At 60.1% G+C, this 113,420-nt stretch carries 110 protein-coding genes (2 of these 110 running past the window's edge); 49 read left to right on the plus strand and 61 right to left on the minus strand.

The annotated features are described in order from the left end of the window. The 5 genes in view from mdcE to mdcA are tightly spaced (each overlapping or abutting the next) and all read right to left on the minus strand, a layout consistent with a single transcriptional unit that may run on beyond the window. On the minus strand, positions 1-100 hold the start of the coding sequence (gene mdcE / locus EAH74_RS01050) for a biotin-independent malonate decarboxylase subunit gamma (protein WP_140675002.1). It extends 704 nt beyond the left edge of the window; 100 of the gene's 804 nt are visible here — the first part of the coding sequence; it begins with the start codon at positions 98-100; the stop codon falls past the left edge of the window. Next, positions 97-948, minus strand: a complete 852-nt coding sequence (locus EAH74_RS01055; RefSeq protein WP_140675005.1) for a biotin-independent malonate decarboxylase subunit beta — start codon at positions 946-948, stop codon at positions 97-99. The genes mdcE and EAH74_RS01055 overlap by 4 nt, the downstream gene beginning before the upstream one ends. Next, positions 941-1,240, minus strand: a complete 300-nt coding sequence (locus EAH74_RS01060) for a malonate decarboxylase subunit delta (RefSeq protein ID WP_008026217.1) — start codon at positions 1,238-1,240, stop codon at positions 941-943. The genes EAH74_RS01055 and EAH74_RS01060 overlap by 8 nt, the downstream gene beginning before the upstream one ends. Beyond that, complete coding sequence (locus EAH74_RS01065; RefSeq protein ID WP_140675008.1) at positions 1,240-2,115, minus strand: triphosphoribosyl-dephospho-CoA synthase; 876 nt, start codon at positions 2,113-2,115, stop codon at positions 1,240-1,242. Before EAH74_RS01065 ends, EAH74_RS01060 begins: the two co-directional genes overlap by 1 nt. After that, on the minus strand, positions 2,115-3,785 hold the full coding sequence (gene mdcA, locus EAH74_RS01070) for a malonate decarboxylase subunit alpha (protein WP_134420658.1): 1,671 nt from the start codon (positions 3,783-3,785) through the stop codon (positions 2,115-2,117). Before mdcA ends, EAH74_RS01065 begins: the two co-directional genes overlap by 1 nt. 821 nt (positions 3,786-4,606) lie before the next feature. Between mdcA and EAH74_RS01075 the strand changes: the two genes are divergently transcribed. After that, positions 4,607-4,987: a DUF6124 family protein gene (locus EAH74_RS01075; RefSeq protein WP_140675011.1), complete on the plus strand. Its 381-nt coding sequence runs from the start codon at positions 4,607-4,609 to the stop codon at positions 4,985-4,987. A gap of 128 nt (positions 4,988-5,115) precedes the next feature. On the opposite strand, the gene EAH74_RS01080 is transcribed toward EAH74_RS01075, so the two are convergent. From EAH74_RS01080 to pilG, 6 genes are all read right to left on the minus strand, one after another. Then, the gene (locus tag EAH74_RS01080) at positions 5,116-5,571 is read right to left on the minus strand and encodes a chemotaxis protein CheW (RefSeq protein WP_140675014.1); all 456 of its coding nucleotides are present in this window, start codon (positions 5,569-5,571) and stop codon (positions 5,116-5,118) included. Beyond that, positions 5,564-11,470 carry an Hpt domain-containing protein gene (locus EAH74_RS01085; RefSeq protein WP_140675017.1) on the minus strand — a complete coding sequence of 1,969 codons (5,907 nt, stop codon included), beginning with the start codon at positions 11,468-11,470 and terminating at the stop codon, positions 5,564-5,566. Before EAH74_RS01085 ends, EAH74_RS01080 begins: the two co-directional genes overlap by 8 nt. A gap of 52 nt (positions 11,471-11,522) precedes the next feature. After that, the gene (locus EAH74_RS01090; RefSeq protein ID WP_140675020.1) at positions 11,523-13,586 is read right to left on the minus strand and encodes a methyl-accepting chemotaxis protein; all 2,064 of its coding nucleotides are present in this window, start codon (positions 13,584-13,586) and stop codon (positions 11,523-11,525) included. Between the two features lie 151 nt (positions 13,587-13,737). Then, entirely contained in the window at positions 13,738-14,286 is a 549-nt protein-coding gene (locus EAH74_RS01095) for a chemotaxis protein CheW (protein WP_140675023.1), read from the minus strand. Positions 14,287-14,296: 10 nt separating this feature from the next. Then, entirely contained in the window at positions 14,297-14,662 is a 366-nt protein-coding gene (gene pilH / locus EAH74_RS01100) for a twitching motility response regulator PilH (RefSeq protein ID WP_008068134.1), read from the minus strand. 57 nt (positions 14,663-14,719) lie between these two features. Beyond that, positions 14,720-15,124, minus strand: coding sequence for a twitching motility response regulator PilG (pilG, locus tag EAH74_RS01105; protein ID WP_008152601.1), 405 nt, complete (start codon positions 15,122-15,124; stop codon positions 14,720-14,722). A 234-nt stretch (positions 15,125-15,358) separates the two neighbouring features. Here pilG and gshB point away from each other — a divergent pair, with 234 nt between their 5' ends. The 7 genes from gshB (at position 15,359) to EAH74_RS01140 (ending at position 21,379) form a co-directional block, all read left to right on the plus strand. Beyond that, positions 15,359-16,312, plus strand: coding sequence for a glutathione synthase (gene gshB / locus EAH74_RS01110; RefSeq protein WP_140675026.1), 954 nt, complete (start codon positions 15,359-15,361; stop codon positions 16,310-16,312). A gap of 77 nt (positions 16,313-16,389) precedes the next feature. Continuing rightward, complete coding sequence (locus EAH74_RS01115; protein WP_140675029.1) at positions 16,390-17,289, plus strand: energy transducer TonB; 900 nt, start codon at positions 16,390-16,392, stop codon at positions 17,287-17,289. A gap of 192 nt (positions 17,290-17,481) precedes the next feature. After that, positions 17,482-18,054, plus strand: coding sequence for a YqgE/AlgH family protein (locus EAH74_RS01120; RefSeq protein ID WP_140675032.1), 573 nt, complete (start codon positions 17,482-17,484; stop codon positions 18,052-18,054). After that, on the plus strand, positions 18,054-18,491 hold the full coding sequence (gene ruvX / locus EAH74_RS01125) for a Holliday junction resolvase RuvX (RefSeq protein ID WP_005792259.1): 438 nt from the start codon (positions 18,054-18,056) through the stop codon (positions 18,489-18,491). The genes EAH74_RS01120 and ruvX overlap by 1 nt, the downstream gene beginning before the upstream one ends. An 84-nt stretch (positions 18,492-18,575) precedes the next feature. Beyond that, positions 18,576-19,079 (plus strand): bifunctional pyr operon transcriptional regulator/uracil phosphoribosyltransferase PyrR, encoded by a 504-nt coding sequence (gene pyrR / locus EAH74_RS01130; protein ID WP_008152613.1) that lies wholly within the window; start codon positions 18,576-18,578, stop codon positions 19,077-19,079. A 27-nt stretch (positions 19,080-19,106) separates the two neighbouring features. Continuing rightward, on the plus strand, positions 19,107-20,111 hold the full coding sequence (locus EAH74_RS01135) for an aspartate carbamoyltransferase catalytic subunit (RefSeq protein WP_074871640.1): 1,005 nt from the start codon (positions 19,107-19,109) through the stop codon (positions 20,109-20,111). Beyond that, positions 20,108-21,379, plus strand: a complete 1,272-nt coding sequence (locus EAH74_RS01140; RefSeq protein ID WP_140675035.1) for a dihydroorotase — start codon at positions 20,108-20,110, stop codon at positions 21,377-21,379. The genes EAH74_RS01135 and EAH74_RS01140 overlap by 4 nt, the downstream gene beginning before the upstream one ends. 94 nt (positions 21,380-21,473) lie before the next feature. Here EAH74_RS01140 and EAH74_RS01145 read toward each other — a convergent pair whose 3' ends face one another. Beyond that, positions 21,474-21,893: an NINE protein gene (locus EAH74_RS01145; RefSeq protein ID WP_140675038.1), complete on the minus strand. Its 420-nt coding sequence runs from the start codon at positions 21,891-21,893 to the stop codon at positions 21,474-21,476. Between the two features lie 250 nt (positions 21,894-22,143). On the opposite strand from EAH74_RS01145, the gene EAH74_RS01150 reads away from it, so the two are divergent. After that, complete coding sequence (locus EAH74_RS01150; RefSeq protein WP_140675041.1) at positions 22,144-22,761, plus strand: C40 family peptidase; 618 nt, start codon at positions 22,144-22,146, stop codon at positions 22,759-22,761. 117 nt (positions 22,762-22,878) lie between these two features. On the opposite strand, the gene EAH74_RS01155 is transcribed toward EAH74_RS01150, so the two are convergent. Next, entirely contained in the window at positions 22,879-23,913 is a 1,035-nt protein-coding gene (locus EAH74_RS01155; protein WP_140675044.1) for a type IV pilus twitching motility protein PilT, read from the minus strand. 55 nt (positions 23,914-23,968) lie between these two features. On the opposite strand from EAH74_RS01155, the gene EAH74_RS01160 reads away from it, so the two are divergent. The 10 genes from EAH74_RS01160 to EAH74_RS01205 all read left to right on the plus strand — a co-directional run bounded on the left by EAH74_RS01160 (position 23,969) and on the right by EAH74_RS01205 (position 31,095). Then, on the plus strand, positions 23,969-24,667 hold the full coding sequence (locus EAH74_RS01160; protein WP_140675048.1) for a YggS family pyridoxal phosphate-dependent enzyme: 699 nt from the start codon (positions 23,969-23,971) through the stop codon (positions 24,665-24,667). Between the two features lie 35 nt (positions 24,668-24,702). Continuing rightward, entirely contained in the window at positions 24,703-25,521 is an 819-nt protein-coding gene (gene proC / locus EAH74_RS01165; protein ID WP_140675051.1) for a pyrroline-5-carboxylate reductase, read from the plus strand. 10 nt (positions 25,522-25,531) lie between these two features. Continuing rightward, a complete protein-coding gene (locus tag EAH74_RS01170; RefSeq protein WP_017341276.1) occupies positions 25,532-26,122 on the plus strand; it encodes a YggT family protein in 591 nt (196 codons plus the stop codon). Positions 26,123-26,126: 4 nt separating this feature from the next. Further along, entirely contained in the window at positions 26,127-26,423 is a 297-nt protein-coding gene (locus EAH74_RS01175; RefSeq protein WP_109635596.1) for a DUF167 domain-containing protein, read from the plus strand. Positions 26,424-26,725: 302 nt separating this feature from the next. After that, positions 26,726-27,865, plus strand: a complete 1,140-nt coding sequence (gene metX, locus EAH74_RS01180) for a homoserine O-succinyltransferase MetX (RefSeq protein ID WP_140675054.1) — start codon at positions 26,726-26,728, stop codon at positions 27,863-27,865. Positions 27,866-27,872: 7 nt separating this feature from the next. Beyond that, entirely contained in the window at positions 27,873-28,493 is a 621-nt protein-coding gene (metW, locus tag EAH74_RS01185; protein ID WP_123368496.1) for a methionine biosynthesis protein MetW, read from the plus strand. Positions 28,494-28,519: 26 nt separating this feature from the next. Further along, positions 28,520-28,954: a DUF4426 domain-containing protein gene (locus tag EAH74_RS01190; protein ID WP_140675059.1), complete on the plus strand. Its 435-nt coding sequence runs from the start codon at positions 28,520-28,522 to the stop codon at positions 28,952-28,954. Beyond that, a complete protein-coding gene (gene rdgB, locus EAH74_RS01195; RefSeq protein WP_140675062.1) occupies positions 28,951-29,547 on the plus strand; it encodes an RdgB/HAM1 family non-canonical purine NTP pyrophosphatase in 597 nt (198 codons plus the stop codon). The genes EAH74_RS01190 and rdgB overlap by 4 nt, the downstream gene beginning before the upstream one ends. Next, positions 29,544-30,749 (plus strand): radical SAM family heme chaperone HemW, encoded by a 1,206-nt coding sequence (hemW, locus tag EAH74_RS01200; protein WP_140675065.1) that lies wholly within the window; start codon positions 29,544-29,546, stop codon positions 30,747-30,749. The genes rdgB and hemW overlap by 4 nt, the downstream gene beginning before the upstream one ends. A gap of 22 nt (positions 30,750-30,771) precedes the next feature. Then, a complete protein-coding gene (locus EAH74_RS01205) occupies positions 30,772-31,095 on the plus strand; it encodes a DUF3392 domain-containing protein (RefSeq protein ID WP_033060485.1) in 324 nt (107 codons plus the stop codon). Between the two features lie 131 nt (positions 31,096-31,226). Here EAH74_RS01205 and trmB read toward each other — a convergent pair whose 3' ends face one another. The 4 genes from trmB to EAH74_RS01225 form a co-directional block, all read right to left on the minus strand. Then, positions 31,227-31,952, minus strand: coding sequence for a tRNA (guanosine(46)-N7)-methyltransferase TrmB (gene trmB / locus EAH74_RS01210; RefSeq protein ID WP_140675068.1), 726 nt, complete (start codon positions 31,950-31,952; stop codon positions 31,227-31,229). 9 nt (positions 31,953-31,961) lie between these two features. Then, positions 31,962-32,756, minus strand: coding sequence for a thiazole synthase (locus tag EAH74_RS01215; RefSeq protein WP_008068101.1), 795 nt, complete (start codon positions 32,754-32,756; stop codon positions 31,962-31,964). A 60-nt stretch (positions 32,757-32,816) separates the two neighbouring features. Continuing rightward, entirely contained in the window at positions 32,817-33,017 is a 201-nt protein-coding gene (gene thiS, locus EAH74_RS01220) for a sulfur carrier protein ThiS (RefSeq protein WP_007897898.1), read from the minus strand. Between the two features lie 168 nt (positions 33,018-33,185). Next, the gene (locus tag EAH74_RS01225; protein ID WP_140675071.1) at positions 33,186-33,557 is read right to left on the minus strand and encodes a DUF423 domain-containing protein; all 372 of its coding nucleotides are present in this window, start codon (positions 33,555-33,557) and stop codon (positions 33,186-33,188) included. 74 nt (positions 33,558-33,631) lie between these two features. On the opposite strand from EAH74_RS01225, the gene mtgA reads away from it, so the two are divergent. Further along, the gene (mtgA, locus tag EAH74_RS01230) at positions 33,632-34,354 is read left to right on the plus strand and encodes a monofunctional biosynthetic peptidoglycan transglycosylase (RefSeq protein WP_140675074.1); all 723 of its coding nucleotides are present in this window, start codon (positions 33,632-33,634) and stop codon (positions 34,352-34,354) included. A 190-nt stretch (positions 34,355-34,544) separates the two neighbouring features. On the opposite strand, the gene rpoH is transcribed toward mtgA, so the two are convergent. The 4 genes from rpoH to ftsY all read right to left on the minus strand — a co-directional run bounded on the left by rpoH (position 34,545) and on the right by ftsY (position 38,714). Beyond that, on the minus strand, positions 34,545-35,399 hold the full coding sequence (gene rpoH / locus EAH74_RS01235; RefSeq protein WP_140675077.1) for an RNA polymerase sigma factor RpoH: 855 nt from the start codon (positions 35,397-35,399) through the stop codon (positions 34,545-34,547). 113 nt (positions 35,400-35,512) lie between these two features. Further along, on the minus strand, positions 35,513-36,535 hold the full coding sequence (ftsX, locus tag EAH74_RS01240; RefSeq protein ID WP_008152652.1) for a permease-like cell division protein FtsX: 1,023 nt from the start codon (positions 36,533-36,535) through the stop codon (positions 35,513-35,515). Next, a complete protein-coding gene (gene ftsE, locus EAH74_RS01245) occupies positions 36,532-37,203 on the minus strand; it encodes a cell division ATP-binding protein FtsE (protein ID WP_008152655.1) in 672 nt (223 codons plus the stop codon). Before ftsE ends, ftsX begins: the two co-directional genes overlap by 4 nt. Next, positions 37,200-38,714 (minus strand): signal recognition particle-docking protein FtsY, encoded by a 1,515-nt coding sequence (gene ftsY, locus EAH74_RS01250; protein ID WP_140675080.1) that lies wholly within the window; start codon positions 38,712-38,714, stop codon positions 37,200-37,202. The genes ftsE and ftsY overlap by 4 nt, the downstream gene beginning before the upstream one ends. Positions 38,715-39,058: 344 nt before the next feature. On the opposite strand from ftsY, the gene EAH74_RS01260 reads away from it, so the two are divergent. From EAH74_RS01260 to EAH74_RS01280, 5 genes are all read left to right on the plus strand, one after another. After that, complete coding sequence (locus EAH74_RS01260) at positions 39,059-40,414, plus strand: M16 family metallopeptidase (protein WP_140675083.1); 1,356 nt, start codon at positions 39,059-39,061, stop codon at positions 40,412-40,414. After that, the gene (locus EAH74_RS01265) at positions 40,407-41,897 is read left to right on the plus strand and encodes a M16 family metallopeptidase (RefSeq protein WP_140675086.1); all 1,491 of its coding nucleotides are present in this window, start codon (positions 40,407-40,409) and stop codon (positions 41,895-41,897) included. Before EAH74_RS01260 ends, EAH74_RS01265 begins: the two co-directional genes overlap by 8 nt. Continuing rightward, complete coding sequence (rsmD, locus tag EAH74_RS01270) at positions 41,897-42,508, plus strand: 16S rRNA (guanine(966)-N(2))-methyltransferase RsmD (RefSeq protein ID WP_033060498.1); 612 nt, start codon at positions 41,897-41,899, stop codon at positions 42,506-42,508. The genes EAH74_RS01265 and rsmD overlap by 1 nt, the downstream gene beginning before the upstream one ends. 63 nt (positions 42,509-42,571) lie before the next feature. Continuing rightward, positions 42,572-43,570, plus strand: a complete 999-nt coding sequence (locus EAH74_RS01275; RefSeq protein WP_140675089.1) for a hydrolase — start codon at positions 42,572-42,574, stop codon at positions 43,568-43,570. A gap of 4 nt (positions 43,571-43,574) precedes the next feature. After that, positions 43,575-44,402, plus strand: a complete 828-nt coding sequence (locus EAH74_RS01280; RefSeq protein ID WP_140675092.1) for an AraC family transcriptional regulator — start codon at positions 43,575-43,577, stop codon at positions 44,400-44,402. A gap of 85 nt (positions 44,403-44,487) precedes the next feature. Here the strand turns inward: EAH74_RS01280 and EAH74_RS01285 are convergent, their stop codons facing one another. Both EAH74_RS01285 and EAH74_RS01290 read right to left on the minus strand, forming a co-directional pair. Then, complete coding sequence (locus EAH74_RS01285; protein ID WP_140675095.1) at positions 44,488-45,342, minus strand: sulfurtransferase; 855 nt, start codon at positions 45,340-45,342, stop codon at positions 44,488-44,490. Between the two features lie 44 nt (positions 45,343-45,386). Next, on the minus strand, positions 45,387-46,058 hold the full coding sequence (locus EAH74_RS01290) for a TetR/AcrR family transcriptional regulator (RefSeq protein WP_123368510.1): 672 nt from the start codon (positions 46,056-46,058) through the stop codon (positions 45,387-45,389). Between the two features lie 146 nt (positions 46,059-46,204). On the opposite strand from EAH74_RS01290, the gene EAH74_RS01295 reads away from it, so the two are divergent. The 5 genes from EAH74_RS01295 (at position 46,205) to EAH74_RS01315 (ending at position 50,919) form a co-directional block, all read left to right on the plus strand. Then, the gene (locus EAH74_RS01295) at positions 46,205-47,635 is read left to right on the plus strand and encodes a coniferyl aldehyde dehydrogenase (RefSeq protein ID WP_140675098.1); all 1,431 of its coding nucleotides are present in this window, start codon (positions 46,205-46,207) and stop codon (positions 47,633-47,635) included. A 28-nt stretch (positions 47,636-47,663) separates the two neighbouring features. Then, complete coding sequence (locus tag EAH74_RS01300; RefSeq protein ID WP_140675101.1) at positions 47,664-48,209, plus strand: twin-arginine translocation pathway signal protein; 546 nt, start codon at positions 47,664-47,666, stop codon at positions 48,207-48,209. A gap of 130 nt (positions 48,210-48,339) precedes the next feature. Further along, a complete protein-coding gene (locus EAH74_RS01305; RefSeq protein ID WP_140675104.1) occupies positions 48,340-49,935 on the plus strand; it encodes a GMC family oxidoreductase in 1,596 nt (531 codons plus the stop codon). 115 nt (positions 49,936-50,050) lie between these two features. Next, entirely contained in the window at positions 50,051-50,530 is a 480-nt protein-coding gene (coaD, locus tag EAH74_RS01310) for a pantetheine-phosphate adenylyltransferase (RefSeq protein WP_008150570.1), read from the plus strand. Positions 50,531-50,667: 137 nt separating this feature from the next. After that, positions 50,668-50,919: a YfhL family 4Fe-4S dicluster ferredoxin gene (locus EAH74_RS01315; protein WP_008150569.1), complete on the plus strand. Its 252-nt coding sequence runs from the start codon at positions 50,668-50,670 to the stop codon at positions 50,917-50,919. 131 nt (positions 50,920-51,050) lie between these two features. On the opposite strand, the gene EAH74_RS01320 is transcribed toward EAH74_RS01315, so the two are convergent. Genes EAH74_RS01320 through EAH74_RS01330 form a run of 3 tightly spaced genes read right to left on the minus strand, consistent with a single transcriptional unit; the run spans position 51,051 to position 53,084 of the window. Continuing rightward, positions 51,051-51,374: a multidrug transporter gene (locus EAH74_RS01320; RefSeq protein WP_140675107.1), complete on the minus strand. Its 324-nt coding sequence runs from the start codon at positions 51,372-51,374 to the stop codon at positions 51,051-51,053. A gap of 53 nt (positions 51,375-51,427) precedes the next feature. Then, the gene (gene mutM / locus EAH74_RS01325) at positions 51,428-52,240 is read right to left on the minus strand and encodes a bifunctional DNA-formamidopyrimidine glycosylase/DNA-(apurinic or apyrimidinic site) lyase (RefSeq protein WP_033060513.1); all 813 of its coding nucleotides are present in this window, start codon (positions 52,238-52,240) and stop codon (positions 51,428-51,430) included. Between the two features lie 28 nt (positions 52,241-52,268). Continuing rightward, entirely contained in the window at positions 52,269-53,084 is an 816-nt protein-coding gene (locus EAH74_RS01330) for an HDOD domain-containing protein (protein WP_161990868.1), read from the minus strand. Positions 53,085-53,317: 233 nt separating this feature from the next. Between EAH74_RS01330 and EAH74_RS01335 the strand changes: the two genes are divergently transcribed. The 5 genes from EAH74_RS01335 to ilvD all read left to right on the plus strand — a co-directional run bounded on the left by EAH74_RS01335 (position 53,318) and on the right by ilvD (position 60,290). Continuing rightward, positions 53,318-54,514: a class I SAM-dependent rRNA methyltransferase gene (locus EAH74_RS01335; RefSeq protein ID WP_033060516.1), complete on the plus strand. Its 1,197-nt coding sequence runs from the start codon at positions 53,318-53,320 to the stop codon at positions 54,512-54,514. Between the two features lie 424 nt (positions 54,515-54,938). After that, positions 54,939-56,018: a SagB family peptide dehydrogenase gene (locus tag EAH74_RS01340; RefSeq protein WP_140675113.1), complete on the plus strand. Its 1,080-nt coding sequence runs from the start codon at positions 54,939-54,941 to the stop codon at positions 56,016-56,018. Beyond that, positions 56,015-56,992 carry a diiron oxygenase gene (locus tag EAH74_RS01345; protein ID WP_140675117.1) on the plus strand — a complete coding sequence of 326 codons (978 nt, stop codon included), beginning with the start codon at positions 56,015-56,017 and terminating at the stop codon, positions 56,990-56,992. The genes EAH74_RS01340 and EAH74_RS01345 overlap by 4 nt, the downstream gene beginning before the upstream one ends. Next, entirely contained in the window at positions 56,985-58,190 is a 1,206-nt protein-coding gene (locus EAH74_RS01350; protein WP_140675121.1) for a multidrug effflux MFS transporter, read from the plus strand. Before EAH74_RS01345 ends, EAH74_RS01350 begins: the two co-directional genes overlap by 8 nt. 258 nt (positions 58,191-58,448) lie before the next feature. Further along, a complete protein-coding gene (gene ilvD / locus EAH74_RS01355; RefSeq protein ID WP_123368522.1) occupies positions 58,449-60,290 on the plus strand; it encodes a dihydroxy-acid dehydratase in 1,842 nt (613 codons plus the stop codon). A gap of 173 nt (positions 60,291-60,463) precedes the next feature. Here the strand turns inward: ilvD and EAH74_RS01360 are convergent, their stop codons facing one another. After that, positions 60,464-61,519, minus strand: coding sequence for a haloacid dehalogenase-like hydrolase (locus EAH74_RS01360; protein ID WP_140675125.1), 1,056 nt, complete (start codon positions 61,517-61,519; stop codon positions 60,464-60,466). A 255-nt stretch (positions 61,520-61,774) separates the two neighbouring features. Here EAH74_RS01360 and EAH74_RS01365 point away from each other — a divergent pair, with 255 nt between their 5' ends. Beyond that, positions 61,775-63,166, plus strand: coding sequence for an L-cystine transporter (locus tag EAH74_RS01365; protein ID WP_140675128.1), 1,392 nt, complete (start codon positions 61,775-61,777; stop codon positions 63,164-63,166). A gap of 100 nt (positions 63,167-63,266) precedes the next feature. On the opposite strand, the gene EAH74_RS01370 is transcribed toward EAH74_RS01365, so the two are convergent. Then, a complete protein-coding gene (locus EAH74_RS01370) occupies positions 63,267-63,779 on the minus strand; it encodes a dihydrofolate reductase (RefSeq protein WP_140675130.1) in 513 nt (170 codons plus the stop codon). A gap of 85 nt (positions 63,780-63,864) precedes the next feature. Here EAH74_RS01370 and EAH74_RS01375 point away from each other — a divergent pair, with 85 nt between their 5' ends. Next, positions 63,865-65,244, plus strand: a complete 1,380-nt coding sequence (locus EAH74_RS01375; protein WP_140675134.1) for a DUF2868 domain-containing protein — start codon at positions 63,865-63,867, stop codon at positions 65,242-65,244. Then, positions 65,237-66,613 carry a GTPase/DUF3482 domain-containing protein gene (locus EAH74_RS01380; RefSeq protein ID WP_140675137.1) on the plus strand — a complete coding sequence of 459 codons (1,377 nt, stop codon included), beginning with the start codon at positions 65,237-65,239 and terminating at the stop codon, positions 66,611-66,613. Before EAH74_RS01375 ends, EAH74_RS01380 begins: the two co-directional genes overlap by 8 nt. A gap of 144 nt (positions 66,614-66,757) precedes the next feature. Here the strand turns inward: EAH74_RS01380 and EAH74_RS01385 are convergent, their stop codons facing one another. The 9 genes from EAH74_RS01385 to EAH74_RS01425 all read right to left on the minus strand — a co-directional run bounded on the left by EAH74_RS01385 (position 66,758) and on the right by EAH74_RS01425 (position 77,004). After that, positions 66,758-67,201 carry a hypothetical protein gene (locus tag EAH74_RS01385; RefSeq protein ID WP_140675140.1) on the minus strand — a complete coding sequence of 148 codons (444 nt, stop codon included), beginning with the start codon at positions 67,199-67,201 and terminating at the stop codon, positions 66,758-66,760. After that, a complete protein-coding gene (locus EAH74_RS01390) occupies positions 67,195-67,719 on the minus strand; it encodes a hypothetical protein (RefSeq protein ID WP_140675143.1) in 525 nt (174 codons plus the stop codon). Before EAH74_RS01390 ends, EAH74_RS01385 begins: the two co-directional genes overlap by 7 nt. A 214-nt stretch (positions 67,720-67,933) precedes the next feature. Beyond that, the gene (locus EAH74_RS01395; RefSeq protein WP_140675146.1) at positions 67,934-68,491 is read right to left on the minus strand and encodes a phosphonate degradation HD-domain oxygenase; all 558 of its coding nucleotides are present in this window, start codon (positions 68,489-68,491) and stop codon (positions 67,934-67,936) included. Next, positions 68,491-69,624 (minus strand): TIGR03364 family FAD-dependent oxidoreductase, encoded by a 1,134-nt coding sequence (locus EAH74_RS01400; protein WP_140675149.1) that lies wholly within the window; start codon positions 69,622-69,624, stop codon positions 68,491-68,493. Before EAH74_RS01400 ends, EAH74_RS01395 begins: the two co-directional genes overlap by 1 nt. Before the next feature lie 146 nt (positions 69,625-69,770). Beyond that, positions 69,771-70,796 carry a putative 2-aminoethylphosphonate ABC transporter substrate-binding protein gene (locus tag EAH74_RS01405; RefSeq protein WP_140675153.1) on the minus strand — a complete coding sequence of 342 codons (1,026 nt, stop codon included), beginning with the start codon at positions 70,794-70,796 and terminating at the stop codon, positions 69,771-69,773. Between the two features lie 38 nt (positions 70,797-70,834). Beyond that, positions 70,835-72,559: a putative 2-aminoethylphosphonate ABC transporter permease subunit gene (locus EAH74_RS01410; RefSeq protein WP_140675156.1), complete on the minus strand. Its 1,725-nt coding sequence runs from the start codon at positions 72,557-72,559 to the stop codon at positions 70,835-70,837. Then, complete coding sequence (locus tag EAH74_RS01415; protein ID WP_140675159.1) at positions 72,559-73,635, minus strand: putative 2-aminoethylphosphonate ABC transporter ATP-binding protein; 1,077 nt, start codon at positions 73,633-73,635, stop codon at positions 72,559-72,561. Before EAH74_RS01415 ends, EAH74_RS01410 begins: the two co-directional genes overlap by 1 nt. A 190-nt stretch (positions 73,636-73,825) precedes the next feature. Then, complete coding sequence (locus tag EAH74_RS01420) at positions 73,826-74,689, minus strand: LysR family transcriptional regulator (RefSeq protein WP_140675162.1); 864 nt, start codon at positions 74,687-74,689, stop codon at positions 73,826-73,828. A gap of 17 nt (positions 74,690-74,706) precedes the next feature. After that, positions 74,707-77,004 (minus strand): heavy metal translocating P-type ATPase, encoded by a 2,298-nt coding sequence (locus EAH74_RS01425; RefSeq protein ID WP_140675165.1) that lies wholly within the window; start codon positions 77,002-77,004, stop codon positions 74,707-74,709. Between the two features lie 85 nt (positions 77,005-77,089). On the opposite strand from EAH74_RS01425, the gene cadR reads away from it, so the two are divergent. Further along, positions 77,090-77,539 (plus strand): Cd(II)/Pb(II)-responsive transcriptional regulator, encoded by a 450-nt coding sequence (gene cadR, locus EAH74_RS01430; RefSeq protein WP_140675167.1) that lies wholly within the window; start codon positions 77,090-77,092, stop codon positions 77,537-77,539. Between the two features lie 78 nt (positions 77,540-77,617). On the opposite strand, the gene EAH74_RS01435 is transcribed toward cadR, so the two are convergent. From EAH74_RS01435 to EAH74_RS01445, 3 genes are all read right to left on the minus strand, one after another. Then, the gene (locus EAH74_RS01435) at positions 77,618-78,589 is read right to left on the minus strand and encodes a thymidylate synthase (RefSeq protein ID WP_140675170.1); all 972 of its coding nucleotides are present in this window, start codon (positions 78,587-78,589) and stop codon (positions 77,618-77,620) included. 48 nt (positions 78,590-78,637) lie between these two features. After that, positions 78,638-79,444, minus strand: a complete 807-nt coding sequence (lgt, locus tag EAH74_RS01440) for a prolipoprotein diacylglyceryl transferase (RefSeq protein ID WP_123368536.1) — start codon at positions 79,442-79,444, stop codon at positions 78,638-78,640. An 81-nt stretch (positions 79,445-79,525) separates the two neighbouring features. Further along, positions 79,526-80,308 (minus strand): sulfite exporter TauE/SafE family protein, encoded by a 783-nt coding sequence (locus EAH74_RS01445; protein ID WP_140676133.1) that lies wholly within the window; start codon positions 80,306-80,308, stop codon positions 79,526-79,528. A gap of 120 nt (positions 80,309-80,428) precedes the next feature. Here EAH74_RS01445 and EAH74_RS01450 point away from each other — a divergent pair, with 120 nt between their 5' ends. Continuing rightward, positions 80,429-81,175 (plus strand): NRDE family protein, encoded by a 747-nt coding sequence (locus EAH74_RS01450; RefSeq protein ID WP_140675173.1) that lies wholly within the window; start codon positions 80,429-80,431, stop codon positions 81,173-81,175. Positions 81,176-81,289: 114 nt separating this feature from the next. Here the strand turns inward: EAH74_RS01450 and ptsP are convergent, their stop codons facing one another. Together ptsP and EAH74_RS01460 are read right to left on the minus strand one after the other, a co-directional pair. Then, positions 81,290-83,569, minus strand: a complete 2,280-nt coding sequence (gene ptsP, locus EAH74_RS01455; protein WP_123368538.1) for a phosphoenolpyruvate--protein phosphotransferase — start codon at positions 83,567-83,569, stop codon at positions 81,290-81,292. 22 nt (positions 83,570-83,591) lie between these two features. Further along, entirely contained in the window at positions 83,592-84,071 is a 480-nt protein-coding gene (locus EAH74_RS01460; protein WP_008150514.1) for an RNA pyrophosphohydrolase, read from the minus strand. Between the two features lie 143 nt (positions 84,072-84,214). Here EAH74_RS01460 and EAH74_RS01465 point away from each other — a divergent pair, with 143 nt between their 5' ends. Continuing rightward, complete coding sequence (locus EAH74_RS01465; RefSeq protein ID WP_140675176.1) at positions 84,215-84,871, plus strand: HAD family hydrolase; 657 nt, start codon at positions 84,215-84,217, stop codon at positions 84,869-84,871. Between the two features lie 119 nt (positions 84,872-84,990). Here EAH74_RS01465 and EAH74_RS01470 read toward each other — a convergent pair whose 3' ends face one another. Together EAH74_RS01470 and ilvA are read right to left on the minus strand one after the other, a co-directional pair. Continuing rightward, complete coding sequence (locus EAH74_RS01470; RefSeq protein ID WP_140675179.1) at positions 84,991-85,419, minus strand: DUF2269 domain-containing protein; 429 nt, start codon at positions 85,417-85,419, stop codon at positions 84,991-84,993. Positions 85,420-85,458: 39 nt separating this feature from the next. Then, the gene (ilvA, locus tag EAH74_RS01475; RefSeq protein WP_140675182.1) at positions 85,459-86,973 is read right to left on the minus strand and encodes a threonine ammonia-lyase, biosynthetic; all 1,515 of its coding nucleotides are present in this window, start codon (positions 86,971-86,973) and stop codon (positions 85,459-85,461) included. A gap of 260 nt (positions 86,974-87,233) precedes the next feature. Between ilvA and rpiA the strand changes: the two genes are divergently transcribed. Then, on the plus strand, positions 87,234-87,908 hold the full coding sequence (gene rpiA, locus EAH74_RS01480; protein WP_134420752.1) for a ribose-5-phosphate isomerase RpiA: 675 nt from the start codon (positions 87,234-87,236) through the stop codon (positions 87,906-87,908). Between the two features lie 123 nt (positions 87,909-88,031). Here rpiA and EAH74_RS01490 read toward each other — a convergent pair whose 3' ends face one another. The 4 genes from EAH74_RS01490 to EAH74_RS01505 all read right to left on the minus strand — a co-directional run bounded on the left by EAH74_RS01490 (position 88,032) and on the right by EAH74_RS01505 (position 92,302). Next, complete coding sequence (locus tag EAH74_RS01490; RefSeq protein ID WP_140675186.1) at positions 88,032-88,949, minus strand: SdiA-regulated domain-containing protein; 918 nt, start codon at positions 88,947-88,949, stop codon at positions 88,032-88,034. A gap of 110 nt (positions 88,950-89,059) precedes the next feature. After that, positions 89,060-89,989, minus strand: coding sequence for an SdiA-regulated domain-containing protein (locus EAH74_RS01495; RefSeq protein ID WP_140675189.1), 930 nt, complete (start codon positions 89,987-89,989; stop codon positions 89,060-89,062). 216 nt (positions 89,990-90,205) lie between these two features. Continuing rightward, a complete protein-coding gene (locus EAH74_RS01500) occupies positions 90,206-90,871 on the minus strand; it encodes a fumarylacetoacetate hydrolase family protein (RefSeq protein WP_140675192.1) in 666 nt (221 codons plus the stop codon). A 36-nt stretch (positions 90,872-90,907) separates the two neighbouring features. Further along, positions 90,908-92,302: an FAD-binding oxidoreductase gene (locus EAH74_RS01505; protein ID WP_140675195.1), complete on the minus strand. Its 1,395-nt coding sequence runs from the start codon at positions 92,300-92,302 to the stop codon at positions 90,908-90,910. Between the two features lie 204 nt (positions 92,303-92,506). On the opposite strand from EAH74_RS01505, the gene serA reads away from it, so the two are divergent. After that, positions 92,507-93,736, plus strand: a complete 1,230-nt coding sequence (gene serA / locus EAH74_RS01510; protein ID WP_140675198.1) for a phosphoglycerate dehydrogenase — start codon at positions 92,507-92,509, stop codon at positions 93,734-93,736. A gap of 62 nt (positions 93,737-93,798) precedes the next feature. Here the strand turns inward: serA and EAH74_RS01515 are convergent, their stop codons facing one another. Next, a complete protein-coding gene (locus tag EAH74_RS01515; RefSeq protein ID WP_140675201.1) occupies positions 93,799-94,224 on the minus strand; it encodes a DUF4399 domain-containing protein in 426 nt (141 codons plus the stop codon). Between the two features lie 134 nt (positions 94,225-94,358). On the opposite strand from EAH74_RS01515, the gene EAH74_RS01520 reads away from it, so the two are divergent. Then, positions 94,359-94,946 (plus strand): transporter substrate-binding domain-containing protein, encoded by a 588-nt coding sequence (locus tag EAH74_RS01520; protein ID WP_140675204.1) that lies wholly within the window; start codon positions 94,359-94,361, stop codon positions 94,944-94,946. Between the two features lie 215 nt (positions 94,947-95,161). Here the strand turns inward: EAH74_RS01520 and EAH74_RS01525 are convergent, their stop codons facing one another. Both EAH74_RS01525 and EAH74_RS01530 read right to left on the minus strand, forming a co-directional pair. Further along, complete coding sequence (locus EAH74_RS01525) at positions 95,162-95,647, minus strand: DUF523 domain-containing protein (protein ID WP_140675207.1); 486 nt, start codon at positions 95,645-95,647, stop codon at positions 95,162-95,164. A gap of 2 nt (positions 95,648-95,649) precedes the next feature. Next, positions 95,650-96,282, minus strand: a complete 633-nt coding sequence (locus tag EAH74_RS01530; protein WP_140675210.1) for a 2OG-Fe(II) oxygenase — start codon at positions 96,280-96,282, stop codon at positions 95,650-95,652. Positions 96,283-96,390: 108 nt separating this feature from the next. On the opposite strand from EAH74_RS01530, the gene EAH74_RS01535 reads away from it, so the two are divergent. Then, complete coding sequence (locus EAH74_RS01535; protein WP_095127028.1) at positions 96,391-97,143, plus strand: DUF2059 domain-containing protein; 753 nt, start codon at positions 96,391-96,393, stop codon at positions 97,141-97,143. 114 nt (positions 97,144-97,257) lie between these two features. On the opposite strand, the gene EAH74_RS01540 is transcribed toward EAH74_RS01535, so the two are convergent. Then, the gene (locus EAH74_RS01540; protein ID WP_140675213.1) at positions 97,258-98,205 is read right to left on the minus strand and encodes an alpha/beta hydrolase; all 948 of its coding nucleotides are present in this window, start codon (positions 98,203-98,205) and stop codon (positions 97,258-97,260) included. Positions 98,206-98,302: 97 nt separating this feature from the next. Between EAH74_RS01540 and EAH74_RS01545 the strand changes: the two genes are divergently transcribed. Continuing rightward, the gene (locus EAH74_RS01545) at positions 98,303-98,884 is read left to right on the plus strand and encodes a DUF6436 domain-containing protein (protein ID WP_140675216.1); all 582 of its coding nucleotides are present in this window, start codon (positions 98,303-98,305) and stop codon (positions 98,882-98,884) included. A 108-nt stretch (positions 98,885-98,992) separates the two neighbouring features. Further along, a complete protein-coding gene (locus tag EAH74_RS01550) occupies positions 98,993-101,404 on the plus strand; it encodes a penicillin acylase family protein (protein ID WP_140675218.1) in 2,412 nt (803 codons plus the stop codon). A 135-nt stretch (positions 101,405-101,539) separates the two neighbouring features. Here EAH74_RS01550 and EAH74_RS01555 read toward each other — a convergent pair whose 3' ends face one another. Continuing rightward, entirely contained in the window at positions 101,540-102,505 is a 966-nt protein-coding gene (locus EAH74_RS01555; RefSeq protein WP_140675221.1) for a GlxA family transcriptional regulator, read from the minus strand. A 378-nt stretch (positions 102,506-102,883) separates the two neighbouring features. Here EAH74_RS01555 and EAH74_RS01560 point away from each other — a divergent pair, with 378 nt between their 5' ends. Further along, the gene (locus tag EAH74_RS01560; protein ID WP_140675225.1) at positions 102,884-103,525 is read left to right on the plus strand and encodes an HD domain-containing protein; all 642 of its coding nucleotides are present in this window, start codon (positions 102,884-102,886) and stop codon (positions 103,523-103,525) included. A gap of 91 nt (positions 103,526-103,616) precedes the next feature. Here EAH74_RS01560 and EAH74_RS01565 read toward each other — a convergent pair whose 3' ends face one another. From EAH74_RS01565 to EAH74_RS01600, 8 genes are all read right to left on the minus strand, one after another. Further along, entirely contained in the window at positions 103,617-104,507 is an 891-nt protein-coding gene (locus tag EAH74_RS01565) for an ABC transporter permease subunit (protein WP_140675229.1), read from the minus strand. Further along, complete coding sequence (locus tag EAH74_RS01570; RefSeq protein ID WP_193560115.1) at positions 104,504-105,385, minus strand: ABC transporter permease subunit; 882 nt, start codon at positions 105,383-105,385, stop codon at positions 104,504-104,506. Before EAH74_RS01570 ends, EAH74_RS01565 begins: the two co-directional genes overlap by 4 nt. Before the next feature lie 35 nt (positions 105,386-105,420). Further along, positions 105,421-106,563, minus strand: coding sequence for an ABC transporter ATP-binding protein (locus EAH74_RS01575; protein ID WP_008150457.1), 1,143 nt, complete (start codon positions 106,561-106,563; stop codon positions 105,421-105,423). Between the two features lie 70 nt (positions 106,564-106,633). Continuing rightward, positions 106,634-107,731, minus strand: coding sequence for a polyamine ABC transporter substrate-binding protein (locus EAH74_RS01580; protein ID WP_140675237.1), 1,098 nt, complete (start codon positions 107,729-107,731; stop codon positions 106,634-106,636). Between the two features lie 242 nt (positions 107,732-107,973). Further along, positions 107,974-109,071: a polyamine ABC transporter substrate-binding protein gene (locus EAH74_RS01585; protein ID WP_123368559.1), complete on the minus strand. Its 1,098-nt coding sequence runs from the start codon at positions 109,069-109,071 to the stop codon at positions 107,974-107,976. A 182-nt stretch (positions 109,072-109,253) separates the two neighbouring features. Further along, a complete protein-coding gene (locus EAH74_RS01590; RefSeq protein WP_123368560.1) occupies positions 109,254-110,618 on the minus strand; it encodes an aspartate aminotransferase family protein in 1,365 nt (454 codons plus the stop codon). A gap of 58 nt (positions 110,619-110,676) precedes the next feature. Next, positions 110,677-112,035: a glutamine synthetase family protein gene (locus EAH74_RS01595; RefSeq protein ID WP_008150453.1), complete on the minus strand. Its 1,359-nt coding sequence runs from the start codon at positions 112,033-112,035 to the stop codon at positions 110,677-110,679. A 37-nt stretch (positions 112,036-112,072) separates the two neighbouring features. Then, positions 112,073-112,849: a gamma-glutamyl-gamma-aminobutyrate hydrolase family protein gene (locus tag EAH74_RS01600; protein WP_140675240.1), complete on the minus strand. Its 777-nt coding sequence runs from the start codon at positions 112,847-112,849 to the stop codon at positions 112,073-112,075. Between the two features lie 278 nt (positions 112,850-113,127). Between EAH74_RS01600 and EAH74_RS01605 the strand changes: the two genes are divergently transcribed. Beyond that, positions 113,128-113,420, plus strand: partial view of a glutamine synthetase family protein gene (locus EAH74_RS01605; protein WP_008150449.1) — the 5' portion only. The gene runs 1,084 nt beyond the window's last position; only the first 293 of its 1,377 coding nucleotides appear in the window; its start codon is at positions 113,128-113,130; its stop codon lies beyond the right edge, outside the window.

The raw sequence follows: 113,420 nt of genomic DNA on the forward strand, positions 1-113,420 counted from the left end.
CGTCGGCAACCTTCAACGAAGCGGGCAAACCATCAACCGGTTTGGCGCCCGCACTCAAGGCGTTGAACCAGTTCAAGCCTCTCAGGGAATACGAACTCATGAGCGCTCTCCTTGATACAGATCGCGAACCGTCGACGGCTCGATTTGCGGCTCGGCGTCCAGACGGGCCAATCGTTGCAGGAACAATTCGGCCTGACGGCTGCGTTGCTGTTCCGGCAAACCTTGCTTGAGCAATTCACCGACCTGCTGCTGAACCTGCGCCACGTCGTCAGCGACAAAACGATCCACCAGACCACTGGCAAAACGTTGCTCGCCACCGGTCAGGCTCCAGATGAAAGGACGATCACGGGAGTCGTATTCCTCAAGCCCGGCTTCCTGTTCGATCACTTGCGGACCGTTGAGGCCAAGCCGCGCTTCCTGAGTCACCAGCAAATAACTGCACAACCCGGCGGCAATCGACATCCCGCCAAAGCAGCCGACGCTGCCCGCCACCACACCCACCACTGGCTGGTATTGGCGCAGATCGACAATCGCCGCATGAATATCGGCAATCGCCGCCAGCCCGAGGTTGGCTTCCTGCAAACGCACGCCACCGGTTTCCAGCAGCAATACGGCGCGAGTGGGAATGCCATTGCGGTTGTCTTCGGCCGCCAGCTCCAGCGCACCGGCAATCTTCGCCCCGCCGACTTCACCGAGGCTGCCGCCCTGAAACGCGCCTTCGATCGCGGCGATCACCACCGGCAAACCGCCGATGCTGCCCTTGGCGATCACCACGCCGTCATCGGCTTGCGGCACTACGCCCTGACGCGACAGCCACGGCGATATGACGCGCTGAAACGGGTCGAGTAATTCGCGGAAGGTGCCCGCGTCGAGCAAGGCTTTCGCCCGTTGCCGGGCGCCGAGTTCGACGAAGCTGTGTTTGTCGAGGAGCGTTGCATTGTCAGTCATGGCCGATCTCCTCAAAGCCTTGTTCCAGACGCAAGCGCACCACGCCAGGCGTCGCGCCGAAGTCGTGGATATCGATGGCCATCGCGGGTGGAGTCTGACCGTCGAACATCCGCGCAAACAGATGCTGCCAACGTTGTTCAGCGCCATTGACCGAGGTCTGCACCTTGATCGTCAGCTTGCCGGCCTGGCCTGGTTCGATCAGCACTTCCAGATCGCCCGAGCCGACACAGCCCACTAGCGTCCGGCCGCGCGGCGGCTGCCCGGCGGGGAATTCAAAAGATAAGGTTTCCATCAGAAAGCTCCCTGGATGATGCCGTCGGCCGACTCGATGCGGTCGATGAACAGGCAGGCTGCGAGCAAGTCGGCAGCACCGCCTGGCGAGGCATTCAACGCGATTAATTGTTGGTCCAGCGCATGCAAACGGCGGCGGCCGGCGAGGCTGGCACTGCCGCCGGCGTCGAGCACGGCTTGGGCGCCGAGTTGCATGGTCTGCAGGCCTTGTTCGCCTGCGCGGTAGAGCACACAGGTGTCGGCAAGCGCCGTCATGATCGCCAGCAAGGCATCGAGCCGGGCGTTCTGCTCGCCATGACCGGCGGCGCGGCTGCGTTTGAGTTGCGGCAGCGCCCGTTGAATCACTGCCGGGAAACCGAGCTGCGCTTCTTCACGGGCACCGCGAGCGCCATAACGCTGCGCGACTTGCGCGCCGTGGCTCAGAGGACGCGGCGCGTAACGGTCGTCGAGCAAGGCCAGGCGTGCGGCGCGCAAGGTAATGGCGCCTGCGCCAGTGGATTCAGGTTCCAGCGCAGTCGCCGCGACCAACAGACCCAAGGCCCAGATGGCGCCGCGATGGGTATTCACGCCGCCCGTGGTGGCGAGCATCACTTCCTCGCCTTCACGACCGATCAGGCCAATGGCTTCGCGCAGCGGTAAACCGACTTCGCCGAACTCGATGGCGGCCTCCGCCATTTCCTTGAACGCCGGCCACAGGGACAGCGCCGAAGCGTGCATCAGCCCGAGGTGCAAATCGGTGTGCGCGCCATTGCCGCGACGGTCGACCAGCGCCGGTTTCGGCGACAGGTCCGCTTCGTCGATCAGCGCGTCCACGGCCAGATCCGCCAGCCGCTCAGCCAGGGACAGGGTTTTCGGTTGCAGGTTAAAGGCGTGCATTACCAGCTCCTGAACTTGGCGGGCGGGTTGTAGAGGCCACCGGACCACTCCACCAGATCGGCCACGCTTTTAGCCGCCAACAGTTCGCGGGTGGCGTCGGTGCGGCGGATGCCGAGGTCTTCGGGCAAGGCGATCAGGCCTTCGCGGCGCATGCGCGCGGTGTCTTTCGGGTTGTGGCGCAGACCGATGACGGTGACTCCGGCCACGGCCGCGATCATCGCCTGACGTTCTTCAAGCGAACGCGCCTTGTACAAATAGGCGATGCCTTCTTCGGTCAGCAGGTGAGTGACGTCGTCGCCGTAGATCATGATCGGCGCCAGCGGCATGCCGCTTTTTCTCGCCACTTCCACCGCGTCGAGGGTTTCGACGAAGGTCGGTTTGCCACCCTCCTGGAAGGTCTCGACCATTTGCACCACGAGTTTTTTGCCCCGCTCCAGCAGCGCTTCGGGCGCATCGTCGTGGCGCATGTCGAGCCAGGCCGGCGTGCCATGACGGCGACCACGCGGATCATGGCCCATGTTCGGCGCACCGCCGAAACCAGCCAGCCGTCCGCGTGTCACGGTCGAGGAATGGCCGTCGCCATCGACTTGCAGCGTGGCGCCGATGAACAGGTCTACTGCGTATTGCCCGGCCAGTTGGCAGAACATCCGGTTGGAGCGCAGGGAGCCATCGCGCCCGGTAAAGAACACGTCGGGCCGGGCGGCGATGTAGTTTTCCATGCCCAATTCGGTGCCGAAGCAATGCACGCTTTCGACCCAACCGCTTTCGATGGCCGGGATCAAGGTTGGGTGCGGATTGAGGGTCCAGTTGCGGCAGATCTTGCCCTTCAGGCCGAGGGATTCGCCGTAGGTCGGCAGGATCAATTCGATAGCAGCGGTGTTGAAACCGATGCCGTGGTTCAGGGACTGGACGTTGTGTTTTTCGTAGATCCCGCGGATCGCCATCATCGCCATCAGCACATGCACAGGCTTGATGTGGCGCGGGTCGCGGGTGAACAGCGGTTCGATGTAGAACGGCTTGTCGGCCACCACCACGAAATCTACCCAGGACGCGGGGATGTCGACGCGGGGCAACTCGCTGACATCGTCCACCAACTGATTGACCTGAACGATGACGATGCCGTCGCTGAAGGCGGCCGGTTCGATCAAGGCGGGCGTGTCTTCGGTGCTCGGGCCGGTGTAGATGTTGCCAGCACGGTCGGCCATGAAACCGGCCGAGAGCACGACGTTGGGGATCAGGTCGACCACCAGTCGCGCATAGAGCTCGATGTAAGTGTGGATCGCACCGATTTCCAGCAGGCCGTCTTCCAGCAACTGGCTGATACGCAGGCTCTGGGTGCCGGCGAAAGAGAAGTCGAGTTTGCGGGCGATGCCGCGTTCAAACAGGTCCAGATGCTCGGAACGTCCGACGCTGGGCATGATCATGTGCAGATCATGCAGCTTCGCGGGATCGGCCTTGGCCAGGGAGCGGGAGAGGAAATCCGCCTGCTTCTGGTTATTGCCCTCCAGCACCACACGGTCGCCGGGCAGGATCAAGGCCTCCAGCGCCGCAACGATTTTGTCGGTGGGCAAGACCACACCGTCGGCGAGACCCCGTACCAGCTCGAGACGCCGCTGCTTTTCGCTGCGCCGCCGCGTCCATCGCGAGTCGGGGGATATTGTTGTTGTCATGACCACTCCACGGGTTCGCTGTCGTGGAGTCACCTTAGGAGCGTTTGGTGGGGGGCATCAATCAAGCAGAGTGTTGGATTGTTACGGTCAGGGTAATGGTTGGTCTGGTTTTCTTTTGTGTGAGTTAAATCCACCCCTCACCCTAACCCTCCCGAAACGTCGGACCGCCCCAGAGGGTAGAGGGGACTGACCGAGGTGTTCTTGGAGCTACATTGACCTGAGATATCGAGTTGAACTCAGGTTTTGAAAAGCTTGAAGATCGGCTCCCTTTCCCCCTCTCCCCTCTGGGGCGGTCCGACGTTTCGGGAGGGCTGGGGTGAGGGGTAGATTTCGAACACACCTAGTTTTTGTGTTGAAACACCTGTCCTGAGAAAGCTCCACAGCAATCATCGACAAGTCCCAAAAAAGGACCGATCAGTCCCTTTTTTGGACTCTTCAACCTTCGCCAGCCAAATGGGGTTTTGTGTTTAAAAGTTTGTCCGCAGGAGCGGTGTGAGGCTACGCCGTCTGGCGTCGCTGCCTACAGCAAAGCCGGAACCCGCTGACTGGTGCGGTTTTGCGTTGATCTTTATCGTTTGTGTGTCGCTGCCAACCTCAGCGACCGGGCCTGGAATCCCGAGGTGTTAACGAGGCAAAAGCGCCTTTCATAACGTATGCTTGCGCACCTTTAATGTGTGCACTCCGTTATGGCGGCTGTGCGCGGGAGACCTTAGTGTCTGTCGGGTTTTGTCCGTTTGCCCGGGTTCCAGCCCGCGTACAGCTGCCACCCCTTCGGCTGGAACCGAATGGAGCAGCTGAAACTCATTAAATGGAGCTTCACTATGTTCAAACCAACTCCCAATCCCCCGGAAACCGACACCGGTTCCGAAGCATCCCTCGAAGCCGAAAAACTCAAGGAAGCCGCCGACCGCGTCTTTTCCTACTACTTCCCGCCCCCTGAAAAACCGGGCAAGCGCCGCAAACATCACCTCTTCAGCGTCTCCCCCGATATCGACACCGAAGCCCTTCTGGCCAATGCATCCGAAGACCTGCTGTCCATCAGCGCCATTGCTGCAGATCTGGCGGACGATGTGGAAGGCTCACGCCGCTCTGTAGCCTTGGCGCTCAGCCGCATGGCGGATGGGGTGCAGTTGTTGGTGGAGCGGGCGCTGGATCACTATGAGGCGTTGCAGATGCAGTTGCGGGATCAAGCAAAGGTTTAGCCTTCAGGTTTGAGGTGAATTGACGGCCGCCATCGCGAGCAGGCTCACTCCCACAGGAGGTTTGTGTACGACACAGATCAAATGTGGGAGCGAGCTTGCTCCGGGCGGCGTTCCGACGATGGGGCCAGTCAGATCAACCCAGCGATTACGAGCAACTCCTCCAGAGCCAACAAATTCGGCACCTTGGCCACTTGCTCCCCCACCTGCACCGCCGCCTGTTCCAGCGAACACAACGGCACATCCACATAGCTCAACTGGCTATCAAGCTTGTAAGACCGCGGAATCCCCTGCACCAGCAAGGCGATGAATTTCAAATCGGGCCGCCCGCCGAGCGCATTGAGAATCACAATCCGCGCCCGCTCACCGATCACGATTTTCTGCCCACATGCCGACTCGAAACTCAGCAACGGAATCTGCCGGTTCCGCCACATGACCCGCCCGAGGTACCACGGTGGAGTGTCGAGGTCGAAGGCGCTGGGTTGGTAATCGATAAGCTCCGCAACAGCGACGTTGGGCAGGATCAGGTTGCGGTCAGCCAAGGGCAGCAGCAGGCCGGTGAGGTTGCTGGTGCGGTGTTCAAGCATGGGTTTTGCTCCACAGGGTGATGCTTTCGAGTAGCACCGATTCCTGGTACGGCTTGCCAAGGTAGTCGTTGACGCCGATGGCCATGGCGCGGTCGCGGTGTTTCTGCCCGGTGCGGGAGGTGATCATGATGATCGGCAGGTGCTGCAGACGTTCATCAGCGCGTACCTGGGTCGCGACTTCAAAACCGTCCATGCGCGGCATTTCGATGTCCAGCAGCATCAGGTCAGGCATGTGGTCTGCAAGCAGCAGCATGGCGTCGACACCGTCCTTGGCGGTCAGCACGTTCATGCCGTGGCGTTCCAGCAGACGGCTGGTGACCTTGCGCACGGTCACCGAGTCATCGACCACCAGCACCAGCAGCGGTTTATGCGGCTCGACCTCCGCGTCCTGAGTCGCTGACTGTTGCGGCACGCGGGCCTGCATCGCGCGGATCGGCGCCAGCAAGTCGAGAATCAGCACCACCCGCCCATCGCCGAGAATCGTGGCCCCGGACAAACCCTGCACCGCTGCAAACTGCGGGCCGAGGCTTTTGACCACGATCTCGCGAGTGCCAGCCATGGAGTCGACTTGCACCGCAATGTGCCGCTCGTTGCACTGCACCAGCAACACCGGCAGCGGCAGGCTCTGCCCCAGCAGTTTCGGGCGGTGGCTGGTTTTCAGCAGTTCGCCGAGGTAACACAGTTCATAGTGTTGCCCGGCGTATTTGTAGGTCGGCGGATCGAGCCGGTAATGCCCTTCAAGTTCGTTGGGCAACACGCGAACGATGCCGTCGATGGTGTTCAGCGGGATCGCGTACTGATCATCAAAGCACTGCACCATCAGCGCCCGGTTGACCGACACGGTAAACGGCAGGCGAATCCGGAAGTGCACGCCCTGCCCCGGCACAGAGTCGATGCTCATGCTGCCGCCGAGCTGCCGGACTTCTTCATGCACCACGTCCATGCCGACGCCGCGTCCGGAAATCTGGGTGATTTTCTCGGCGGTGGAGAACCCCGGTTGCAGGATGAATTGCAGTACATCGCGGTCGCTGATGTCGTTGTCCGGGGCCAGCAACCCGCGCTTGATCGCCTTGCGCCGCACCGCGTCCAGCGGCACGCCGGCCCCGTCGTCGCGGATGTCGAAAATGATGTCGCCGCCCTCTCGCGACAGGTCCAGGGTGATACGACCCTGAGCCGGTTTACCCGCCGCGATGCGCACCTCGGCGGATTCCAGGCCATGATCCACGGCGTTGCGCAGCATGTGTTCCAACGGCGCGGCCATGCGTTCGAGGACGTTGCGGTCCATCTCGCCTTCGGCATTGCCGACGATAAATTCCACGTCCTTGCCCAGTTCGCTGGAGACCTGCCGGACGATCCGCTTCAAGCGCGGCAGCATCCGTTCGAACGGCACCATGCGCGTGCGCATCAGGCCTTCCTGCAATTCGGTGTTGATGCGGCCCTGCTGTTGCAGCAGGTTCTCCGCGTCCTGATTGCGTCGGTCGAGGGTTTCCTTGAGGTCGAGCAAGTCGGAGGCGGATTCGAACAGCGCGCGCGACAGTTGCTGCAACTGTGAGTGGCGATCCATTTCCAGCGGATCGAATTCTTCGTAGCCCAAGCGTTCGGCTTCGACTTGCTGGCGGCTGAGAATCCGCCCTTGGGTTTCAGTATCGAGACGACGCAACTGGTCGCGCATGCGCTCGATGGTGGTTTCCATTTCGCTCAGAGTCACACGTGCATCGTTGACCTGTTGTTCGATCCGGCCACGGAAGATCGACGTTTCGCCGGCCAGGTTGACCAGATCGTCGAGCAGCTCCGCCGAGACCTTGACCATGTCCGCGCCGGCATCGGGTTGTGGTGCCGGCGTCTCGACTTTCGGCGTTGCGCTCGCCGCGACCGGTGCCAGTGCTTCGGGCACGGCCGGATGACTGAAATTCTTGATCGCGTCGATCAGTTGATCGGCGAGCGGCAATGGCTGACCGGCACGGGTCGCGTCGAGCATCTGCGCCAGTCGGTCGTGGCTGCTTTGCAACAAGCCGAACAACGCGGCGGTGGGTTGCAGCACGCCAGCGGACAGGCCTTCGTAGAGGAATTCCAGCTCATGGGCGAGGTCGCCAATCGGCGCGATTTCCACCATCCGCGCGCCACCCTTGAGGGTGTGTAAATCACGCAGCAGGGTTTCCACTTCCTGACGATTCGAAGGCTCGGCCTGCCAGCGCACCAGCGCTGCGCCGGAGTTTTCGATGATGTCGAAACCTTCTTCGAGGAAGATCTCCAGAAGCTCCGGATCATGCCCTGGTGAATCCTCGGCCCGTGCCGGTTCGACCGTTTCAACAGTGCTGGCGTTGCCCTGGCGAAACTCGCGAATGGCCTCGATCACCTCACCCGGATCGCCCAATGGCCGCTGGTTCTGCAACTGATCAAGCAGCTGCTCGAGCCGGTCATGACTGTGTTGCAGCAGGTGCGCCAAGGCTTCGCTGTAGGCGTAACGGCGGTCCACCAGCCCTTCATAAAGGCTTTCCAGTTCATGGGCCAGCTCACCGACCGGCTCGACCTCGGCCATCCGCGCACCACCCTTGAGGGTGTGCAAATCTCGCTGCAACGACAACAACGGCGCGGCGTTGTCCGGGTCGCTCAGCCAGCGCTGCAAAGCCTGACCGGCGCTTTCGAGGATATCCACCGCCTCTTCGAGGAAGATCGAAACGATCTCATCGTCCAGCTCAACCTGGGTCGCGGTCTGTTCCAGTTCGGCCGTGGCACTGCCCAGTTCCCGGATGCTCAACGTGCGGCTGCCATCGCTGCGAATCAGCCCCATCGCCGACGGATCCAGGCTCTCATCGAGCAACCCGCGCAAGGCCCGAATGCGTTCCGGTTGGGGGCTGACTTCCTGGCCGGCGGCCAGTTCGTCGAGCATGTTGATCAGCGCTTCATGGGCACTTTGCGCCTCATGGAAAAACGCCTCGCTGACCGCCAGGCTGCTTTCTTCCACCGCACCATAGAGGTCGAGCAAGGCTTCGCAGAGTTCATCCACCGGATGCAGATCAGCCAGGTGCGCGCCTTCGCCGAGGGTGGTCAATTCGTCCAGCAATGCGCTGAGTTCCTGACGCTCGCCGGGATGTTGCTGCCAGCGCTGCAACAGGCTTTCGGCGTCCAGCAGGATGTCCATGCCTTGGGCGAGGAAGTTGTTGATCAGTTGCGGATCACGCTTGATGCGCAACCCGGTATTCGGTGCACTCAGGAGCGTTTCCAGCCGCTCGGCCAGCAACGCCTGGGTTCGCTCGATCAATGAGCGGGCGCCGGGAATCTGCGCCAGTGGATCACGCTTGAGCTGTCGCAAACCGAGACGGAACAAGCCTTCGGCTTCGAGCAGCAGTTCGACTTCGTCCAGGTCGAGGGCGATCAGGTGCGCCTTGTACTCCCGGGTCAAATGATCCAGCGGCCTTGCCAGCTCGGCGATCGGCAATACGCCAGCCATGGAGGCGCTGCCCTTGAGGGTGTGCAGCGCCCGCTGCAACTCGTCGCTGGCCTGCAATGGCACGTGCTCGGCGGCTTTATCGAGGAAACGGTTGAGGCTGCCCAAATGGGTTTCGGCTTCGTTGCGAAAAATCTCAAGCAGCAGCGGATCGAGGGCGGCGACGTCCTGTGCGTCCTCGTCGGGTATCGGCTCATTGCCCTTGGCCAAGGCGTGGGCGCGTGCGGCCAATTGGTCAACGTCGTTGCGCTGGCGCTGGGCATGGTGGGCAAACTCGGCCACCAGTTCCGGCAGCAGATTCAGCGCATCGCTCAGCAGTAGTTGCACCGCCGGCCCTGGCGGAACGCTGCGTTCCAGTACGCGGTTGAGCAGGTTTTCCACGGCCCAGGCCAATTCGCCCAGCACCAACGCGCGGACCATCCGGCCACTGCCCTTGAGCGTATGGAAGGCCCGGCGCAGTTCGCTCAGGGCCGATTTGCTCTCGGGATCGGCCGACCAGCGCGGCAGGTACTCCCGGAGGATTTCCAGGACTTCATCGGTTTCTTCGAGGAACACTTCCCGCAGCTCATCGTCCACCGGTTCTTCACCGGTGGGTGGCGGTAACAGGCTTCCCGGGGTGGTCAGGGAGGGCGGGTTGACGGAGGACACAGGGCTGGCCAATACATCGGCCAGCGACTTGACGGTCTCTGGGTCGTCCAGTTCCTGCAGATCCTGCATGACCTGCGCTTCACTCGGGCTGAGCACATCTTCAAGCACCGGCACCTGCTGCTCGCTGGGGAAAAACCCGAGCGCGGCCAGGCTTTTTTCCGCGACGTCGAGCAACTTTTCGCCCGGCGCTTCGGGGTCGTCGCTGAGGCGCTCCAGGTAATACTCGATGCTGGTGATGACGTCGGCCAGGCTGTCCAGCTCCTGCCAGCCGGGGTGATCCGGATCCAGCAGCAGGTGCTCGCGGATGAAGTGGTTGCACGTTTCGATCAGGCTCGCCGCACGGCTCAACGGAATCATCGCCAGCGCACCGCGCACTTGGGTCAGCAAGGCCGGCAATGGCTGCAAGTGCTGGCGATCCCAGTCGGCGTCGATGTAGTCGACGATCATGTCCTTGGCCTGTTGCAGGCAGATGCGCGCTTCCTTGATCACGATTTGATGGATCTGTGTCAGGTCGGTGGTCGGCAGGCGGCTTTCTTCCTGGCTTTCCGGCTCGACGGTGCCGACCATGCCGGCCAGCGTCGCTTCGACGTAGAGCAAGGCCCCGGCAACGTCCATCAGGATCGCGTCGTTGGGCTCACGCTGGCCCTGGGCGAGGCTCAGCACCACCGCCAGTTGATCGATGATGACCTTGCGTGGCTGGCCGAAACCGAGCACCGCCAGGGTGTCGGCGATTTGCCGCAGGGGCGCCAGCAGGCTTTCGAGGTCCGAGGTGTGTTGGCGGTCGCTGCGCACGAACAGGTCGAGGCGCTCCTTGACCCGCACCAGCTCTTCACACAAAGCGGCCAGCACCGAACGCATGGCATCGCGGTCGGGACCGGCCAGCCGTGCTCGTTCTTCGTCGACCATCGCGCTGTCAGGCAGCGCGTCGTCCAGTCCGTAGCGATCTTTCATGGTCAGCATCTGCCCGGTGGGATGTTCGGCCTTGGCAATGTAGAACAGCAAACTCTTGAGTAACTCTAGCGGCGCCGGCTGATTGATGCCCGGCATGCCCTGTTCGAGCAGGCGCTTCAGTTCTTTGTCGGCCTCCTTGAACAGACTGCGCAACGCCGGACTGTTAGCAATCGAGCCACCGCGCATGCCTTCGACCAGCGCCGAGGCAACTTGCCACAACGGGCTCAGGGGCGCGTTGCCGCACAGCCCTTCGAGGCGCGCAAAAACCTTGGTCAAGTAACCGAGATTGGTTTCGCCGTCCTGCTCACGCAGCAGTCCGACCAGGGCCATCTGCAACATTTGCCGCCACTTGCGCAGCATGTTCGGTAAATCCGCCGGCTCCAGCAGCGCCAGCGACTCTTCGTCCAGGGGTGGCAGGTCCGGCAATTGCGGGCTGAACAGGCTGGTTTCCGACAACAGGCTTTCGCCACGGGCGCTGCGCAGATCGTTGATCAGTGGCAACACAACCAGCGGCAGGTCGCGGCGCGCACCTTGTACCCGATCAAGGTAAATCGGCAGCTGCCCAAGGGCTTGCAGCAACAGGTGGAGCGTCTCATCGCGATGACTGACGCGGTTCTGTTGCAAGGCGGTGGTCAGATGTTCCATCTCTTCGGCGAGCAGCGCCGCGCCGTAGAACTCGACCATCTGCAAACTGCCGTGAACCTGATGGACGCATGCCAGGCATTCACTGAGGGCGTGCGTCGCCTGCGGGTCATCAAGCAACGTTTCAATCGCCTGGTGAGCCACTTTCAGCGTTTCGGCAATCTCGCCTTTGACCCACTCGAGGGCCACATAGTCGTGCCGATCACCCATAACCACTCCAAATCACTGCTCTACTCAAAAAACGCATTCGCTCGCAGGCGTTTCACACTTTATCCGCAGCCGCAGCCGCAGCCTGGGCGGCCGGCAAGGTGAAACCGGACACCGAACGCCGCAGCTGGCTGGCCATTTTCGCCAGGTTGCCAATGCTCTCGGCGGTGGCCGTGGAGCCGGACGAGGTCTGCGTGGTGATCTGCTGGATCACGTTCATCGTCAGGGAAATCTGACCGGCCGAGGACGTCTGTTGCTGCGCGGCGTTGGAAATACTCTGGATCAACGCGGCGAGGGTCTTCGACACGCCTTCGATTTCTTCCAGGGCCACTCCGGCATCCTGCGCCAGACGAGCGCCACGCACCACTTCGGTGGTGGTCTGCTCCATGGAAATCACCGCTTCGTTGGTGTCGGTCTGAATCGCCCGCACCAGGGTTTCGATCTGCCGGGTGGCGGCAGACGAGCGCTCGGCCAGCCGCTGGACCTCATCGGCGACCACCGCAAAACCACGCCCGGCATCACCGGCCATGGAGGCCTGGATCGCCGCGTTGAGCGCAAGTATGTTGGTCTGGTCGGCAATGTCATCGATCAGGCTGACAATGTCGCCGATTTCCTGAGAAGACTCGCCAAGGCGTTTGATGCGCTTGGCGGTGTCTTGAATCTGCTCGCGAATATTGTCCATGCCGTGGATGGTGTTGTGCACCACCTCATTGCCCTTGTTGGCGATTTCCACCGAGCGCTCGGCCACCGCTGAGGATTCGGCGGCGTTGGCCGAGACCTGATCGATAGACTGGGCCATGTCGTTGATCGCGGTGGACGCTTCGGCAATCTGCTGCGCCTGATGCTCCGAAGCCTGGGCCAGGTGCATGGCGGTGGCCTGGGTCTCCTGCACGGCAGCAGCGACCTGGCCAGCGGTGAGGTTGATGGTCGCCACCAGATCGCGCAATTGGTCCACGGAATAGTTGATCGAGTCGGCGATGGTCCCGGTGAAGTCTTCGGTCACCGAGGCGGTCACGGTCAGGTCGCCGTCCGCCAGGTCTTCGATCTCGTCGAGCAGGCGCATGATCGCGTTCTGGTTACGCTCGTTCTTCTCGGCCGTTTCGCGCAGCTGACGATTGGTTTCCCGGACCATCACCAGGCCAATGAGGATGATCGACATCAGCGCCAACAGGCCCAGCACGTAGCCGCCAATGGTGTCAGTGCTGCGCCCGCCGGCCAGGTTTTCGAAACCGCCGGCCAGGTGCGAGGCTTCCTCGAGCAGGGTCTGCGACAGGGTGAAGATATTGGTGGCCGATTCACGGACCTTGAACAGCTCCGGCGAGGTTTCGAGGATTTCATCCACCGAACCCGAGACGAATTCGAACAACTCGGAAATCTCGATCAACCGCGCGCGAGCATCGCGGTCTTCAACCTGGCTGACTTTCAGTGACGGATTGCCCTGGAGCATGCCGTTGAGCACCTGGCCGAATCGCGCAGCATCGCGACCGAAAGCGTCGGCGGCCTGCTGCGAGTTTTCATCACCGGACAGCACGGTGTTCACCGCACCGAGAATCCGCTCAGCCAATAGCGACTGACGCTGCGCCATGGCCACCTGCGCGGCCGGGGCCCCGCGCTGGAGGAGCGTTTCGACGACTTTTTCGTACTCGACCTGCAACTGCGGCACGGTTTCGGCCAGGGTCGCGGCGACTTGATGCAGCGACAGCACGGTCTGTTCGCTGGAGAGGATCGCGTCGGTGTTTTTCAGCAAGCGTTCCCAGTCCAGTTGCACGGCGCGCATTTCCGGGCGCACGGTGGATGGCGCTGGCGGCAGGCCGGTGGCTGAGTCGCCTTTCTTCAGATAGCCCCAGCGTTGGGCAAAGTCATTGCGCGCATCGCTCAGCAGCTTGAACGCCGCCGCCTTGCCGGCAGCGGCTTCGGTGGCGTTCTTGGCAATGCGCTGGGACAACACGCGCAGCTCACCGGCGTGGCCGATGTACTGTTTGTCGTACGTGGCCTGGGTGTTGAGGTACGCGAAGTTGGCGAACAGCAGCATGATGAAGACGATCAGCGCGATGAACAGCGCGATGATCTGTGACCGGCTGCGCGACCCTTCTGGCTTGCCTGTTTTTGCTTTTATCATCGGTCCTCGCCTGTTAACCAACACCTGTGAACCTTGCCGAGAACCCTGTGGGAGCGAGCCTGCTCGCGATTCAGGCGCCGCGGTGCATCAGAAAAACCGCGTTATCGTTCAATCGCGAGCAGGCTCGCTCCCACAGGGGATGGTTCGGCGGTCAAATGGCCACGTTCATGAATCCTTGTGACTGCACCAATGCAAACGGGCTGAACACCTGCCAGGTCTGCTCACGCTGAAACCGGCCTTTGATGAATGGTGCAATCGGGCCGCTCAAGGTATCTACCGGCTCAAGGCTGTCCTGGGCAAAGTGCTGCAAGCCGAAAACTTCATCGACCATCAACCCGGTAAACACCTCGTTATGCTCCACCACCAAGACCCGGCGCTGCTTGCGCACAGCTGACAGCTCATGCCCAGGCTCGTTACCAGAAAAGAAGCCACACAAATCGATGATCGGTAACAGACGCCCGCGCAGGTTGGCCACGCCCTTGACCCAGGGTCTGACCCCCGGCAGCTGGGTACACCTCGGCTCGTGCAACACTTCGCTGACCTCGCCCATCGGCGCGACGTACCAGTGTTCGCCCAGACGGAAGCCGATGCCGCTCCAACTGTCTTGTCGGGTCGGCTGGGACGGCAAGTCCGCCGCCAGCAGACGACAACGCTGGTCGATCTGCAGCAGCAGTTCGAAAGCCGTCAGCGACTCGGTCATGGCCGGACGATCAACCGGCCAGCACGTTGTTCAGGGTTTTGATCAGGGTTTCTTCGTCGACCGGTTTGGTCAGGTAGTCCTTGGCGCCCTGGCGCGTGCCCCAGACCTTGTCGGTTTCCTGATCCTTGGTGGTGATGATGATCACCGGGATGTGCCCGGTTTCCGGGTCTTTGGTCAGCTGACGGGTCGCCTGGAAACCGTTGAGGCCAGGCATGACGATGTCCATCAGCACCGCGTCGGGTTTTTCCTGACGGGCCAGCGCCACGCCGTCGGCGCCGTTTTCGGCTTTCAACACTTCATGACCGTGCTTTTCCAGCATGCCGGTCAGTTTGTACATTTCGGTCGGCGAATCATCGACGATCAGAATACGTGCCATGGTCTTCCCCATTTTTGTCGACGCCGGGCCCACTGGCCGAGCGTCACTGTGCGTGTCCTACTGCGGCAAAACGGCGGCGAAGCCCGGAACATGGGCCTGGATCGCGTTCAGCAGTTCTTCCTTGCTGAAAGGCTTGGTCAAAAACTGGTCGGAGCCGACGATGCGCCCCTTGGCCTTGTCGAACAGCCCGTCCTTGGACGACAGCATAATCACTGGCGTGGACTTGAACGCACTGTTGTTCTTGATTAAAGCGCAGGTCTGATAACCATCCAGACGCGGCATCATGATGTCGACAAAGATGATGCCAGGGTGATTGTCGGCAATCTTGGCCAGGGCATCGAAACCATCGATGGCGGTGATCACTTCACAACCCACGTTCTTCAACAACGTTTCGGCGGTGCGGCGAATCGTTTTCGAATCGTCGATCACCATGACCTTCAAGGCGCTGGAATGCTGTTCCATATTTGCTCTACCGTCGCCTTTGCGAATCAAATTGTCCATTTCCGATAACCGGAGGCTCGAAACCCTTGATGTTTAAGGGCCGGAACGATATGGCAGCCTTTTTAGCACAGTCTCCAAATGCAATCTATCGGGGGACCGGCGCGGTGGTTTTTCCTTGACCGGGAACACACTCAGCGCCACTCTGACGCCACTTTTGCAGGTCACTGCGACCCACCCAATTTCGAGGAAAAACCCATGAGCGTTCGCGTCGGGATTGTCATGGACCCTATCGCCAGCATCTCCTATAAAAAGGATAGCTCGCTGGCCATGCTGCTGGCCGCACAGAAGCGCGGCTGGGAACTGTTCTATATGGAACAGGGCGACTTGTACCAGGCAGAAGGCGAAGCGCGGGCGCGGATGCGTCCGTTGAAAGTCTTCGCCAACCCGGAAAAATGGTTCGAGCTCGACGCCGAGACCGACGCGCTGCTGAGCGATCTGGACGTGATCCTGATGCGCAAGGATCCGCCGTTCGACATGGAGTTCGTCTACTCCACTTACCTGCTGGAGCAAGCCGAACGCGCTGGCGTGCTGGTGGTCAACAAGCCGCAAAGCCTGCGCGACTGCAACGAAAAGCTGTTCGCCACGTTGTTCCCGCAGTGCACGCCGCCGACCATCGTCAGCCGTCGCCCGGACGTACTGCGTGAATTCGCCGACCATCACGGCGACGTGATCCTCAAGCCGCTGGATGGCATGGGCGGTTCTTCGATCTTCCGTCACACCGCTGGTCACCCGAACCTGTCGGTGATCCTCGAAACCCTGACCCTGCATGGCAAACAGCAGATCATGATTCAGGGTTACCTGCCGGCGATCGTCGATGGCGACAAGCGCATCCTGATGATTGACGGCGAGCCGGTGGATTACTGCCTGGCGCGAATTCCTGCTGCCGGTGAAACCCGTGGCAACCTCGCCGCCGGTGGCCGTGGCGAAGCCCGACCGTTGACCGAAAAAGATCGCTGGATCGCCGCACAAGTCGGCCCGACCCTGCGTGAAAAAGGCCTGCTGTTCGTCGGCCTCGACGTGATCGGCGAGCACCTGACGGAAATCAACGTCACCAGCCCGACCTGCATTCGCGAGATTGATAATGCGTTTGGCACCGACATCGGTGGCCTGCTGATGGATGCCATCGATCAGAAGCTCAAGGCCCGTTGATATAGAACAGCCAAGAAACGACCAACATTGCGTTATCATCCGCGGCCTGTGAAAAACGCGATGTTGGTTTTTTTGTCATGACGCTCCCGTCCGATCTGCCCGCTGAACTCGCCCATCGTGGCGTGCGCCCGGCTGATCGCCTCGGTTTTACCCTGTTTCTCGCGGCGCTGATTCACCTGGCCTTGCTGTTGGGCGTCGGCTTTACGATGGTCGAACCCAAGCAAATCAGCAAAACCCTGGAAATCACCCTCGCCACCTTCAAAAGCGAAAAGAAGCCTGAGAAAGCCGATTTCCTCGCTCAAGAGAATCAGGAAGGCAGCGGCACCCTGGATAAAAAGGCAATTCCCAAGACCACCGAGGTCGCGCCTTTCCAGGACAACAAGGTGCAGAAAGTCACGCCACCGCCGGCGGCCAAGCCTGAAGTGCAGGAAGCCGCACCCAAGGCAGCCGTGACGACCGTCGCGCCCAAGCCGAAAAAAGCCGCGGCCAAAACTGAAGAACCCAAGCCCGTTACCAAACCCGCAGTCGCCGCGCCGACGTTCGACAGTGAACAGCTGTCCAACAGCATCGCCAGCCTGGAAGCGGAACTGGCCAACGAACAACAGTTGTATGCCAAGCGCCCGCGTATCCACCGTCTGAGCGCCGCGTCGACCATGCGCGATAAAGGCGCCTGGTATAAGGACGAGTGGCGCAAGAAAGTCGAGCGCATCGGTAATCTGAATTACCCCGACGAAGCGCGACGCAAGCAGATCTACGGCAACTTGCGCCTGATGGTTTCGATCAACCGCGATGGCTCTCTCTATGAAGTGCTGGTACTGGAGTCGTCCGGGCAACCGCTGCTGGATCAGGCGGCGCAGCGCATCGTGCGGCTGGCGGCGCCATTTTCACCGTTTACCGGGGATTTGTCGGATATCGACCGTCTGGAAATCATCCGGACCTGGAAGTTTGCCCGCGGGGACAAGCTCTCCAGCAACTGACACCTCACAAATCCCCTTGTGGGAGCGAGCCTGCTCGCGAATGCGATGTGTCAGCCAACATTAATGTCACTGGTACGCCCTCTTCGCGAGCAGGCTCGCTCCCACATTTGATCTCGGTTGTTTGCAGGATTGGGACAATTCCAACGCATCCTCAGCTTGTCAGTTCGCCCCTCCAACGCCACACTAGCGCTCATGAAGAACGTCAGCCCCAGCTACCTCAAGCATCACTTCCTGATCGCCATGCCTCACATGGTCGACCCGAACTTTGCGCACACCTTGACCTACATCGTCGAGCACACGGCCAATGGTGCCATGGGGCTGGTGGTCAATCGTCCGCAAGACCTCAACCTGGCCGATATCCTCGAGCAACTGCGCCCCGACATCGAACCGCCGATGCTCTGCCAGCATGTGCCGATCTTCATCGGCGGCCCGGTGCAGACCGACCGCGGTTTTGTTCTGCACCCCTCGGGGCAGAGTTATCAGGCCACCGTTGAGCTTGATGAGAAACTGGCCCTGTCGACCTCCCAGGACGTACTGTTCGCCATCGCCGACGGCGTCGGTCCGGCGAAAAGCCTGATCGCCCTCGGTTACGCTGGCTGGGAAGCCGGGCAGCTGGAAGCCGAACTGGCCCAGAACGCCTGGCTGACCTGCCCGTTCGATGCCGATATTTTGTTCAACACCAGCAGCGAACTGCGCCTGGAAGCAGCGGCCAAGCACCTGGGCGTCAATCTCAGCCTGCTGACCAGCCAGGCGGGACACGCCTGATGGCCCTGCGCCTGATTTTGGGTTTCGATTACGGCACCAAACAGATCGGCGTTGCGGTCGGCCAGGTGATTACCGGTCAGGCCCGCGAGCTGTGTACCTTGAAGGCACAAAACGGTATTCCCGACTGGAATCAGGTCGAAGCCCTGATTAAAGAGTGGAAACCCGATGCCGTGGTGGTGGGCCTGCCCTTGAACATGGACGGCACGCCGAGCGACATGTGCCTGCGCGCCGAGAAATTCGCCCGCCGTCTCAACGGCCGCTACAACCTGCCCTTCTATACCCACGATGAACGCCTGACCACCTTCGAAGCCAAGGGTGAACGGCGTGATCGTGGCGGGCAAAAGGGCAGCTATCGCGACAACCCGGTCGACGCCATCGCCGCCGCCCTGCTGCTGCAAGGCTGGCTCGACGAAAACACTGCACTGTTCGAATCCTGAAGAGCCGCAACAAGCGTCTCTACTTAGCGACAACCCGAGCCACCTCTCCAGCAGAACCCGGCTCGGGCCCAAGAAGGAGCAACCATGAGCCTGCCCAATCCCGCCGAACTGATCAGCCAGATGGCGACCCGTCTCAAGGCGCACCTGGAACACCGTGGCATCAGCGAACCGCGCTACATCGGTATTCGTACCGGCGGCGTCTGGGTCGCCCAGGCGTTGCTCGATGAACTGGGCAGCGACTCGCCCCTGGGCACCCTGGACGTCTCCTTCTACCGCGACGACTTCAGCCAGAACGGCCTGCACCCACAAGTGCGCCCTTCGGCTCTGCCGTTCGAGATCGAAGGCCAGCACCTGGTGCTGATCGACGACGTACTGATGAGCGGCCGGACCATCCGCGCCGCCCTCAATGAGCTGTTCGACTACGGCCGCCCGGCCAGCGTGACATTGGTGTGCCTGCTGGACCTGGACGCCGGCGAGCTGCCGATCCGCCCGAACGTGGTCGGCGCGACCCTGTCGCTGGCCGCCCACGAACGGGTGAAACTGTCCGGCCCGGAACTCAAGCTCGAACTGCAAGACCTCGCCCTTTAATTCGCCCTATTGAGAGTCCCCCTCGCGATGACGCCTCTAGAAACCAAGCGCCCGCTGCAGCTCAATGATCAGGGCCAGCTGCGCCACTTCCTCTCACTCGACGGTTTACGCCGCGAGCTGCTGACGGAAATCCTCGACACCGCCGACTCGTTCCTCGAAGTCGGTGCCCGGGCGGTGAAGAAAGTCCCGTTGTTGCGCGGCAAGACCGTGTGCAACGTGTTCTTCGAGAACTCCACCCGCACCCGCACCACCTTCGAACTGGCGGCCCAGCGGCTGTCGGCGGACGTGATCACACTGAACGTGTCCACGTCGTCGGCAAGCAAGGGCGAAACCCTGCTCGACACCCTGCGCAACCTGGAAGCCATGGCCGCCGACATGTTCGTCGTGCGTCACGGTGATTCCGGCGCGGCGCACTTCATCGCCGAACATGTCTGCCCGCAAGTGGCGATCATCAACGGCGGCGATGGCCGTCACGCGCACCCGACCCAGGGCATGCTCGACATGCTGACGATTCGTCGGCACAAGGGCGGTTTCGAAAATCTCTCGGTGGCTATCGTCGGCGACATCCTGCACTCGCGGGTCGCGCGCTCGAACATGCTCGCGCTGAAAACCCTCGGTTGCCCGGACATCCGCGTGATCGCGCCGAAAACCCTGCTGCCGATCGGCGTCGAGCAGTACGGTGTGAAGGTATACACCGACATGACCGAAGGCCTGAAAGACGTCGACGTGGTGATCATGCTGCGCCTGCAGCGTGAACGCATGACCGGCGGCCTGTTGCCGAGCGAAGGTGAGTTCTACCGCCTGTTCGGCCTGACCACCGCGCGCCTGGCCGGAGCCAAACCGGATTGCATCGTCATGCACCCGGGGCCGATCAACCGTGGTGTGGAGATTGAGTCGGCGGTGGCCGATGGCCCGCACTCGGTCATCCTCAATCAAGTCACCTACGGTATTGCGATTCGTATGGCTGTGCTGTCCATGGCCATGAGCGGGCAGACTGCCCAGCGCCAATTCGAGCAGGAGAACGCCCAGTGAAGCTCAGCATTCTCGGCGCCCGCGTCATCGATCCAGCCAGCGGCCTGGATCAAGTTACCGATATCCATATTGAAGCCTGCAAGATCATTGCCCTTGGCGCCGCGCCAGCCGGTTTTGTCGCCGTCGATACCCTCGACGCCAAAGGCCTGGTCGCCGCCCCTGGGCTGGTTGACCTGAACGTCGCCCTGCGCGAGCCGGGCTACAGCCGTAAAGGTTCAATCGTCAGTGAAACCCGCGCCGCCGCGGCCGGTGGCGTCACCAGCCTGTGCTGCCCGCCGAAAACCAAACCGGTGCTGGACACCTCGGCCGTGGCCGAACTGATCCTCGACCGCGCCCGCGAAGCCGGCAACACCAAAGTGTTCCCGATCGGCGCCCTGAGCAAAGGCCTGGACGGCGAACAGCTGGCCGAACTGGTCGCCTTGCGCGATGCCGGTTGCGTGGCCTTCGGCAACGGCCTGGACAGCTTCCGCAACACCCGTACGCTGTGTCGGGCGCTGGAATACGCCGCAACATTCGACCTGACGGTGATTTTCAACTCTCAGGACCATGACCTGGCCGAAGGTGGCCTGGCTCACGAAGGCCCGACCGCCAGTTTCCTCGGTTTGCCGGGCATTCCCGAAACCGCCGAAACCGTGGCTCTCGCGCGGGATCTGCTGCTGGTCGAGCAAAGTGGCGTGCGTGCGCATTTCAGTCAGCTCACTAGCGCCCGTGGCGTGGCCCTGATCGCTCAGGCCCAGGCTCGCGGCCTGCCGGTGACGGCCGATGTCGCCCTGTATCAGCTGATACTGACCGACGAAGCGCTGATCGACTTCAGCAGCCTCTATCACGTCCAGCCGCCGCTGCGCACCCGCGCCGACCGCGATGGCCTGCGTGAAGCGGTGAAATCGGGTGTGATCTCGGCAATCTCCAGTCATCACCAACCCCACGAGCGGGATGCCAAACTGGCGCCGTTCGGGGCCACCGAGCCGGGCATCAGTAGCGTTGAACTGCTGCTGCCGTTGGCGATGACACTGGTGGAGGATGGTTTGCTGGATCTGCCGACGCTATTGGCGCGCTTGAGCACCGGACCTGCCGAGGCATTGCGCCTGCCGGCGGGCAAACTGGCGGTAGGTGGACCGGCGGACATCGTGCTGTTCGATCCGGCGGCTTCGACCGTGGCCGGCGAAACCTGGCTGTCCAAAGGTGAAAACTGCCCGTTCATTGGCCACAGCCTGCCGGGCGTGGTGCGTTACACCCTGGTGGATGGACGTATTAGCCACCAGGCGTAAGACCGAAAAGATCGCAGCCTGCGGCAGCTCCTACACGGGAATATGCATTTCCTTGTAGGAGCTGGCGAAGCCTGCGATCTTTTGATCTTTGCTGTTATCGACTCTGCGCATTGCGAATCGACACCTGGTCATTCAGCGTCCAGAAGTCATACAGCACCCCCAAAAAGAACAACCCACCCGTCACCAGGTACAGCAATCCGCTGATCCACTTCCCCTGATACATGCGGTGTACGCCGAATACCCCAAGAAACGTCAGCAGAATCCACGCTACGTTGTACTCAATGGGCCCGGCGGTAAAACGCAGGTCCGCTTCACGATCCATGGCCGGGATCAGAAACACGTCGATCAGCCAACCGATACCCAACAAACCGAAGGTGAAGAACCAGATCGTCCCCGTCACCGGCTTGCCGTAATAGAAGCGGTGAGCGCCGGTAAAACCGAAAATCCACAGCAGGTAACCGATGACTTTGCTGTGCGTGTCTTGATGCGGAACGGGCGGTTGATAGGTGTTCATGAAGGACCTCGATTCACACGATAGATAAATATTCTTTAAATCTTTGTGACTTTTTTACAGGTGGCCGACGTATGGCAAATGCTACCTTGTGTCCCGTCAAAGCCTTGTACCACAAGCGTTGTGTCCGACAATCGCGTCTATTTTCCGCTTATTTGGTTCCGTTGACCCCAAGGTTGAATCGACCAACGGCCGCGGAAGGGTCAAAAAAGCTGTTATAAAGTTGCGCGCTAACTTATATGAGCCTTGCCTAATGCGTCCATTTTTCAAGACATGGCTAACCATTTGCCTTTTGATGCCACTGGCCGCCCACGCCACCAATCGTGAGCAACGTCTTCCTAACGTTAATGGTTACACCCAAAAATCCCATGTTTCTGCTCCTTCGAGCAAAAACAAACAGACCGTAAAACGCGCTCCCCAACTGAGCAGCAAAAGCAGCCTGGTTCCGCCAATGGCGACCAAGGAAAGCAGCAACGTGCTGAGCCGCGCAGTCAACGTCCTCGGTACACCCTACCGTTGGGGCGGCAGCAGCCCAAGCAAAGGGTTCGACTGCAGTGGCTTGGTGAAATACGCGTTCAACGACGCCACGTTTGACCTGCCGCGCACTTCCAACGCCATGGCCAGCGGTCATGGGGAGAAAGTCGATCGCAAGGATCTGAAGCCTGGCGACCTGATTTTCTTCAACATCAAGAGCCGCCGGGTCAATCACGTTGCCATCTACCTGGGCAACGACCGCTTCATCCACGCACCACGTCGTGGCAAGTCGGTGAGCATCGACACACTGAAGAAACCCTACTGGGAAAGCCACTACGTGGTTGCCAAGCGGGTTATGCCGAAAGAGAAGAACACCCTACAGGTTGTTCAGCGCTGATTTGAAGCAAGATCAAAAGATCGCAGCCTTTGGCAGCTCCTACACGGGACTATGCATTTCCCTGTAGGAGCTGCCGAAGGTTCGGGCCGCGTTCGGACGATCTTTTGCTTTTAAGCCTCAAAAACCATCCGGCGTGCGCGCCTTCTCCCGCGCATGCTCGCGGCTGATCAAGCCCTTGGACACCAGCTCCTTCAGGCACATATCCAGCGTCTGCATCCCCAGGTTTCCCCCGGTCTGAATCGACGAATACATCTGCGCCACCTTGTCTTCGCGAATCAGGTTACGGATCGCTGACGTGCCGAGCATGATTTCGTGGGCCGCGATCCGCCCGCCGCCAATCTTCTTGACCAACGCCTGCGATACCACCGCCAGTAACGACTCGGACAGCATCGAACGAACCATCGACTTCTCGTCCCCCGGAAACACGTCCACCACCCGATCGATGGTTTTCGCCGCCGATGTCGTGTGCAGCGTGCCAAACACCAGGTGACCGGTTTCGGCGGCGGTCAACGCCAGGCGAATGGTCTCGAGATCGCGCATCTCCCCCACCAGAATCACGTCCGGGTCCTCCCGCAGGGCCGAGCGTAGAGCCGTGGCGAAGCTGCGTGTATCACGATGGACCTCACGCTGGTTGATCAAGCATTTGCGCGATTCGTGGACGAACTCGATCGGGTCTTCAATGGTGAGAATGTGGTGATGGCGATGGCTGTTCAGGTGATCGATCATCGCCGCCAGGGTGGTGGATTTGCCGGAACCGGTCGGACCGGTCACCAGCACCAGCCCCCGCGGCGCTTCGGTAATCTTGCGAAATACTTCCCCCATACCGAGGTCGTCCATGCTCAGGACCTTGGACGGAATGGTCCGGAACACCGCGCCAGCACCGCGATTGTGGTTGAACGCGTTAACCCGAAAACGCGCTACGCCGGGCACGTCAAAGGAGAAGTCGGTCTCCAGGTGCTTCTCGAAGTCCACCCGCTGCGTGTCGTTCATGATGTCGTAGATCAGCGCCTGCACCTGTTTGTGGTCCAGGGCCGGCAGGTTGATACGCCGCACATCGCCGTCGACCCGAATCATCGGGGGCAGGCCGGCAGACAGATGCAAGTCGGACGCGCCCTGTTTCGCGCTGAAAGCCAGCAGCTCAGTGATATCCATAGCGTTCCTCAATTCCAGTAGAATGCCGCGAACCTTCAGCCGCCGGCGCCTCTTGATGTCCACGATAGCAGACAACATTGCTCAGGTTAGTTCACGCATCCACGCCGCTGCCGTCGCTGCAAAACGCGACGAAGACAGCGTCCAGCTGCTGGCCGTGAGCAAGACCAAGCCCGCCGAAGCCCTGCGCGAAGCGTATGCCGCGGGGCTGCGCGACTTTGGCGAGAACTACCTGCAGGAAGCCCTGAGCAAACAGCTCGAATTGGCCGACCTGCCCTTGATCTGGCACTTCATCGGCCCCATTCAATCGAACAAGACTCGCGCTATCGCCGAGCACTTCGCCTGGGTGCATTCCGTGGATCGTTTGAAAATCGCACAACGCCTGTCCGAACAACGCCCTGCCGAGTTGCCCCCACTGAACATCTGTATCCAGGTCAACGTCAGCGGTGAAGCCAGCAAGTCCGGCTGCACCCCGGCCGACCTGCCGGCCCTGGCCAATGCCATCAGTGAACTGCCGCGCATCAAGCTGCGCGGGTTGATGGCAATCCCCGAGCCGACCGAAGATCGCGCCGCCCAGGATGCCGCTTTTGCTGCCGTGCAGCGCCTGCAAGCCAGCCTGAACCTGCCGCTCGACACACTTTCCATGGGCATGAGCCACGACCTTGAGTCGGCCATCGCCATGGGCGCCACCTGGGTCCGTATCGGTACAGCCCTGTTTGGCGCTCGCGGCTCTCAACAAATGCATGGCCAGCCTTGAAATATGGCTGACTCCTCTCTTTATAAGGACCTGACATGAGCAAGACTCGTATTGCCTTTATCGGTGCCGGCAACATGGCGGCCAGCCTGATCGGCGGCCTGCGCGCCAAAGGTCTGGACGCCGCGCAGATCCGCGCCAGTGATCCGGGCGCTGAAACCCGCGCCAAAGTGAACGCTGAACACGGTATCGAGGTGTTCGCCGACAACGCCGACGCCATCCAGGGCGCCGACGTCGTGGTACTGGCGGTCAAACCTCAAGCGATGAAAGCCGTCTGCGAAGCGCTTCGCCCAAGCCTCAAGCCGAATCAACTGGTGGTCTCGATTGCGGCCGGCATCACCTGCGCCAGCATGAACAACTGGCTCGGCGCCCAACCGATCGTGCGCTGCATGCCCAACACCCCGGCGCTGCTGCGTCAGGGCGTGAGTGGTTTGTTCGCCACGGCTGAAGTGAACACCGAGCAACGCAAACAGGCGCAAGAACTGCTGTCCGCCGTCGGCATCGCACTGTGGCTGGATGAAGAACAACAACTGGACGCGGTCACCGCCGTTTCCGGTTCGGGCCCTGCGTACTTCTTCCTGCTGATCGAAGCCATGACCGCCGCCGGCGTGAAGCTCGGCCTGCCAGCAGACATCGCTGCACAACTGACCCTGCAAACCGCCTTGGGCGCTGCTCACATGGCCGTGGCCAGTGACGTCGACGCTGCGGAACTGCGTCGCCGCGTGACGTCGCCTGCGGGCACGACGGAAGCGGCGATCAAGTCGTTCCAGGCCGGCGGCTTCGAAGCCCTGGTAGAAAAAGCACTCGGCGCCGCTGCGCACCGCTCGGCCGAGATGGCCGAACAATTGGGTCAATAAGGAGCCTTACATGATTGGATTGAACACTGCAGCGGTCTATGTGCTGCAAACCCTCGGCAGCCTGTACCTGCTGATCGTGCTGCTGCGCTTCGTGCTGCAACTGGTACGCGCAAACTTCTACAACCCGCTCTGCCAGTTCGCCGTGAAGGCCACTCAGCCGCTGCTCAAGCCATTGCGCCGGATCATCCCGAGCATGTTCGGCCTGGACATGTCCTCGCTGGTGCTGGCGATCCTCGTGCAGCTCGCACTGATGGCCCTGACCCTGCTGCTGACTTACGGCACCACCGGTAACCCGCTGCAATTGCTGATCTGGTCGCTGATTGGCGTGACCGCGCTGTTCCTGAAGATTTTCTTCTTTGCCCTGATCATCAGCGTGATCCTGTCGTGGGTCGCACCGGGCAGCCATAACCCTGGCGCCGAGCTGGTAAACCAGATCTGCGAACCAGCCCTGGCGCCGTTCCGCAAGATTCTGCCCAACCTTGGCGGCCTGGATATCTCGCCGATCCTGGCGTTCATGGTGCTCAAGCTGATCGACATGCTGGTGATCAACAACCTCGCCGCCATGACGATGATGCCGGAAATCCTGCGCCTGCTGATCTGACCCGGTGAGCTACTTTCGCTGGGACGGTGACGACCTGATTCTGGAATGTCACCTGCAACCGGCGGCCCGCAGCGATGATTTCTGCGGGCTGCATGGGGATCGATTGAAGATTCGCCTGACGGCGCCGCCGGTTGAAGGCAAGGCCAACGCGTATTTAATGGCGTTTCTGGCCAAGGCGTTCGGGGTTTCCAAGAGCCAGGTGAGTTTGATCAGCGGCGAGTTGAACCGGCAGAAACGGGTGCGGATCTGTTCGCCGAAGAAGCTGCCGGATTTGCCTGGCTTGGTGATGCGTTCGCGTTGATTGTGGGTTGCGGCATAGAGCCACCCCTCACCCCAGCCCTCCCGAAACGTCGACCGCCCCAGAGGGGCGAGGGGGAAAGGGAGCCGATCTCGGTTGATTTCAATCCTGAGTTCGACTCGATATTTCAGGTCGATGTAACTCGAATGAGCACCTCGGTCAGTCCCCTCTACCCTCTGGGGAGAGGGTTAGGGTGAGGGGTCGATCCAACGCCGAGCACCCATTTCCCAAACACCTCGGCCTTAGCTTGCTGCTAAAGGCAGCGGTCTTTAGACTTACGCCTCATTTCAACGAGAGCAGAGTCGATGCCAGCTGCCTTCCCCCCCGATTCTGTTGGTCTGGTGACGCCGCAAGTGGCGCACTTCAGCGAACCCCTGGCCTTGGCCTGCGGCCGTTCGCTCCCAGCTTATGACCTGATCTACGAAACCTACGGCACGCTGAATGCCGCGGCGAGCAACGCCGTGCTGATCTGCCACGCCTTGTCCGGTCATCATCACGCTGCCGGCTTCCACAGCCCCGACGACCGCAAACCCGGTTGGTGGGATAGCTGCATCGGCCCCGGCAAGCCAATCGACACCAACAAATTCTTCGTGGTCAGCCTGAACAACCTCGGCGGCTGCAACGGCTCTACCGGCCCGAGCAGCGTCAATCCGGAAACCGGCAAGCCGTTTGGCGCCGACTTCCCGGTGTTGACCGTGGAAGACTGGGTGCACAGCCAGGCACGCCTGGCAGACCTGCTCGGCATCAGCCAATGGGCCGCCGTGATTGGCGGCAGTCTCGGTGGCATGCAGGCGATGCAGTGGAGCATCACCTACCCCGATCGCATTCGCCACTGCCTGGCCATCGCCTCGGCCCCCAAGTTGTCGGCGCAGAACATCGCGTTCAACGAAGTGGCGCGCCAGGCGATCCTCACTGACCCCGAGTTCCACGGCGGTTCGTTCCAGGAAGCGGGCGTGATCCCCAAGCGTGGCTTGATGCTGGCGCGGATGGTCGGGCACATCACCTACCTGTCCGACGACTCTATGGGCGAGAAATTCGGTCGTGGCCTCAAGAGCGAAAAGCTCAACTACGACTTCCACAGCGTCGAATTCCAGGTCGAAAGCTACCTGCGTTATCAGGGCGAAGAGTTCTCCGGACGTTTCGATGCCAACACGTACCTGCTGATGACCAAGGCGCTGGATTACTTCGATCCTGCGGCGAACTTCGACGATGACCTGGCGAAAACCTTCGCCAATGCCCAGGCCAAGTTCTGCGTGATGTCTTTCACCACCGACTGGCGCTTCTCCCCTGCCCGCTCGCGGGAACTGGTGGACGCGCTGATGGCGGCCAAGAAAGACGTCTGCTACCTCGAGATTGACGCTCCGCAAGGCCACGACGCCTTCCTGATTCCGATCCCGCGCTACCTGCAGGCGTTCAGCAACTACATGAACCGAATTACGTTGTGAGAAAGCCATGAGAGCTGATCTGGAAATCATCCAGGAATGGATTCCCGCCGGTAGCCGCGTACTCGACCTCGGCTGCGGCGATGGCGAATTGCTGACCTGGCTGCGCGATAACAAGCAAGTGACCGGCTATGGCCTGGAAAACGACCCGGACAACATCGCCGAGTGCGTGGCCAAAGGCATCAACGTCATCGAACAGGACCTGGACAAGGGCCTGGGCAACTTTGCCAGCAACAGTTTCGACGTCGTGGTCATGACCCAGGCGCTGCAAGCCGTGCACTACCCGGACAGAATCCTCGACGAAATGCTGCGCGTCGGTCGCCAGTGCATCATCACCTTCCCCAACTTCGGTCACTGGCGCTGCCGCTGGTACCTGGCGAGCAAGGGCCGGATGCCGGTGTCCGATTTTCTGCCGTACACCTGGTACAACACGCCGAACATCCACTTTTGCACCTTCGAAGACTTTGAAGCGTTGTGTCGCGAACGTGAAGCCAAGGTCATTGATCGGCTTGCCGTGGATCAACAGCACCGTCACGGGTGGGCCAGTAAGCTATGGCCTAATCTATTAGGTGAAATCGGTATTTACCGCGTCAGCAGCCCCGGGCTGCAAGACCACAAGGTCGCGGTCTGAGTCACGACACTTCGAGGAGAACGAACATGGGTCGTCTAGCGCTGTTTGTACTTACTGCCTGCCTGAGCGTCACCGCCATGGCCGCCGACGTCATCAAAGGCGAGCGTCAGGAAACTTTTGGCGACGTGACGGTGCACTACAACACCTTCAACTCCACTTTCCTGACACCCGACATCGCCAAAGCGGCCGGGCTGACGCGAAGCAAGAACCAGGGTGTGATCAACGTCTCCGTGCTCAAGGATGGCAAGCCTCTGACCGCTGAAGTCAACGGTACGGTCAAAGACCTCACCAGCCAAAGCGTCTCGTTGAATTTCAAACAGATCACCGAACAGGGCGCTATCTACTACATCGCGCAATATCCGGTCGACCAGCAGGAAACCCGTACCTTCCAGATCAACGTGAAGAACGGCGATAAAATCAACACCATCAATTTCAACCAAGAGCTCTTCCCCGGCGAATGATCAACTTCACGCAACTCGTACTGGCCAGCCACAACGCCGGCAAACTCAAGGAACTTCAGGCCATGCTCGGCGAATCGGTGCAACTGCGCTCGATCGGCGAGTTCAGCAGCGTCGAACCTGAAGAAACCGGCCTCTCGTTCGTCGAAAACGCCATCCTCAAGGCCCGCAATGCCGCGCGCATCTCCGGTCTGCCTGCACTGGCAGACGATTCGGGGTTGGCAGTGGATTTCCTCGGCGGTGCGCCGGGGATCTACTCGGCTCGCTATGCCGACGGTCAAGGCGATGCGGCGAACAACGCCAAACTGCTCGACGTGTTGAAAGACGTGCCGCAAGCCGAGCGCGGTGCACAGTTCGTCTGTGTGCTGGCGCTGGTGCGTCACGCCGATGATCCGTTGCCGATTATCTGTGAAGGCCTGTGGCACGGACGAATCCTGCCAGCGGCGAGCGGCGAACACGGTTTTGGTTACGATCCGCTGTTCTGGGTGCCGGAACGCGATTGCTCCAGCGCCGAGTTGAGCTCGAGCGACAAGAACCTCATCAGCCACCGCGCCCGTGCAATGGATCTGCTGCGCCAGCGTCTGGGCCTGAAATGATCCACGACTCATCCGCGTCGCCGCTGATCTTCGGCGGTGCCGCCCAATCGCCTCGGGCCGCGCTACCCGTGCTGCCGCCCCTGGCGTTGTACATCCACATCCCGTGGTGTGTGCGCAAATGCCCTTATTGCGACTTCAACTCCCACACCGCCAGCCCGGTGCTGCCGGAAGAAGAATATGTGGACGCCTTGCTGGCCGACCTCGATCAGGACCTGCATGCAGTCTATGGTCGTGAGCTGAGTTCGATCTTCTTTGGCGGCGGCACGCCGAGCCTGTTCAGCGCCGAAGCGTTGGGCCGCTTGCTCAAGGGCGTCGAGCAGCGTATTCCGTTTGCCAGCGACATCGAAATCACGCTGGAAGCTAATCCCGGGACGTTCGAGCAAGAGAAGTTCGTCGCCTACCGGGCGCTGGGCATCAATCGCCTGTCGATCGGCATCCAGAGCTTTCAGGAAGAGAAACTCAAGGCGTTGGGGCGGATTCACAACGGTGACGAAGCGGTACGTGCCGCCGGCATGGCCCGTCAGGCCGGGTTCGACAACTTCAATCTGGACCTGATGCACGGTTTGCCCGATCAGTCCCTGGACGACGCCCTGAGCGACTTACGCCAGGCCATTGCCCTGAAGCCGACCCACTTGTCCTGGTATCAACTGACCCTGGAACCCAACACGGTGTTCTGGAACCAGCCGCCGACGCTGCCGGAAGACGACACGCTGTGGGACATTCAGGAGGCCGGTCAGGCGCTGTTGGCCGAGCACGGTTACGCGCAATACGAAGTCTCGGCTTATGCCCAACCCGGCCGTCCGGCGCGGCATAACCTCAATTACTGGAGTTTCGGCGACTTCATCGGCATCGGCGCCGGGGCTCACGGCAAGCTCAGCCACCCGGACGGGCGCATCGTTCGTACCTGGAAGACCCGCTTGCCGAAGGACTACCTCAACCCGGCCAAAAGCTTCAAGGCCGGGGAAAAAGCCCTGACCAATGAAGAACTGCCGTTCGAGTTTCTGATGAACGCCTTGCGCCTGACCGAGGGCGTGGAATCGCGACTGTATCCGGAGCGCACCGGGCTGAGCCTGGAAAGCCTCGCCGAAGTCCGCCACGAAGCCGAACAAAGTGGCTTGTTGCAGGTCGAACCGTCACGTCTGGCGGCCACCGAGCGCGGACAACTCTTCCTCAATGACTTGCTGCAGACATTTTTGAGCTGATTTCAGCCTTAAGGGAAAACGAATGGATTTGATACTCGACCTGCTCGCCACCGCGTCCCGCTGGAGCCGTAGCAACCTGTCTGAAATCGCTCTGGCACTGGTGGGCTGTCTGCTGGTGTTGTTTGGCGCGGATATCAAAGGCTGGGTCGACGCACGTCTGGGCAGCATCGCCGGCGCCTTGCGCGTCCCGCTGATGGCCCTGTTGTGCATGGTCGGCAGCGGCGTCGCACTGATCTACGCCACGCCGTGGATCATCAAAGGCCTGAGCCAGTTCAACAACTACAGCCTGGCGCCGGTGTTGTTGGTGGTGCTGGTGTTGATCGGCGTCGTCGCAGACCGCCGCTGACTTCAGCTACAACCGAAAACAACTGTGGGAGCGAGCCTGCTCGCGAAGGCGTCATAACATTCAACATCATCGTTGAATGTCAGACCGCTTTCGCGAGCAGGCTCGCTCCCACAGTTGGTAGTGCGTAGGGTTTAGGACTGTTTTTCGAACTTCAAATCCCACACGCCATGCCCAAGACGTTCGCCGCGGCGTTCGAACTTGGTGATCGGGCGCTCGGCCGGGCGCGGGACGCATTTGCCGTCTTCGGCCAGGTTGCGATAACCCGGCGCAACGTTCATCACTTCCAGCATGTACTCGGCGTACGGTTCCCAGTCGGTAGCCATGTGTAGCACACCGCCGACCTTCAACTTGCTGCGCACCAGTTCAGCGAACGACGCCTGAACGATACGACGCTTGTGGTGGCGACTCTTGTGCCACGGGTCCGGGAAAAACAGCATCAGGCGATCGAGGCTGTTGTCGGCCACACAGCGGTTGAGCACTTCGATCGCGTCGCAATCGTAGACCCGCAGGTTGGTCAGGCCCTGAGTGAGCACGCCATTGAGCAGCGCGCCAACACCCGGCCGGTGCACTTCCACGCCGATGAAATCCTGCTCTGGCGAGGCCGCGGCCATTTCCAGCAGCGAATGGCCCATGCCGAAACCGATTTCCAGCGAGCGCGGCGCCGAGCGACCAAACACCTGGTCGAAGTCCACCGGCGTGTCGGCCAGCGGCAGCACGAACAGCGGCGTGCCCTGTTCCAGACCGCGTTGCTGGCCTTCGGTCATGCGCCCGGCGCGCATCACGAAACTCTTGATGCGGCGGTGTTGGCGCTCGTCGCCTTCTTCCGGCTGGATAGGCGTGTCGTTTGATTCAGTCATCAATGGCTCTTACTTGATCAGACCATCCAGCGGCGAGGAGGCGCTGGCATAGAGTTTTTTCGGCATGCGGCCGGCGAGGTAGGCCAAGCGACCTGCAACGATGGCGTGTTTCATGGCTTCAGCCATCATGATCGGCTGCTGGGCATGGGCGATGGCCGAGTTCATCAGCACCGCTTCGCAACCCAGTTCCATGGCGATGGTAGCGTCGGAAGCGGTACCGACACCGGCATCCACCAGCACAGGAATCTTGGCTTCTTCGAGGATGATCTGCAGGTTGTACGGGTTGCAGATCCCCAGGCCCGTGCCGATCAGACCAGCCAGCGGCATCACCGCGATAACGCCGATTTCCGCCAATTGACGGGCGATGATCGGGTCATCGCTGGTGTAAACCATCACGTCGAAGCCTTCCTTGACCAGCACTTCGGCGGCCTTGAGGGTTTCGATCACGTTAGGGAACAGGGTTTTCTGGTCCGCCAGCACTTCCAGCTTCACCAGGTTGTGACCACCGAGTAGCTCACGGGCCAGGCGGCAGGTGCGCACAGCCTCGGTAGCGTCGAAGCAACCGGCGGTGTTAGGCAGGAAGGTGTAGCGATCCGGCGACAGGACTTCGAGCAGGTTCGGTTCGCCCGGGTTCTGGCCGAGGTTGGTGCGGCGCACGGCGAAGGTGACGATCTCGGCACCCGAGGCTTCGATGGCCAGGCGGGTTTCTTCCATGTCGCGGTACTTGCCGGTGCCTACCAGCAAACGTGACTGGTAAGTACGACCGGCCAGGACGAAGGGCTTGTCGCTACGAACGATGCTCATGGGAAATCCTCTGTTGGGGTGAGGTTCTTGCAGAATTCTGTGCCCTTAAGGGCCGGGCGACTAGCCGCCGCCGATGGCATGCACCACTTCGACCGAATCGCCGTCGTTTAGCGTGGTTTCTGCGTGCTGGCTGCGCGGGACGATATCCAGATTGAGTTCGACCGCCACCCGGCGTCCGGTCAGTTCCAGACGGGTCAGCAGGGCCGCAACGGTTTCACCGTCGGGCAGTTCAAGGGATTCGCCGTTCAACTGAATGCGCATACCGAATGCCGCCATCATTTTTAGGGGCTGGCATTCTAGCCCGATCGGTCAGGCTGACCCAAGCCATTCGTCTTGAAACACAATCCCGTAGGAGCTGCCGCGGCTGCGATCTTTTGATCTTGTGTTTTGAAGATCAAAAGATCGCAGCCTGCGGCAGCTCCTACAAGGTCAAGTCAACCGCCAGGCGGCAAGCCCCAGGCACAACCAGCCGACCAGAAATGCCAGCCCGCCGAAGGGGGTGATGATCCCTAGCTTGCTGACGCCGGTCACGGTCAACAGGTACAGACTGCCGGAAAACAACAATATGCCAATGACAAACGATGCACCCGCCCAGGTGATCAGGCGACCGGGAATTTGCGTGGCCAGCAGTGCAACGCCCAGCAAGGCCAAGGTGTGTACCAATTGGTAGGTCACGCCGGTGTGGAAAATCGCCAGGTACTCGGGCGTCAGACGGTTTTTCAAGCCATGGGCGGCAAACGCGCCAAGGGCAACGCCGGTGAAGCCGAAAAAAGCGGCCAGCATCAGAAAGCCACGCAGCATGAAGAACTCCAGTCAGACTCGATCCACAGGGTCTGTATAATGGCCCGCTCAACGGGTTCGGCCAAGCCATCTCTATGCTGCGTTTATTTTTGCGACGATTCACGAAGGCCCTGCTCTGGTTCGCGGGTGGCAGCGTATTGCTGGTGCTGATCTTTCGCGTGGTACCGCCACCGGGAACCGCGTTGATGGTCGAGCGCAAGGTCGAATCCTGGTTCGACGGCGAGCCCATCGACCTGCAACGCACCTGGAAACCCTGGGATGAAATGTCCGACGACCTGAAAGTCGCAGTGATTGCCGGCGAAGATCAGAAATTCCCGGAGCATTGGGGTTTTGACTTTGGCGCGATCCAGGCCGCACTGGCCCACAACGAGCTCGGCGGATCGATTCGCGGTGCCAGCACCCTGAGTCAGCAGGTCTCGAAGAACCTGTTTCTGTGGTCCGGCCGCAGCTGGTTGCGCAAAGGCCTGGAAGCCTGGTTTACCGGACTGATCGAAGTGTTCTGGCCCAAGCAGCGAATTCTTGAGGTGTACCTCAACAGTGTCGAGTGGGATGACGGTGTATTTGGCGCTGAAGCAGCAGCCAGGCATCACTTTGGCGTCGGCGCTCGTTCGCTGTCTCGCCAGCAGGCCAGTTTGCTAGCTGCGGTGCTGCCTAACCCGCGGGTGTGGAGTGCCGGCCATCCAACTAACTACGTCGCACGGCGAGCGGGATGGATTCGACAGCAGATGAGTCAGCTGGGAGGCGATAGCTATCTGGTTGGCATCAACGATTCGCGCCGGGCGCCTTGGTCCCAGTAACACTGAAGATCCCCCTGTGGGAGTGAGCCTGCTCGCGATAGCGTCAGGTCAGTCGCTATAAATGTCGACTGATCAATAGCTATCGCGAGCAGGCTCACTCCTACAGGGGGCGGTGTCAGACTGGATGAGCAGGCACAAACAAAAACGCCCCGATCAATGATCGGGGCGTTTTTTTATGCCTGAGCTGCGGTTAGGCGGCGATCGACAACTTGAGCTTGTTCATCGCGCTCTTCTCGAGCTGACGAATACGCTCGGCCGACACGTTGTACTTCTGCGCCAAGTCATGCAGCGTGGCTTTTTCTTCTGCCAGCCAGCGCTGGTAGAGGATGTCACGGCTGCGGTCGTCCAGCACTTCAAGTGCTTCGTGCAGGTTTTGGTTGGAGTTGTCGCTCCAGTCGGCATCTTCCAGCTGACGGGCCGGGTCGTACCGGTGGTCTTCCAGATAGTTGGCCGGCGATTGGAAAGCACTGTCGTCGTCCGCTTCCGCGGCCGGGTCGAAGGCCATGTCATGGCCGGTCAGGCGACTTTCCATCTCACGCACTTCCCGAGGCTCTACACCGAGGCTTTCCGCCACACGGTGAACTTCCTCGTTGTTCAGCCACGCCAGACGTTTTTTCTGGCTGCGCAGGTTGAAGAACAGCTTGCGCTGGGCCTTGGTGGTCGCGACTTTCACGATTCGCCAGTTGCGCAGGATGAACTCGTGGATTTCCGCCTTGATCCAGTGCACAGCGAACGAAACCAGACGCACACCCATTTCCGGGTTGAAGCGTTTCACCGCCTTCATCAGGCCGACGTTGCCTTCCTGGATCAGGTCAGCCTGAGCCAGACCGTAGCCGGAATAGCTACGGGCGATATGTACAACAAAACGCAGGTGGGCGAGCACCATCTGCCGAGCCGCCCCCAAATCCTGCTCATAATAGAGACTCTCGGCCAGTTCGCGCTCCTGCTCCGGTGTCAGCAATGGAATGCTGTTCACCGTGTGCACATAGGCCTCCAGGTTTGCACCCGGGACCAGAGCATATGCAGGTTGCAAAGAATTGGTCATACGAAAAAACCTCCGACTTACATAACTCGTGCAGTTCAGCACTGCGAAAATTGACCGGAAACCAAAAGACAAGTTCCCATAAACGCTGAAAGGTCAATACGAGCAAAATGATACTACTTAGGCGCAAGCTCCCTCAGGTGGCGTGCGACTGCAATCCATGCACCGATATACCCCAACAGCACCGCGCCAAGCAAGAGAGACAGACCGTCGGCAACTGGCACTCCGGCCAGCGCGAAATCACTGCCGTACAAACCGGCCAGCCCAACCACTGCGTCATTCAGCCAATCAAGGCCGAACGCCAATACGCCCCAGGAAAGAATCCCCGCACCGAAGCCATAAAGCGCACCCATGTACAGAAAGGGCCTGCGCACATAGCTGTCAGTGCCGCCGACGAGTTTAATCACTTCTATCTCTGTGCGGCGGTTTTCAATATGAAGACGAATGGTATTGCCTATCACCAAAAGTAATGCAGAAACCAGAAGCACGGTCAGACCGAAGACAAAACGGTCACCCAGCTTGAGGATGGCTGCCAGACGCTCGACCCAGACTAGATCAAGTTGCGCCTGTTGTACCTTGGGCAACTCGGAAAGTTTTTGTCGTAATGCTTCAAGGGCTGGCTTATCGACCTCGTTCGGCGTCACCAAAACCACGCCCGGCAGCGGGTTTTCCGGCAGTTCCTTGAGCGCCTCACCCAGACCTGATTGCTGCTGGAACTCTTCCAGCGCCTGATCGCGGCCGACATATTCGGCATCAGCTACGCCAGGCATGCCTTTGATCTGCTCGCGCAACGACTCGCCTTCAGCAGGGCTGGCCTCGATTTGCAGGTACAGGGAAATCTGCGCCGCACGCTGCCAGGAACCGCCGAGACGCTCGACGTTACTTAGCAAAAGTGACAGGCCCATCGGCAAACTCAGGGCAACCGCCATCACCATACAGGTGAAGAAGCTACCGATGGGCTGCTTGCCCAAACGACGCAAGCTATCGAGCAAACTGGCGCGATGACTCTCGACCCAGGCACGAAACAGTGTGGCGAAATCCGGGCCGTCATCATCGTCGCGTTTTTTCTTCTGCGGCTGCTGATCGGCGGCCTTCGGGGCCACGCGCTCGGAAACCTTGGGGCTGCGTGTCGCACTCATACGCCGGCCTCCCCGTCACCGATCAATCGGCCGCGCTGCAGGGTCAGCATGCGGTGGCGCATGCGGGCGATCAGTGCCAGGTCGTGACTGGCAATCAGCACGCTGGTGCCCAAACGGTTGATGTCTTCGAACACGCCCATGATTTCTGCCGCCAGACGTGGATCGAGGTTACCGGTCGGTTCGTCCGCCAGCAGCAAGGCCGGGCGATGAACGATGGCGCGGGCGATACCTACGCGCTGTTGCTGACCGGTGGACAGGTCGCCAGGGTACAAGTCGGTCTTGTCCGACAGCGCCACGCGCTCCAGCGCCGAATCCACGCGCTTGGCGATCTCGGCCTTGGACAACCCAAGGATCTGCAAGGGCAGCGCGATGTTGTTGAACACCGTGCGATCGAACAGCAGCTGGTGATTCTGGAACACCACGCCGATCTGGCGTCGCAGGTAAGGAATCTGTGCGTTGCTGATGGTGCTCAGGTCTTGCCCGGCCAGCAGCAATTTGCCGGTGGTCGGACGCTCCATCGCCAGCAGCAGGCGCAACAAGGTGCTTTTACCGGCACCAGAGTGGCCGGTCACAAACAAAAACTCGCCCCGACGGACTCGAAAGCTCAGCTCATGCAAGCCGACGTGACCGTTCGGGTAGCGCTTACCGACCTGTTCGAAACGAATCATGAACGCTCCCGCTCGGCAAACAATGCCTGGACAAAGGGTTCTGCTTCAAAAGTACGCAAATCATCGATGCCTTCACCGACGCCGATGTAGCGAATCGGCAAGCCAAACTGCTTGGCGAGGGCGAAAATCACCCCGCCTTTGGCGGTGCCATCGAGCTTGGTCAGCGCCAGGCCGGTCAGTTCGACGGTCTGGTTGAATTGTTTGGCCTGGCTGATCGCGTTCTGCCCCGTACCGGCATCGAGCACCAACAGCACCTCGTGAGGCGCGTCGGCGTCGAGTTTGCTGATAACCCGGCGAACCTTCTTCAGCTCTTCCATCAAATTGTCTTTGGTGTGCAGGCGACCGGCGGTGTCGGCGATCAATACGTCGATGCCACGGGCCTTGGCCGCTTGCACGGCATCGAAGATAACCGAAGCCGAGTCAGCGCCGGTGTGCTGGGCGATGACCGGGATCTTGTTGCGCTCGCCCCAGACCTGCAATTGTTCGACGGCGGCGGCGCGGAAAGTATCGCCGGCCGCGAGCATGACTTTCTTGCCTTCGAGCTGCAGCTTCTTCGCCAGCTTACCGATGGTGGTGGTCTTGCCGGCACCATTGACGCCGACGACCAGGATGACGAACGGCTTGGTCTGCGAGGTGATTTTCAGCGGTTGCTCGACGGGCTTGAGCATGGCCGCCAGTTCCGCTTGCAGGGATTTGTACAGCGCATCGGCATCGGCCAATTCTTTACGGGCGACCTTCTGGGTCAGATGCTTAATGATCACCGACGTCGCCTCGACGCCAACGTCGGCGGTCAGCAGGCGGGTTTCGATGTCTTCGAGCAGCTCGTCATCGATGATCTTCTTGCCCAGGAACAGGCTGGCCATGCCTTCGCCGATGCTGGCGCTGGTCTTGGACAAGCCCTGTTTCAGGCGGGCGAAGAAACCGGCTTTGGTTTCTTCGGTACGCGCGGGCTCGGCAGGCGCTTCGACGGGAACGACAGGTGCGGCGGCAACGGGAGCGACGACCGGTGCCGGCGCTTGAACAACCGGGGCAACCGGGGCAACGAATGCGGGCACCACAGGTTCTGGAACAACCGGTTCAGGCTCGGCCACCACAACTGGCGCGACGACCGGCTCAACCACTGGTGGCTGAACGGGCTCGGGAGCAAACGCAGTCGGTGCCGGAATCGGCGGCGTTACGTGGGGCACCAGCTCATCTTCGACCAATGCCACCGGCTCTTCTGCCACGGGCAACGTCAGCCATGGCTCGGCAGCGGGCGTGAGCGGCACCGGGGCCACGACTTCGGCGACAACATCAGGCTCAGGCTCGGTGACCGGTTGCAGCACCGGCTCGGCGATCGGCAAGACAATCGGCGCAAGCTCTTCTTCTATTACCGGCGCAGGCGTGGGCTCAGAAAGTGGCTGTGGCTGTTCGACGACGGGTTCCTGCGGCTTTTTGCGCAGCCATCCGAACAGGCTTTTCTTCTCACCAGCCGCAGCTGGGGCTTTCTTGTCGTCGTTGGAACCAAACATGGAGGACGGCTATCTCACGGTAGCGACGCGCCAAAGGGCGCCTCGGCAAATAAATATTCGATGCAGAACAGACTGCGATTGACCCAGCTTGTTCACGCGCAACATTTTGTCGAGGTGCAAACAGCACCTCAAAGGTCGACTAATACGAAGGACTGGAACGGCATCGTCGGCGAAAACGCAGAGTTTAGCTGACAAACTCAAAGCTTTAGCCGTAAACCCAAACAACCTGCTGACCGATCAAAGGCCTGATAGGCGTGGCCGCCAGTAAAACGGATCAGTATCCTAGCACCCTCTCGCCCGCCGACGCTAAGACCAAGCGGGCAGCCCCAAAGGTTTAAAAACGAATGAATGCTCTAGCCCGCCGCGCTGCAGGCCTGCTGCTCAGCACAGTTTGTCTGCCCCTCTCGGCCCTGGCTGCCGATCCACAACCCACTCACGAATTCACCCTCGATAACGGCCTGAAGGTCGTCGTGCGCGAAGACCATCGTGCGCCAGTGGTGGTTTCCCAAGTCTGGTACAAGGTCGGCTCCAGCTACGAGACTCCGGGTCAGACCGGTTTGTCCCACGCCCTGGAACACATGATGTTCAAGGGCAGCGAGAAAGTCGGCCCCGGCGAAGCGTCGCTGATCCTGCGCGACCTCGGCGCCGAAGAGAACGCGTTCACCAGCGATGATTTCACGGCGTATTACCAGGTGCTGGCCCGCGACCGTCTGGGCGTGGCCTTCGAGCTGGAAGCCGACCGCATGGCCAGCCTGCGCCTGCCGGCCGACGAGTTCGCCCGCGAGATCGAAGTCATTAAAGAAGAACGTCGCCTGCGCACCGACGACAAGCCGATGTCCAAGGCCTACGAACGCTTCAAGGCCATGGCCTACCCGGCCAGCGGTTACCACACGCCAACCATCGGCTGGATGGCTGACCTGGACCGCATGAAAGTCGAAGAGCTGCGCCACTGGTACCAATCCTGGTACGTGCCGAACAACGCCACGTTGGTGGTGGTGGGCGACGTGACCCCGGACGAGGTCAAAACCCTGGCCCAGCGCTATTTCGGCCCGATCGCCAAACGTGATGTACCACCGGCGAAAATCCCGCTGGAACTGGCCGAACCCGGCGAACGGCAGATCACCCTGCATGTGCAGACCCAACTGCCAAGCCTGATGCTGGGTTTCAACGTGCCAAGCATCGCCACCGCTGAAGACAAACGCTCGGTCAACGCCTTGCGCCTGATTTCCGCCCTGCTCGACGGCGGCTACAGCGGGCGTATCCCGACACAACTGGAGCGCGGCGAAGAGCTGGTCTCCGGTGGTTCGTCGAGTTACGACGCCTATACCCGTGGCGACAGCCTGTTCACCTTGTCGGCAACGCCCAATACCCAGAAAAAGAAAACCATGGCTCAGGCTGAAGCCGGCCTGTGGAAGCTGCTCGAACAGCTGAAAACCACCGCGCCGTCCGCTGAAGAACTGGAACGCGTCCGCGCGCAGGTCATCGCCGGCCTGGTTTACGAGCGTGACTCGATCACCAGCCAGGCCACCGCTATTGGCCAACTGGAAACCGTCGGCCTGTCGTGGAAGCTGATGGACACCGAACTCGCCGAGCTGGAAAGCGTGACCCCGCAAGACATCCAGAAAGCCGCCAAGCTGTATTTCACCCGCGAACGTCTCAGCGTCGCCCATGTATTGCCAGAGGAGACGACTCATGAGTGAGCGTAAAAAACCGCGCCTGGCGCTGATTGGCCTGATCGCTGTCGCCTTGATCGGGTCTGCCGCGTTCTACTTCTCAAAGACTGACGAGTCCAAGGCCAGCGAAGCCCTCGACAAGGCCAAGACCAGCCAGAAACTGCAATCACTGGCCGAACTCGACGGCAAAGCGCCCAGCCACCGCACCCTGGACGTGCAGACCTGGAAAACCGCCGAGGGCGCCAAGGTGCTGTTCGTTGAAGCCCGGGAGCTGCCGATGTTCGACATGCGCCTGATCTTCGCCGCCGGCAGCAGTCAGGACGGCGACGCACCTGGCCTCGCCGTGCTGACCAACGCCATGCTCAACGAAGGTGTGGCCGGCAAAGATGTCGGCGCCATCGCTCAGGGCTTCGAAGGCCTGGGCGCAGACTTTGGCAACGGCGCATTTAAAGACATGGCACTGGCTTCCCTGCGCAGCCTCAGTGCCGCGGACAAACGCGAACCGGCCCTGAAGTTGTTCTCTGAAGTCATCGGCAAACCGACCTTCCCGGCCGATTCCTTTGCGCGCATCAAGAACCAGATGCTCGCCGGTTTCGAGTACCAGAAGCAGAACCCGGGCAAACTGGCGAGCCTGGAGCTGATGAACCGCCTGTACGGCGATCACCCGTACGCGCATTCCAGCGACGGCACGGCGAAAACCGTTCCGGCGATTACCGTGGCGCAGATGCGGGCGTTCCATGAGAAAGCCTATGCGGCTGGCAACGTGGTGATTGCGCTGGTGGGCGACCTGTCTCGCGCCGAGGCCGAAGCGATTGCCGCACAAGTCTCCAGCGCGTTGCCAAAAGGCCCGGAGCTGGCGAAAATCCCGCAACCGGAGGAACCGAAAGCCAGCATCGGCCACATTGAGTTTCCGTCCAAGCAGACCAACCTGATGCTCGCGCAATTGGGCATCGACCGTGACGACCCGGACTACGCGGCACTGTCCATGGGCAACCAGATCCTCGGTGGCGGTGGTTTCGGTACACGACTGATGAGCGAAGTGCGCGAGAAGCGCGGCCTGACATACGGTGTCTATTCGGGCTTCACCCCGATGCAGGCGCGCGGCCCGTTCATGATCAACCTGCAAACCCGCGCCGAGATGAGCGAAGGCACGCTGAAACTGGTGCAGGACGTGCTCGCCGACTACCTTAAAACCGGCCCGACCCAGAAAGAACTCGACGACGCCAAGCGTGAACTGGCCGGCAGCTTCCCGCTGTCCACCGCCAGCAACGCCGATATCGTCGGCCAACTCGGCGCCATGGGTTTCTACAACCTGCCGCTGAGTTATCTGGATGACTTTATGCGCGAGTCCCAGAGCCTGACGGTCGAGCAAGTCAAAACCGCACTGAACAAACACTTGAGCACGGACAAAATGGTCATCGTCAGCGCTGGCCCGACCGTGCCGCAAAAGCCGTTACCGGCCCCAACTGATAAACCTGCCGAGCAACCGCTCGGGGTTCCGGAGCATTAATGGCCACTCGTCCTAAAAAACCCGTACACAACGTGCATAACGGCGTGAACCAACTGCGCATCATCGGCGGCGAATGGGGCAGCCGAAAGCTGAGCTTTCCGGATGCCCCGGGCCTGCGTCCGACGCCGGACCGGGTGCGTGAAACCCTGTTCAACTGGCTCGCGCCTTATGTCGCTGGCGCCAAGGTTCTGGACCCGTTCGCCGGCAGCGGCGCGTTGTTCCTCGAAGCCTTGTCCCGTGGCGCGGCCATGGGTCAGGCGCTGGACGCCAGTAACATCGCGGTCGCCAGCATCAAAGAACATCTAGGCACGTTGCGCTGCACCACCGGACAAATTCAGACCGCCGATGCCCTGCGCTACCTGGAAACCCAGACAGCGACGGCTTACGACCTGGTGTTCCTCGATCCGCCGTTCAACCAGAACCTGTTGCCAGGCGTTTGCGCATTGCTTGAAGAGCGTCAGTGGCTGGCCGATGAAGCCTGGATCTACACTGAAAGCGAGAATGCGCCATCGAGCCTTGGCTTACCAGGCAACTGGCGCCTGCACCGGGAGCAGAAATCCGGGCGGGTGTATTACGCGTTGTGGCAACGTATGGCAGAGATTGCCGGTTAATCAACCGGCCTGAAAAAGGTGCGCGCCTTAAACGAGGCTCGCACCGCTGCATCGAGAACCATCGTGCCCCATCTGTCAGAACGCTTCACCCCCGCCTTCGGCCTCGGCAACCCGCACTTGCAAACCTTGTGGGGACCGCTGTGGCGCAAAACCACGCACATCGAGCGCCAACGCGAACGCCTGTGGCTTGAGGATGGTGACTTTCTCGATCTCGACTGGCACGGCCCGCACAGCGCCAATGCACCACTGGTACTGGTGTTGCACGGCCTGACCGGTTCTTCAAATTCGCCTTACGTGGCCGGGATGCAGAAAGCACTGGGCGCCCAAGGCTGGGCCAGCGTCGCGCTGAACTGGCGCGGCTGTTCGGGCGAGCCAAATCTGTTGCCGCGCAGCTACCACTCCGGCATCAGTGAAGACCTGGCCGAAACCATCAAACACCTGAAAGCCCAACGACCGCTCGCGCCGTTGTATGCGGTTGGCTATTCCCTGGGCGGCAATGTGTTGCTCAAGCACTTGGGCGAATCCGGCAGCAATAGTGGCGTGGTCGGTGCGGTGGCGGTGTCGGTGCCGTTTCGGCTCGATCAATGCGCCGACCGTATCGGCCAGGGCTTCTCGAAGGTCTATCAGGCGCATTTCATGCGCGAGATGGTGGCCTACATCAAGAACAAACAACGACAGTTCCAGCATGACGGACGCGAGGAAGGACTGGCGGCATTGGCCGCGCTGGGCTCGCTGGAGAACATGCGCACGTTCTGGGATTTCGATGGCCGGGTCACCGCGCCGCTGAACGGGTTCGTCGATGCCAAGGATTACTATCAACGCGCCTCAAGTCGCTATTTCCTTGGCGAAATTCGTACGCCAACCCTGATCATTCAAGCGGCCGATGACCCGTTTGTCTTTCCTCATAGCCTGCCGCACGCCGACGAATTGTCTGCCTGCACTCAATTCGAGTTACAGAGCAAGGGTGGGCATGTCGGCTTCGTCGATGGTTCGTTCAGGCAACCGGGTTACTACCTGGAACGCCGCATCCCGCAGTGGCTGACCGCCGTGGGTCGCCAGTAAGGCCATGGACGTCGATCAGGGTGAGTCGATCCGATTCTGGCAAACAGCGCCGTTGGCCGGCGTCGAGTTATTGTCCGCGCGCTACATCGAACACCGTTTCGCGCCCCATGTGCATGACGGTTACGTGATCGGCATGATCATGGCGGGCGCCCAGCGTTATCGCTATCGCGGCGCCGAACACCTGGCGGGCAGCGGCACGCTGGTGCTGATCAATCCGGACGAACTGCACACTGGCCATAAAGGCACGGAGGATGGTTGGTTGTATCGGGCGTTCTATCCGGACAGCGGTCAGATTCTGTCGCTGTTGGCGGAGCTGGAACTGCCGACCAACAACTTGCCGGCGTTCGGCGCGACGCTGTATCGCGATCCGGATCTGGTAAAGGGTTTCTGCCAACTGCATCGTTTACTGGAAAGTCCGTCCACTGCCTTGCAACAACAAACGGTCTGGCGGGAAATGATGCTGTCGCTGCTGCAACGGCACGCGGCCGTGCCGATTGCTGGCAAGCCGGGCAAGGAACATCGAGCGGTGACGCTGGCCAAGGATCTGCTGCAAGCACAATTGGCGACGCCACCTTCGCTGGAAGAACTGGCAGCGGCGGTCAACCTTTCGCCCTTCCACTTCGCCCGGGTGTTCCGCCGCGCCACGGGCATGCCGCCGCATACCTGGCTGATGCAGCAGCGCATCGCTCGGGCGCGGGCGTTGTTACAGAACGGTTGTTTGCCGCTGGAAGTGGCGACGCAGTTGGGGTTTGCTGATCAGAGTCATCTGAGTCGGCAGTTCAAGCAGGTTTACGGTGTTGGGCCGGGCGCGTATCGCAGCGCCCGGCTTTAGAATCAAAAGATCGCAGCCTGCGGCAGCTCCTACAGGTGTACACATTCCACTGTAGGAGCTGCCGCAGGCTGCGATCTTTTGATCTTCATTCGCCGATGGCGATGCCGTGCGCAGGATCGTTGATCCACTCGCTCCATGAACCGGCATACAACGAACCCAACGGATAACCGGCCAGGCACAGCGCGAACAGGTTGTGACAGGCCGTCACGCCAGAACCGCAGTACGCCACCAGATCGGTCGGCGAACGATCACCGAGCTTCTCGGCAAAACGCTGTTTGAGCTGATCGGCCGGCAGAAAACGCCCGTCGCTGCCCAGGTTGTCGGTGAACGCTGCACATTGCGCGCCGGGGATGTGCCCGGCAATCGGGTCGATCGGCTCTACTTCGCCCTTGAAACGCGGTAATCCGCGGGCATCGAGCAAGGTCAGCGCGGGCTGGCCGAGACGTCGCTGGAGCTGTTCGGCGCTCAAGATCAGCGCGTTGTCAGGCGTCCCCGTGAAGGTGCCACGTTCAATCTGCGGCGCATCAAGACTCAGGGGCAAACCGGCCGCGTGCCAGGCCTTGAGCCCGCCATCCAGAATGAACACGCCGTCACGTTTGCCCAGCCAGGTCAGCAACCACCAGGCCCGCGCCGCGTAGGCACCCGGACCGTCGTCGTACAAAATCACGTCGCTGTCGGCGTTGACGCCCCAGGCTTGCAGACGTTCGATCAAGTCTTCAGGTTCAGGCAACGGATGGCGCCCGGTCACACCCTTGACCACTGTCCCGCTCAAATCACGCTCAAGATCGGCAAAGCTCGACCCGGCGATATGCCCTTCGGCATAGCTGCGCTGACCGTAGTCCGGGTCTTCGAGGGCAAAACGACAATCCAGAATCACCAGCCCCGGCTGCTCCTTTTTCAGGTCCAACGCTTGCGGGCTGATCAGTTGCGCAATGGGCATAACGGGCTCCTGTGATTGGGCAATGTTTGATCCTACTGCACTTTCTATCCCACTTCTTCAAGCGCTTGGGCCAGCGGCACGTAAAACTCCTCGAACAGCGCATTCACCGCATCGCGGGACTGATCCGTGACAAAACCGGCCTCCAGCACCAGCACCTGATACACCCCACGTTTGATGGCCTGTTCGCTCAGGTGATTGGAATTTTCACGGGTGGTGCAGAGAAAACGCACCCAGGACGTCAGGATGATCCAGGCGTTGAGCGTCAGGGATTCGATCTGAACCTTGTCCATCTGCAGGATGCCGGCCTCGACGAAGCCCGCGTAGATGTGCGTGCCATAGATCAGACAGCGCTGGGAAAAGCGCCGATAACGAGCGGCCAGCTCCGGATCACTGTCGAGCAGGTGCTCCAGATCGCGGTGCAAAAACCGGTAGCGCCACATGGCGGCCAGCAGTTCCTGAAGGTAGAAGCGCTTGTCTTCGACCGTGGCGGCCCGCCCCTGGGGCGGGCGCAGGAAGCTGTCCACCAGGCTTTCGTACTCACTGAACAGCACGGCGATGATCGCCTGCTTGTTAGGGAAGTGGTAGTAGAGGTTGCCCGGGGAAATTTCCATGTGGGCAGCAATGTGGTTGGTGCTGATGCTGCGCTCACCCTGCTGATTGAACAGCTCCAGGCTGTTCTGCACGATGCGCTCGCTGGTTTTGATCCGAGGGGCCATGGCTTGGGCTTTAATTCAAAGTGCGTTGACGGGCATCTTACGACCTATCCACGAGTGGATAAAACAAAGCTGCGCCAGGATGTCATTTGACTTTATAGAGCATAGACTCTAAAAAGTCCCTCATTACAATAAATCCGGAGCCGACCATGACTGCTGACATCGCCTACCTGCAGAACCTGCAGCAGCCCCTGGAAGAGCTCCAGACCCTGTTCGACGCTCAACGCGCGGCGTATGCCGCCAATCCGATGCCGCCCGCCGCCCAGCGCCAGCAATGGCTAAAAGCCCTGCGCGATCTGTTGAGCAATGAGCGTCAGGCACTGATCGATGCCATCAGCCAGGATTTCAGTCACCGCAGCGCCGATGAAACCCTGCTCGCCGAACTGATGCCCAGCCTGCACGGCATTCACTACGCCAGTCAGCACCTCAAAGGCTGGATGAAGGCGTCGAAGCGCAAGGTCGGGATTGCCTTTCAACCTGCGGCGGCCAAAGTCGTTTATCAACCTTTGGGTGTGGTCGGGGTGATCGTGCCGTGGAACTACCCGCTGTATCTGGCCATCGGGCCATTGGTAGGCGCGTTGTCGGCAGGCAATCGGGTGATGCTCAAGCTCAGCGAATCGACCCCCGCCACCGGTGTGTTGCTCAAGGAACTGCTGGGCCGAATCTTCCCGCAAGACCTGGTCTGCGTGGTACTGGGCGAAGCCGATATCGGTGTAGCGTTCTCCAGATTGCGTTTCGATCACCTGCTGTTCACCGGCGCCACCAGCATCGGCAAACACGTGATGCGTGCGGCGGCCGAGAACCTGACCCCGGTGACCCTCGAACTCGGCGGCAAATCCCCGGCCATCGTGTCTCGCGACGTGCCGCTCAAGGATGCTGCCGAACGCATCGCCTTCGGCAAGACGCTCAACGCCGGGCAGACTTGCGTGGCCCCGGACTATGTCCTGGTGCCGGAAGATCGCGTCGGAGCTTTCGTCGAAGCCTATCGTCAGGCGGTTCGCGGGTTTTATCCGACCTTGACCGACAACCCGGACTACACCGCGATCATCAATGACCGGCAATTGGCGCGCCTCAACGGCTACATCAGCGACGCCACCAGCAAGGGTGCGCTGCTGATTCCGCTGTTCGACAAAGGCCAGGGGCGCCGCATGAGCCACAGCCTGCTGCTCAACGTCAGCAACGACATGATGGTGATGCAGGACGAAATCTTCGGCCCGCTGTTGCCGATCGTTCCGTACAAGGATCTGGATCAGGCCTTTGCCTATATCAATGAACGACCCCGTCCGCTGGCCCTGTATTACTTTGGCTACGACAAGCGTGAGCAACACCGCGTACTTCACGAAACCCATTCCGGCGGTGTGTGCCTGAACGACACCCTGCTGCACGTCGCTCAGGACGACATGCCATTCGGCGGGATCGGCGCCTCGGGCATGGGCCATTACCACGGCCACGAAGGTTTCCTGACCTTCAGCAAAGCCAAAGGTGTGCTGATCAAACAGCGGTTCAATGCGGCGAAATTGATCTACCCGCCGTACGGAAAATCCATTCAGAAGCTGATTCAGAAGCTGTTTATCCGCTAACGATCATCCCCTTCGGGTAATAACCATAATGAGCCCAGGTCTGTCCGATACACCCGCGCTGTCACGGCGCGGCTTGCTCAAATTCAGCCTGGGTGCCAGCGCTTTTCTCGCCACCGCCGGTTTGGGCGCGAGCCTCAGTGGCTGCTCATCGAGCGTACCGGCGAGCGGTTTCGCGATTCTGCGCAGCGGTGACTTGCTGTTTCTGCGGGCTCTGATTCCGGTAATGCTCGACGGCGCTGTGGCCGCCGAAAAAATGCCGGCGGCCGTCGGTGAAACCCTGCACTGCCTGGATAACGGTCTGAATCATCTGTCGCCGGAAATGCTCAAGCTGACTCGGCAGTTATTCGACGTGCTGGGAATGAGCATCACCCGCGGACCACTGACCGGGATCTGGGGCAGCTGGGAAAACGCCAGCAGCGAGGAGATCCGGCACTTTCTGGATCGCTGGGAAAACAGCTCGTTAAGTCTTCTGCGCATGGGCCACAGCTCATTGCTGCAACTGGTGATGATGGCTTGGTACAGCCGGTCGGAATCATGGGTGCATTGCGGGTATCCCGGACCGCCTACGGTTTAAGACCGAGTCGACCCTTTCGCGAGCAGGCTCGCTCCCACAGGGGGTACACGATCCAATGTGGGAGCGAGCCTGCTCGCGAAGGCGCCAGCCGCCTCACAACAGCTTCCAAAAATAAAAAGTGAGACCAACGATGCCCGTACCCGATCCGTTCCGCGAAGGCCTGGCCCGTGGCTGGAAAACCTACAACGGCTCACAACTGACCCAAGACCTGACCCTCGAAGCGGACGTGGCGATTATCGGCAGCGGCGCGGGCGGTGGCACCACCGCCGAAATCCTTAGCGCCGCGGGCTACAAGGTATTGCTGATCGAAGAAGGCCCGCTCAAGACCAGCAGCGACTTCAAGATGCTCGAAGACCAGGCCTACACCAGCCTCTACCAGGAAGGTATTGGCCGCATGAGCAAGGACGGCGCGATCACCATCCTTCAGGGCCGGGCGGTGGGCGGTACCACGCTGATCAACTGGACCTCAAGTTTTCGCACGCCGGACCCGACCCTCGACCACTGGGCCAAGGAACACGGAGTCAAAGGCCACACGCCGACCGAGATGGCGCCATGGTTCGAGACAATGGAGCAACGCCTGGGCGTCGCCCCCTGGATGATCCCGCCCAACGCCAACAACGACGTGATCCGCAAAGGCTGCGAAAAACTCGGTTACGCCTGGCATGTGATCCCGCGCAACGTGCGTGGCTGCTGGAACCTTGGCTACTGCGGCATGGGTTGCCCGACCAACGCCAAGCAATCGATGCTGGTCACGACCATCCCGGCGACCCTGGAAAAAGGTGGGGAGTTGCTCTATCTGGCTCGCGCCGAAAAGCTCTTGATCAGCGGCGACAAGGTCACCGGCATACACTGCGTAGGGATGGACGACCGCTGCGTCGCACCTACCGGACACACGATCACGGTCAAGGCGCGGCATTACGTGCTGGCCGGTGGCGGGATCAACAGCCCGGCGTTGCTTCTGCGCTCCGAGGCGCCCGATCCGCATAAACGGGTGGGCAAACGGACTTTTCTACACCTGGTGAACATGTCGGCCGGGCTGTTCGACGAGGTGATCAACCCGTTTTATGGCGCGCCACAGTCGATCTATTCCGACCATTTTCAATGGCAGGACGGCACCACCGGAAAAATGTCTTACAAACTCGAAGTGCCGCCGCTGCACCCGGCACTGGCCACGACCCTGCTCGGCGGTTTCGGCAAGGAAAACGCCCAACACATGGAAAACCTGCCCCACACCCACGCCATGCTGGCGTTGCTGCGGGATGGTTTTCACCCGGACAGCCCCGGCGGCAGCGTCGAGTTGCGCGGTGACGGCACGCCGGTGCTCGACTATCAGGTTTCACCCTATGCCTGGGACGGATTGCGTCGGGCGTTCCACAGCATGGCCGAGATCCAGTTCGCGGGCGGTGCCCATGCGGTGATGCCGATGCACGCTGACGCTCGCTACGTGAAAACCCTCGCCGAAGCGCGCACGCTGATCGACGGACTGAACCTTGAGCTGTATCGGACACGCCTGGGCAGTGCCCATGTGATGGGCGGTTGTGCCATGGGTGAAGACCCGAAAAACGCCGTGACCGACAGCCTCGGCCGGCATCATCAGTTAGGCAATCTGTCGATTCATGACGGCTCGCTGTTCCCCACCAGCATTGGCGCAAACCCGCAATTGTCGGTCTACGGACTGACGGCGCAGTTGGCAACTTCTTTGGCCGAACGTTTGAAAAACCCATGAAAAGGGAGAATATTCCAATCGTCTATAGCGCTTTCTTACCCAAAAGGCGACTTGGCCGACCGGGAAGGCTGCGATACCATCCGACTCCCCAACGGACTCCCGCCAGGACGACGCGATGAACCGAGTGTTGTACCCAGGTACCTTCGACCCTATTACCAAGGGCCATGGCGATCTGGTCGAACGCGCCGCGCGCCTGTTCGATCATGTGATCATCGCCGTCGCCGCCAGCCCGAAGAAAAACCCGTTGTTTCCCCTGGAACAGCGTGTGGCGCTGGCCCGCGAGGTCACTAAACATCTGCCCAACGTTGAAGTCGTCGGCTTCTCGACGTTGCTGGCGCATTTCGCCAAAGAGAAGAACGCCAACGTGTTCCTGCGTGGTTTGCGTGCGGTATCGGACTTCGAATACGAATTCCAGCTGGCCAACATGAACCGTCAGCTGGCGCCGGATGTGGAAAGTCTGTTTCTTACCCCGTCCGAACGTTATTCGTACATTTCCTCGACGCTGGTGCGTGAAATTGCAGCCCTGGGCGGCGATATCACCAAGTTCGTCCACCCTGCGGTGGCGGACGCCCTGAACGAACGCTTTAAAAAGTAGGAGCTGCCGTAGGTTCGGGCCGCGTTCGGACGATCTTTTCCCCTTGATCGCGCCCGCGTGCACTGCGGGCGCCAATGCGGCACAATTGTGCGCATTGGTTTATTGCGCCCGGGCCTTCCGCCCTGGCTGGAGTTAGCATGTCCCTGATTATCACCGACGATTGCATCAACTGCGACGTCTGCGAACCCGAGTGTCCGAACGCCGCCATCTCCCAGGGCGAAGAGATTTACGTGATCGACCCGAACCTGTGCACCCAGTGCGTCGGCCACTACGACGAACCTCAGTGCCAACAGGTGTGCCCGGTGGATTGCATTCCGCTGGACGAGGCGCATCCGGAGACTGAAGAGCAGTTGATGGAGAAGTACCGGAAGCTTACCGGCAAGGCTTGATTCAGATAGTTTTGTAGCGGCTGTGCCGGCCCTATCGCGAGCAGGCTCGCTCCCACAGTTAATCGCGGTCTACTGTGGGAGCGAGCCTGCTCGCGAAAGGGCCATCAGCCACACCGAAGATATAACTGAATTCACTCCCGCTGTTCAAACCCCTCTCCGACACACCCCAGACACCGCACGAGCGCCGCTTTCGCCGGGTCGACCACCAACGCCTGTCCTGCATCGCCGACGCCGCCGCCCAGCACGGTAAACGGCAACGACACCACAAACGCTCCGGCACCAATCACCGTCGCCACGACCAGCAAGGGTCGGGCAATCAGCAAATCGCCGAGCATGGCGTACGCCGGGGGGTTCTGGATGGTGTAGCGCGGGTCGCCGCTACCCGTGTTCGCTGCCAGCGCTGGCACACCGACGCTCAGCAGCAAAACGACGACAACGGTTCGAAACAGGTTCATGGCACGGTCCTTGGGCTAGGCAGTCAGAACACTGACTATAGACCCTGGGCGTATCAGCTCTGACAGCGCGGGCAAAAGACGCTGGCGCGCTGCCCGAGCTTCACTTCCCGCAGCTCCGTGCCACAAACCTTGCAGGGAGCACCGCCACGGCCGTACACGAACAGTTCCTGCTGGAAATAACCCGGCTGACCGTCACCGCCGATAAAGTCGCGCAGTGTTGTGCCGCCGCGCTCGATAGCGGCCGCCAGGATGCGCTTGATCTCGATCGCCAGTTTCAGATAACGCGCCCGAGAGATGCTTTTGGCCTCGCGACGCGGGTCGATACCGGCGGCGAACAACGCTTCGGTTGCGTAGATATTGCCCACGCCGACCACCACCGCGTTGTCCATGATGAACGGTTTGACCGCCATGGATCGCCCGCGGGACTGCTGGAACAAGCGCTCACCGTCGAACAGGTCGGTCAACGGCTCCGGCCCCAGGCGAATCAACAACTCATGGTTGAGTGGATCGAGACTCCAGAGCATCGCGCCAAACCGGCGCGGGTCGGTGTAACGCAAGGCCAGGCCGGATTCCAGTTCGATGTCCACATGCTCATGCTTGGCCACCGGCGTGCCGATTTCCACCAGACGCAGATTTCCCGACATCCCCAAATGGCTGATCAGCGTGCCGACTTCGGCATTAATCAGCAGGTACTTCGCGCGTCGCTCCACCAACACGATGCGCTGGCCAGACAGCCGCACATCCAGGTCTTCGGGAATGGGCCAGCGCAAGCGCCGCTCACGCACGATCACCCGGCTGACGCGCTGGCCTTCCAGGTGTGGCGCAATTCCGCGGCGGGTGGTTTCGACTTCAGGCAGTTCCGGCATGGTGCTCTCGAATCAGGCTGTGCAACGCTCAGCGGTGAGCGCCAAGGTCGCGAATCGTTTGTTTAAGTGTCTCAAAGTCGTAGTCCGAGAGGCCGACATAATCGAGAACCAGCGGTGCGATGCTGTTCCACTCGTGGTCATCACGCTGGTTGCCCAGCACCCGGAAGGACGCACAAATGTGCTCGGCCATTTTCAGGATCGCCAGCAGGTTTTTCAGCTGACTGTTGCGCGACGACTCATCGCTGAAGATCGCCAACGCATTGTGGTGATTGGCGATGGCGGCGGTCACATGCTCCGGCAGGCGCCAGGATTTGGCGGTGTAATAACCCACCACCGCATGATTGGTATTGAACACCCGATTCTCAGTGTCCACCACCCGACATTCGGCGCTGGCACTGGCGTAGGCCTCTTCCAGAACGGTCATGTAGTTGGGGAAGCGCTGGAGCATCAGCGGCACGCCGCAGTCATGGAACAGACCTAGGGCGTAGGCTTCATCGCCGGCCTGGGCGCCGATGCGCTTGGCCAGGGTCAGGCAGGTCATCGCCACGTCCTGAGCGGTATCCCAGAAACGATTCAAGGTAACGATGGTGTCGTCGTTCATCTCGCCCTTGATCGACTGCGCGTTGATCAGGTTGATGATCGAGCGGCTGCCCAGCAGATTCACCGCACGCTGAATCGAGGCGATCTTGTTGCTCAAACCGTAATACGGCGAGTTGACGATTTTCAACAAGGCGCCAGAGAGGCCCGGGTCCTGGGAAATCAGCTTCGCGATCACCTCCAGATCCGGATCGGGCATGTACTGTTCCATCTGCAAATCCACCATGATTTGCGGCTGGGCCGGCACGCTGATGCCTTGCAGGGACTGTTGAATCTGTTCGGAAGTCAGCTCTGGGGACATAAGTACGCACTCTGGGACAGGCGGCGATTCTAACCCTTATAAAGTTGGATCCGACACCTTGGCCAGTCCATCGCCTGAAGTTTCATCAAATGACGGCCCTTCCTCACCGCATGTCCATCCGCCAAACCGTGGCCGTGCGCAACACGCTATACTCCCGCTCTTTTTTCCGGAGCGACGTCATGTCCCTGCCTAGCCTGCGCCTCAAAGCCAACGCCGACCGTCGCCTGCGGAACGGCCATTTGTGGGTCTATAGCAACGAAATCGATGTAGCCGCTACTCCTTTGCACGGTTTCAAGGCCGGTGACCAGGCGATCCTCGAAGCAGCCAGCGGCAAGCCGCTGGGCATCGTTGCCATGAGCCCGAACAACCTGATCTGCGCCCGCCTCTTGTCGCGCGACATCAAGTTGCCGCTGGACAAGTCGCTGCTGGTGCATCGCCTGAACGTCGCGCTGTCCCTGCGTGATCGCCTGTTCGACAAGCCGTTCTATCGCCTGGTCTACGGCGATTCCGACCTGCTGCCAGGTCTGGTAGTCGACCGTTTTGGCGACATCCTGGTGGTACAGATCGCTTCGGCAACCATGGAAGCCCATAAAGAAGACGTGATCGCAGCGCTGACCCAAGTGATCAAGCCTAGCGGCATTCTGTTCAAGAACGACTCCGCTGCCCGTGATGCCGAAGGCCTCAACCGCTACGTCGAAACCGTGTTCGGCCTGGTGCCGGAGTGGGTTGCCCTGGAAGAAAACGGCGTGAAATTCGAAGCGCCCGTCATCCAGGGACAAAAAACCGGCTGGTTCTACGACCACCGCATGAACCGCGCGCGTCTGGCACCTTACGCCAAAGGCAAACGCGTGCTGGACCTGTATAGCTACATCGGTGGCTGGGGCGTGCAAGCGGCTGCGTTCGGCGCCAGTGAAGTGTTCTGCGTCGACGCATCGGCCTTCGCCCTCGACGGCGTCGAGCGCAACGCTGCGCTGAACGGTTTCGCCGACAAGATGACCTGCATTGAAGGTGACGTGTTCGAAGCCCTGAAAGAGCTGAAAGCCAGCGAAGAGCGTTTCGACGTGATCGTTGCCGACCCTCCGGCGTTCATCAAACGCAAAAAAGACATGAAGAACGGTGAAGGTGCCTACCGTCGCCTGAACGAGCAAGCCATGCGCCTGCTCAGCAAGGACGGCATCCTGGTCAGCGCTTCGTGCTCGATGCACCTGCCCGAGGACGATCTGCAGAACATCCTGCTGACCAGCGCCCGTCACCTGGACCGCAACATCCAGATGCTGGAGCGTGGCGGTCAGGGCCCGGATCACCCGGTTCACCCGGCCATCGCCGAAACCCGCTACATCAAGAGCATCACCTGCCGCCTGCTGCCAAACAGCTGATTTCGCCGGTTTGACGGGGAGCCAGCCGGCTCCCCGTTCTGTTATCTGTTATTGAATCCTCCAACTTCCTACTCCAGCGGTCTTAATGACTTGCAGGACGTTTCGCATTGTCTTTTATTTTAGCGGACATAACTTACAAGATTCGTCCAACCCGCAGATCAATCCGACAAAATTACTGGAACATTCCTACCCAATCTCCCCTTGATAAGAACTCATTACAAACTATGATTAAGTCGTCACAAAGGAGTGACACTCACTATCAATTACAAGGAGTTCAAAACATGAAAGCAATTACTCTGGAAACCAACAAAATCGCCAACCTGGCTTTTCTGGTTGCGCCAAAAGTCCGCTAAGTAAATGAAACGCTGGGGAGTGCCGGCTACCCAGCGTTTTCTATGGCAAAGACCAGAGTGAGTCGCCAATCATGCAGATTAACCCTTATATATTCATACTGCCTCGCACGCCCGACCAAATAGTCTGGGATTACAAGAACCACAAACAGTTCGAATTGAATCTTGAATATTCAATCCGTCTCGCACACCTTATCGACAACCCTGAAACGTTTGATGACAACAACATAATAGACACGCAACTCCTGAACGCGGGAATACTCACACCTTCAATACAAGACCCCCTTGAATGGGGCTGGGATGAACTGTCGAAGATATTTCATATCGGCACCAAGAACATTCCTTGTGAATATGTCCCCCTGGATATTAATGAATGGTCGAGACACTATCTGGACCATTGCGCCGAAGTACTGGCCACTCCTGCTCCGGAGGTCAGACTCACAGAACGCCCGACAAGCGAGCGGATTGCCCTGCCCCAACCTTCCTGTCTGCCGCAGAGCGCACTTGCAAAGACCTTGATCGACCGAAAGACCTGTCGCTCCTTCACGGGTGAAAGGGTTTCTCTCGCCGATGTGGGCACACTTTTGTATTTGTCCCTTGGCTATCTACGTGAGCGCGATAACGACATCGACGAAACCATCGCTGAAGGTCTCGGTGCCCGGCGTAGCAGTCCATCCGGTGGAGGGCTGAATGCCTGCGAAGGTTTTCTTCATGTTCAAAACGTCAGCGGCCTGAATCCCGGGCTCTACGCCTACCACCCCGACGAACATGCGTTGAGCTTCGTCAATCCGGTGCCTGAGTCGCCCTTGGGCCAGTTGTTGTGTGGGCAGCATTTCATCAACAACCTGCCAGTCGGCCTGTTCATCACCGCTCGCTTCGACAAACTGTGGTGGAAATATGAACACTCGCGGGCCTACCGAATGGCTTACGTCGAGGCAGGTCATATCTCCCAGACCTTTCAACTGGTGGCCACCGCACTTGGGTTAAGCACCTGGCTGACCGGTGCGTTGGCGGACGATCAGGTCGAAACGTTGCTGGGGATCGAGGACAGCGCCGAACAAGCGTTGTTTTTTGTGGGCTGTGGCCAGAGTGACGGACAAGCAATGTGCAAAGAAATGAAAGCGCTGCTGAGCAGCCGAGGCTCACACCCATGACCGAGCCCCGCACAGACGACCTGTCCCTGCCCGACGCCTGGGCCCAGCGCTTCACTCTCGGTGACTGGAACACCCGAGCCTCGGTACGCACCAGCGAGCACACCTATCAATTGCCATCTGATCTGGAACGGCAACTGGAAACACGACACTGGTTTCCACCGGCCTTCCTGCCGTACCTGAATCACCCGGCAATCGAAGCAGCCGGCAGCGCGATCACCCATCGATTATCGGCCAACCATCTGGTGTATTTCCTCGACTACACCACCCGGCTCGAACATCGAATCGTCAACCGCTCCGTGGAAACCATCGTCCACGATGAGCTCGGCGTGTCCATCCCCCGACGGATGAAAACGGCCGCCCTCCAGCTGTACACCGATGAGGGTTATCACGCCCTGTTCTCCAACAGTCTCGCTGAGCAGATAGCCGACCTCTACGGCATGACCCAACGCCCGGTGATGCCGCACCGCATTACCCGACTGAACGCCCTGCTTGATCACAGCCCAGAGAGGCATAAGGCGCTGGCCTGGTTTCTCGTCGGCTTCGTTTCCGAGACCATCATCGCCAGGGAACTGCTCGAGGTTTGTCGCAACGAGCTGGTGTCCAGTGTCCAGGAAATGCTCAGGGACCACCTCACCGATGAGGCCCGACACAGTCGTTATTTTTGCGAAGTGTTCCATTATCTGTGGCTGACCCTGAACAGCAGCCAACGCACGTTCGCCGCGAAGCTGCTGGTGGACATCATCCTGATGTTCTTTGAGGCCGATGAGCGATGGCTGAAGGAAAGCCTGAACAGCGTGGGCCTCAGGGAGAATTGCGTCGCAGAAATCCTCAGTGCCCTGACCGGCCCGCAAGCCTGCCTTCAGCGCGCCCGATCAGGTGCAGGCGCGACGCTACAGGCAATGGAAAAGGCAGGTTTTTTCGACCTGCCTTTTAACCAGCAGCTCTTCGCACAGGCAGGACTTGTCGATGGATGAAGGAAAATCTGCGGTCAGCGTCAAACACCGCCGCTCTGCGATCACCCTGTTAATGACCATGGTGATGCTCGGAGTCTTTCCTCTGGATGTCCTGCTGCCATCGTTCCCGGCGCTGGCCGAACACTTCCGGACCACGCCAGGTGACATCGCATTTTCCATCAGCCTGTTTGCCATCGGGATCGCACTTTCCCAACTACTGGTCGGGCCGCTCTCGGATGTCATCGGGCGCAAAAGTCTGCTGCTGGCGGGAATGGCGGTCTCGATTGTCGGTGCGACTGGATGCGTACTGTCCACCGACTACGCCTGGTTCCTGATGTTCCGGGTGGTGCAGGCCATCGGCTGCGGTTGCTTCGTGCTCTCGCAGGCGCTGGTCCAGGACCTGTTCGACGGCAAGGAGCGGGATCAACTGCGGATTCTGATGGTCACCGCCAGCGGGATCTTCATTTCCGTCTCGCCACTGGCTGGCACCCTGTTGCAACAGGCACTGGACTGGCCCGCAAGCTTCATTGTCTTTATTGCCCTCGCCGCCGCCGTGTTCCTTAAGGCCTGCTTCTTTCTTGAAAACCGGCACACCGCCACAACCCCGCGCCGAAGCATTCTTCAGTCCTACCGGCGCGTCTGTCGCGATGCGGGTTTCCTCGGCTATTGGCTGATCGCCGCAATCGCCTTCACCTGCCACTTTTCCTTCATCGTCATCTCGCCCCTGATCTTCATGGAGCAGTTGCAGCTTTCGGCCTACGAGTTTTCCCTGACATTGCTGCTGTATGGCGTGGCCTACATCATCGGCGGCATTGTCGCTCGAGTCCTCGCTGGGCGGGTCGCGGCCAATACACAGATCGTCGTCGGCCTGGGCCTGATCTTTATTTCGGGGCTGGTGATGCTCTTACTCTCAAACCTGCTGGGGCTTTCAGCCCTGACCGTGCTGATCCCGATGATCATCTGCACCGCTGGCACGACCATCACCCGCCCTGTCGCCACCTCCAAAGCCATGGAAGTGTTCCCGGACAATGCCGGTACATCGGCGTCGGCCGGGAACACGCTGGTCTTCATCTCTGGCGGGCTGATCAGCGCCCTGATCAATCTGAGTGGAGCCCATCTGCAAACGACTCTCGCACTGAGTTTCCTCGCCTTGAGCACCGTCGGCGTTTCCTTCAATGCACTGATCGCACGTCGGCAGCTCTCGTTGAATAGCGGGTGATTCCTGCCGATCGTCATCCCACACGCTCCGTCAGCGCTGGATCCCCCTTTTCCGGCATTCCCTCCTGACGCCAGCCGTGTAGAATCGCGACATTCATCGCCAGTCATCCCCCGGCGGGTTTATGAGCTCAAGCTGAAGCGCGCGGCGATCCCGCAAAGTTATCGGCAACTTCCGGACACACGGCCATTTCTGAGTGTTCCAGACGTCAATAGAAGCTCACTTCCCTTTTGATACCTGATTAGCCGCCCGGAGTGCTTCATGCCTGATTACCGCTCGAAAACATCCACCCATGGCCGCAACATGGCCGGCGCCCGCGCACTGTGGCGCGCCACGGGGATGAAAGATGACGACTTCAAAAAGCCGATCATCGCCATTGCCAACTCCTTCACCCAGTTCGTACCGGGCCACGTCCACCTCAAGGACCTGGGCCAACTGGTCGCCCGCGAAATCGAACGCGCCGGCGGTGTAGCCAAAGAATTCAACACCATTGCCGTGGATGACGGCATCGCCATGGGCCACGACGGCATGCTGTATTCGCTGCCGAGCCGCGAGATCATCGCCGACTCCGTCGAGTACATGGTCAACGCCCACTGTGCCGACGCCATCGTCTGCATCTCCAACTGCGACAAGATCACCCCAGGCATGCTGATGGCTGCCCTGCGCCTGAACATACCGGTGATCTTCGTTTCCGGCGGCCCGATGGAAGCCGGCAAGACCAAACTGGCCAGCCATGGCCTCGACCTCGTCGACGCCATGGTGATCGCCGCCGACTCCAGCGCTTCTGACGAGAAAGTCGCTGAGTACGAGCGCAGCGCCTGCCCGACCTGCGGTTCGTGCTCCGGCATGTTCACCGCCAACTCGATGAACTGTCTGGTCGAAGCCCTGGGCCTGGCATTGCCGGGCAACGGTTCGACCCTCGCCACCCACAGTGACCGCGAACAGCTGTTCCTGCAGGCCGGCCGCACCATCGTCGAGCTGTGCAAGCGTTACTACGGCGACAACGATGAGTCGGTATTGCCGCGCAACATTGCCAACTTCAAGGCGTTCGAAAACGCCATGACGCTGGACATCGCCATGGGCGGCTCCACCAACACCATCCTGCACTTGCTGGCCGCGGCCCAGGAAGCCGAGATCGATTTCGACCTGCGCGACATCGACCGTCTCTCCCGTCACGTGCCGCAACTGTGCAAAGTTGCGCCGAACATCCAGAAGTACCACATGGAAGACGTGCACCGTGCCGGCGGGATCTTCAGCATCCTCGGTTCGCTGGCCCGTGGCGGTCTGCTGCACACCGACCTGCCAACCGTGCACAGCAAAACCCTGGCTGAAGGCATCGCCAAGTGGGACATCACCCAGACCACCGACGAAGCGGTGCATCACTTCTTCAAGGCCGGTCCTGCGGGCATCCCGACGCAAACCGCGTTCAGCCAGTCGACCCGTTGGGAAACCCTGGACGACGACCGTGAAAACGGCTGCATCCGCAGTGTTGAACACGCTTACTCGAAAGAAGGCGGCCTGGCCGTTCTGTACGGCAACATCGCGCTGGACGGCTGCGTGGTGAAAACCGCCGGCGTCGACGAGTCGATTCATGTCTTCGAAGGCAACGCGAAGATCTTCGAAAGCCAGGACAGCGCCGTACGCGGCATCCTCGCTGACGAAGTGAAAGCCGGCGACATCGTGATCATTCGTTACGAAGGCCCGAAAGGTGGCCCGGGCATGCAGGAAATGCTGTACCCGACGTCTTACCTGAAATCCAAAGGCCTGGGCAAAGCCTGTGCCCTGCTCACCGATGGTCGCTTCTCCGGCGGCACCTCGGGCTTGTCCATCGGCCACGCTTCGCCAGAAGCGGCGGCGGGTGGTGCGATTGGTCTGGTGCAGGATGGCGACAAAGTGCTGATCGACATTCCGAACCGCTCGATCAACTTGTTGATCAGCGACGAAGAAATGGCCGGCCGTCGTGCAGAGCAGGATCAGAAAGGCTGGAAGCCTGTGGAAAAACGTCCACGCAAGGTGACCACCGCACTGAAGGCCTATGCCCTGTTGGCAACCAGCGCCGATAAGGGTGCCGTGCGTAACAAAGCGATGCTTGACGGGCTGTAAACGTCGATCACCGCTATAAGAATGCCCCGCCAAGTGCGGGGCATTTTTTTGCGACCAACTCGGTCACTTGTGGGAGTGAGCCTGCTCGCGAAAGCGGTGTGTCATGCAGAATTGATGTTGAATGGCACGACGCTTTCGCGAGCAGGCTCGCTCCCACATTGGATCTTCGGTGCTTACTGAATCTCTTCAGGCTTGACGATCACCCAGTTCTTGTCCGCCGTGACCTGCAACCCTTCCTTGGCCTGAGCCGCGGCGTGCTTGGCCATCATGCCGTTAAGCTGGGTCATGTATTTGTCTTTGCGGTTGACCCACAAGTGGATGCCACCCTTGGCCACGTCGACATCGTGGAACAGCATGTAACCGTCGCTGGTCGGAGTATCGCCGCCCACCAGTACCGGTTTTTTCCACTCATCGATGTAGGTCAGGATCGCTGCGTGCTTACCGGCCATCCAGGTCGCCGGGGTCCACAGGTACGGGGTCAGTTCGAGGCCAAGGTTAGCCTTCTCGTCGTACTTGCCCGCGGTGATCTGCTTGCGCGCCGTGGTCAGCTCGCCGGTCTTGCGGTCCTTGAGCAGCGTGGTCACGCCGATTACGTTCTGCGGTTTGACGTTGTAGCCGTACTTCGGATCGGCAGCGACCATGCGCACCAGTTCTTCGGAGGCGGCGGTCATCACGTAGACCTCGATGCCGTTCTCCATCAGCTTGTTGTAGAGCTCTTTTTGGCCGGTGAAGATTTTCGGCGGATTGACGTCGAGGTTCTTGACCACGTCGCCTTCGTAATACGTCGCCGGCACCGGTTTACCGGACGCCATCAACTCGTCGACATAGCCTTTGAGTTCCTGGAGGGTGAAGCCGGAGAACACTTGGGCGACCCATGGGTAGCAAACCATGTCGTCGACTTCGCAGAGTCGATAGTAGTAGCTGAACAGGCTTTCCTTGTGGTCGGCAGTGTCCTTGAACGGCATCAGCTTCAGGGAGGGGTCAAGCTTCTCGCGGGTGATCAGGCCCTTGTTCTCCATGAACGGCAGCAACGACTCTTCGAGGTCGTAGCGGTAACTGGTGTTGTCCATGTCGAACACCGCGTAGTTACCATTGTTGGCGTTGGCGGCAATCATTGCGTCCAGCGCCTTGGCCTGATCGGCTGGCCAATGCTTCAAATCCGTAGCGAATACCTGGCCGGCGAGGCCCAGGCAGAGTGCAGCGACCAGAAATTTCGGTGCGAGCTTCATCGGCATGCTTCCCTTATTAAAAGACCCTGATTCAAAGAGATCGACGCTATCAAATTAATATGACAGCCCTCGTCTGCCCGCGACCGCTTACGTCCCTATTGCGCCAGTTGCATCTCTGGCAACGACACGCGCTTATTCCAAAAACGACAGTTTCAAGATGTTTTTGATATTAATTCATTAGATATCAAGCTGTTAGGCTTGCCGGTTCGCGGCTGCCCCGGAAGGTAGCCGGCACAAGTCTTTATCGGAGTTCCAATGAATCTGCCGCTGATCCTCAATCTGCTGGTGTTCCTCGCCCTGCTCTTTGGCCTGGCGAAAACCCGTCACACCACGTGGAGCCTGGCAAAAAAAGTCCTGCTCGCGTTGGTGCTGGGCGTGGTGTTCGGTGTGGCTCTGCACACCGTTTACGGTGCCGGCAACCCGGTACTGAAAGCCTCGATCGGCTGGTTCGATCTGGTGGGCAACGGTTACGTGCAGTTGCTGCAAATGATCGTGATCCCGCTGGTGTTCGCCTCGATCCTCAGCGCCGTAGCCCGTCTGCACAACGCCTCGTCGCTGGGCAAGATCAGCTTCCTGACCATCGGCACGCTGCTGTTCACCACGGCCATTGCGGCGCTGATCGGTATCGGCTTGACCAACCTCTTCGGCCTGACCGCCGAAGGCCTGGTGGCCGGTACTCAGGAAATGGCCCGCCTGCAAACCATCCAGACCGACTACGCGGGCAAGGTTGCCGACCTGAATGTGCCGCAGCTGTTGCTGTCGTTCATTCCGCAAAATCCGTTCGCCGACCTCGCTCGCGCCAAGCCGACCTCGATCATCAGCGTGGTGATTTTTGCTGCGTTCCTTGGGGTCGCGGCGCTGCAACTGTTGAAAGATGACGTCGAGAAAGGTCAGAAAGTGATCAACGCCATCGACACCCTGCAAGCCTGGGTGATGCGTCTGGTGCGTCTGGTGATGAAGCTGACCCCGTACGGCGTATTGGCGCTGATGACCAAAGTGGTCGCCGGCTCCAACCTGCAGGACATCATCAAACTCGGCAGTTTCGTGGTGGTTTCCTACATCGGGCTGGGCCTGATGTTTGTGATCCATGGCCTGCTGGTGTCGGCCGCCGGGATCAATCCGCTGCGTTTTTTCCGCAAGATCTGGCCGGTGCTGACATTTGCTTTCACCAGCCGCTCCAGTGCCGCGACCATTCCGCTGAGCATCGAAGCCCAGACCAGCCGTTTGGGTATTCCACAATCCATCGCCAGTTTCGCCGCGTCGTTCGGCGCGACCATCGGCCAGAACGGTTGTGCCGGCCTGTATCCGGCGATGTTGGCGGTGATGGTTGCACCGACTGTGGGCATCAACCCGCTGGACCCGCTGTGGATCGCAACGTTGGTGGCGATTGTGACGCTGAGTTCGGCCGGGGTGGCCGGCGTCGGCGGTGGCGCGACGTTTGCCGCGTTGATCGTGTTGCCGGCGATGGGCTTGCCGGTGTCACTGGTGGCGTTGCTGATTTCGGTTGAGCCGCTGATTGACATGGGCCGTACCGCGTTGAACGTGAGTGGCTCGATAACAGCCGGTGCGATCACCAGCCAGATCATGCAGCAGACTGATAAAAAGCTGCTGGATGCGGATGAGCATTCGGAGTTGGCTCACGCTTGATCGGCGCCTGACAGACCGCTTTCGCGAGCAGGCTCGCTCCCACACTGGATGGTGTGAACACCAAAAGTCCACTGTGGGAGCGAGCCTGCTCGCGAAGCTTTTAGGCTTTTTCCCACACCTCAAAGTTGTACGCCGGCTTGTCGCCTTCCGCTGGATTCGGAACATTCGACACCAGCTTCCACTCTTTCAAATCAAACTCCGGAAACCACGCATCCCCTTCCGGGCTCAGCGCCACGCGCGTCAGGTAGAGCCGATCGGCCTGTGCCATTCCCTGCGCATACAACTGCGCCCCACCAATCAGCATCAGCTCATCGACGCCCTGCTCCCGAGCCCACTCTTCAGCGCGAACCACTGCAGCCGCAAGCGACGGATAAACCTCCGCGCCTTCCAGCAGCAGATCCGCCTGACGGCTGACCACGATGTTCAACCGGCCCGGCAACGGACGACCGAGGGAATCCCAGGTCTTGCGACCCATGATGATCGGCTTGCCGAGGGTCGTGGCCTTGAAGTATTTGAAGTCCCCCGGCAAGTGCCAGGGCATGCTGTTGTCGACGCCGATCACACGGTTTTCACCGAGGGCTGCAATCAGGCTGAGGGGGAGTGATTTAGTCATGCCGGCGAGGATACCAGAGCCTCCCGTACCCCGATAAGCGTCACAGCGGTTATGCTCACAGCTCGATTGAGCGACGGGATGCCGCGTGACTGAACTGACTCCACTGCAAAACCTCTGGCTGACCGAGACGGTGCGCCTGCGTGAAGAACACGCCGGCCCCCTGGATGATCTGGAAGCCAACCGACTGGCCCGCAGCGCGGGCGGCGATCTGCCGACACGCATTCAACGCCGCGCCCTGTGGCTGGCCGAGCGCGATGGACTGACCAGAGCCCTCAAACATTGGCTGCAAGGTGCGCGGCTGGCACTGTTGGTGCTGGCTGTTCTCGCCGTTGCCAGCGGCGCCGGCCTGGCGTTTGCCGCGTTGGGCGACGGACAAACTCCGGTGAATGTGTTCTGGGCTTTAGGCAGTTTGCTCGGACTGAACCTGATTCTGTTGCTGAGCTGGACGTTGGGCCTGGTCTTCGCTGGCGAACACGGCGCCACCCTCGGCCGCTTGTGGTTATGGCTCAGCGAAAAACTCGCTCGCGATGCCAAAGCGGCGCAAATGGCGCCAGCCCTGCTGTTATTGCTGCAACGACAGAAACTCAATCGCTGGGCGGTCGGCGTACTCGTCAACGGTTTGTGGTTGCTCGCAATGCTCAGCGCGCTGGTGATGCTATTAATGCTGATGGCGACCCGGCGTTATGGCTTCGTCTGGGAAACCACACTCCTCGGCGGCGACACCTTCGTCGCCATGACCCAGGCCCTCGGCGCCCTGCCAGCCATGCTGGGTTTCAACGTTCCTACCGTGGAAATGATCCGCGCCAGCGGCGATGCCGCGCTCAACATCGAAAGCGCCCGTCAGGCCTGGGCAACATGGCTGGTCGGCGTGCTGGTGGTCTACGGTGTTTTGCCGCGACTGTTGCTGGCGCTGTTTTGCCTGTGGCGCTGGAAAACCGGGCAAGCGGCATTGCGTCTGGATTTGAATCTGCCCGGTTACGCCCAACTGCGCGAACGACTGATGCCCACCAGTGAACGCCTGGGCATCAGCGACGCTGCGCCAGAGCAATTGCATCGTATTGAAAGCGGTGTCAGCGACCTGCCAAGCGATGGCGCGCTATTGGTGGCCATCGAGCTGGACGATCAACGCCCCTGGCCGCCGCCACTGCCGAAAACCGTGAACAACGCCGGCATCCTCGACAGTCGCGAATCGCGGCACAAACTCCTCGAACAGCTGAATCGCTTCCCCCCGGCACGCCTGGCCATCGCTTGCGATCCGCGACGTTCGCCCGACCGCGGCAGTCTGGCACTGATCGCCGAACTGGCTCGCAGCGCCAGCGCCACCCGCGTCTGGCTGCTGCAAGCTCCGCCGGGCGAAGCGCTGGACGCCGAAAGGCTGGGTGACTGGCACGTGGCGCTGCAACAGCTGGACTTGCCGTTCGCCGATTGCGCGCCGTTGAACTGGCTGGAGAGCGGCCATGACTAACCCCTGGAAACCGCCCTTGAAGCTCGCCGTGGTCGGCCACACCAACGTCGGCAAAACCTCGTTGCTGCGCACCCTGACCCGCGATGTCGGTTTCGGTGAGGTGTCCCATCGCCCCAGCACCACACGACACGTCGAAGGCGCGCGGTTGTCGGTGGACGGCGAGCCGTTGCTCGATCTCTACGACACCCCTGGCCTGGAAGACGCCATCGCCCTGCTCGACTACCTCGAACGTCTGGAACGCCCCGGCGAACGCCTCGACGGCCCGGCACGTCTTGCGCGCTTTCTTGAGGGCAGCGAAGCGCGGCAGCGTTTCGAACAAGAAGCCAAGGTGCTGCGGCAACTGCTGACCTGCGACGCCGGTCTCTACGTGATCGACGCCCGGGAACCGGTCCTGGCCAAGTACCGCGACGAACTGGAAGTGCTGGCCAGTTGCGGTAAACCGCTGTTGCCGGTGCTGAATTTTGTCAGCAGCGCCAACCACCGCGAACCGGATTGGCGCGAAGCGTTGGCACGCCTCGGCTTGCATGCGCTGGTGCGCTTTGACAGCGTCGCACCGCCGGAGGATGGCGAACGTCGACTGTATGAAAGCCTCGCGCTGCTGCTGGAAAACGCCCGCCCGCAACTGGAACGTTTGATCGCCGATCAGCAAGCCCAACGCCAGGCCCGGCAACAAAGTGCGGCGCGGCTGATTGCCGAATTATTGATCGACTGTGCCGCGTGCCGGCGCAGCGTGGTCAGCGAAGCCGAGCAAGAACAGCAGGCAATCAATGAACTGCGCAAAGCGGTTCGACAACGGGAACAACGCTGCGTCGAAGCGCTGCTCAAGCTCTACGCCTTCCGTCCACAGGACGCGGCGGCCAGTGATTTGCCGCTGCTCGATGGCCGCTGGGGTGACGACCTGTTCAACCCGGAAACCCTGAAGCAACTCGGCGTGCGAGTCGGTGGCGGTATCGCGGCCGGCGCGGCAGCCGGGGCCGGGGTCGACTTGTTGGTGGGCGGCCTGACCCTTGGCGCAGCGGCACTCGCCGGCGCAATTGCCGGCGGCGCACTGCAAACCGCGCGCAGTTATGGCAGCCGCTTGCTGGGCAAGATCAAAGGCCAGCGAGAGCTGACCGTCGATGACAGCGTGCTACGGCTATTGGCATTGCGTCAGCGGCAACTGCTGCACGCGCTCAATGCGCGTGGGCATGCGGCGATGGACAGCATTCAGGTCGCCACGCCACAGGACAAAACCTGGCGCGAAGGCAAACTGCCCGAACCGCTGAACAAGGCCCGGGCGCATCCGCAGTGGTCATCGCTCAATCCCCATCCGAAGTTGAGCCAGGCGGAACGGCAGGAGCAGGTTGAGGTGTTGGCGCAGCAGCTTTAGTTCTGTGGCGTCGGGACCGGCCCTTTCGCGAGCAGGTCGAATCGTCGCACCGTCGCTCCCACATTGGAATGCGTTCCCCCTGTGGGAGCGACGGTGCGACGATTCGACCTGCTCGCGAAGGCCGTTACTCGGTTTCGGTATCGATCACCGCCAACCCAGCTTCAAAAATTGCTTTACCAATGCTGTAACACGACTTCGATCCGTGCCATTCGAGTGCCCGTCATTGTCCACATCCGAAGCCAATATCAGCTCGAACTCCCCATCGTTATCCAGATCACGAGCCGCAGCCTTGTAGGCAATCACCGGCCCGTCATGAAAGTGCAGTCGTACCGTTTCCGGCGTGCCTTCACCGCTGAGGTTTTCCGAGAAGATTCGCAGGTGTCGTGCCTCGCCCTCTCCAGCGTTGAGCCAGGCACATTTCAGATAGGTTTTGCCAAAGACCTTGAGTCGCCGAAGCTCAGCAGCCGTTGCCTCACGCGGTAAATCCTCATCCTCGATAAACCGGTAAAGCACGGTATCGGCTTGCCCCTGGCCGGTGGAGTCCTGAGCGATTACTTTCAAGTAACGCGCGAACGGGCTCACTACCATTTGAATTCCAGGTAAGTACGACTCAATAACGACACCAGTTCCTGATCCGTGGCATCGATATCTCCATCGTTATCCGCATCGAAGTGAATCACCCAGTCCAGCGTGCCGTTGTTATCCGTGTCGTAGCTCGCTGCGGTGGAAGTCAGGGTTTTGTCAGTCGGTTTGCCGATGCCTTCGTGAAAGTGCAGGCGCACAGTATCTGGTGAACAATCGCGGCCAATGTTTTCGGTGAATATCTTCAGATAGCGCTTGGACAAGTTTCGACGATTGAACCACCCTAACTTCAAAAAAGTCGTGGCAAAAACCCTGAGTAAAAGTTCGTCCTGAAAACTTCTCTTACCATCGTTGTTCACGTCACCGACCTGCCAGTCAACAATCCCATCGGCGGTGTTATCCACGGCGTAGGCCTCGCGGACAAGCACGTCTTTACCTTTGCATTGTTCAAAAAAATAAAGGCGTACGGTATCGGCTTTGCAATCTTTACTTCTGTCTTCGGCAATTACTTTCAAATAACGCATACAGGTTTGGCTCATTGAAAAAAGGTCCACTCACGGTAGCTCGCTCACGGCGGCCTTTATGTGAGAGCGATCCCTTTTTTCCGTAGGCCAGTTCATCATGAGGGGAAAGCTACACACCTCTTCGCGAGCAGGCTCGCTCCCACAGTAGTTTCGCAGTGGACACAGAATCTTTGGTCGACACGCTCACCTTGTGGAAGCGAGCCTGTCAGTGACTTTAGGCCGCCAACAGCCGCACCGCTTTGTTCTTCAACACCGCCAGATCAATCACCGGCACATGCATCTCTTTCGCCATTTCATCCCACTGGCGCATGCGCAAACTCACGGTACACAGCGGGTCCTGCTCGAACGCCTCAGCCTCTTCAGCCGTCATCATTCCGCCCTGATATTCCAGCGTCCGGCGGCTGGCTTCGCTCAAGCGCTCGTAGTATCCCGGTTCTTTAAGTGTCAGATACCGCTTGGCTTGAACGTGGTACTCCACCAGCCGCGCCATGCGATCGCTGAAGCCGGCGCGGCGCAGGTAATCGGCGCCCAGGCGCTCATGACTGATCACGCCGAAGCCGCCCATGTTCTCGGCACTCTCGGTGCAGATATGCCCGATGTCGTGGAAGAACGCGGCCAGCACCACTTCGTCATCGAAGCCCTCGGCCATGGCCAGTTCGGCGGCCTGGGACATGTGCTCGATCTGCGACACCGGCTCGCCGATGTAGTCGCTGTCGCCAAAGCGTTCGTACAACCCAAACACCTCGGCGATCACTTGCTCATTGCGGTCCATCAATGCTCTCCCAATAAGGTGGCGACGTTACGTTCGGCCATCGCCGGGCCGACGCTCATGCCGACACCGGTGTGCATCAGCGCCACGCTCACACCCGGCATCGGGCGCAGGAACGAGAACGGCCCCGGCCCCCGTGAACCATAGACACCCTGCCAGCGTTCGACCACTTGCACCTTGCAACCCAGGGTGTGTTCCGCGAGCTCAATCATCCAGTTGTCCACCTGCTCGGCGTTGAACGGCGACGGGTCGCTGCCGTAATGGTGGGAGTCGCCGATGATCAATTCACCATGCGGCGTCGGACTGATCAGCAGGTGAATACCGTTTTTATGCAGGTGCGGTTCGTCTCGCAGAATCTGCGCCTGCACCGCCGCCGCTTCCGGCAGATCGGCGAAGGCGCCGTAGTGCACGCAGCTCAAACCGGTGAGCAGCGCGTGTTGCAGGTTGAGGTTGATTTGCGGTCGAGCGCGAAGCATTTGCAGGCGGCAGATTTGCGGGTTGAGCTCGGCGATTGGCTCAGCCAGCAGCGTCTGATAATCGTGGCCGGAACAGACGATGATCTGCTCGGCACTGAAGGTTCCGGCGGTGCTGTGCAAGCGGCCGGGCTCGATGTCGCGCACCAGTGTGGAGAAGTGAAACGTGACGCCGAGTTCGCGGCGCAGGTAGTCGATCAGCGCTGGAATCGCTTCACGGGAATACAGTTGCTGATCGTCCATCCCGTGCAACGCGGCGCGGTGATGGCGGAACTGTCCGCCGTATAGATCGCGCAATGCTGCGCCGCGCAGCAGATCGACACGGTAACCGTGTTCCACGGCGCGGCCGGCGCAGAAGGCTTCCAGCAGGTGTTCTTCAGCGTCGGTGCGAGCGAACAGGTACGAGCCATTGCGCTTGAGTTGCAGGCCGGCGAGTTGTGCCCATTGGCCCCAGATCTCGCGGCTGGCCTTGGCCAGCTCGAGCATCGGGCCCGGTGGCTGGCCGGTGACCAGTGCCTGACCGAAGTTGCGCACCGAGGCGCCGAGCGGCGTTTCGCTGCGTTCGAAAACGCTGACCTTGAGACCGCGCTTGGCGGCGGCGTAGGCGTGGGACAGGCCGAGGATGCCGGCGCCTACAATCAGCATGTCGTTGTGTTGTGTCATGGGGGTTTTGTCCTGAATTCACGACCGCTATCGCGAGCAGGCTCGCTCCCACAGTTGATTGGGGACAACCCCAAATCTCCATCCACTGGAGATCCAATGTGGGAGCGAGCCTGCTCGCGAAGGGGCCCTGTCAGCCGATGAAGATCTTACTTGGCGACCACTTTCTCGGACTTGCCGTCATAGCGCTTGCGCCACTCGGTCAGGATTTCGTCGCGATTCTTCGACGCCCAGGCAAAGTCGTTCTTGATCAAACGCTGCTCATAATCCGCCGGCAATTCGGTCTGCGGCTTGGCAATACCTGGCTGCGCGAGCACCGCGAAGTTCTCTTTATAAAGCTCCATCGCCGCCGGGCTGGCGGAGAAGTCAGCCAGCTTCTTCGCCGCCTCTTCATGCGGTGTGCCCTTGATCACGGCGGTGGCTTCGATCTCCCAGCCCAGGCCTTCTTTCGGCAGGATGATGTCCAGCGGCGCGCCCTGGCGCTTCAGCTGAACAGCCGGGTATTCAAAGGAAATGCCGATCGGGAATTCACCCGAAGCCGCCAGCTTGCACGGCTTGGAGCCGGAGTGAACGTACTGGCCGATGTTCTGGTGCAGGTCGTCCATGTACTGCCAGCCTTGTTTCTCGCCGAAGGTTTGCAGCCAGGCGCTGACGTCGAGGAAACCGGTGCCGGACGAGGCCGGGTTGGGCATCACGATCTTGCCTTTGTACTCAGGCTTGGTCAGGTCCTGCCAGCTCACGGGTTTGCTCAAACCCTGTTTCTCGGCTTCGACGGTGTTGAAGCAAATGGTCGCGGCCCAGACGTCCATGCCGACCCAGGCTGGCGGGTTGGCGGCGTCGCGGTAGTTGCCGCCGATCTTGCCCAGGTCCTTCGGTGCGTAGCTTTGCAGCATGCCTTGCTGATCGAAAATCGCCAGGCTTGAAGCTGCCAGGCCCCAGACGGCGTCAGCCTGTGGGCGGGCTTTTTCGGCCAGCAGTTTCGCAGTGATGATCCCGGTGGAGTCACGCACCCACTTGATCTCGACGTCCGGGTTGGCCTTTTCGAAGGCCTCTTTATAGGTCTTCAGTTGTTCGGCTTCGAGGGCGGTGTACACCGTCAACTCGGTTTTCGCCGCGAAGGCGTTCAGGCTGAAAGCGGTGAGGACAGCAGCGGCCAGGGCCAGGGGCTTGAACATGATCTTTTCCTGTTTTTGAGTTGAGGGATTGAAGCGAATCAATGACCAGGCGCGGTCTGCCGCCAGGCCTGGGAGCGACGCAGAAAACCGCGCGAAGCCCAGGCCAGCAGCAGGGATACGCCCGCCGAGGTGAACAGAATCAGGGTCGACATCGCCGCAGCGCCGCCGACGTTGCCGGCGTCGTCCATGTTCAGCACCGCCACCGCCGCGAGGATGGTGTCGGGGCTGTAGAGGAAGATCGCCGCCGAAACGGTAGTCATGGCCGATACGAACAGGTAGCGCACGATGTCCAGCAGCGCCGGCAGGCAGATCGGCACGGTGACGCGCAGGTAGTGCCGATACAGCGGCGCCTTGAGCGACAGCGCGGCGGCTTCGAACTCGGCATCGAGTTGGCGCAGTGCCGTGGTGGCGGTCATTTGCGCGGTGGTCAAATAGTGAGCAATGGTGCAGACCACCAGCAGGGTCATGGTCCCGTAGAGCACGTGCAGCGGGTTGCCGCTGAGGTTGAAGAAAAAGACGTAACCCAAACCCAGCACCAGACCCGGCACCGCCATCGGTACGAAACTGAGCATGCGCAGTGTCAGATTCAGCCCGCGCTGGCCCTTGGTTTTTTCCATCAGGTAGGCGCTGGTGAAGATCAGCACGCTGCCGATCAATGCCGTACACAGCGCCATCTTCACGCTGTTGCCATAGGCCAGCCAGCCACCGCCCGCGGTGTCATTGAACTGGTAATGGTTGAGCGACAGCGACAGGTTGTACGGCCAGAATTTCACCAGTGACGAATACACCGCCATGCCGAACACCAGCAGCAACACCGCGCAGATCAGCAGCACGATGGTCAGGTAGCAGCCGTCCCGCAGTTTCGACGGCGCCGGTTGAAAGACTTGCGCCCGACCGCTCATGGAGTCGCCATGACGCCGACGCAGCCAGGCATCGACACCAAAACTGAACAGCGCCGGCAGCAGCAGGACCATGCCGATCAACGCGCCGCGACCGAATTGTTGTTGGCCGACCACGGCTTTGTAGGCTTCCAGCGCCAGCACCTGATAATCGCCACCGACCACCACGGGCACGCCGAAGTCGGTGATGGTCAGGGTGAACACCAGACAGAACGCCGCGAACACAGCCTGACGCGTTGCCGGCCAAGTGATGCTGCGAAAAGCCTTCGCCGAACTGGCGCCCATGCTGGAGGCAGCATCGAACAGTCGCGCATCCGCCAGCGACAGGGCCGACAGCAGAATCATCAGCGCGTGTGGGAAGGTGTAGATGACCTCGCCCAGAACAATGCCCCAGAAGCCGTAGATATTGTCCGAGAGCAAACCGCGCAACATGCCCTGGTTGCCGAACAGATAAACCAGCGCAATGCCCGGCAACATCGACGGCGCCATCAGCGGCAACAGTGACATGCCACGCCAAATGCCTTTGCCCGGTATCAACGTGCGTTGCAGGGCGTAGGCAAACAGGTAGGCCAGCGGTACGACAATCGCCGCAACGCTGAGGGAAACTTTCAGGCTATTGCCGAGCAACCAGTGGAAATTGGCACTGGTCACCAATTCACGGGCGGCCACCAGACCGCCGCCCTGCCCGGCTTCCGAGCTGAAGCCGCGCCAGAAGATCGCCAGCAACGGCATCAGCACCGCGACGCCGAGCAACACCAGTAACAGGACCTTGCCGCCGACCACGAACACCCGGTCGCCGATCTCGGCACGGGAGGTCTGCCGAACCTGTTTGTGCGGTATCGGCAGCGCGAGGTTCGCGCTCATCAGGCAAACACCTGCAGGCTGCGCGGCGGCAAGGCGACCATGATCTGCTGCGCGCCGAGGCGCGGCATGGCTTCTGGTGCCAGTTCCGCCAGCAGCGCATGACCCGGCAGTTGATCGAGTTCGAAACTCATGCGGCAGCGGTTGCCGAGGAAGGTGATTTCGCGAACCTTGGCCGGGAACAGGTTTTCTTCATGCACGGGCGGGTTGACGTTGATCGCTTCCGGGCGGCAAAACAGACGACCCGATGCAGCGTTGCCCGAATCGGCGGCCAGGCGCATGTTCATTCCGCCGACCTGGGCGTGGCTGTCGCTGCTGCGCTGGAATGGCAGCCAGTTACCCTGGCCGACGAACTCCGCCACAAAGGGTGTGGCCGGGCGGTCGTAAATTTCCTGCGGCGTGGCGTATTGCTCGACCTTGCCGTTGTTCATCACGGCGATGCGGTCGGCCATCAGCATGGCTTCGTCCTGATTGTGGGTGACCATCAGCGTGGTGACGCCGAGGTTGCGCTGTAGCTGGCGCAGCTCGGTGCACAGATGCTCGCGTACCCGGGCGTCGAGGGCCGACATCGGTTCGTCCAGCAACAACAAGGACGGCGCTGGCGCCAGGGCCCGAGCCAGTGCGACACGCTGCTGTTGGCCGCCGGACAACTGGCCAGGATACTTTTTCTCACTGCCGATCAGGCCGACCAGCTCCAGCATCTGACCGACGCGCTGGCGCACTTCATCACGACCACTGCCGGCGAGGCCGTAGGCAATGTTCGCTTCGACGGTGAGATTGGGAAACAGCGCGTAGGACTGAAACAGAATGCCGTAGTCCCGCGCCTGGGGCGCCAGGTGGGAAACGTCGCGATCGCCGAGGTACAACTCGCCGCTGTCCTGCTTCTCAAGACCGGCGATGCAGCGCAGCAAGGTGGTTTTTCCACAGCCCGACGGACCGAGCAGGCACACCAGCTCACCGGCCGCCACGTCGAGGGAAACGTTATCCAGCGCGGTGAAGGCGCCGAAGCGTTTCTGCACGCCGCGCACTTTCATCGGGGCGCCGGGGTTGGTCAGGGCAGTTGCGATCGAGTGGTTCATGGACAGGCCTCATCAAGCAGATGAAGGCCATCCTAGATTTGTAATGCGTCCGTCATGTGGCAGTGAGGCAAAAACGGCTGATAGTGGTATTCGAGGATTTGGGTTGGAGTCAAAAGATCGCAGCCTTCGGCAGCTCCTACGCCGAACGCATTCCCCTGTAGGAGCTGCCGAAGGCTGCGATCTTTTGATCTCAAGCCGGCGCCATTTCCTGCGCCAACCCCAGAAACGCCGCCGGCAGTCGCGCGCCTTTGCGGTCCTTGAGGCAGTACAAATACTCGGGAATCTGCGGCGCATTCTCGATGGTCAGCACGCGCAGCTGCGGATCATGCGGCACTTCCTGCCGCGCAATGATGCTGATGCCGATATTGCGCAACACCGCCTCACGGATCGACTCACGGCTGCCAATCTCCAGCAGCGGCCCGAAACTCACCCCGGCGCTGGCCAGCAATTCCTCGGTCAGGCGTCGAGTGGTCGAGCCCGATTCGCGCATCAATAACGTATGCCCGGCCAACGCACTGAGCGGCACATGGTCGTGGACCGCCAGCGGATGATTGCGATGCACCGCCAGCACCAGCGGATCGCTGCCGAGCACCCGGCGAATCAGCCGCGCATCCTCCAGTAACTGCGAAGAGGCAGCGACATCGACCCGGTAATCCTCCAAGGCTTCAAGCACCTGCTGGGAGTTACCGATTTCCACTGACACTTCCACCTGCGGCAAGCGCTCGCGAAAGGTCTTCACCAGATCAAGAATGTAATACGGTGCCGTGGCGGCAATGCGCAACGTGCCCTGGACCTGACCGCTGTTGCGCAGGAAAAACTCGATGTCGGCTTCCTGCTGCAACAGCGCCTTGACCATCGGCAGCAGCCGCGCGCCTTCGTCGCTGACACTGAGGCGGCGGCCACCACGGTAGAACAACTCAACCGAGTACTGACTTTCCAGATTGCGAATCTGCGTGGTCACCGTGGGTTGGCTAAGGCCGAGCTTTTTCGCCGCCAGGGTAATGCTGCCCAGGCGGGCAACCATGTAAAACGCCTTCAGCTCGGCACTCAGCACACCCTTCCCTCATCGTCTTATTTACGCAGCAGGCGCAAACCGTTAAACACCACCAACAGGCTCACGCCCATGTCGGCGAACACCGCCATCCACATGGTGGCGATCCCGGCGAAGGTTACCCCAAGAAAGATCGCTTTGATGACCAATGCCAGGGCGATGTTCTGTTTGAGGATGCTTGAGGTTTGCCGTGACAGTCGGATGAAGGTTGGAATCTTGCGCAGATCATCGTCCATCAGGGCGACATCGGCGGTCTCGATGGCGGTATCGGTGCCCGCCGCCGCCATGGCAAAACCGATCTCGGCTCGCGCCAGCGCCGGAGCGTCGTTGATGCCGTCGCCGACCATGCCGACGATATGGCCCTGTGCATAAAGGGCTTCGATGGCTTGCAGCTTGTCGGTCGGCAACAGATCGCCCTTGGCCTCGTCGATGCCGACTTGCGCGGCAATCGCCTGAGCGGTGTGGACGTTGTCGCCGGTCAGCATCAGGGTTTTGATGCCCAGCTCGTGCAGTTGCTGGATTGCTTCGCGGCTGGACTCTTTCACGGTGTCGGCCACGGCGAACAGCGCCAACGGGCCGGACTTGTCGAGCAGCAGCACCACGGACTTGCCCTGTTTCTCCAGCGAGAACAGCTTTTCTTCCAGTTCGGGCGAGCACAGGTTTAGTTCTTCCACTAAACGGTGATTACCCAGGTGGTAAACCTGACCGTTAATTTCGCCGCGCACACCGCGACCGGCCAGCGCCTCAAAGTTATCCACAGTCAGCGCTGCGAGTTGTTTATCCACAGCCGCTTTGGCAATGGCCAAGGACACCGGGTGATCGGAGCGACCGGCCAGCGCCGCCGCAATCGCCGGGGCCAATTCATCGGCAGTTGGATCAAGGGACAAATAATCAGTCTGCACCGGTTTGCCGTGCGTGATCGTGCCGGTCTTGTCCAACGCCAGGTAATCGAGCTTGTAACCGCCCTCCAGATAGACGCCGCCCTTCACCAGAATGCCTTTGCGCGCCGCTGCCGCGAGGCCGCTGACGATGGTCACCGGGGTGGAAATCACCAACGCGCATGGGCAGGCGACCACCAGCAACACCAACGCCCGGTAGATCCAGTCAAACCACAGCGCGCCCATAAACAGTGGCGGAATCACCGCCACCGCGAGCGCCAGGATAAACACTGCTGGCGTATAGATTTTCGAGAAGCTGTCGACGAAGCGCTGGGTCGGTGCTCGCGCGCCCTGGGCCTGTTCTACGGCGTGGATGATTCGCGCCAGGGTCGAGTTGTTGGCCGCCGCGGTCACGGCGTATTCCAGAGACCCAGCCTGGTTGATGGTGCCGGCAAAGACTTTGTCACCGACAGTCTTCTCAACCGGCAGGCTTTCACCGGTGATCGGCGCCTGATCGATGGTTGAACTGCCCGACACCACTTCACCGTCCAGACCAATCCGCTCACCGGGACGCACCCGCACTCGCGCCCCCAACTCGATCGCTTTGACGTCCCGCTCAATCCAACTGCCGTCGGCCTGCTGCACCGTGGCCTGTTCCGGGGTCATCTGCATCAGGCCGCCGATGGCGTTGCGTGCCCGGTCCAGCGACTTGGCTTCGATCAACTCGGCCACGGTGAACAGGAACATCACCATCGCCGCTTCCGGCCATTGACCGATCAGGATCGCACCAGTCACCGCGATGCTCATCAGCGCGTTGATGTTCAGGTTGAGGTTTTTAAGTGCGATCCAGCCCTTTTTATAGGTGCCGAGGCCGCCGCTGAGGATCGAGATCAGCGCGATGACCGCCACAACCCAGTTCGGCGCAGCGTTGGTGAAGTGGATAACTTCGGCGACCAGTGCGCCAACACCCGACAGCGCCAAAGGCCACCAGGGCTTTCTTTCGGGAGCCGGTGCTGGCAGTTCAGCGCCCTGCTCTATCGGCTCGGCCTGCATGCCGAGGGACTTGATGGCGTCGATGATCGGCGCAGTGCTCGGCAGGTCATGGGTGACGCCCAACACGCGGTTGATCAGGTTGAATTCCAGTTGCTGCACGCCCACGAGTTTGCCGAGTTTGTTCTCGATCAGCGTCTGCTCGGTTGGGCAATCCATGGCGTCGATGCGGAAATTGCTCAGTCGCGCGCCGGCCGTTGGGGTTTCGCTCAACTTGATCAGCGACGGCGCCGCCACTTTGGCGGAACAGCAGGAATCCCCGTGCCCGCCATGGTCATGCTTCTGTACAGGCTGCAGCTTGTGGCTGTGATCGTGATCGTGATCGTGATCGTGATCGTGATCGTGATCGTGATCAGCCTCGGGTTTGTTGGTGTGAAGGGAATCGCTCATTGGGTCGCGTCCGGAAAGGTGCCTGTTGCCAAGTAAAGACCCTGTAGCCACTATAGGGTCAAGCACCCTTTTGGAGATTATCGTCATGAAGATCGGAGAACTGGCCAAACTCACCGACTGCGCCGTGGAAACCATTCGCTACTACGAGCGCGAAAACCTGCTGCCGGAGCCGGCCCGCAGCGACGGCAACTACCGCGTCTACACCCAGGCCCACGCCGAGCGCCTGACGTTCATCCGCAACTGCCGCACCCTCGACATGACGCTGGAAGAAATCCGCAGCCTGCTGGCCCTGCGCGACAGTCCGCAGGATCAGTGCGAAAGCGTGAATGCGTTGATCGACGAACACATTCATCACGTGAAGGCGCGGATCGATGGGTTGATGGCGTTGCAGGCACAACTGCTCGACCTGCGCCAACGTTGCAGCGAAGGGCCGGATATCGATCAGTGCGGGATTTTGCAGCGGCTGGAGGTCAGTGGCGGCGTTGTGGCAACGGAGGTTGAGCATTCGCATGTGGGCCGCAGTCACGGTCACTAAAAACACCACAAAACCCTGTAGGAGCTGCCGAACGCGGCCCGAACCTTCGGCAGCTCCTACAGGGGATCGCCGTAAGGCTTAAACCGCCATTGGCGCCGTCATTGGGGCGTGGTGTTCGTAACCTTCCAGCGAAAAATCGCTCGGATCGATCAACTCCAGCCACTCCGGCTGATAAACACCGGTCTTGGCAAACTCCGGCACACGGTCGCTGATCACCAGTTTCGGCATCGGGAACGGCTCGCGCTTGAGCTGTTCATTGAGCATGTCCAAGTGGTTTTCGTAGACGTGGGCATCACCGATGAAATAAGTGAACCAGCGCGGCGTGTAGCCGGTCAGGCGACCGATCAGGCTCAGCAGCGCAGCGCCTTCGGTGAGGTTGAACGGCGTGCCCAGGCCCAGGTCGTTCGAGCGGATGTAGAGGGTCAAAGAAATCTCTTTGGTCTCCACATTCGGGTGGAACTGGTACAGCAAGTGGCACGGCGGCAGGGCCATTTCGTCGAGCTGCGCCACGTTCCAGCCGTGGAACAGAATGCGGCGGCTGCCCGGATCCTTGATGATGGTGTCGACGCACTGGCGGATCTGGTCGATCGCCTTGTACAGCACCACATAGGCCTGACCGTCTTCTTCGCCTTCAGCGATTTGGCGATAACCTTGGCTCAGGGTCTGCTCGATGGCGGCCTGGTTGCTGACCGGAATCTGCTTGTACGCCGGCCATTTGCGCCATTGCACGCCGTAGATCTCGCCAAGGTCGTCCTCACCCTGACGGAACGGGTTGGCCAGCCACTGCGCGTTTTCGTTGGCGTTCTGATCCCAGACCTTGCAGCCCAGCGCACGGAACTCGGCGGCGTTGTTCACCCCGCGCAGAAAACCACACATCTCGCCGATGGCCGATTTGAAGGCCATTTTGCGGGTGGTGATCGCCGGAAAACCTTCCTTCAGGTCATAACGCAGCATCGCGCCAGGGAAGCTGATGGTGTTCACGCCGGTGCGGTTGGCCTGTTTGGTGCCGTTCTTGATGACGTGGGCGACCAGTTCGAGATATTGCTTCATGAGTTACCTGTGTCCTTGAACCCGGGACTGTCGCCCCGGGGTTCGAATTTATACGGCCGCCGCTGGAGCCGCCGGTGCACGGTGATACGCCAGCCAGATCAGGTACAGACCGCCGACGATCATCGGTACGCACAGTACCTGACCCATGGTCAGCCAGTTCCAGGCCAGATAGCCCAGTTGCGCGTCCGGTACGCGGACGAATTCGACGATGAAACGGAAAATGCCATAGAACAGCGCGAACATCCCGGACACCGCCATGGTCGGCCGCGGCTTGCGCGAGAACAACCAGAGAATGGCGAACAGCGCTACGCCTTCGAGCGCGAACTGATACAGCTGCGACGGGTGACGCGCCAGTTGCGCCGGATCGGTCGGGAAGACCATCGCCCACGGCACATCGGTGGCCTTGCCCCACAACTCGGCGTTGATGAAGTTGCCGATACGTCCGGCGCCCAGACCGATCGGCACCATCGGTGCAACGAAGTCCATCAGCTGGAAGAACGACTTGCCGTTCTTTTTACCGAACCACAACGCGGCCAACATCACGCCGATGAACCCGCCGTGGAACGACATACCGCCCTTCCACACTTCAAAGATCAACAGCGGGTTGGCGATGTAAGCACTCAGATCGTAGAACAGCACATAGCCCAAGCGGCCGCCGACAATGACCCCCATCGACATCCAGAACACCATGTCGGAGAGCTTCTCTTTACTCCAGGTCGGGTCGAAGCGGTTCAACCGGCTCGACGCCAGCAGCCAGGCGCCGCCGATGCCGATCAGGTACATCAAGCCGTACCAGTGGATTTTCAGCGGACCGATGGCCAATGCCACCGGGTCGATCTGCGGGTAAGGCAGCATTGCGACTCCTCGTTAGAGTTGAAACCTTTAAAATTCCCGGGCGACGCTGTCACGCCAGGATTAAGCCAGGATTGCGGTGTGTCAGAGCAAAAAGTTCAGACCAACGCAGAACAGCAAAGCGGCGAACAGTCTTTTCAGCAACTTCGGCGACAGGCTGTGGGCCAGTCGTGCGCCGAGGCGGGCGAAGAACATGCTGGTCAGGGCGATCCCCAGCAACGCCGGCAAATAAACAAAACCGAGACTATGGGCCGGCAGCAACGGATCGTGCCAGCCCAGAATCATGAAAAATAATGCACTGGACAAGGCAATCGGCAAGCCACAGGCGGATGAAGTCGCCACCGCTTGCTGCATCGGTACGCTGCGCCAGGTCAGAAACGGCACCGTCAGCGAGCCGCCGCCAATCCCGAAAATCGCCGAGGCCCAGCCAATCACACTGCCGGCCACGGTCAGACCGACTTTACCCGGCACCGTTCGACTGGCCTTGGGTTTGAAATCCAGTGCCAGTTGCGCAGCGATGACCAGGGCGAAGACGCCAATGATTTTCTGCAGATTGGGCCCGGAGATCGCCTCGGCCGTCAGCGCGCCGAAACCGGCACCCATGAGAATACCGAGGGTCATCCAGGCAAAAATCGGCCAACGTACGGCACCACGACGGTGATGTTCGCGGATCGCATTGACCGAGGTGAAGATGATCGTCGCCAGGGACGTGCCGACCGCCAGGTGCGTGAGGATCGACGGATCGAACCCTTGCAGCTTAAAACTGTAAACCAGCACCGGAACGATAATGATCCCGCCGCCGACCCCGAACAGCCCGGCCAGCACACCTGCACAGGCGCCGAGCGCCAGGTAGAGCAGAAATTCCATGCGCATCCCCAAATGAGAGCGGCATGGTAACGGATGCATGGCCTCAAGCTCCACTGGATGGCGATGGATACCCACACGATGACTGAGTAGAGTGGGCAGAAAACACACAAGGACTGCCTTATGTGCCTGATTGTTTTCGCTTGGCGACCGGGTCACGCCCAGCCGCTGATCGTGGCGGCCAACCGCGACGAATTCTATGCCCGGCCCAGCCTGCCTCTGGCGCAATGGCCCGAAGCACCGCACGTGCATGCCGGTCGCGATCTGGAGGCGGGGGGCACCTGGCTTGGTGTTGGCGCCCATGGACGCTTCGCCGCGCTGACCAATATCCGCGATCCGCACCAGCCGCCCGCACGCACCTCGCGAGGGGAGCTGGTGGCGCGATTTCTCAGCGGGGATATGCCGATAGATGACTATTTGAGCGACGTTGTTGCACGTTCGCTGGAATATTCCGGATTTAATCTGCTGATCGGCAACGCCAACGAGCTATGGCACTTCAATGCCCGGGAGACTGAGGCGGTGATGCTGCCACCGGGGGTTTATGGGTTGTCGAACGCCGGGCTGGATACGCCATGGCCGAAGCTGCTCAGGGCGCGGGCAGCGCTGGAGGAAGTGCTGGACGATCCGCAACCCCAGGCTTTATTGGCGTTGCTGAATGATCCGCAGACGGCGCCATTTGCCGAACTGCCGGATACCGGGGTCGGGTTGGCCACCGAGACATTGCTGTCGAGTGTATTTATTGCCAGTCCGACTTATGGGACGCGAGCGAGTACGGCGTTGATTGTTCAGGCGGATGGGACGCGGTGGATGGTGGAGCGGAGTTTTGGGCCGTATGGCGGGCATTTGGGGGAAGTGGAGATCAGGGTTTAGATTGGTGCTGTCAGGGCTGGCCTCATCGCGAGCAGGCTCGCTCCCACAGGGGACTTGTGTAGATCACAAATCAAATGTGGGAGCGAGCCTGCTCGCGATGGGGCCATCAGCGTTTTATAGGGTTTTAGCCGAAGCCGGATTAATCATCCGCGCCAACCCAAGGTTCTTCAGCGCCAATTGCAGCGAACTGTGGATAACTTGCGGGTTGTCGATGGTCATCAGCTCCGCGAGCAACTCCTTGGCCTTGCTCAGGTTGATCTGACGCAACATCCACTTCACTTTCGGCAAGTTGGTGGCGTTCATCGACAGGCTGTCGAAGCCCATCGCCATCAACAGCACCGCCGCCGCCGGATCGCCGGCCATCTCACCGCAGATGCTCACTGGCTTGCCTTCGGCATGAGCGTCACGCACCACGCTCTGAAGGGCTTGCAGCACCGCTGGGTGCAGGTAGTCGTAGAGGTCGGCTACCCGCGGGTTGTTTCGATCCACGGCCAGCAGGTACTGGGTCAGGTCGTTGGAACCGACCGACAGGAAGTCCACTTGCCGCGCCAGTTCCTTGGTCTGATAAACCGCTGCCGGAATTTCGATCATCACGCCGATCGGCGGCATAGGCACGTCGCAGCCTTCGTCGCGGACTTCGCCCCAGGCCCGGTGAATCAGGTGCAGGGCTTCTTCCAGCTCGTGGGTGCCGGAGATCATCGGCAGCAGAATCCGCAAGTTGTTCAAGCCTTCGCTGGCCTTGAGCATGGCGCGGGTCTGCACCAGGAAGATTTCCGGGTGGTCGAGCGTGACGCGAATGCCGCGCCAGCCGAGGAACGGGTTGTCTTCCTTGATCGGGAAGTACGACAGCGACTTGTCGCCGCCGATGTCCAGGCTGCGCATCGTCACCGGTTGCGGGTGGAACGCGGCGAGCTGCTCGCGATAAATCGCCAGCTGTTCTTTTTCACTCGGGAAGCGCTGGTTGATCATGAACGGCACTTCGGTGCGGTACAGACCGACGCCTTCAGCGCCACGCTTCTGCGCTCGCGCCACATCCGCCAGCAGGCCGGTGTTGACCCACAGCGGCATGCGGTGGCCATCGACGGTCACGCACGGCAAGTCCCGCAGTGCATCCAGCCCGAGCGCCAGTTGCTTCTCTTCCTCGACCACTTCGGCGAACTGCTTGCGCAGCACTTCGCTCGGGTTGGTGTAGACCTCGCCGTGGTAGCCGTCGACGATCATCTGGATGCCGTCGACCTTGGAATACGGCAAGTCGACCAGGCCCATCACCGTCGGGATACCCATGGCGCGTGCCAGGATCGCCACGTGGGAGTTGCCGGAACCGAGTACCGACACCAGGCCGACCAGCTTGCCTTCCGGCACCTCGCCGAGCATCGCCGGCGTCAGTTCTTCGCTGATGAGAATGGTGTTATCGGGGTAGACCAGGGTCTGCTGACGCTCTTCCTGCAGATAAGCCAGCAAGCGCCGACCGAGGTCTTTGACGTCCGAGGCGCGCTCACGCAGATAGGCGTCGTCCATCAATTCGAAACGGTTGACGTGTTCGGTGACCACCTGACGCAACGCGCCCTGAGCCCACTGGCCAGTCTTGATCACGGTGGTGATTTCGCTGCCCAGTGACGCATCGTCGAGCATCATCAGGTAAACATCGAACAGCGCGCGCTCTTCCGGGCGCAACTGATTCGCCAGTTTGGCGGACAAGGCGCGCATGTCGGCGCGCACGCCTTCGATGGCAGTCTTGAACAGCCCGAGTTCGGCGGCGATATCGGTGATGGTCTTGTCGGGCACCACGTCCAGATCGGCCGGCGGCAGCATGACCACCGCGGTACCGACTGCCGCACCCGGCGAACCCGGTACGCCGATGAACTTGGCTTCCTGGATGCCTTTGCCCTGACGGCCCAGCCCACGGATCGAACCGGTGGCTTCGGCGTGGGCGATAACGCCGGCAAGCTGCGCGCTCATGGTCACGAGGAAGGCTTCTTCACCTTCATCGAACTGGCGACGTTCCTTTTGCTGAATGACCAACACGCCGACGACGCGGCGGTGGTGAATGATCGGCGCCCCGAGGAACGAGGCGTAGCGTTCTTCACCGGTCTCGGCGAAGTAACGGTAGCGCGGGTGATCCGCGGCGTTTTCGAGGTTCAGGGGTTCTTCACGCGTGCCGACCAGGCCAACCAGACCTTCGTTGGGTGCCATGCTGACTTTGCCGATCGAGCGCTTGTTCAAGCCCTCGGTGGCCATCAGCACGAAACGGTTGGTCTCAGGGTCAAGCAGGTAGACCGAGCAGACCTGGCTGCCCATGGCCTCTTTGACGCGCAACACAATAATCCCCAACGCCGCCTTGAGATCCTTGGCGGAGTTAACTTCCTGGACGATCTTGCGCAGCGTATTGAGCATGGCTCGGGGTCGAACTCCGTCGTCAGTCGCGCGATAAAAGGCGCGGGGCAAGCTCTTTGAGAGCGCGTCGATACACTTCGCGCTTGAATGTCACCACCTGGCCCAACGGATACCAATAGCTGACCCAGCGCCAGCCATCGAATTCCGGTTTACCGGTCAAATCCATCCGCACCCGTTGCTCGTTGGAGACCAGGCGCAGGAGAAACCATTTCTGTTTCTGGCCGATGCACAGCGGTTGGCTGTGCGTTCGGACCAGACGTTGCGGCAAACGATAGCGCAACCAGCCCCGGGTGCAGGCGAGAATTTCAACATCTTCGCGCTCAAGACCCACTTCTTCGTTCAACTCGCGGTACAAGGCGTCTTCCGGCGTCTCCTGGGGGTTGATTCCGCCCTGTGGAAACTGCCAGGCATCTTGATTGATACGGCGAGCCCATAGCACCTGTCCGGCATCATTCGTGAGAATGATCCCGACATTGGGGCGGAAACCATCGGGGTCGATCACGGCAACAACCTCGCAAACGCATGTCGCCGCATTGTTCCACAAAGGTTGTGATAGCAGCAACGAGCCGGCCTACCTTATGTGCACTCTTGTGAAAAGTCCGTATTCTGAACGCCTTTCTACAGACTTTTCAGCGAGTAACTGCAATGCGGCTGGCTTTATTCGACTTGGACAACACGCTCTTGGGCGGTGACAGTGACCACGCCTGGGGCGATTACCTCTGCGAGCGCGGCTTCCTCGACGCCGTCGCCTACAAGGCACGCAACGACGAGTTCTATCAGGATTACCTGGCCGGCAAACTGGATAACGATGCCTACCTGAACTTCTGCCTGGAAGTCCTCGGCCGCACCGAGATGGCCACGCTGGATCAATGGCATCTGGATTACATGCGCGATTGCATTGAGCCGATTGTGTTGCCCAAGGGTCTCGAACTGCTGGCCAAGCACCGCGAGGCGGGTGACAAGTTGGTGATCATCACTGCGACCAACCGTTTTGTTACCGGGCCGATTGCCCAGCGTCTGGGCGTCGAAACCCTGATCGCCACTGAATGCGAGATGGTTGATGGTCGCTACACCGGGCGCAGCACTGATGTTCCGTGCTTCCGGGAAGGCAAGGTCACAAGGCTGAGTCGTTGGCTGGAAGAGACCGGGCATTCGCTGGAAGACAGTTACTTCTACAGCGACTCGATGAATGATTTGGCGCTGCTTGAGCAGGTAACGAATCCGATCGCCGTCGACCCGGACCCGAATCTGCGCGCCGAGGCCGAGAAGCGTGGCTGGCCGGTAATTAGTCTGCGCGACTGATATCGCCTGTAGCAGCTGCCGAGGTACGAGGCTGCGTTGGGCTGCGCAGCGGCCCCCGGGGGCGGTCCTGCGGACACGCAACGCAGCCTCGTACCTCGGCAGCTGCTACAGATTCCGCGCTAAACCGGCTTCGCGCCCATCAGCCCGGCAATCGCGATAAAACAGACGAAGCTAAACAGTGCGATGGCGAAAGTGAGCTTGCCGTTGCCCGCTGCCGGTGCCTTACGCAGCCGATTCAGCCGCACCAGCAACCAGAACCAGCCCAACGCCGCGACGGTGTAAAGCACACTGGACGCCAGCAACCAGATCTGCCCCAGCGGCCAGCCCACCAGATGCACCATCCACCAGCCGGTAAACGGCATGCTCAGCAGAGCCAGCCCCATCACCAGCCAGATGAACACTTGCGGCCGTTGCAATGTGCGTGCGTGAGCCGTCGCGTCTCCGTTACGGCGTGTACGCCAGACCCAGATCGCAAGCCCCAGCGCACTGACCAGCAGCAACACCGTCGCCACCATATGAGCGACTTTCAGGGCGGTTAACGTTTCCATTGTTCGATTTCCTTATGGCCTGGCCATCAGCGTAGCCGCTCAGCCGAGAAACAGCTGATAGGCCGGGTTGTCGCTTTCGTCCCAGTACGGGTAGCCGATTTCTTCCAGCGCAGCGGGCACCAGATGGCGTTCCTCGTGAGGCACTTGCAGCCCCGCGACCACACGACCATCCGCCGCACCATGGTTGCGGTAGTGGAACATCGAGATGTTCCAGCGCCCGCCGAGCTTGTTGAGGAAGTTGAACAGCGCACCCGGACGCTCCGGGAACTCAAAGCGCAGCACCACTTCATCGACCACGTGAACAGCACGTCCGCCGACCATATGACGAATGTGCAACTTGGCCAACTCGTTGTCGGTCAGGTCGAGCACCGGAAAACCCTGCTCGGTCAGACTGGCAAGCAGCGCACTGCGCGGGTCGTTTTCCGGATGCGTCTGCACGCCAACAAAGATGTGCGCCTCGCTGCCGGTGTTGTAGCGATAGTTGAATTCGGTGATCTGGCGCTTGCCGATGGCTTCACAGAACGCCTTGAAGCTGCCCGGTTTCTCGGGAATGGTCACGGCGATAATCGCTTCGCGCCCCTCGCCCAGTTCAGCACGCTCGGCGACGTGGCGCAGACGGTCGAAGTTGACGTTGGCGCCGGAGTCGATGGCCACAAAGGTATGCCCGGTGACACCGCGTTGCTCGACGTATTTCTTGATCCCGGCCACGCCCAAGGCGCCGGCAGGTTCGGTGATCGAGCGGGTATCGTCGTAGATGTCCTTGATCGCCGCGCAGATTTCATCGGTGCTGACGGTGATCACTTCATCGACATAATCTTTGCAGATATCGAAGGTGTACTGACCAATCTGCGCCACGGCGACGCCGTCGGCGAAGAGGCCCACGGTCGGCAGGATCACGCGTTCGCCAGCGGCCATTGCGGCTTGCAGGCAGTTGGAATCGTCCGGCTCGACGCCGATGATTTTGATTTCAGGCCGCAAGTACTTCACATACGCCGCGATTCCGGCAATCAACCCGCCGCCGCCCACCGGGACGAAGATCGCGTCCAGACGGCCAGGGTGCTGGCGCAGAATCTCCATCGCCACCGTGCCCTGCCCGGCAATGGTGTGGGGATCGTCGTAAGGGTGAATGTAGACGTAGCCTTTTTCGTCGACCAGTTTCAGCGAGTAGGCCAGGGCTTCCGGGAACGAATCCCCGTGCAGCACCACTTTGCCACCGCGTGAACGCACGCCTTCGACTTTGATTTCCGGGGTGGTCTTGGGCATCACGATGGTCGCTTTCACGCCCAACACTTTCGCCGCCAGGGCCAGGCCTTGCGCGTGGTTGCCCGCGGAAGCAGTGACCACGCCGCGAGCGCGCTCTTCATCGGACAGCTGCGTGAGCTTGTTGTAGGCGCCGCGAATCTTGAACGAGAACACCGGCTGCAAGTCTTCGCGCTTGAGCAAAATACTGTTGCCCAGCCGCTCGGAGAGCTGGCGAGCAGTCTGCAATGGGGTTTCTACGGCAACGTCATAAACGCGCGAGGTGAGGATCTTTTTGACGTACTGTTCGAGCATCGGAAAGCATCACTGAGCGAGTTGGGCAGGGCCAAGGAGTCTAACCCGGCTTTTGCCTAAGCGACCACACTAAACAGGTGGTTTTAGGCCAGTCGGAAAAGATCGCAGCCTTCGGCAGCTCCTACAGGGACACGCGATCATTCTGTAGGAGCTGCCGAAGGCTGCGATCTTTTGACCTGCCAATCGGCCAATGACCTTCACCGCCCCGAAGCCTATAATGCCGGCCTTTCCGTTCTCCCTTTGCCCGCTTCGGAGCCCGCATGACCCAGGATCAACTCAAACAGGCAGTGGCTCAGGCCGCCGTCGACTTCATCCTCCCGAAACTCGACGACAAGAGCATCGTCGGGGTCGGCACCGGCTCCACCGCCAACTGCTTCATCGACGCACTGGCCAAGCACAAAGGCGCGTTCGACGGCGCGGTCGCCAGCTCCGAAGCCACCGCAGCCCGCCTCAAGGGCCACGGCATTCCGGTGTATGAGCTGAACACTGTCAGCGACCTGGAGTTCTACGTCGACGGCGCCGATGAAAGCGATGAGCACCTGAACCTGATCAAGGGCGGCGGCGCAGCCCTGACCCGCGAGAAGATTGTGGCGGCTGTGGCCAAGACCTTCATCTGCATCGCCGACGCCAGCAAACTGGTGCCGGTGCTCGGCGCATTCCCGCTGCCGGTGGAAGTGATCCCGATGGCCCGCAGCCACGTGGCCCGCGAGCTGGTGAAGCTCGGTGGCGACCCGGTTTACCGTGAAGGCGTGCTGACCGACAACGGCAACATCATCCTCGACGTCTTCAACATGCAGATCACCAACCCGGTGGAGCTGGAGACGCAGATCAATGCGATCGTCGGCGTGGTCACCAACGGTTTGTTCGCAGCACGTCCAGCGGATTTGCTGCTGCTGGGCACCAGTGAGGGCGTAAAAACCCTGCGCGCAAAATAAAACATACGCAAAACCTGTGGGAGCGAGCCTGCTCGCGAAGGCGGTCTGTCAGCCGACATTTCCATCGGCTGACAGGGCCTCTTCGCGAGCAAGCCCGCTCCCACATTTGTTTTGGGGGGTTGGTCAGGGTTGTGTTGGTTTTTTGAAGACGTAGAACAGGTTCGGCTCGCTCACCAGGTACATCGTACCGTCGTCATCCATGGCGATCCCTTCCGCTTGCGGCACCGTCTTCTGCAACCCCTGACGCCCCTTGCTCAGTGACAGGGTACTCAGCGGTCGCCCGTCCACATCGAGTTCCAGAATCAGCCGCGACTCATCCGACAATGCCAACAAATGGCCGCTGCGCTCGTCGTATTGCAGGCTCGACAGGTCCGTCACGAACATCCCTGCATCGCGCTTGGGGTTGTTCACGACGTGCACCGCGTAGGATTTTTCCGGGTTGTAATGCGGAAATCCCTGCACTTCGTAGATCAGCATCGGGTCGCGTTCCTTGGCGACAAACAACCGTTTGCCCACCGAGTCGTAAGCCAGGCCTTCGAAGCCCTTGTTGCCGCTCATGTGCACGCCAAGGGTCATCTTCTCGGCATCCGCTGCGTCGAGGAACGTTGTGTCCTTTTCCAGATGAACCTTGATCAGCCGCTGCTGACGCTCATCAGTGATCACGTAAGTGTCAGCGCTAATGAATTCCACCGCTTCCGGATCGCCAAACCCGATCAGCGCAATGCGTCGAACAATCTGGCCGTCCAGCGACAGTTCGATCAGCTCTGAGTTTTTGTTGGTGACGGTGAACAGGCTTTTGCGCACTGGATCGAAGGTCAACGCCGAAACATCGTCGTCCAGCCCAACAATGACTCGCGCCTCGACCGCTACCTGGTACTGATCCAAAGCGATGGACTGAGCATTCACTGGCTGCCAAAGCGTGTACAGATTGAACCAGGCGCGCTCGAACAGGCGCAGGTGCTGGCCGCCCGCAATCAGAGCGATCAGGGCTATCACCGACAGGATCAAAAGCAGAGGCTTGGGGCGGGCAAGTCGACGCATTCAGGCAAGCTCGAAAACAGAACGGGCGGATGAAATACCACGGCAGTCTGAATTGAAGCTTAATGGCCAGTGGCCTACGACCACAAACGCCAGCTCCTACGGGGGGATCGTTATTTCTGCTTTTCGAAGCGGTAGAACAGGTTCGGCTCGCTCACCAGGTACAGCGTGCCCGCCTCGTCCATGGTCACGCCTTCGGCGCGAGGAATGGTCTTCTTCAAACCATTGAAGCCGCCGAGCAAGGTCATGAAGCTGACCTGCTCACCCTTCTCGTCCAGTTCCAGCAACAAGTGGGAGTCGGCAGACAGCACCAAGGTGTGGCCAGTGCGCGGGTCGATGGCCAGCGCCGAGAGGTTGCGGATGTCCAGTTCATCACTGGCGAGTTTTTGCTTGTCACCGGTGAGTGTCTGGCCATCGTTGCTTTTCCAGGTGAACAACGCCGGTGGACGCTCTTCACCCAGCAACATTTGCTGATTGCGCGAATCCCAGACGATGGCTTCGAACGCCTTGTTCTGGTCCTTCGAAGGGCCGAGGTCGTATTTCGGAAAGTTGGCGATGTTCAGCTCGCGGGTATCGGCATCGACCTTGACGATGGAGAGCATGTGGTCACGCTCATCGACGATGGCCAACAGACCGTTGCCCATCACAGTCACGCCTTCCGGGTTGCTCCAGCCCACCAGCGGCATTTTGCGCAGCACGTCGCCCTGCAGCGTCAGTTCGACGAGGAACGGGTTTTTGCCCATGACCGAGAACAGGGTTTTGGTTTGAGGGTTGTAGGCCAGGTCGGACGCTTCGTCCTTTTCCATGCCCGGCAGCAATTTGGCATCGATCACTGCCCGGTAATCCGGTAACCAGACACTCTGCTGACGTTCGGCGGGGCTTTCGAAACGCTCCAGCACCCAAAGCACACCACGGTCATCCCAATGCATCGCAAACGCGAGGCCATAGGCGGCGGCCACCAGCAAAAGCCAGAAATACCAACGCATGAAAAAGCGCGAGCGGCGGGCAGTTTTAAGCTTGGGCAGTGGTTGTTGGGTGACCATCGAGGGATGAGTTCCAGAAATTCAGGCTAAGGGGAATAGCACAATTGGGACCGGCTCAGACGCCGCAAGTCCCGGAATTATCCGGACGAGATGTGAAAAAAACGGGAAATGGCGGGAAAGCCCTGTGCAGGCAACCAAGATCAAAAGATCGCAGCCTGCGGCAGCTCCTACAGAGATTGGTGTAGGAGCTGCCGCAGGCTGCGATCTTTTGCTTTTTTAGCGCACGCTACTGGTGAAGCTGCTGGCGCCTGGCAATTCCAGCACCAGTTCGTCACCGACATTCAGCGGACCAACGCCAACCGGCGTACCCGTCAGGATCACGTCACCGGCCTGCAGCGAGAAACAGCCGGCCATGTGCTGGATCATCGACACGATCGGGTTGAGCATTGCGCTGCTGTTGCCATCCTGGCGCACTTCGCCGTTGATGGTCAGGCGGATGCCGATGTCGGTCAGGTCAGCGAACGTGCTGCCGGACACGAACGGCGCGATCACCGCCGCACCGTCGAAGGACTTGGCAATCTCCCAAGGCAGGCCCTTGGCTTTCAGCTCGGCCTGCTTGTCGCGCAGGGTCAGGTCCAGGGCCGGGGCGAAGCCGGAGATAGCATCAAGCACTTCTTCACGGCTCGGTTTGGTCGACAAAGGCTTGCCGATCAACACCGCGATTTCCGCTTCGTAATGCACCGAACCGCGCTCCGTCGGAATGCTGAAACCACCTTCCAGCGGCACGACGCAACTGCCCGGCTTGATGAACAGCAGCGGTTCTGTAGGCACCGGGTTGTCCAGTTCCTTGGCGTGTTCGGCGTAGTTACGGCCAATGCATACCACTTTCCCCAGCGGGAAGTGAATACGCGTACCGTCGACATACTGGTGCTGATAGCTCATTACCGACTCCTGTTTCGTAGCTCTTAAATTCAAAAGTCAAACAGCGAAAATCTTGCCCGGGTTCATGATGCCGTTCGGGTCGAACACCGCTTTGACGGCTTTCATGTACTCGATCTCAACCGGCGAGCGGCTGTAGGTCAAGTAATCACGCTTGGTCATGCCCACGCCATGTTCGGCGGAAATCGAGCCGTTGTACTTCTCGACGGTTTCGAACACCCACTTGTTGACGGTCGCGCACTTGGCGAAGAACTCATCCTTGCTCAGGTTTTCCGGCTTGAGGATGTTCAAGTGCAGGTTGCCGTCGCCGATGTGGCCGAACCAGACGATTTCGAAATCCGGGTAGTGTTCGCCGACGATCGCGTCGATTTCCTTCAGGAACGCCGGGACTTTCGACACAGTGACCGAAATGTCGTTCTTGTACGGCGTCCAGTGGGAAATGGTTTCGGAGATGTATTCGCGCAGCTTCCACAGGTTTTGCAGCTGGGTTTCGCTCTGGCTCATCACGCCGTCCAGCACCCAGCCCTGCTCAACGCAGTGCTCGAAGGTTTCCAGGGCGTGGTTGGCCACTTCTTCGGTGGTCGCTTCGAATTCCAGCAGCGCGTAGAACGGGCAATCGGTTTCGAATGGCGCGGGTACATCGCCCCGGCCCATGACCTTGGCCAAGGCTTTATCGGAGAAGAATTCGAAGGCGGTCAGGTCGAGTTTGCTCTGGAACGCGTGCAACACCGGCATGATCGCGTCGAAATCGGCCGTGCCGAGGACCATGGCGGTGAGGTTTTTCGGCGCGCGGTCCAGACGCATGGTGGCTTCGACCACAAAACCGAGGGTGCCTTCGGCGCCGATGAACAGCTGACGCAGGTCGTAACCGGTGGCGTTCTTGATCAGGTCTTTGTTCAGCTCCAGCAGATCGCCTTTGCCGGTGACCACTTTCATGCCTGCGACCCAGTTGCGGGTCATGCCGTAGCGAATGACCTTGATCCCGCCGGCATTGGTGCCGATATTGCCGCCAATCTGGCTTGAACCTGCCGAAGCGAAGTCCACCGGGTAGTACAGGCCTTTTTCTTCGGCGACGTTCTGCAGATGCTCGGTGACCACGCCCGGCTGGCAGACCGCGGTGCGGTCGGTCATGTTCACGTCGAGGATCTGGTTCATGTAGTCAAAGGACACCACGACTTCGCCATTGGCCGCTACGGCTGCAGCGGACAGCCCGGTGCGACCGCCGGACGGCACCAGCGCAATTTTGTGCTCATTGGCCCAACGGACAATGGCCTGAACCTGCTCGGTGGTCTTGGGGAACACGATGGCGGTCGGGGCGGGGGCGAAATGCTTGGTCCAATCCTTACCGTAAGCATTCAGGGAGTCGGCATCGGTCAGCACCTTGCCAGGCTCAACCAGGGTCTTCAGCTCTTCAATCAGGGCAGGATTGGTCATCGACAGAACTCTCGAACAATTCATGGTCATCCTGAGAACGCTTCACGTCGCAGGAATGAGTGTTTAGCGGGGTGCATATGCTAGCATACCGACCCCGCAGGATAGTGCCCAACGGCTATTCTGTGGCGACGGCTTTCCTGCCGTCCGGGTCAGCGTCTGCTGGCTATTTCCTGCCATTTTTCTCCGGGATACAGGTTTACGCAGATGAGCAAGACTTCTCTCGATAAGAGCAAGATCAAGTTCCTTCTTCTCGAAGGCGTCCACCAATCGGCTGTCGACGTCCTCAAGTCGGCGGGCTACACCAGCATCGAGTACCTCACAGGTTCTCTGCCGGAAGCCCAGCTGAAGGAAAAGATCGCTGATGCGCACTTCATCGGCATTCGCTCCCGCACTCAACTGACCGAAGAAATCTTCGATCAGGCGAAGAAACTGGTCGCTGTCGGCTGTTTCTGCATCGGCACCAACCAGGTTGACCTTAATGCTGCCCGCGAACGCGGCATCGCAGTGTTCAACGCTCCGTACTCCAACACTCGCTCCGTCGCGGAACTGGTGCTGGCCGAAGCGATCCTGTTGCTGCGCGGCATCCCTGAGAAGAACGCTTCCTGCCACCGTGGCGGCTGGATCAAGAGCGCGGCCAACTCCTTCGAAATCCGTGGCAAGAAGCTCGGCATCGTCGGTTATGGCTCGATCGGTACTCAACTGTCGGTCCTGGCGGAAGGCCTGGGCATGCAGGTGTACTTCTACGACACCGTGACCAAGCTGCCATTGGGCAACGCGACTCAGGTCGGTAACCTGACCGAGCTGCTGGGCATGTCCGACATCGTCACCCTGCACGTTCCGGAAACCGCTGCGACCCAGTGGATGATCGGCGAGAAAGAAATCCGCGCGATCAAGAAGGGCGGCATTCTGATCAACGCGGCTCGCGGCACTGTAGTTGAACTGCAAGCGCTGGCGGACGCGATCAAGGACAAGCACCTGATCGGCGCGGCCATCGACGTATTCCCGGTGGAGCCTCGCTCCAACGACGAAGAGTTCGAAAGCCCGCTGCGTGGCCTGGACAACGTGATCCTGACCCCGCACATCGGCGGTTCTACCGCTGAAGCGCAAGCCAACATCGGTCTGGAAGTGGCAGAAAAACTGGTCAAGTACAGCGACAACGGTACGTCGGTGTCCTCGGTCAACTTCCCGGAAGTGGCCCTGCCGGCTCACCCTGGCAAGCACCGTCTGCTGCACATCCACGAGAACATTCCGGGTGTGATGAGCGAGATCAACAAGGTCTTCGCCGAAAACGGCATCAACATTTCCGGTCAGTTCCTGCAGACCAACGAGAAAGTCGGCTACGTTGTGATCGACGTAGACGCCGAGTACTCGGAAATGGCGCAAGAGAAGCTGCAGCACATCAACGGCACCATTCGTTGCCGCGTGTTGTTCTGATAGTGACTTGAGTGACAAAAAAGGAGACCTTCGGGTCTCCTTTTTCATGGGTGCGACGAATGTTACTTAACGTTGACGGTGATTTTCTCCGACACGATCGGCGGATCGAACGGCATGTGGCCGCTATCGCCCAGTTCCAGCTGCAAGGTGTGTTTGCCCGGCGTCAGCTTTACTTCAGCCTGGGTCTGCGCCTTGCCGAAATGCAGGTGGTTGGCATCGTTGGGGATCGGCGCACCGGCGGCAGGCAGTTGATCGACATCGATCAGCAAGTGGTGATGGCCGGTGTTTTTGGTGACATCGCCCGCGGGCGCCAGCGCAATGTTCTCGACAGCGAACTTGACGACGACGGTTTGCGGAATGGTAGCTCCGTCCGCAGGAGAAACGATGGACACTTCTGCACCTTTGGGAGCCGGTGTAGCAGCCGTTGCCAGCATCGAAGCCCCCATCAACAGGCCAGTCAATGCTGCTCGTGACATAAAGGTTTTCATTCTCTTCTCCAGTTTTTTCGTAAAATCCGTGCGGCCATGACAACTTCACGGCCATTCGTTGTCGAAGGCTCTCGACAACCATAGCAAAGCGAGCCTGAACAGAGCGTCGCGATAATGAATTCAAAGGAGTGACCATGCGTTTTTTGCCTGGCCTGATCTGCCTGCTACCCCTTCTGAGCCCTTTGGCTCATGCCGAACTGATTGACGATGTAAACGACCGAGGCGAATTGCGTATTGCCCTTGAGGCTAATACACCGCCCTTCAATTTCAAGGACGACGGCAAACTTACGGGCTTCGAAGTCGAATTGGGGCAACTGCTGGCTGACGAACTGGATGTACGGGCCGACTTCGTCGTGACCGATTCCGGCGATCTGTTGCAAGGTGTTGAAACCGGCAAGTACGACGTCGCCATCAACCACATAGCAGTGACCCCGGACCTCAAGGATCGTTTCGACTTCAGCGAACCTTACATTCACACTGATGCGCAATTGATCGCGCAGAAGGAAGAGCAACCGCGCTCAATGCTGCTGGTACAGTCGCTGACGGAAGAGAAGCCGAAGGCTGGCCCGGCAGTGAGCCTGGCGATTCCGTTTCAGAAAGGTAACCCGGCGTTTCATGCCAGCCTGGAAAACGCGCTGCAGCGGATCAAGGCGGATGGGCGATTGGAGGCGTTGTCGCAGAAGTGGTTGGGGGCGGATACGAGTGTGGCGCCCAAACCCTAGATATCGTCAGCCGCTAGAACCTCCCCTCACCCTAACCCTCTCCCCAGAGGGGCGAGGGGACTGACCGAGGTGTCTAACGCTATCCATCGACCTGAAAAATCGAGTCGATTATGGATTCAGTAAAAATCGTTCAGGTCGCAAAATTTCTTCAGACCCCCACGATCAGTCCCCTCGCCCCCTGGGGAGAGGGTTAGGGTGAGGGGATGGATTCCGGATCAGCCCAAAACACCCAAAGCTACCGCCGCCTTAACCAACTCCAGCTCACTGAAGACCTGAACGCCATGGCGCTTGAGCAACGCCGCAGTCACTCCCTCGCCACTCACCTTCACCCCACTGAACGTCCCGTCATAGGTCAACAGATTCCCGCAAGACGGGCTGTTGGCCTTGAGTACGGCAATGCGGATGCCGTGCTTTTGCACCAGGTCCAACGCCTGATAAGCCCCCGAGAGAAACTCGGCGCTGACGTCCTCGCCCTCGGTGGTGATCACTGAGGCATGGCCATCAAGCACTTCACCACCCTGCCCGCCCGGAATCTCGGCCGCTGCCCTTGGCGTCGGCAACCCGCCGGCCACCTCTGGACACAACGGCACCACCCGACCTTCATCAAGCCACTGCTGAAGCTGATCGAACGGCCCACTCGCCCCGCCGTCGTAACGTACGCGGTGCCCCAGCAGACAGCGGCTTACCAGAATTTTTTGCATGATCAGAACGGCTCGTTGCCACGCCGCCGGAACCAGCCGGTCAGCGACAGGCGATCCCGGGTCGCGGGCAGAACTTCGTGGGGCACTTCACCCGACAGAAACACCACCAGGCATCCACCTGTGGGCACTACATCATGTTCGACGCTTTCATCCAGGTACATACGCAACTGGCCGCCGTGCTCGGGCAGCCAGGCGTCATTGAGATAGACCACCGCCGACACCATGCGCCGGTCATCGTCGCGAAAACGGTCGACATGCTTGAGGTAGAACGCGCCGGGCGGGTACAGCGCGAAATGGCTTTCGAAATCTTCCAGGCCCAGAAACAAACCGCGATTCATTGCCTCGCGCAGGCTGTCCATCAAATCCAGATAGCTGTCGCAAGCCAACGCCTGGCCGGGCTCGATCCACTGGATATGGTCGCCGCGAATCCCTTCGCGAATCTCGGATGTCGACCCGCGACCCACGGCGGCCGGGGCTAATTCGCCCTCGGCAGCACGTTTACGGCACTCCGCCGCCAGTTCCTGGGTCAGACCCAGAGGAAGGAAAACATGCTGCTGCGACCAGCCGTGCTCAGCCAGGTCGTCGACGATACGTAACAGCAGCGGGTGATCAGAGGGTATTGGCATGCCGCGCATAGTATTCCTGTGCCTGAAAATCCGACAGAGCCGCGCAGCGGGTTGATACGAATTCTCGACAAGGACGAATGCCACACGGAGAATAGTCGCCTGCTGACAGGAGTCCCTATGCGCCGTTTGCTTTTTTCACTGTTGATGTTCTGTGTATTGCCCGCTTGGGCAGACGGCCACGACCAGTTGTACAAGGTCGCCGGTTGGCCAGAACAACGCGCGCATTTCAACGACGCTCTCTCGGCCGCTCAGCAGCGGTACCAGAACAGTCTGCCGCCGGCAGTGTTCCAGGCGCTGGTGAATAACAGTAATCAGCGCTTTGCCCCCCAGGCCGTCGACCAGCGCGCCGAAGCGCAATTGCGCAAGACCCTCGCCGATCCGAAACCTGCGCTGACATTCTTTCAGTCACCCTTGGGCAAGAAAATCGTGGCCGCCGAATTGCTCGCGACCCGTCGCGATCAGCTGGCAAAAAACGCCAAGGGTTTGCCCAAGATCCAGGCCAGCGACAGCCGCATGCTGATCATCGGCCATCTGGCCCAGGCCCTGCCCGCTCGCGAGGCTGGCGCTGAAGTCAGCCTGGCGATTGCCGGCGTCGCGGCCGATAGCCTCAGTTCGATGATCCCCGGCCTGCTCGGCGGTGGTCAGGCTCAAGGCATGTTGAATGGGCAGCGGCAGCGCTTGATGGACCAGATCGGCAGCGACCTGAACAACACGCTGTTGTATGTCTATCGCGACCTGTCGGACGAAGAACTGGAAGAGTTCGCGACCTTTGCCGAGTCCACCGAGGGCAAGGCTTATTACCAGGCAGCATTGGCGGCGATTCGCGCCGGGTTGGCGGTGGGGCAGGATACGCCGAGCCTCACCCAGTAATCTTCGGTGCCTGATAGATCGCTATCGCGAGCAAGCTCGCTCCCACAGTAGATCTTTGGCGTACACAAAACCCCTGTGGGAGCGAGCCTGCTCGCGATGAGGCCCTGACTCCCGCTAAAGATTCCGACCCTTGATCCGCTTGGTCAAAAACCCGAAATACTCCCTCCGCAACGCTAGCGTTTCATTCGCCAGGTGATGCCGCGCTTCAGGCAACATCAGCACCTGCGGCCGATCGAACTTGCCCCGCAACACTTCAAGGTTATGCTCCCAATCCACGGTCATGTCTGCCTGCCCCTGCACAATCAGCGGTCGCCGCATGCTGTACGGTGCGGCTTCGATGCGCTTGATCCAGCGCGCCAACGCACCGACCCAGGCGGTCGGCAAACGGAGCGACTGCAACGGATCGGCTTGCAGGAAGGGCAGAAAATCCGGGTCGTTGGAGTTCTCGCTGAAGCGCCGGGCGATGCCTTTGACGAAGGGCCTGAGCAGGTGATAACTCAGCTGCGACCAGCCCCACGCCCGTGGCCGTACCAGCGGCGACAAAAGAATCACCTGGCCCTGGGCCGGACTGTCCGCGCCGTGATTGAGCACATGATCGATCACGATCGCGCCACCCGTGCTTTGCCCGCACAGGTGCCACGGTTGTGGCAGATCGAGGGATTGCGCCTCGGTGAACAATCCTTGCAGCGTGTCCTGATACTCGGTGAAATCCTTGATGCTGGCCCGTTCGCCACTGGACAGCCCGTGTCCCGGCAGGTCGCAGGCAATCACCGCAAAATTCTGATCCATCGCCCATTCGATCACATGCCGGTAAAGCCCGGTGTGATCGTAAAAACCGTGGAACAAAAACAGCGTCGCCTTCGCCCGCTCGGGCCACCAGACCTGGCTGACCACTTCATAACCATCGACCGCGAAACGTCCAAGGCCACTGCGCACGTTACGCCCCGCAAAATCCAGTCTGTAGAAATGCTGGTAAGCCAGCGCTTCCTCCGACAGCGGCTGCCAGTCGGCCAGCGGCCGCAGGCTGGCACGCAGGTGATCGGGGTCGAAAGTAGCAGACATGAGCAATTCCAGAACGCGAAACAGACTTTATGGGCCTGCGATATTCATCTGTTGAGGCAAGCATGGCAAGCTAGCGCACCTTCGAGGACTGAAATCCATGCGCTCGCCCTACCGCGCCACACTGCTTGCCAGCCTGCTCGCCCTCGTGTGTGCCGGTGTGCTGTGGGCTGCTTACGACTGGTTTCAGGGCCGCTACCTGCGAGCGTTCAGCGAGCACACCGCGGTGTTCTCCGGCGACCCGCTGCGCCTGCCCGACAACCTCGCTGGCCCCGGCGCCATCCGCCTTGTGCATTTCTGGGACCCGGCCTGCCCGTGCAACGTCGGTAACCAACAACACCTGAGCGAACTGGTTGAGCGCTATGTACCGCAAGGCGTGGAGTTTTATGCGGTACAAAAGCCTGGCAGCCACGGTCAGTTGCCGAGCACCTTAAGCCGCCTGAAAAGCATCGTCGTCCTGCCAGGCTCCGAACAGATCCCCGCGAGCCCGGCCGTGGCGATCTGGGATCGCAGCGGCAAACTGGCGTATTTCGGCCCGTACAGCGAAGGCCTGACCTGCAATTCGAGTAACAGCTTTATCGAACCGATTCTGCAAGCGTTGAACGAAGGCCGCTCGGTGAGTGCCACGCACACACTGGCAGTGGGTTGTTACTGCCCGTGGCCCATCGACGCAGCGAAGTAAGGCTGACAGGAGACGCGAATCCCTCCTAAGTGCGATGGCCATGTCGGCAAGCCGTGTTAAACAGTGGCGCCAGGGAGCTGCTGCCACTCATAACAACAAGGAATCACCATGAAACGTAGCCTGACCGTACTCGCCCTGCTGATTGTTGCGCTCGCAGCAGGTGCAGGTTGGTACGTCTACAGCAAGCAGCCGTCACGCCAGGGCATGGTGGAACTGCAACACTTGCAGGGTTCGGTCATCGTGCGTTACGACGAGCGCGGCATCCCGCACATCCGCGCTGAAAACGAAACCGACCTGTACCGCGCCCTCGGGTACGTGCACGCCCAGGACCGGCTGTTTCAGATGGAAGTCCTGCGCCGCCTCGCCCGCGGCGAGCTGGCCGAGGTACTGGGCCCGAAACTGCTCGACACCGACAAGCTGATGCGCAGCCTGCGCATTCGCGAACGCGCCGACACCTACCTGGCGAACATGGACAAACAGTCGCCGGCCTTTATCGCCATGCAAGCCTATCTGGATGGCATCAACCAGTATCAGGACAGCCATTCAAAACCTGCGGAGTTTGATGTGCTGGGCATTCCCAAACGCCCATTCACCGCCCAGGACACCATCAGCATTGCCGGTTACATGGCCTACAGTTTTGCCGCAGCATTTCGCACCGAACCGTTGCTGACCTACGTGCGCGATCAGTTGGGCGCCAACTACCTCAACGTCTTTGATCTCGACTGGCAGCCCAAGGGCGTGCTGGCGAAAAACCGCAGCGCTGCCATGCCACCCCTCGCCAGTACCGACTGGAAAGACCTCAACGCCCTCGCCCGCCTCAGCGAGCAGGCACTCGCCGACAACGGCTTGCCGCAGTTCGAGGGCAGTAACGCCTGGGCTGTCTCCGGCAGTCGGACCAAAAGCGGCAAACCGCTGCTGGCCGGCGACCCGCATATCCGTTTTTCCGCGCCGTCGGTGTGGTATGAAGCGCAGCTCTCGGCGCCGGGTTTTGAGCTCTACGGCCACTATCAGGCATTGATGCCGTTCGCCTCTCTCGGGATGAACCGCGACTTCGGCTGGAGCATCACCATGTTCCAGAACGACGACCTGGACCTGATCGCCGAGAAGGTCAATCCAGACAACCCCAATCAGGTCTGGTATCGCGGCAAGTGGGTGGACATGGTGACCAGCGAACAGCAAATCGCGGTCAAGGGCCAGGCACCGGTGACACTGGTGCTGCGCCAGTCGCCCCACGGTCCGATCGTCAACGATGCGCTGGGCAGCGGCGTCGGCAAAACGCCGATCGCCATGTGGTGGGGTTTTCTCGAAAGCCAGAACCCGATCCTTGAGGGCTTCTACCAGCTCAACCGCGCCGACACCCTGGCCAAGGCGCGCAGTGCCTGCGCAAAGATTCAGGCGCCGGGCCTGAACATCGTCTGGGCCAACGCCAAGGGCGACATCGGCTGGTGGGCAGCGGCGCAACTGCCAAAACGTCCGGCGGGTGTGCGCCCGGGGTTCATCCTCGATGGCAGCACCGCCGACGCGGACAAGGACGGCTTCTACCCGTTCAGCGCCAACCCGCAGGAAGAGAACCCGGCGAGGGGCTACATCGTCTCGGCCAACTTCCAGCCGGTGTCGCCGACCGGTATGGAGATTCCCGGTTACTACAACCTGGCCGATCGAGGTCAGCAGCTCAATCGCCAGCTCAGCGACAAAACCATCAAGTGGGACCTGGACGCCAGCCAGAAGCTGCAACTGGGCACCACCACCGCTTACGGCCCGCGCTTGCTGGCGCCGTTGTTGCCCGTACTGCGTGAAGTGGTAAGCGATCCCGCCGAACTCAAACTGGTGGAGCAACTGGCCCAATGGAAAGGCGACTACCCGCTCGATTCCACCAGCGCCACGCTGTTCAACCAGTTCCTGTTCAACCTGGCTGACGCGACGATGCACGATGAGCTGGGCAATGATTTCTTCGAGACGTTGCTGTCGACCCGGGTGATTGATTCCGCACTGCCTCGCCTGGCCGCGACTGCCGATTCACCGTGGTGGGACAACCGCAACACCCTCGGCAAGGAAACCCGTGCCGATACGGTCAAGGTGGCGTGGCAGGCGAGCATTGCACATCTCAAAACCACCCTCGGCGGCGATTTCGCGCAATGGCAGTGGGGCAAGGCGCACACGCTGACCCATGGCCATCCGCTGGGGCAGCAAAAGCCGCTGGATCGGATCTTCAATGTCGGCCCGTTCGCAGCCCCCGGCACTCACGAAGTACCGAACAACCTCTCGGCCAAAATCGGCCCGGCGCCGTGGCCAGTCACTTATGGTCCCTCGACCCGCCGCCTGATCGACTTCGCCGACCCGACCCACAGCCTGACCGTCAACCCGGTTGGCCAGAGTGGCGTACCGTTCGACAGCCACTATGACGATCAGGCTGAAGCGTATGTCGAAGGAATCTACTACCAGGCGCATCTCAACGACGAAGAAGTCACGGCCAACACCCGCAGCACGTTGAAGCTGTTGCCGGCGCGGACTGGGCAGTAGATTTTTGTCGCCTGAGCTGACGCCTTCGCGAGCAAGCCCGCTCCCACAGTTGACCGAGTTGCCCAGGCAGACACGGTTCAATGTGGGAGCGGGCTTGCTCGCGAAGAGGCCCTGGAAGGCAACAACGATGTCAGCTCAAACCATCGCCGCAAAGTTCAGCCTGAACTGCTGCGGCGTCACGCCCAGCCTGCGGTTGAACACACTGCGCATGTGCTGGGCATCGCGAAAGCCGCACTGATAGGCCACGGTCTTCAGCGGCGATGGGGTGCTTTCAAGCAGCACCCGCGCCGCATCCACCCTGGCCCGTTCGACGAATTCCGCCGGGGTGACTTTCGCCTCTTTGGCAAATACCCGTGAAAAGTTGCGGGCACTCATGTTGGCGGCGTTGGCCAGGTCGGCAATCGTCAGGTCCCCCGTCAGATTCGCCAACACGTAGAGCTGCACCAACGCTACGGCAGAAGTGGGTTCGGCGTGTGGCGTGAGGAAAGGGCTGAACTGTGACTGCCCGCCCGAGCGCTGAGTGAACACCACCAGTCGCTTTGCCACACTCAGCGCTACTTCCGGCCCGTGATCCCTGGCCAGCAAGTACAACGACAGATCAATCCCGGCCGTGACACCCGCCGAGGTGTAGAGGTTGCCGTCCTCCACGTAAAGGCGATCAGCTTCAACCTGAGTCAACGGGCACAACTGCGCCAGCGCCGCCGCGTCGCCCCAGTGGGTGGTCACCGTTCGCCCTTCCAGCAACCCGGCCCGGGCAAGCATGAACGCGCCGTTGCAGATCGAGCCAAAGCGTCGCGCCCGGGCGCAGGCACCACGCAGCCAGGCATCGAATGCCGCACCGAAATCCATGAACGGCAACTGCGGCCCACCGGCCACCAGCAGCAAGTCATAGGCCTCCAGCGCTTCGCTGAAATGCCGATGGGCATTGAGTGACAAACCGTTGGAACACGCCATCACCCCGCGCTCGACGCCGATCACCTCCAGTCGATAGTGATCGGGTGGTTCGAGGAAACGATTGGCTTCGCAAAACACATCCATGGGACCGGTGACGTCCAGAGACTGGACGCCGGCGAAGACCACGATGGCAACGGTTTTACTCATGGCAAAATTCGCCTTCCAGGTATTGAAATGAAAGTCGGCCATCACACGATCTGTAGCAGCTGCCGAGCCCGCGAGGCTGCGTTCGGCTGCGCAGCAGTCGTAAACCCTGCGCACGCGATTCACCTGAAAGACCGCAGTGCCTGATTTTACGACTGCTGCGCAGCCGAACGCAGCCTCGCGGGCTCGGCAGCTGCTACAGGGCGTGCGTGCATCCCGGATTATCTCAACCCTAGCCAATCCGCGCGCAACAAGCGAGGTTGGCGCGATATGCATGTTCATTGGCAAGGATCGCAGCCATGGATCGATTGTCCGGTTTCGGGTGCGCGAACAGACTAAACCCTTCAGCGCCGCCACGGCGTTCCCCACGAGGAAAGCACCATGAGCAGCACCATCGCCGGGATCAAAATCCCCGACAGCGCGTTGGCCAAGGCCACCACGGAATATATTCGCGACGTCGAATCAGACCTGCTGTATCACCACTCGCGCCGGGTGTTTCTGTTCGGTGCCTTGAGCGGCGAACGCAAGCAACTGGCCTACAACCCCGAACTGTTGTACGTCGGCGCGATGTTCCATGACTTGGGTCTGGTGGAAGGTCATCGCACTGACGACGAGCGCTTCGAAGTCGATAGCGCCAACGCTGCCAAAGCGTTCCTCAAACCCTACGGTTTGTCCGACGATGATATCGAACAGGTCTGGTTGTCGATTGCCCTGCACACCACACCGGGCGTGCCGCAACACCTGCGGCCTAATGTGGCGCTGGTCACCGCTGGCGTTGAAATGGATGTGCTGGGCATCGACTACGCCGCGTTCCCCAGCGCGCAACGCGAAGAAGTGGTGCATGCCCACCCGCGTGGCGAAGGGTTCAAGGAGTGCATCCTCTGTGCGTTTGCCAATGGCTTCAAACACAAACCGGACACCACTTTTGGCACCGTGAACGCGGATGTGCTGGTGGATAGCGAGCCAGGCTTCAAACCAATGAACTTCGTCGAGATCATCCGCAAGTCCCCTTGGGTTTCCTGACCCATAAAATCAAAAGATCGCAGCCTGCGGCAGCTCCTACAGGGGAATGAGTTCTCCTGTAGGAGCTGCCGCAGGCTGCGATCTTTTGCTGTTAAGCCGCTTCCGGCGCCTGGGCGCGACGCACGTCTGGTTGTTTCCAGGAGTCGGCAGCGCCTTCTTCGATCGCCTGCTGAATTGCACGTTTGCGACTTTCTTCGGCACGACGGCTGAAGAACCAGACCAGGAACGTCATCAGCGATACCGCCAACAGAATCAGACTGGCCACGGCGTTGATCTCGGGTTTCACGCCCAGACGCACTGCCGAGAACACTTCCATCGGCAGGGTCGTGGAACCCGGACCGGACACGAAGCTCGCCAACACCAGGTCATCCAGGGACAAGGCGAACGACATCATGCCGCCTGCGCCCAACGATGGCGCGATCATCGGGATGGTGATCAGGAAGAACACCTTCCACGGCCGCGCACCCAGGTCCATGGCCGCTTCTTCGATGGACAGGTCCAGCTCACGCAAGCGCGCCGAGACCACCACCGCCACATACGCCGCACAGAACGTGGTGTGAGCGATCCAGATGGTGATGATGCCGCGCTCCTGCGGCCAACCGATCATCTGCGCCATCGCCACGAACAGCAGCAACAGCGACAGACCGGTGATCACTTCAGGCATCACCAGCGGCGCGGTGACCAGGCCACCGAACAGCGTACGCCCCTTGAAGTGGGTGATACGGGTCAGCACGAATGCCGCCAACGTACCCAGTGCCACCGCCGCCACCGCCGTATAGCAGGCGATTTCCAGCGAGCGCACCACCGAGCCCATCAATTGAGTGTTATCCATCAAACCGACGTACCACTTGATCGACCAGCCGCCCCACACCGTCACCAGTTTCGAGGCGTTGAACGAGTAGATCACCAGGATCAGCATCGGCGCGTAGATGAACAGCAAACCCGCAACCAGCATGAAACTTGAGAAACGGAAGCGCTTCATTCTTTACCCTCCATTTCTTTGGCCTGACTGCGGTTAAACAGAATAATCGGCACAATCAGGATCGCCAGCATCACCACCGCCAGGGCAGACGCCACCGGCCAGTCACGGTTGTTGAAGAACTCTTGCCAGAGCACTTTACCGATCATCAGGGTTTCCGGACCGCCGAGCAGTTCCGGGATCACGAACTCGCCCACCACCGGAATGAACACCAGCATGCAGCCCGCGACGATGCCGTTCTTGGACAGCGGAATGGTGATCTTCCAGAAGCTGTTGAAGGTGCTCGAACCCAGGTCGGATGCGGCTTCCAGCAGGCTGTTGTCGTGCTTCACCAGGTTGGCGTAGAGCGGCAGGATCATGAACGGCAGGTATGAATAAACCACGCCGATGTACACCGCGAGGTTGGTGTTGAGGATCTGCAGCGGCTCATTGATCCAGCCCATGCTCATCAGGAAACCATTGAGCAGACCGTTGTTGCTGAGGATGCCCATCCACGCGTAAACGCGGATCAGGATCGCGGTCCAGGTCGGCATCATGATCAGCAGCACCAGCACCGTTTGCAGCTCTTTACGGGCACTGGCAATGGCGTAAGCCATCGGGTAGCCGATCAGCAAACAGAGGACGGTGCTGATCAGCGCCATCTTCAACGAGCCGAGGTAGGCGGCGATGTACAACTCGTCGCCGGCCAGCATCGCGTAGTTGCTCAGGTTAAGCAGCAACTGCACCTTTTGGTCGAGGTAGCTGTAGATCTCGGTGTACGGCGGGATGGCCACGTCGGCTTCGGCGAAGCTGATCTTCAGAACAATGAAGAACGGCAGCATGAAGAACATGAACAGCCAGATGAACGGAACCCCGATGACCATCTGACGGCCACCGGGAATTATTCGACTGAGTCGGCGTTTGAATTTGCGCATGTTCATGAGCGAAGTACCACGCCGCTGTCGTCTTCCCAATACACGTAAACCTGGTCACCCCAGGTTGGGCGCTGGCCACGGCGCTCGGCGTTGGCGACGAAAGACTGGACGATCTTGCCGCTCGGCAGTTCGACGTAGAACACCGAGTGGCCGCCGAGGTAGGCGATGTCGTGCACCTTGCCGCTGGACCAGTTGTATTCGCAGGTCGGCATGGTCGGCGTCACCAGCAGTTTTTCCGGACGGATCGCGTAGGTCACGGATTTGTCCTGCACCGACGTGCTGATGCCGTGGCCCACGTAAATCTGGCGGTCCAGGTCCTTGCAGGTGATGGTTGCGTGGCCTTCAGCGTCGTCGATCACTTCACCGTCGAAGATGTTGACGTTGCCGATGAACTCGCAGACCAGACGGCTGGTCGGGGTTTCGTAGATGTCGATCGGGCTGCCGATCTGGGCGATCCAGCCCAGGTGCATGATCGCGATGCGCTCGGCCATGGTCATGGCTTCTTCCTGGTCGTGGGTCACCATGACGCAGGTTACGCCGACCCGCTCGATGATCTCGACAAGCTCAAGCTGCATTTGCGAACGCAGCTTCTTGTCCAGAGCACCCATCGGTTCGTCGAGCAGCAACAGCTTCGGCCGCTTGGCCAGGGAACGCGCCAGTGCCACACGCTGACGCTGGCCACCGGACAACTGATGCGGCTTGCGCTTGGCGTACTGCGTCATCTGAACCAGCTTGAGCATGTCGGCTACGCGCGCATCGACTTCAGCGGCGGGGATTTTGTCCTGCTTGAGGCCGAAGGCGATGTTCTGCGCCACGGTCATATGCGGGAACAAGGCGTAGGACTGGAACATCATGTTGATCGGCCGCTCGTACGGCGGCATGTCGGTGATGTCTACGCCATCGAGGAAAATGCGCCCCTCCGTGGGCCGTTCGAAGCCTGCGAGCATGCGCAGCAACGTGGATTTGCCCGATCCCGAACCGCCGAGCAGGGCGAAAATCTCGCCTTTCTTGATTTCCAGGGACACATCGTCCACGGCAATCGTCTCGTCGAACTTCTTCGTGACCCGGTCGATTTTGACCAACACCTGTTTAGGTGACTGGTCGCCCTCGAGGGCTTTCTTATAGGCGCCGGAGGCAACTGCCATTTACGAAACTCCCAACAAAATTTGCAGTCCGCCCGAGGCGAGCGAACCTTGGATAGTTTGAGCTTTGTTGCTATTTACCCGACTTGACCTTGGTCCAGCTGCGGGTCATCAAACGTTGAATGTTTGGTGGTAACTCAATAGACACGTAAGTCTTGTCGAGGACGGCTTGCGGTGGATAAACCGATTCGTCCGTGCGGATGGATTGCTCCATCAATTTGTCCGAGCCAGGGTTGGGGTTCGCGTAGCCAACCGAATCGCTGACCTGTGCAATCACTTCAGGCTTGAGCAAATAGTTGATGAAGGCGTGGGCTTCCTTGACGTTGGTCGCATCCTTGGGGATCGCCAGCATGTCGAACCAGAGCGCGCCGCCCTCTTTCGGAATCGAGTAGGCGATGTTCATGCCTTTGCCGGCTTCAGCCGCGCGGGCCTTGGCCTGGAACATATCGCCGGAAAAGCCGATCGCCACGCAGATATCACCGTTGGCCAGGTCCGCGATGTATTTGGACGAGTGAAAATAGGTCACGTAAGGCCGCACCGCCAGCAACTTGGCTTCGGCCTTTTTGTAGTCTTCGGGGTTGGTGCTGTTGGCGTTCAGGCCCATGTAGTTGAGGACTGTGGGCATCATTTCATCGGCGGAGTCGAGGAACGCCACGCCGCAGCTGTGCAGTTTCTTGATGTTTTCCGGCTCGAACACCACATCCCAGGAATCGATCTTGTCGAGGCCCAGTACAGCCTTCACTTTGTCGACGTTGTAACCGATGCCGTTGGTGCCCCACAGATACGGCACGGCGTACTGGTTACCCGGATCGTTTTGCTCCAGGCGCTTGAGCAGCACCGGGTCAAGGTTGGAATAGTTGGTCAGTTGTTTCTTGTCGAGCTTCTGGAAAGCACCGGCCTTGATCTGCTTGCCGAGGAAGTGGTTGGACGGCACGACCACGTCGTAACCGGTACGCCCGGCCAGCAACTTGCCTTCCAGGGTTTCGTTAGAGTCGAAGACGTCATACACCGGTTTGATGCCGGTTTCTTTCTGGAAGTCTGCCAGGGTCGTCGAACCGATGTAGTCCGACCAGTTATAAATATGCACAGTGCCAGCGGCCTGGACACTAACGGCAAGCGTCAGTCCAGCGCCGACCAGCAGTGCATTGCGCAACAAAGAAAAAACAGGCACGTGGAGGTCCTCTAAAATTAGTTGGGCCCAAGTTGCCCCGCGTTACATGACAGCCATGGCTGCCTGACAACAAAACCGGCGCGCAACTTACCCTCGAAAAACCGTTCCAGCAAAACTTTTATGCAGATACCTGTAGCAGCTGCCGAAGGCTGCGTTAAGGGCCGAAGGACCTTCCCGCGTTTTCAACAGCACAACGGCTTCGCAGTTGGACGCAGCCTGCGGCAGCTGCTACAGGGGTTTACTTACTTACCGGATTTGATCTTGGTCCAACTGCGAGTCAGGATCCGCTGGGTCGCGGCCGGCAAGTCGGCAATCGCGTACAGCTTGGCCAACACGTCGGCCGGCGGGTAGATGCCCGGGTCGCTGGTGATGTCTTTATCAACCAGTGCGGTGGCGGCGGCATTACCGTTCGGGAAACGCACGGCGTTGGTGATGGCGGCCATGACTTCCGGCTTCTGCAGGTAGGTCATGAACTTGTAGGCGCCTTCGACGTTTTCGGCATCTTTAGGGATGGCGACCATGTCGTAGAAGCTGCCTGCACCTTCTTTCGGAATGTTGTAGCTGACTTTGACTTTGTCACCGGCTTCAGCCGCGCGGGACTTGGCCTGGTAGATGTCGCCCGAATAACCCACGGCTACGCAGATGTTGCCGTTGGCCAGGTCGGAGATGTACTTGGACGAGTGGAAGTAGGCGATCGAAGGACGGACTTTCAGCAGCAGGGCTTCGGCCTTGTCGATGTCTTCTTTCTTCTGGCTGTCGGTCGGCAGGCCCAGGTAGTGCAACGCCGCCGGGATCATCTCGGTTGGCGAATCCAGCAGGCTGATACCGCACGACTTCAGTTTGGCGGCGTTTTCAGGCTTGAAGATCAGGTCCCAGGAATTGGTCGGTGCATCGGCACCCAGTGCAGCCTTGACCTTCTCGGCGTTGAAGCCGATACCGATTGAACCCCACATGTAAGGGAAGGCGTGTTCGTTGCCCGGGTCGCTCACCGATACCGCTTTGAGCAGGTCAGGGTTCAGGTTTTTCCAGTTAGGCAGCTTGGACTTGTCCAGCTTCTGGTAAACGCCAGCCTTGATCTGCTTGGCCAGGAAGTTGTTCGACGGCACGACGATGTCGTAACCGGACTTGCCTGCCAGCAACTTGGCTTCGAGGGTTTCGTTGCTGTCGAAAACGTCATACACCACCTTGATCCCGGACTCTTTCTCGAAGTTCGCGATGGTGTCCGGTGCGATGTAATCGGACCAGTTGTACACGTGCAGAACCTTGTCATCGGCCTGAACTGCACCCGCCATCACGCCCATCAGGGACATGGCGAGAAGGGTCTTGCCAGCTATCTTCATACCTAATGCCTTCATCGGTAATGCTCCAATTTTTCTTTTTAACCACGTGTTCAGCGGCCTTTCCTGGGCATCTGAAACAACCGGTAGTCTGGCAAGTTCCAAGGCAGGCTTTCAAGGAAAGACCCATCCTTTGTTTGCGCTGAGCGAAGTGCACACTTCACACCCCGCTCAGAGCCTAGCACTTAGCCCTGCAATGCACTCAGGGTCAGGTCCAGACACTTGCGTGCCTTGGTCACCAACTCATCGATTTCAGCCGGTGTAATCACCAGTGGCGGAGCAATGATCATGGTGTCGCCGACGGCGCGCATGATCAGGCCGTTCTCGAAGCAGAACGTGCGGCAAATCATGCCGGCGCCCTTGCCTTCGTAACGCTTGCGAGTGGCTTTGTCCTGCACCAGCTCGATCGCCCCCAGCAGACCCACCCCACGCACTTCCCCCACCAACGGGTGATCGTTCAGTTCCCGTAAACGCTTTTGCAAATAGGGTGCCGTTTCTGCATGAACGCGCTCGATAATTTTTTCTTCGCGCAGGATGCGGATGTTTTCCAGTGCCACCGCAGCCGCCACCGGGTGCCCGGAATAGGTGAAACCGTGGTTGAAATCGCCGCCTTCATTGAGCACCGCAACCACTTCGTCACGCACGATCAGGCCACCCATAGGGATGTAGCCAGATGTCAGGCCTTTGGCGATGGTCATCATGTCGGGTTTGAGGTCGTAGAAATCGCTACCGAACCACTCACCGGTACGGCCGAATCCACAGATCACTTCGTCAGCCACGAACAGGATGTCGTACTTGGCGAGGATTTCCTTGATGCGCGGCCAGTAGGTGTCTGGCGGAATGATCACGCCGCCAGCACCCTGGATCGGCTCGGCAATAAAGGCACCGACGTTGTCCACGCCGACTTCCAGAATCTTCTCTTCCAGCTGATTGGCCGCCCAGACACCGAACTCTTCCGGTGTCATCTCGCCGCCTTCAGCAAACCAGTACGGCTGCGCGATGTGGACGATGCCCGGGATCGGCAAGTCGCCTTGTTCGTGCATATACGTCATGCCACCCAGGCTCGCGCCGGCCACGGTGGAACCGTGATAGCCGTTCTTGCGGCTGATGATGACTTTCTTCTTCGGCTGGCCCTTGATCGCCCAGTAGTGACGAACCATACGCAGCATGGTGTCGTTGCCTTCAGAGCCGGAACCGGTGAAGAACACGTGGTTCATGCCTTGTGGCGCGATGTCGGAGATGGCCTTGGCCAGTTCCAGCACCGGCGGGTGAGCCGTCTGGAAGAACAGGTTGTAGTAAGGCAGTTCACGCATTTGTTTACTGGCGGCATCGGCCAGTTCATCGCGACCGTAGCCGATCGCCACGCACCACAGGCCGGCCATGCCGTCGAGGATCTTGTTGCCTTCGCTGTCCCAGAGGTAAACGCCCTTGGCGTTGGTGATGATCCGCGGGCCTTTCTCTTTCAGCTGCTTGAAATCGCTGAACGGGGCCAGGTGGTGATCGTTGCTCAGGGTTTGCCATTCACGGGTTTGCGGGTTGTTGCTGGTCATGCGAATTCTCCTAAGATTTTCAGTGAGAGCGCCGCCAACATCAGCGGCGCCCGGCGCATCAGACGGCGAAGAGCAGGAATTCCCGCTCCCACGAACTGATCACGCGCTTGAAGTTTTCATGCTCGGCCCGCTTGACCGCGACGTAGCCAGTGATGAATTTTTTGCCCAGGTACTTCTCGATAGTCGCGCTGTGTTCCATGCGTTCCAGCGCGTCTTCGATGGTCAGTGGCAGGCGCAGGTTGCGGCGTTCATAGCCACGCCCCACCACCGGCGCACTCGGGTTCAAGCCTTCGACCATGCCGATGTAACCGCAAAGCAGGCTCGCGGCGATCGCCAGGTACGGGTTGGCGTCGGCGCCCGGCAGGCGGTTTTCCACCCGACGGTTTTGCGGCCCGGCATCCGGAACCCGCAGGCCCACGGTGCGGTTCTCTTCGCCCCACTCCACGTTCACCGGCGCCGAGGTGTCCGGCAGGAAGCGGCGGAACGAGTTGACGTTCGGCGCGAACAGCGGCAACAGCTCGGGGATCAGTTTCTGCAAACCACCGATGTGGTTCAGGAACAGCTGGCTCATGCTCCCGTCTTCATTGGAGAAGACGTTCTTGCCGGTTTCGATGTCGATGATGCTCTGGTGCAAGTGCATCGCGCTGCCCGGCTCGCCGGTCATGGGCTTGGCCATGAAGGTGGCGGCCACGTTGTGCTTGAGCGCGGCTTCGCGCATGGTGCGCTTGAACACCAGGATCTGGTCGGCCAGGGACAGGGCATCGCCGTGACGGAAGTTGATTTCCATCTGCGCCGTGCCGTCCTCGTGGATCAGCGTGTCGAGGTCAAGCTCCTGCAATTCGCACCAGTCATAGACGTCTTCGAACAGCGGATCGAATTCGTTTGCCGCTTCGATCGAGAAGGACTGGCGACCGGTTTCCGGGCGACCGGAACGGCCAATCGGCGGTTGCAGCGGGAAGTCCGGGTCTTCGCAGCGCTTGGTCAGGTAGAACTCCATTTCTGGCGCCACGATCGGCTGCCAGCCCTTGTCGGAATAGAGTTTCAGCACCTTTTTGAGCACGTTGCGCGGCGACAGCTCAATCGGGTTGCCTTGCTTGTCGTAGGTGTCGTGGATCACCTGAGCGGTGGGCTCGATGGCCCAGGGCACAAGGAATACCGCGTTCTGGTCGGGGCGGCAGATCATGTCGATGTCGGCCGGGTCGAGCAGTTCGTAATAGATGTCGTCTTCGACATAGTCGCCGGTCACAGTCTGCAACAGAACGCTCTCGGGCAGGCGCATGCCTTTTTCGGCAATGAACTTGTTGGTCGGCGATATCTTGCCCCGGGTGATCCCGGTCAAGTCGGCGATCATGCATTCGACTTCTGTGATCTTGTGGTCTTTCAACCAATCGGTGAGCTGGTCGAGGTTGTTACTCATAAATGCCTCTTAGGCTGAGTTTCCTGACTCTTATAAGTCAGGCGTTGTTTGACGCATCGGCGTCGCGTTGTAATGCGTACTTGCGGCAGGCATCGCCAAATGCCTGGAAGATCGCAAGGTAATCCGGGTTTGAGCTTACCTGCCATTCGGGATGCCATTGCACTCCCAAAGCAAAACCCTTGCCCTGCGGGACCGAGACTGCCTCGATCAACCCGTCAGGAGCCAAGGCCTCGACGCAAAGGCCCGGCGCCAGACGTTCAACGCCCTGGCCATGAATCGAATTGACCTGTATCTCGCTCGCCAGGCCCAGACCTGCGAGCACACCACCCGGTTGAATGTGCACCGAGTGACTTGGTGCATACTGTCCTTCAAGCGGTAGGCTATCGTCTTCACGGTGATCCATGAATGGACCGGCTTCGTGGACTTTTTGATGCAGGCTGCCGCCGAACGCCACATTCATTTCCTGGAAGCCGCGGCAAATACCGAGCACGGGAATACCGGCGGCGACTGCGGCGCGGATCAACGGGAGGGTGGTGGCATCACGTGCAGAATCATGAGCAGTGCCCGGCGCGCTGGCTGGGCCGCTATAGTGAAACGGTTCTATATTGGAAGGAGAGCCTGTCAAGAGGATGCCATCCAGACCGTCCAGAATATCGGACGGTGCCAGCAAATCAGCCAGGGACGGAAGAATCACCGGCAGGCCCTTGGACGCTGAGGCCACGGCGCGGACGTACTTGTCGCCACTGATGTGATAAGCATGCAGACCGATCTGCTTAGAGCAGGCGGTGACGCCGATTAACGGCAGGCGAGACATGAAGCACCCCGGTATTATTGGTGTTATGGGTTTGAATCGAGCTTAGCCTTGTTCATTTTTTTACACAACACCCCCGTAAAAAATACAACACGGCCCGCCTCAGCCCGCAGGCGCTAAAGCGATCAAAGGCATAAAAACGCCCCAAAGTGCCTCAAAAAAGGCCAATGGGTGCTTTTTTAGGGCAAAAAAGGCCTCGCTTGACTTCGGCATGCCGTTCGGGTTGACTGGAATCCGAAGAGATCAATGATTGATATTTTTAACAACAAAGGTGTTGCATCATGTCGGTACCCCCGCGTGCCGTTCAGCTTAACGAAGCGAACGCGTTCCTTAAGGAACATCCTGAGGTTCTGTACGTTGACCTTCTGATTGCGGATATGAATGGTGTGGTGCGCGGCAAGCGCATTGAACGCACCAGCCTCCACAAGGTTTACGAGAAAGGCATCAACCTGCCGGCCTCTCTATTTGCTCTGGATATCAATGGCTCGACGGTGGAAAGCACCGGCCTGGGCCTGGACATCGGCGATGCTGACCGAATCTGCTATCCAATCCCTGACACCCTCTGCAACGAGCC

This window comes from Pseudomonas mandelii, assembly GCF_006438925.1.
GTDB classification, from domain to species: domain Bacteria; phylum Pseudomonadota; class Gammaproteobacteria; order Pseudomonadales; family Pseudomonadaceae; genus Aquipseudomonas; species Aquipseudomonas mandelii_C.

Excerpts from the sequence above, each read along its gene's own strand:
- EAH74_RS01505 (WP_140675195.1), bottom strand. The coding sequence starts at position 92,302 with ATGACCAATCCTGCCCTGATTGAAGAGCTGAAGACCCTGGTTGAGCCT.
- EAH74_RS01525 (WP_140675207.1), bottom strand. The coding sequence starts at position 95,647 with ATGCAAAAAATTCTGGTAAGCCGCTGTCTGCTGGGGCACCGCGTACGT.
- EAH74_RS01385 (WP_140675140.1), bottom strand. The coding sequence starts at position 67,201 with ATGGTAGTGAGCCCGTTCGCGCGTTACTTGAAAGTAATCGCTCAGGAC.
- EAH74_RS01290 (WP_123368510.1), bottom strand. The coding sequence starts at position 46,058 with ATGGCCCCTCGGATCAAAACCAGCGAGCGCATCGTGCAGAACAGCCTG.
- EAH74_RS01335 (WP_033060516.1), top strand. The coding sequence starts at position 53,318 with ATGTCCCTGCCTAGCCTGCGCCTCAAAGCCAACGCCGACCGTCGCCTG.
- EAH74_RS01345 (WP_140675117.1), top strand. The coding sequence starts at position 56,015 with ATGACCGAGCCCCGCACAGACGACCTGTCCCTGCCCGACGCCTGGGCC.
- EAH74_RS01365 (WP_140675128.1), top strand. The coding sequence starts at position 61,775 with ATGAATCTGCCGCTGATCCTCAATCTGCTGGTGTTCCTCGCCCTGCTC.
- EAH74_RS01115 (WP_140675029.1), top strand. The coding sequence starts at position 16,390 with ATGACGCTCCCGTCCGATCTGCCCGCTGAACTCGCCCATCGTGGCGTG.
- EAH74_RS01425 (WP_140675165.1), bottom strand. The coding sequence starts at position 77,004 with ATGAGCGATTCCCTTCACACCAACAAACCCGAGGCTGATCACGATCAC.
- EAH74_RS01590 (WP_123368560.1), bottom strand. The coding sequence starts at position 110,618 with ATGACCAGCAACAACCCGCAAACCCGTGAATGGCAAACCCTGAGCAAC.
- EAH74_RS01085 (WP_140675017.1), bottom strand. The coding sequence starts at position 11,470 with ATGGGTGATCGGCACGACTATGTGGCCCTCGAGTGGGTCAAAGGCGAG.
- EAH74_RS01300 (WP_140675101.1), top strand. The coding sequence starts at position 47,664 with ATGAGCCCAGGTCTGTCCGATACACCCGCGCTGTCACGGCGCGGCTTG.
- EAH74_RS01320 (WP_140675107.1), bottom strand. The coding sequence starts at position 51,374 with ATGAACCTGTTTCGAACCGTTGTCGTCGTTTTGCTGCTGAGCGTCGGT.
- ftsE (WP_008152655.1), bottom strand. The coding sequence starts at position 37,203 with ATGATTCGTTTCGAACAGGTCGGTAAGCGCTACCCGAACGGTCACGTC.
- EAH74_RS01095 (WP_140675023.1), bottom strand. The coding sequence starts at position 14,286 with ATGACCGAGTCGCTGACGGCTTTCGAACTGCTGCTGCAGATCGACCAG.
- ilvD (WP_123368522.1), top strand. The coding sequence starts at position 58,449 with ATGCCTGATTACCGCTCGAAAACATCCACCCATGGCCGCAACATGGCC.
- EAH74_RS01120 (WP_140675032.1), top strand. The coding sequence starts at position 17,482 with ATGAAGAACGTCAGCCCCAGCTACCTCAAGCATCACTTCCTGATCGCC.
- metW (WP_123368496.1), top strand. The coding sequence starts at position 27,873 with ATGAGAGCTGATCTGGAAATCATCCAGGAATGGATTCCCGCCGGTAGC.
- ftsX (WP_008152652.1), bottom strand. The coding sequence starts at position 36,535 with ATGAGTGCGACACGCAGCCCCAAGGTTTCCGAGCGCGTGGCCCCGAAG.
- serA (WP_140675198.1), top strand. The coding sequence starts at position 92,507 with ATGAGCAAGACTTCTCTCGATAAGAGCAAGATCAAGTTCCTTCTTCTC.
- EAH74_RS01490 (WP_140675186.1), bottom strand. The coding sequence starts at position 88,949 with ATGCGTCGACTTGCCCGCCCCAAGCCTCTGCTTTTGATCCTGTCGGTG.
- pyrR (WP_008152613.1), top strand. The coding sequence starts at position 18,576 with ATGAGCCTGCCCAATCCCGCCGAACTGATCAGCCAGATGGCGACCCGT.
- EAH74_RS01060 (WP_008026217.1), bottom strand. The coding sequence starts at position 1,240 with ATGGAAACCTTATCTTTTGAATTCCCCGCCGGGCAGCCGCCGCGCGGC.
- EAH74_RS01315 (WP_008150569.1), top strand. The coding sequence starts at position 50,668 with ATGTCCCTGATTATCACCGACGATTGCATCAACTGCGACGTCTGCGAA.
- EAH74_RS01530 (WP_140675210.1), bottom strand. The coding sequence starts at position 96,282 with ATGCGCGGCATGCCAATACCCTCTGATCACCCGCTGCTGTTACGTATC.
- EAH74_RS01405 (WP_140675153.1), bottom strand. The coding sequence starts at position 70,796 with ATGTTCAAGCCCCTGGCCCTGGCCGCTGCTGTCCTCACCGCTTTCAGC.
- ptsP (WP_123368538.1), bottom strand. The coding sequence starts at position 83,569 with ATGCTCAATACGCTGCGCAAGATCGTCCAGGAAGTTAACTCCGCCAAG.
- EAH74_RS01400 (WP_140675149.1), bottom strand. The coding sequence starts at position 69,624 with ATGACACAACACAACGACATGCTGATTGTAGGCGCCGGCATCCTCGGC.
- EAH74_RS01380 (WP_140675137.1), top strand. The coding sequence starts at position 65,237 with ATGACTAACCCCTGGAAACCGCCCTTGAAGCTCGCCGTGGTCGGCCAC.
- EAH74_RS01350 (WP_140675121.1), top strand. The coding sequence starts at position 56,985 with ATGGATGAAGGAAAATCTGCGGTCAGCGTCAAACACCGCCGCTCTGCG.
- cadR (WP_140675167.1), top strand. The coding sequence starts at position 77,090 with ATGAAGATCGGAGAACTGGCCAAACTCACCGACTGCGCCGTGGAAACC.
- ilvA (WP_140675182.1), bottom strand. The coding sequence starts at position 86,973 with ATGCTCGAACAGTACGTCAAAAAGATCCTCACCTCGCGCGTTTATGAC.
- rsmD (WP_033060498.1), top strand. The coding sequence starts at position 41,897 with ATGGCCACTCGTCCTAAAAAACCCGTACACAACGTGCATAACGGCGTG.
- EAH74_RS01500 (WP_140675192.1), bottom strand. The coding sequence starts at position 90,871 with ATGAGCTATCAGCACCAGTATGTCGACGGTACGCGTATTCACTTCCCG.
- EAH74_RS01545 (WP_140675216.1), top strand. The coding sequence starts at position 98,303 with ATGCGCTCGCCCTACCGCGCCACACTGCTTGCCAGCCTGCTCGCCCTC.
- trmB (WP_140675068.1), bottom strand. The coding sequence starts at position 31,952 with ATGACTGAATCAAACGACACGCCTATCCAGCCGGAAGAAGGCGACGAG.
- gshB (WP_140675026.1), top strand. The coding sequence starts at position 15,359 with ATGAGCGTTCGCGTCGGGATTGTCATGGACCCTATCGCCAGCATCTCC.
- EAH74_RS01390 (WP_140675143.1), bottom strand. The coding sequence starts at position 67,719 with ATGCGTTATTTGAAAGTAATTGCCGAAGACAGAAGTAAAGATTGCAAA.
- EAH74_RS01285 (WP_140675095.1), bottom strand. The coding sequence starts at position 45,342 with ATGCCCATTGCGCAACTGATCAGCCCGCAAGCGTTGGACCTGAAAAAG.
- thiS (WP_007897898.1), bottom strand. The coding sequence starts at position 33,017 with ATGCGCATTCAGTTGAACGGCGAATCCCTTGAACTGCCCGACGGTGAA.
- EAH74_RS01260 (WP_140675083.1), top strand. The coding sequence starts at position 39,059 with ATGAATGCTCTAGCCCGCCGCGCTGCAGGCCTGCTGCTCAGCACAGTT.
- EAH74_RS01540 (WP_140675213.1), bottom strand. The coding sequence starts at position 98,205 with ATGTCTGCTACTTTCGACCCCGATCACCTGCGTGCCAGCCTGCGGCCG.
- mtgA (WP_140675074.1), top strand. The coding sequence starts at position 33,632 with ATGCTGCGTTTATTTTTGCGACGATTCACGAAGGCCCTGCTCTGGTTC.
- pilH (WP_008068134.1), bottom strand. The coding sequence starts at position 14,662 with ATGGCACGTATTCTGATCGTCGATGATTCGCCGACCGAAATGTACAAA.
- rpoH (WP_140675077.1), bottom strand. The coding sequence starts at position 35,399 with ATGACCAATTCTTTGCAACCTGCATATGCTCTGGTCCCGGGTGCAAAC.
- EAH74_RS01065 (WP_140675008.1), bottom strand. The coding sequence starts at position 2,115 with ATGCACGCCTTTAACCTGCAACCGAAAACCCTGTCCCTGGCTGAGCGG.
- EAH74_RS01495 (WP_140675189.1), bottom strand. The coding sequence starts at position 89,989 with ATGGTCACCCAACAACCACTGCCCAAGCTTAAAACTGCCCGCCGCTCG.
- EAH74_RS01155 (WP_140675044.1), bottom strand. The coding sequence starts at position 23,913 with ATGGATATCACTGAGCTGCTGGCTTTCAGCGCGAAACAGGGCGCGTCC.
- metX (WP_140675054.1), top strand. The coding sequence starts at position 26,726 with ATGCCAGCTGCCTTCCCCCCCGATTCTGTTGGTCTGGTGACGCCGCAA.
- EAH74_RS01055 (WP_140675005.1), bottom strand. The coding sequence starts at position 948 with ATGACTGACAATGCAACGCTCCTCGACAAACACAGCTTCGTCGAACTC.
- EAH74_RS01465 (WP_140675176.1), top strand. The coding sequence starts at position 84,215 with ATGCGGCTGGCTTTATTCGACTTGGACAACACGCTCTTGGGCGGTGAC.
- EAH74_RS01410 (WP_140675156.1), bottom strand. The coding sequence starts at position 72,559 with ATGAGCGCGAACCTCGCGCTGCCGATACCGCACAAACAGGTTCGGCAG.
- EAH74_RS01600 (WP_140675240.1), bottom strand. The coding sequence starts at position 112,849 with ATGTCTCGCCTGCCGTTAATCGGCGTCACCGCCTGCTCTAAGCAGATC.
- EAH74_RS01550 (WP_140675218.1), top strand. The coding sequence starts at position 98,993 with ATGAAACGTAGCCTGACCGTACTCGCCCTGCTGATTGTTGCGCTCGCA.
- EAH74_RS01370 (WP_140675130.1), bottom strand. The coding sequence starts at position 63,779 with ATGACTAAATCACTCCCCCTCAGCCTGATTGCAGCCCTCGGTGAAAAC.
- EAH74_RS01445 (WP_140676133.1), bottom strand. The coding sequence starts at position 80,308 with ATGGAATTTCTGCTCTACCTGGCGCTCGGCGCCTGTGCAGGTGTGCTG.
- ruvX (WP_005792259.1), top strand. The coding sequence starts at position 18,054 with ATGGCCCTGCGCCTGATTTTGGGTTTCGATTACGGCACCAAACAGATC.
- EAH74_RS01435 (WP_140675170.1), bottom strand. The coding sequence starts at position 78,589 with ATGAAGCAATATCTCGAACTGGTCGCCCACGTCATCAAGAACGGCACC.
- EAH74_RS01595 (WP_008150453.1), bottom strand. The coding sequence starts at position 112,035 with ATGAGTAACAACCTCGACCAGCTCACCGATTGGTTGAAAGACCACAAG.
- EAH74_RS01515 (WP_140675201.1), bottom strand. The coding sequence starts at position 94,224 with ATGAAAACCTTTATGTCACGAGCAGCATTGACTGGCCTGTTGATGGGG.
- EAH74_RS01205 (WP_033060485.1), top strand. The coding sequence starts at position 30,772 with ATGGATTTGATACTCGACCTGCTCGCCACCGCGTCCCGCTGGAGCCGT.
- EAH74_RS01555 (WP_140675221.1), bottom strand. The coding sequence starts at position 102,505 with ATGAGTAAAACCGTTGCCATCGTGGTCTTCGCCGGCGTCCAGTCTCTG.
- EAH74_RS01150 (WP_140675041.1), top strand. The coding sequence starts at position 22,144 with ATGCGTCCATTTTTCAAGACATGGCTAACCATTTGCCTTTTGATGCCA.
- proC (WP_140675051.1), top strand. The coding sequence starts at position 24,703 with ATGAGCAAGACTCGTATTGCCTTTATCGGTGCCGGCAACATGGCGGCC.
- EAH74_RS01135 (WP_074871640.1), top strand. The coding sequence starts at position 19,107 with ATGACGCCTCTAGAAACCAAGCGCCCGCTGCAGCTCAATGATCAGGGC.
- EAH74_RS01080 (WP_140675014.1), bottom strand. The coding sequence starts at position 5,571 with ATGCTTGAACACCGCACCAGCAACCTCACCGGCCTGCTGCTGCCCTTG.
- EAH74_RS01450 (WP_140675173.1), top strand. The coding sequence starts at position 80,429 with ATGTGCCTGATTGTTTTCGCTTGGCGACCGGGTCACGCCCAGCCGCTG.
- EAH74_RS01340 (WP_140675113.1), top strand. The coding sequence starts at position 54,939 with ATGCAGATTAACCCTTATATATTCATACTGCCTCGCACGCCCGACCAA.
- EAH74_RS01360 (WP_140675125.1), bottom strand. The coding sequence starts at position 61,519 with ATGAAGCTCGCACCGAAATTTCTGGTCGCTGCACTCTGCCTGGGCCTC.
- EAH74_RS01160 (WP_140675048.1), top strand. The coding sequence starts at position 23,969 with ATGTCCACGATAGCAGACAACATTGCTCAGGTTAGTTCACGCATCCAC.
- EAH74_RS01145 (WP_140675038.1), bottom strand. The coding sequence starts at position 21,893 with ATGAACACCTATCAACCGCCCGTTCCGCATCAAGACACGCACAGCAAA.
- hemW (WP_140675065.1), top strand. The coding sequence starts at position 29,544 with ATGATCCACGACTCATCCGCGTCGCCGCTGATCTTCGGCGGTGCCGCC.
- EAH74_RS01170 (WP_017341276.1), top strand. The coding sequence starts at position 25,532 with ATGATTGGATTGAACACTGCAGCGGTCTATGTGCTGCAAACCCTCGGC.
- EAH74_RS01225 (WP_140675071.1), bottom strand. The coding sequence starts at position 33,557 with ATGCTGCGTGGCTTTCTGATGCTGGCCGCTTTTTTCGGCTTCACCGGC.
- EAH74_RS01215 (WP_008068101.1), bottom strand. The coding sequence starts at position 32,756 with ATGAGCATCGTTCGTAGCGACAAGCCCTTCGTCCTGGCCGGTCGTACT.
- EAH74_RS01575 (WP_008150457.1), bottom strand. The coding sequence starts at position 106,563 with ATGGCAGTTGCCTCCGGCGCCTATAAGAAAGCCCTCGAGGGCGACCAG.
- EAH74_RS01470 (WP_140675179.1), bottom strand. The coding sequence starts at position 85,419 with ATGGAAACGTTAACCGCCCTGAAAGTCGCTCATATGGTGGCGACGGTG.
- pilG (WP_008152601.1), bottom strand. The coding sequence starts at position 15,124 with ATGGAACAGCATTCCAGCGCCTTGAAGGTCATGGTGATCGACGATTCG.
- EAH74_RS01090 (WP_140675020.1), bottom strand. The coding sequence starts at position 13,586 with ATGATAAAAGCAAAAACAGGCAAGCCAGAAGGGTCGCGCAGCCGGTCA.
- EAH74_RS01075 (WP_140675011.1), top strand. The coding sequence starts at position 4,607 with ATGTTCAAACCAACTCCCAATCCCCCGGAAACCGACACCGGTTCCGAA.
- EAH74_RS01415 (WP_140675159.1), bottom strand. The coding sequence starts at position 73,635 with ATGAACCACTCGATCGCAACTGCCCTGACCAACCCCGGCGCCCCGATG.
- rpiA (WP_134420752.1), top strand. The coding sequence starts at position 87,234 with ATGACCCAGGATCAACTCAAACAGGCAGTGGCTCAGGCCGCCGTCGAC.
- EAH74_RS01295 (WP_140675098.1), top strand. The coding sequence starts at position 46,205 with ATGACTGCTGACATCGCCTACCTGCAGAACCTGCAGCAGCCCCTGGAA.
- EAH74_RS01265 (WP_140675086.1), top strand. The coding sequence starts at position 40,407 with ATGAGTGAGCGTAAAAAACCGCGCCTGGCGCTGATTGGCCTGATCGCT.
- coaD (WP_008150570.1), top strand. The coding sequence starts at position 50,051 with ATGAACCGAGTGTTGTACCCAGGTACCTTCGACCCTATTACCAAGGGC.
- rdgB (WP_140675062.1), top strand. The coding sequence starts at position 28,951 with ATGATCAACTTCACGCAACTCGTACTGGCCAGCCACAACGCCGGCAAA.
- EAH74_RS01280 (WP_140675092.1), top strand. The coding sequence starts at position 43,575 with ATGGACGTCGATCAGGGTGAGTCGATCCGATTCTGGCAAACAGCGCCG.
- EAH74_RS01190 (WP_140675059.1), top strand. The coding sequence starts at position 28,520 with ATGGGTCGTCTAGCGCTGTTTGTACTTACTGCCTGCCTGAGCGTCACC.
- EAH74_RS01305 (WP_140675104.1), top strand. The coding sequence starts at position 48,340 with ATGCCCGTACCCGATCCGTTCCGCGAAGGCCTGGCCCGTGGCTGGAAA.
- lgt (WP_123368536.1), bottom strand. The coding sequence starts at position 79,444 with ATGCTGCCTTACCCGCAGATCGACCCGGTGGCATTGGCCATCGGTCCG.
- mutM (WP_033060513.1), bottom strand. The coding sequence starts at position 52,240 with ATGCCGGAACTGCCTGAAGTCGAAACCACCCGCCGCGGAATTGCGCCA.
- EAH74_RS01535 (WP_095127028.1), top strand. The coding sequence starts at position 96,391 with ATGCGCCGTTTGCTTTTTTCACTGTTGATGTTCTGTGTATTGCCCGCT.
- EAH74_RS01395 (WP_140675146.1), bottom strand. The coding sequence starts at position 68,491 with ATGGACCGCAATGAGCAAGTGATCGCCGAGGTGTTTGGGTTGTACGAA.
- EAH74_RS01565 (WP_140675229.1), bottom strand. The coding sequence starts at position 104,507 with ATGAAGCGCTTCCGTTTCTCAAGTTTCATGCTGGTTGCGGGTTTGCTG.
- ftsY (WP_140675080.1), bottom strand. The coding sequence starts at position 38,714 with ATGTTTGGTTCCAACGACGACAAGAAAGCCCCAGCTGCGGCTGGTGAG.
- EAH74_RS01520 (WP_140675204.1), top strand. The coding sequence starts at position 94,359 with ATGCGTTTTTTGCCTGGCCTGATCTGCCTGCTACCCCTTCTGAGCCCT.
- mdcA (WP_134420658.1), bottom strand. The coding sequence starts at position 3,785 with ATGACAACAACAATATCCCCCGACTCGCGATGGACGCGGCGGCGCAGC.
- EAH74_RS01585 (WP_123368559.1), bottom strand. The coding sequence starts at position 109,071 with ATGAAGATAGCTGGCAAGACCCTTCTCGCCATGTCCCTGATGGGCGTG.
- EAH74_RS01560 (WP_140675225.1), top strand. The coding sequence starts at position 102,884 with ATGAGCAGCACCATCGCCGGGATCAAAATCCCCGACAGCGCGTTGGCC.